This is a genomic window from Aquimarina sp. MAR_2010_214 (genome assembly GCF_002846555.1).
Lineage (GTDB): Bacteria > Bacteroidota > Bacteroidia > Flavobacteriales > Flavobacteriaceae > Aquimarina.
Map to the genome: position 1 here is coordinate 1,614,804 of NZ_PJMS01000001.1, position 115,343 is coordinate 1,730,146.

The window sequence follows — 115,343 nt, forward strand, 5'->3', positions numbered from 1 at the left end:
GATCTTGGGGATGTGTTTACTATTGATGAAGATGATCCTAATACAGACGAAACATCAGAAGTAGCAGGGACCAGAGAGAATAATCTTAATCTTCTTAGGAAATCTGCATATACAGGAGGATTAGATTTTAGACATAATTGGAAAGATAGAAAGTATTTTTTAGAAGGTAATATTGTCGCCAGTCATATAGAAGGTTCTAAAGAAGCTATAGAGGAAACTCAGAATGAATTAACTCATCTTTTTCAACGGGTTGATGCAGGGCATGTAGAAGTAGATCCCAATAGGACTTCATTAACCGGAACTGGAGGTAAATTAACTGGGGGTAAATCTGGTGGAGGAAATTGGAGATATAGTGCGGGAATATTTTGGCGTTCTCCAGAACTTGAATTAAATGATATTGGATTTTTACGTCAAGCAGACGAAATCAGGCAATTTTCCAGAGTAAGCTATCGCTTCTTAAAACCAACAAAGTTATATAGAAGAGCAAATATCAATTTCAATCAGTTTACTACATTTGATTTTGATGGAAATTATAATCGTATTCAGTATCGATTAGAGGGCTTTATTAATTATAAGAATAACTGGTGGACTGAATTAGGTTTTGGGCATAAACCACGTGTTTTTACCAATACATTTTTACGAGGAGGACCTCGCTGGCGTTTCTCTGATGAGAATTTCGCTTATTTGTTTTTTGGATCAGACCGAAGAAAGAAATTTAACTTTACCATTGGGTATGATGGTTCCAGGGCACAGCAAAAAAATTTTTCGTTTAATAGGTATGTGATTCGATTAAGGTATCAGCCTTTTAATTCTTTTAGTATGTCTCTTAATCCACAGTTTCGACAAAACCCTAATAAAACTCAATATGTAACAGAAGCAGATTTTAACGGAACGACTCGTTATATTACTGCAGATATAGATCAGCAAACACTGAGTGCAAGTATTCGGTTGAACTATAATATCAATCCAAATTTGACAATACAGTATTATGGAGAACCTTTTATATCGAGAGGAAGATATAAAGATTTTAATTATGTGAATAATGCGATTGCCAAAAATCTAAGTGAACGAGTAACATTATACGATCAGAACCAGATTTCGTTGGTAGATGATGACTATGAGATAGACGAAAATCGAGATGGAACAGTTGATTATACAATTAGTAATCCTGATTTTGCCTTTGTGCAATTTCGTTCTAATTTGGTTTTACGTTGGGAATATATTCCGGGCTCCGAAATATTTTTGGTTTGGTCCCAAGGAGTTACCGGAGATGGAATCCCTTCTGATGACCTATTTAAAAGTTTAGATAATCAAATTCTGAATCAACAACCGGAGAACACATTTTTAATCAAAGCAACATATCGTTTTGTGTTGTAAATTTTCTGAAAAAGTTTTTATACAATAAATAATATTAAACGTATTTTGCGACACTATAGAATGTTGTAATATGAAGTATTTTTATGTTGTATTAACTTTAATCTTTTTAGTGGCTTGTACCACGTCAAAGCCTAAAGAAAGAGTTGTTGTAATTGATAAGAAACCAGAAGAATCAAAAAAAGATTCTATATCTTTCTTTCTAGAGCATTACGAGAAATTTTTTGCTACTAATTTTAATGTTTCAGAATGCCCTGGAGCTGCTGTCGTCGTTGTTAAAGGTGGTACAGTGATCTATAGAAAAGGTTTTGGAGTAAAAGAAATTCAGACACAAGATTCTGTAGATGTAAATACCGTTTTTAGAATCGCAAGCTTATCAAAAGGAGTGACTGCCGTTTTAGCAGGAAATTTGGTTGATCATAATGAATTACAGTGGGATCAGAAAGTTAGAGAATCAGTAAAAACATTTAGTTTAAGAAATAGTGAACAGGCAGATCGACTTAAGGTAAATCATTTATTATCGCATACAACAGGGCTTTATCCTTATACATATACTAAGCTCATACAAAAAGGATGGTCTTTAGAGCAAATTATTAAAAATTTTAAAAGAAAAGGAGTTGTATCTAAAGAAGGAATAGATTACGAATATCAAAATGCAATATTTTCGATTGTTGAAAAAATAATGGAAAACCAAACAGAAAAATCTTTTGAAAGCCTTCTTAAAGAAAGAGTATTTAATCCGGCAGGAATGCATACAGCATCAAGTACATATGCAGCAATAAAAAAGAACGATAATGTAGCTTTACCACATAAATATAATCATTATTCTAATAAATATAGAGTTACAGGGATTCATAAAAATTATTACAATGTAGCTGCTGCAGGAGGAATTAATGCATCAATCTCTGATATGGGAGAGTATTTAAAGGTGTTGTTAGGATATAGGCCGGATGTTATATCAAAAGAAAGTCTCGGAGATATTTTTAATCCTATTATTTGTACCAGTGATAAAGATACCTATGTTAATTTGTGGGATGGAGTAACAGACTCGTATTATGCAATGGGTTGGCGAGTTTTGGATTACAGAGGTAGAAGAATAATGTATCACGGAGGTAATGTAAATCAATATAAAACACAATTATTAGTTGATCCCGATAATGATATTGGTGTTTGTGTATTATTTAACGGTCCCAATCCATTTAATGGTCCGGTGATACCTACTTTTTTAAATTATTACGATTTTTACCTTGATATGAAGAAATAAAAAACTGGTATTGACTTTTTTAAATTAAAACAAACCTGTTTGATATAACATCGAACAGGTTGTTTACTTCATGATTTTAACCTAATTGTTGGTAAATTTAAATTCTTTCTTGGATATAGAACTGTTTCCTTTTTTATCTAAAGTTATAATTTGAATATAATAGATAGTGTCATAATCAATGGGGTACTTAAGGGTAGTATTCTCTGTTGTTTTGATTAGAGTTGATGTGCTTTTAGAGGTGTCTATATATACTTCATATTTGTCGATATCATTATCTATATCCGATGCCTCCCAAAGGATAGTTATGGTACTGTCCTTATTGTCTGTCAAAGTAATTGTAGCGGGAAATGGAATGTGATCTGAAGTCGTCATGCCTTCTGAATAAAAACTCCAAGTTTCATTACTTTGTTTTGAACTAGATTCTTTTACCGCTATTACATTCCAGGTAAATTGATCTCCTTTTGGGATATCAATTTCAATAGAATTTGTAGTAACAGTAGCTTCAAATTTTTGTTCTTTTTTTTGAGTTATAACTTCTATCTTGTATGATGTTGCATTATTAGATGTCGACCATCTAAAAGGGATAGAAACTATGTCATTAGAAACGTTCGTTCCTTCTGTGCATATTTTGCCGTTTTCAGGAAAAACTAAATTGAAATCTCCTAATTCTGAACCAAGATTTGCTACATCATCGCTAGTGTTACAAGCCTGAACTACTAGAGTTATTAGAATAAGTATATATGTAGTTAATCTCATTGTTTTAACATTTTTATGTTTGTTCTTTTGTTCTTTGTGGTAATTGTTACTAGATACATTCCTGTAGCTAGATTATCTATGGGTAGGTTATATTTAGAGTCTTGAGAAGTAATAGTAGAGGATAACACTACGTTTCCGGTAAGATTTCTTATTACTAAGGATGTTTTCGAGTTTGTTAAGCCAGAAATAGTTAAGTAATCCTTTGCGGGTTGTGGATAAAAAACAACTTGATTGTTGCCAATAACGGTGTTAAATTTTCCTTGGCAAGTTTTATTAGTTTTTATCTCAATCTCATTTAATCCATTTTCAAGCTTTATAATCACTTCTTTTTTGTTAGTATCTATGAAGTGATATTCATAACTTTTTGAATTTAGTTCTATTTTGTAATATTTACTTCCAGAAACTTCAAAAAAGGCAGTTTTATTTTGATCATCAATTTTGGTATTCAAAATCTTCATGCTCTCTGGCATTTTTACTATTGTGTTATAACATTGAAGATCGTTATAATATGGATTATCTAAAACTGCTATGCATAATTGGTATTTCCCTTCAGAGAGATCATCAATTACAAGATCAGTTTTGAAATCAATATTGTCATAGCTTGAAGTATTGTTATCACTATCATATAGTGTAACCGTATAGGTGTAATCTTTTTTGAATGAAATTTTAATTTTACCATTAGAAACATCAGGGCATGACGTGCTAGTAACCAGAATTTCTATATCTTCTGGATTAATTGGGTTTAATTGAAATCTAGAACACCCATTAGTGTCCACAACATCGTCTATAAGTGTATCCGGGCACAGATCTAAATCATTTGTAACTCCATCTTTGTCATTGTCTAATTGACTTTGTGCACAACCATCACTGTTTACAGCTTCTTTAGGAAAAGTACCTGGACACAGATCAATACTATCACTTACTCCATCATTATCTGTATCGGTAAATTGTACATTAAGTGTTACAGGTTCTTTTCTGATTTCTAAATTGGTTACTGTACGATTAGTGATTATACAATCATAAACTCCTACATGAGAAGAATTTGTTCTTGGGATATTGTAAAAATCATCATTGGCTCCAGAAATATTCACTCCATTTTTACGCCATTGATATATGTTATTTGGACTTGTTGTAGCTCGTACCGCGAATATATAAGAAGCTCCTTCTTCGGTAGTAGCAGTTTGTTGAGTGTTAATGTTTGCTTGCGGAGCATATTGAAACGTTGTCAATCCATTGTAGTGGTTAAAATCATCCTCAAAATCTTCAAAAACGAAGTGGTTTTCAGAAATACCAAAAACAGTCAACTTTGTAAGATTTTTAATTTCTGTAGGGATTTTACCTGATAACTTGTTTTTGGATACCTTTAAAAGACGAAGCTCAGTTAGGTTTCCGATTTGAGCTGGTATTGATCCCTCTAATTGATTTCCATATATAGTAAGATTGTTTAGTTTTGTCAAACTAAATAATTCAATAGGGATTTCTCCAGATAGTAGATTGTCTGATAAATTTAAGGTTTTAAGATTTGTAAGGTTACCTATTATTGTAGGTATAGTGGCAGATAATTGATTCTCATTTAATTGTAAAAAATCTAAGAATGTAAGATTGCCTATTTCTTCTGGTAGTGTACCTGTTAAATTATTATTTGTCAAACTTATCGCCTGTACATTTTTTGAATCATCAAGAAATACACCATGCCAGGTACTTACATCGGCTGTCAAATCCCAGGGATTAACCCAATTTGGTCCGTTTGTAGCATTGTATAAAGCAATTAGTGCGTCTTTTTGTATCTGTGGAACATACCGAACAATTTGCGTAAAATTCTTTTGCAATGTAAGCCCTGGTACCTTGTCGTTTGTTATAAAACAGGTATAACGACCTAAATCAGCATTTGAGGCATTGGGTATAACCAATGTTCGATTTGTTTGGTCAACTAGATCAGAATTATCTCTTCTCCATCTATATTTATTATTTATACTACTTGTAGCTGTTACTGCTAAAGTGATTTCATCGCCTGGTATTAATTCAATGGTTTCAGAAGCATCAACACGTGCCTGTGGTGAATAGCTAAAAATATCTAAGGTGTTATAAGTGCTAAATTCATTTTCAAAATCATCAAAAACAAATTTGTTGTTACTGATGTTAAAAAGAGATAAAGAGGAAAAGTCTTTAATTTTGACCGGTATTGTACCCGATAGTTTATTTCCAGATAAGTTAATAGATTCAAGATTGGATAGGTTGCCAATTCCCACTGGTATATTTCCTTCTAATTCATTAAAATAAAGTGATATGATTTTTAGCTTAGTTAGATTACCAATTTCATTTGGGATACTTGTAAATAAGTTTCGCTCTAAATATAAATACTCCAAATTGACTAAATTTCCAATTTCCGGGGGAATTGGTCCCGAAAGTTCATTGGTCATCAGCCTTATTGTTTTTAAATGGATTAGGTTTCCTATTTCAGCAGGAATATTTCCTTTGAGTCGTTTAGCAAATAAATTTAGTTGGACAACATGATTGTTCTCATCAAAAACCAAACCACTCCACCTATCCATGCGGGTATTAAGATTCCAAGAGTTTTGCCAATTTGGGCCGTCGGTGGCATTATATAATGCAATTAATGCATCCCTCTCTCGTGTTGATTCGTCAACATCGAATAATCTAATGTTGTCTATATATACTTCAAAAGGTTCGTTGCCGAAATAATCAAGGAATATTTCTATATCATATCCTTCGGTAGTAAAAGGAGTGATTGTTTGAGTAAATGAATTCCATTCAAAGTTTTGAGCAGGTGTACCCCCGCCAGAACTACTCCCACCGAAAACACTTGGACTATATTGATAACTAACTAATTGTTGATCATTAAAAGGCGTAGAGGCAGTTTTAATTTTATAATCGAAACTAATTCGATATGTTTTTGAGGCATCTAACTGTAAGTTTTTTACAATTAGTTTAGGAGTAGTGGTTCCGTGAACAAATAACGCACTTGTTCCCCCAATTGTAGATTCATCAAAACTTTGAGTAACATTACCTTCTATTGTCCAGTTTAAAGGTGTTCCCTCAAAATCCCAATCAAATAATTCTCCGTTTTGAATTAAATTAGTTTGAGAATAGAAAAGAGAAGTATATGCCAAGGTGATTACAAATAGTATTTTTCTCATTTTGGTTTTTGTGAATAGCAAACGAAAATTAGTGATTAACCAGTTAAGCGTTCTATGTTATTTTTTTAAAATATTTGCAAATATAACATATAATAAGGTCCCGAATCTGTAAAAAGCTAAAGGATCAGAACTTATTTGTTGAGCTTTAAGATTTAATGGGTTTCCAACCAATTGCTCTCTAACTCTAAACCCACATCCAAAGGAACTTCTAAGATATAAGCATTTTCTATTTCGGTTTTGATTAAAGATTTAATAGATTAAATGGAATAAATAGATGATTCATTTATTATTAATGTTATGCTTTTCTAGACCCTAACCAAACACCACAAACCATTGTACTATAAATTGATGTATAATATCCATAGACTACATCATCTGAAATTCTAATTTCTTTTTATTTCTGAGAGGTGATCTTTTGTGTACTGTTCTACAGTTTTATGCAGGTCTAAAATGTCTTGTTGCGTATATTGTGTCATTGCTGTTTTTGTGTTTTTTTGCCCACAAGAAACAATAGTGACTAATGATAAACTATATAAGAGTATGTATTTCATTCTTACGTTATAATAATTTAAGGCTCTAGTTTAGTTGTTTTTTCTTTAACAATGGTTTATTTCCTATCATGAATTTTACCAATTTTCCACAATCTATCGGCATAATGCAGACAAAAAGCATAACATGCTATTGAAATAAAAATACCACTGTATAAAATAACCTCGGTAGTCAAGTCTATACCAAGAAGAATGCCTAATAGTAGTAGGTTTACAAAAGCAGCCATTAATGTGCCTGTAGAAATAGCTCCTAATGTGTTATAGAGCACTTTTATTGGTTTAAGAAAATAACAAAAAACACTCAATATAATGCCTAAACTTATATTTCCAAAAGTAAATATTATAACTAATACACCTTTGTGCATATTATGATCTTCAATCCACTTTAAGATATCATCTAATCCCATATTAATTAGAAATAGATTTGTAAATGATAAAACATAGTACACAAATCACTAAAAACAATATAAAAAAGCTTGCTTTTTTTTTCATAAAAGGAATATCTTCATAAACAAATTCATACAAGGCTTTATCCATTATAACCAGTTCCTTATCTTTTTCGTTTTTTATGATCTCCAAACTACCATCTTTATTCTTAATGACTGTACCTGTAAGAATATATTCTGTACCGTCTTCTAACAATAAATTTTCTACGTCAAGTAACGTTCTGGATAGTTTTTTTTCTGTTCTATTTACATTTATTTGTATAGAAATGCCTCTAGCATTTACTTTTATTTTCCCTGTAGAATCTTCGATATAGAAATCAGTACTTTTAGATTCAGTTCTATAAGTTCTCCATTTTTTTCTTCCTTTCGCTCTTCTTATTCCACCGTAACGATAGGATAATTGGCTATAACTATAACCAATACATTTAGTTTCTGTTATAGGTGACCCTATCTTATCAATAGCTAGTATACGTCCTTTTATCTTACATAATCCATTAGGTGATTCACTTATTTTAGAAACCTCAAGAGTTTCGATAGTACTTGGTTTTTTCTTTTTAAGAACACCGTATAAGATCATACCTCCGATCAAAACAAAAAACAAAACATCAGAAGTATCAATGTCGAAGGATAAAAAAGGAAATAGCATCTACGATATTTTTAGAAGTAATATCTTGTATGTTAATTTGATCTGTTACTGCCATAGGTTGTGCTTGTTTTTTATGATCAGATGTAGTAACACATGCCAATACCAAAAAACAAGTACACCAAACCTTTATAATCCCCACTATGCTTTCCTTAGTTTTAGGTTTCGTTTGCTAAATTTTTGTTTAGGGCAATACAAGTAGAGACCATAAAACATTGCTTTTTTTCTATTATTTTTTTTATATAAGATCCATGCCGAACTTTTATTTCGTAACCTTGTATCAATAGGATTCTTATGACGTAATTGACAACCCCCCCCCTTGAATAAAATATCAATTCATAATTAGTTATTGGTTGCGTTTCAATAGATGGGTTATCTAATAAATTTAAATCTTCATTCCACAATTCTTGTATTTCAGTTTTACTTCTATAATATGTCTGTGACCGAATTAAATAAGAATGAAAAAGTTTTTGTGCGATATAATCCTTATTTCCTTTTTGAAACTCGTTTAAAAAAGTTTGATAATACTTCAACGCTTCTTCTTCCAGATAGGCTGGTTTTACTTTTCGTAAATCTGCCGCATTCCCCCAGGAGTTCTCACTCAGATCATAAGGTACCTTTGCGGTAAACTCAAAACTATATTCATAAAAAGGAAGACCGCTACCTGTAAATACTTCGCCTTCAGCATCTGTAGTAGGGCTACGGTGTTTCATGACCTCGTGCTCATCATCAAAGTCCATCTCACTTTGCTTATCGATCTGGGTTACCGTGATGCTTACCGCAGAGGCATCACCCAGTTGGGTTATGGTCTCCCCATGCTCATATTCTTCTTTGATCAAATCCCCCACAGGATACATACGTACCGTAACGGTTTGTGTTCCTGATTTTAAAATTTTACTATTAATCCGTAATGGGCTCGCCAAATTCGATAATTCATAACTTTTATATACAGGAAAATCATTTACTAATACTTCTATTAAGCAGTTTGCTTTGCCAATACGTAAATAGTACATGGGTTCTTCTTTATACTGTTGTACCTTAGCATGAATAGCTTCTACAATATTGTCTGAGGTGATGTCTTGTATGTTAATTTGATCTGTTACTGCCATGGGTTGTGTTTGTTTTTTATGATCTAGTGCAGTAACACAAGACAATACCGAAAAATAAGTACACCAAACCTTTATAACCCCCATTACGCCATTTTTAGTTTTAGATTTCGTTTCTTAAAATCTTTTTTTGGGCAATATAGATAGAGACCAAAGAAGTTTCCTCTTTCCACCCCATCTCTTGTATATTTTACCCAACCTGCACATTTATTCCTGTAAAATAAATCTTCCTTTGTCTTAAGACGTAAATAAACAACCCCCCCCTCCTGCATACAACACCAGTTCATAATCTTTAATAGGTTGAGGTTCGATACTAGGGTTATTTAACAACTCTAATTCTTCATCCCACATTTCTTGTATTTCATCTTTGCTATGGTAATAGGTTTGAGCCTGAACAGATAGAGATTCAAAGTACATTTTGGCGATATAATCCTTATTTCCTTTTTTAAACTCTTGTAAAAATGTACGATAATAGGTAAGAGCTTCCTCTTCTAGATAGGTTGGTTTCAGCTGTTGTAAATCCGCAGCATTACCCCAGGAGTTCTCACTCAAATCATAGGGTACTTCTGCGGTAAACTCAAAACTATATTCGTAAAAAGGAAGACCGCTACCTGCAAATACTTCACCTTCGGCATCTGTAGTAGGGCTACGGTGTTTCATCACCTCATGTTCATCATCAAAATCCATCTCACTTTGCTTATCGATCTGGGTTACTGTGATGCTTACCGCAGAGGCATCGCCTAGTTGGGTTATGGTCTCCCCATATTCATATTCTTCTTTGATCAAATCCCCTACAGGATACATACGTACCGTAACGGTTTGGATTCCTGATTTTAGAATCGAACTATTAATCCGTAAAGGACTTGCCAAATTCGATAATTCATAACTTTTATAAACAGGCATATCATTTACCAACACTTCTATAAGGCAGTTTACTTTGCCAATACGTAAATAGTACATGGGTTCTTCTTTATACTGTTGTACCTTAGCATGAATAGCCTCTACAATATTGTCTGAGGTGATGTCTTGTATGTTGATTTGATCTGTTACTGCCATGGGTTGTGTTTGTTTTTTATGATCTAGTGCAGTAACACAAGACAATACCGAAAAATAAGTACACCAAACCTTTATAACCCCCATTACGCCATTTTTAATTTTAGATTTCGTTTTTTAAATTCTTTTTTTGGGCAATATAGATAGAGACCATAAAACATCGCTTTTTTTCTACCATCTCTTTTATATAAAAACCAAGCCGAACTTTTATTTCTTAACCTTTTGTCACTAGGGTTCTTATGACGTAATTGACAAACCCCCCCCCCAGCATACAACACTAGTTCATAATCTTTTATAGGTTGAGGTTCTATAGTAGGGTTATTTAATAACTCTAACTCTTCATCCCACATTTCTTTAGTTTCATCTTTACTGTTATAATAGGTTTGGGCCTGTCTGAATATAGATTCAAAATACATTTTAGCAATATAATCCTTATTTCCTTTTTTAAACTCTTGTAAAAATGTACGATAATAAGTAAGGGCTTCCTCTTCTAGATATTGCTGTTTTACCACTTTCAAATCAGCAGCATTGCCCCAGGAGTTCTCACTAAGGTCATAGGGCACCTCTGCCTCAAACTCAAAACTATATTCATAAAAAGGAAGGCCGCTACCTGCAAATACTTCGCCCTCGGTATCTGTAGTAGGGCTATGGTGTTTCATGACCTCGTGCTCATCATCAAAGTCCATCTCACTTTGCTTATCGATCTGGGTTACCGTGATGCTTACTGCAGAGGCATCGCCTAGTTGGGTTATGGTCTCCCCATGCTCATATTCTTCTTTGATCAAATCCCCCACAGGATACATACGTACCGTAACGGTTTGTGTTCCTGATTTTAAAATCTTACTATTAATCCGTAGTGGACTCGCTAAATTCGATAATTCATAGCTTTTATATGCAGGGAAATCATTTACTAAGATTTCTATGAGACAGTTTGCTTTGCCAATACGCAAGTAATACATTGGTTCTTCTTTATACCGTTGTACTTTGGCATGAATAGCTTCTACAATATTGTCTGAGGTAATGTCTTGTATGTTAATTTGATCTGTTACTGCCATGGGGTGTGCTTGTTTTTTTACTGTCGATGATTGTGGACCGTTGTTGGTTTGTTTACAGGCGACTAAGCCAATGATTAACGCGAATGCTATTATTTTCATAATTATATTCCTTTTGTGAGATCTTCTTGTTTAAAGAGGTATACTTTTTTACTTTCGATATCAAAGGGCTCCATAAGTACCAGTTGTGGGTTTTCTCCCTTTAATTCAAAACTTTTTTTATCTTTATTCTCACTATTTTTTTCTTCTTCATCCTCCCAATCATTCTCATCCTTCTCATCTTTCTTTAAACTATATGAATACCTTCCTGCAATACCCGAAAAGTGGGTGATATCCTGGTAGTAGGGATTAAGGTCATTATCGATACCGTATTTTCGTTCAAAGGATATCCCCCCTTGTAGCATGGCTTCTACATTACCATCCACGCCCATACGTGTTTTTGCCTGCCCTTTTTTATAATCACTTTCTTTTACCCCTAGCCATTCTGGGATATAGGGTTCTATCCAATCGGTTGTAAAGGTAAACTTACTATTTACCTTTACAAAAGCAAAGGCATCGATGCTTTTTTTTCGGCTATAGGATACCGTTTTTTTATTATTATCTAAACTACTGGTTGCTATTTCGCCACTGGGTAGTTTGTTTTTCATTTCTATAACAGGTATGCCATCATCTGGGATATTAAAATCTACTGTAAACTGGGCTTTGTATACTCCTTCTATAGATAAGTAATATTCTAGTTCTTGCCCCAATTCTTTAGCATATTTTTTTGCTTTATCTGCAAGATTATTTTCCATCCTGTTTAAGATAATGATAATATCGCCAGGGCTTATAAGTTTACGGTGTCCTTTTTTATTAAGGGCTTTGGCTCCTTTTATACCGCTAGATACCACATTCTTACCCTTGCTTCGCTCGATTTTAAAAGCACGCTTAGCAAGCTCTTTGTTATTTTTAAAGCGTTTTAATCGTTTAAACTTTCCCCACCAACCAATACCAGTTCTTGCCATGGAAAATATGCTACTTACCCCTGTAACGGTTAATATGGTATCCCCGATATGTCCTTCTATCCTTGCCATAAGCCCAAATATAGGGTTGGCACTAAGTTTTAGTTCATAATTATAACCACTACTACCATCAGGATACACCTTATATCCTTTACCGATCGAGCGTGTAATAATCGGCCATGCGACTTCAAAAACGCTATGTTCGGTTTTGCGTTCGATTTTATCATAAACATCTTCTATTCTCTGAATTGCTTTGGCTCCTCTAATTGTCTTTGCACTCACTTTAAAACCAAGTCTAGCTGCCGCCGATGATCCTCCCGAAAAGATGAGTATCAGAATATCTACAATAACGATTATTGCTATAATAACACTAAATATAACATTACCTATTTGTGGGTAGCGATCTGTATACGAGATGATTTCTCTATTTTCTCCATCTTCATTGTAATACGTATGTATACCTATACCCATACACGATCCTAAGCCTTTGATATAATCAAGCATAACACTCGCTATAAATTCTTTAATCGAACTAAAGGGGGCTACAGAAGGAATATAGGGTAGTATAAAAAAACCGCTTATTTTTTCTATTTCTGGTCTATATTTTTCTATAAGATTATCAATCCCTTTATGTAAGGTAATGGCATCAATCTCTCTAAAATACATCTCTTTTTTGTGGGCAATTTCTAACGCATCCGGTTTTTTTTCTAATTGCGAAGGGTCTAGCATGAGCTGAAAATGCGCAGCCCAAGCTATATCTGGAGCTATTTCTACCGCTACGTTTTTTGCATACCGACAGGTCTCTATAGGGATCGATAACTCTGTAGTATTGGGGGGTATAAAATAGTCCCACAAAAAATCTAGATAGTTAGATTGTTTAACTTTTTGATTATCATCTAGATATTTATAGGGATAATATGGGGTAAAAGATACCTTGTTTCCTTCGTATTGAGTAATGTATTTTTCTGGAATTTCTTCTATATTAATAATTCGTTTAGAATGGGCTTCTTCGCCACGTTCTACAGCAGAACATTTAGTGTCTTCATTATGTCCAGACACCTCGATTACCAAAGGTTTTTTATGAGCACCTACTTGAACCGCTATATTAGGTTGTCTATGAGGAGTGTCTGTAGATTGATCGCTTTCTTCAAAAATAGTAACGGTAGGTTGTTCTGCAAAGGTATAAGAGATCGTTTGATATTTACAAGGCTCGTATCGTTGCGTGAAATAAGGATCTGTACCTACGGTTACATTCATTAAAGTTTCGGGTACTACCAGCGGTTCTCTGCTTATTTTTTTGCCATCTATGGTTAACAGGTTATTTTGTTCTTTACCATTATAAATGACTCTTGTACCATCGTGTCCTAAATACGAAATAATAAGATATGTTTTTTTGACTACACTAAAAAAGATGTGATGACGAGCATGCCATTTTTTATTTAATTCTATATTATAAAGACTACGATCTTTTGTTGCTGTAAAATGATCTATAATTTGATCATTATCCTCTAAGCATACATCTACTGTTAATGGAATGCCCTGAATCGCTTCTCCATTGAGTTCAATACCTACAAATGTGTTGAATTTTGTTTCGGTAATGGTATCTAATGTATCGGGGTCAACCCAAGATGCTTCTGTGATACGTGGAGTAGCCACCAATTCTATACGTACTGTGTCTACAATACCTTTATAAAGGTGTACAACCTGTATGTCTATATATGAAGGTGCATCATGAGCGCCTGCTTGCTCTTTATAGAGTTTTAATTCTGCTTTTTGCCCACCAGTATAATCATCCTCATCCACACGAATATTATTTTCGATAATAACCCATTCTATCTGTTCAAAAAGTGAAGGATCATTTTTAATATAGGCATCTGTAATCTCTAGATGTATGGTAGCCGAACTAATCGTATCAAAATCTAGGCGTAGTGTATTGTTTTCAACAACTTGATCCTGATAGGTGGTAATTACTTGAAAGTTATGTTGTTTATTTGATGATTTCATACCCTTGATTTTAAGCAAATTGGTTGCAGTGATCTTGTGTTTTTTCTATTCTTATTAATTGATATTGAGTTTTCAATACATATAAATACGTTATATAACCCGAAACTCGAGTTCTTTTTTTGCTGATTTGGTATTAGCTGTGGGTATAGGATTAAGTTGTTGTACAATAGTTTGGTCTTCGGGTGTTTCTTCAAAATTACTAGCACCAGGCACCGCTACTTGTCCATGCATGATAATGCTTACACAAGGTGAGCCTGCTATTGCGCAAGTAGCTTTACTACTTTCTAACAATGGATATCCTCCGTTTTCAACAATTTGCACTTTGTCATAAAACCCATCCCAAGCAGTAATCATGGGCTGACAAGGTTTAAAACTACTCCCTGTAGGTTGTAATTTGCATTGCCCAAAAGTGTTCGCTGTAAATGGTTGCCCTAGTTCCATATGGGTGGCAATTAGTTTTTGTGCTCCATTGGTATCATTGATATAATGTTTTTTCTGAGTGCTTACTTGTAGGATGTCTGGAAAATCTCCAAACTGACAATTACATTGTGCACTGTGACAGACTAAATGTTCTTTCTTGCTCATATAAATTGGTTTAAACGTTCCACCATTTTAATACCTTGTCCTTAAAAGTAGGTTTTTGTGTATCTTCTTCCTTGTCTAGTAAACTTTTCATGGCATTTCTTTCGGGTAAATGATCTACATTTACTAGTATCCGTTGTATTATATTTTGTTTTTCCATAATGGATTGATCAGAAGTGATATTAGCAATAATACCAGTATCAGAATCAAAATCATAACAGAGTTTTATTCCTGCCTTATACTTTTTTTTAGATGGGTATTGTTCGAAATAAGATTTAGAAACCTTACCATCAAATGTAAGTTGTCTGGTATTATAATAACTCAATTCTGTTTTCTCTATGATATCTCCATTATATGATGCTCTAGGAGAATTAGTTTGCAAAGGCATTGTAAGTTTTTTTGCTGTTGCGTCGTATATAGGAGCAAAATATAATGCCCAAAACCAATCAAACGTAAGATGCCGGATTATTTTTTTTTTGGATGCTATTCCTTTTTCTAAACTAAGTACATATTGTTCAATACTTGCTCCAGAATTTTCTTGGAGCGTCTTTTTTTTAAATGTTTTAAAACGATTTATTATTGCTGAAAATGATGTGTCACTAATATCTTTAATAATTCCAGACGGAGTTACCCATATACTAATTGGATATAAAACAGTAGTGCCAAAGTCTACATCTAGGCGTTGCTTGAAAGAGTTTGGGATTTTATCATTTAGATAGAGTGCTGTTTTATCAAGAGTAACCTCCCACATCCAATTTTCAGCTTTTTTAGAGCATGTCATTTTGATCCGAAACCGAATTTGATCTAATTGTTTTTTCTGATGAAGCTGTATAGTTACACCATAATTTCTAGTATGTAGTATATCTACTTCATGATTTAGGTCATAAAATCCACCAAAAATTAATTGTTCCATCATTTGTATAAAATTAGTAAATCATAAAGTTTATAGGAGAGATTCACTTCTAAAAAAGTTTTACATTTTCACTTCCTTGAATATCTACTTGTTTTCCACTAACTAGTTCCATACTATCTTTTGCACTTTCAACACGTATCTTATCGGCATTTTCTAAAATTTCTTTGGCTAACAACGTTTTATTTTCTTCTATCACTTCTGTTGCATTTTTAGCATTTACTGAGAGATCTTCTGTCACTCGAGTAATCATATTCGTACCTGCATTCATTTTAATTTCTTCTGAAGCATTGATCTCAATGTTTTTGGCATTCAAGGTCATGTTCTCCATTGCAGAAATCTCGATATTGCTGTTAGCGGTATCAATACGAATGATATTACTGTTTTTATCGGTAATGGTAATCATTTCTGCACCATTAGTATCATTAAGTTCTATTGTATGACCACTTCTTGTACGAATTGCCTTTATATCATTGGCATCAGTTTGCCAACTATCGGGTTTTGCAGTACCCGTGTATAAGGCTCCTATTGCAAATGGTTGTTCTGCATTACCGCCTTCGAACCCAACGGCTATTTGTTCTCCCACCTCTGGTATGAAGTGAAATCCTTTATCTGCTCCTGCATGGGGAGTGAGCATACGTAACCAAGGGGTGGTTTCTCCCAAAGCTTTTTGCCAGGGAAATTGCACTTTTATTCTCCCGATCCCATCAACATCATTATTTTCTACCACTGTAGCCATCTGGATTTCACTTTTTGGGTAATTGTGCATATCCATCTTGGGATAAGCATCAAAATTGGCGTCTACCGCCTCAAAATTGTTGATATATGTACCGTTTTCGGTATTGGTATGGGTAACGCTGGTTATTCTATAGCTGCCATATCCCTTTATTTTTATGACTTCACCAAGGTTTACTCCTGGGTTATCACTACTTCCCTTAGCGATTACTCTTTTCATGCTCTTTGCTTTTGCATGTTGTTCTACTTGGGTGTCTAATCTGGATTTTATACTAGGGTCATCATAGGTATTGTGATAGACCTGTGTGTTTTTGCCAAAGAGTTCTTGTGATTTGCTATCCATAAATCCATGATACCCTTCTGATGGGATGGCAATATTGGCACTGTTTTTTTGGTGTACTTGATCGGTAAGGTAATCATTGGTAAAATAGGTGCTGTTGTTAGCTCCTACGATTAACGCTACATTAAACTCTTTTAGGTCTACACCATCAGTAAGTTCTGTTTCTTCGTTGCTAGGTCTGCCAAATATAAGTTGCTTACCATTGTAGTAAAACCACTCATTATGATAGGAAGCTAATCTTGATGCAAAACTGAAATCTGATTCATTATGTTGAACTTTATAAACCAACGTTTCTGATGATACAGGAGCAAAATTGGTTTCTAGTTTACCTTGATCATAGTCTCTAAAAGTGTCTTGCAAAATTTCTGCTAACCCCATATCACTATAGGAAGCATAGTGATTTGCTACGTTTGATAGAAAGCATGGGCTTTTGGCTACTAGGGTTATCAAATCTCCACTGGCACGTTCATAGCCTTTGGTGGCTTTTAATCCGGTAACTACTCCTTTAAACTCTAGTTCTCTATACTCACCAAATCCAGAAGCTGCACTAATCTGTACAGTGATAATACCCCCTATATAGTCTTTACTATCTCCTATGAGTTCTTCTGATAGTTTCTCAATAACATTGGTTCTACATACAATTTCTAATTCGTGAGATGAGTCTATGTTTTGTACTAACTTTAAATCTTTATACGATAGCAAGGGTGTGCCAGAGAGGTATATTTTTGTTTCCGTTTGCAAAGCCATAGTTACATCTTGTTTTTTGGGTTGATTATATTTTAATATGGTGACAAAATATAGTCTTAATATTACTACAAAATAAGGTATTGTTTTTTATACAATAGGGGATAACCCCCTTTTATCTATGTTAGTTTTTAAATATTCGTTAAATGGTATCATTTTTTATAGTATGTAAGAATTTTTTTCAAGATTCTTACACGATACACTACAAAATTAAGTACTGTCAGTTTCATTTTTCGGGACTGGGTATGATAAAATGCTAAGATTTTGTATTCTTTATCAAATCACTTCTTAGAGTATATATCCAAGACGAAGCTAAAACACTTCAAAATGATATACCTACAGAAACCTGTAGTTTGTCCATATTTTTTAATACCTGATTTATTTTTTTTGATTGAAGTGAAAAAAGGATTGTTTATCAAGTGAAGATAAGATGACAACTATCGCTAAAAATCCTCGAAAAAATCATTGCGTTTTAATTAATTTTTGATGTAAAAAAGAGCGTGTATTAACCTGTTTTTTTAGAGGTATTTTGAGCCATTTTATGCTTTAAAAAGGTGTTTTTGAGTGGTGTTTTTGGTCGTCTAGACCAAAAAAAACGGCTTCTTAGGTGAGTTTTGGGTATTTTTATTTTGTAGCCTTAAACTACATACTCACTCACGCATCTTTTTAAATCGAAGTGTCTTAAGTATGTTGCTTAATTCTATACTTGAGCGATACCGAATTCTTGTTTGTTTGATTAATGCCAGAGTTATCTCTTTTGGGATAGTAGTCTCTCTTACATCTTTATTTACCAACAAAGCATAATGCTTTGGGATAGCTGTAGCATCTCCCAGATTCTTTCCTGCTATTAGTTTAAAGCTTATCGACATATTCATCTTATATTTGCGTGCATTTAGATATTTTTTAACTATAATCCGTCAATTCGATTTCTATGACAATACCAAACGGTTTTCATAAAAAGATTTGTTTTTTATTAATGCCATTGCGATATGTATTAGTTTGTTTCTAACAGCATTGAGTACACTCATTTTGTTCTTACCTTCTTCTACTTTTCTCAAGTAAAAGTGTTTAAGATCGTTATCCATTCTTACTGCTCTCATAGCTGCCATTTGGAGCACGGATTTAAGTTGCATATCCGCCATTTTTGATACTCTTGGTTTTGTCTTTAGACTTGTTCCACTTTGTTGTTCGAATGGAACAACGCCAGCAAAACAAGCTAGTTTTCTCGGATTAGTCAATCGCACAAAACCATCAGTTTTCACAGCTAAAGTCCAAGCTGTAACTGATCCTATTCCTGGTATAGTTCTGATACGTTCTATGTCCTTTTCCAAAACAGAATCATTAGCTATCTCCTCTTTAATCAATTTTTCTATAGCCGCTATATGTTTATTAATCTGCTCAATTTCTTTTAAATTGATTTTCATTGAGGAACTTATTATTTTAGTCCTTTTAACTGTTTTAAGCTCCTTATTTTGTTGTTTAATAGCCTGTCTAGTTTTTACCTTATGTCTACGTTGGCTCATCAGTATTTTTATATTTTGTACAGCCTCACTTGTGGGCTTCCAGCAATCAAAATCTTGATAGTTCCTTTCAATAAAAGTAGCAATGCGCTTAGCATCAACTTTATCATTCTTACCACGAACTAAACCGATGCTTCGTTTAATGTGCTTAGGATCGATCACATAAACATTAAATGAATAATCCTTCAAAACTTCATATAAATTATAATTATAAAGACCAGTATTTTCCATTGCAATAAAGATCTCAGCATCTAAAGTAGTTATCTGCTTAAAGAGTTTTTTAATCGCTTTGATTTTATTTTCAATCTTAAAGAATGCTTCTGATTTCTGATCAACTAAACAAATATCTAATGTTTTTTTACTAATGTCAATTCCTAAATAAATACTTTTCATAATTTTACCTCTCTGAATGAAAAGAGCATTTTCATCATAACTCGACTCCTTGATAATGGGCTTAAAATCCCGAATTTCTATTAGAGATTGTTGATGAAAGAAAGAACTTAAGTCTAAATCGAACTATGAAGTTTACCCTTCTGAGTGTTATTAGTGTACTTAAGTTCTGCTCTTTTTTATTTCAATAAATATAATTATGCAAGTCTAAAGGAGTGATTCGACTTTAGGAGAAGTGTATCGAGAATAGGGTTTTAGCTTAAAAAAAACTATTCTCGATACATTTTGCCTCCATTCCATTACGACAAAACACTCGAATTGACGCTTTTTTATGCTATTAATTTCTAAATGCACAATGGGTTCATCCTATTTAAAAATTCATGTCATCAGTAATGGGTCAAGTTTTATTCCAAAGACAAAGACTTACACTATCAATACATCAAAAACACACATACACTACTGATTAGTAGCAATATAGCATGAGTGTCAAAATAACAGTTAAATACTATATGATATTGACAAAATGTCAATAAATTAACATTTTTATTTAGAATTTCATGCAGAAACATGAATTTTATCTAAGAATTTGATTTTGAAATCCATCAAATTGAGTGGTTTTTCAGAATACCCTCTCGACTACGCTCGAGATGATATGAAGAGAAATTGTACTTTGGCAAGCTCAGCAGAACTATCGAGAATTCCGAATTAAAAAATCTCAAATGCACAATAGGTTATAGGTTAATGCGCTTCTAGCCAGTTGTTACCTAATCCAAGATCTACATCTAATGGTACCTCTAAAGTGTAGGCATTTTCCATTTCGGTTTTGATTAAAGTTTTGATGTTTTCTAATTCGGGTTTGAAAACATCAAATACCAATTCATCATGAACCTGAAGTAGCATTTTAGTCTTGTAATTTCCTTCTTTCAGTTTTTTATGAATATTGATCATTGCGATCTTGATAATATCAGCTGCACTTCCTTGAATAGGAGCATTTACTGCATTTCGTTCAGCTGCGCCACGAACAATTGCATTAGCAGAATTAATATCTTTTAGATATCGGCGTCTTCCTAAAACTGTTTGTACATAGCCATTTTCTCTTGCAAAATCTACCTGCTCACTCATATAGTTACGTAGCTTTGGGTAGGTTTTGTAATACGTGTCGATTAATTCTTTGGCTTCGCTTCGCGAAAGACTGGTTTGGTTACTTAATCCAAAAGCCGAAACACCATAAATAATACCAAAGTTTACCGTTTTTGCATTACCACGTTGCTCTCTGCTAACTTCTTCTATAGGAACATTAAAGACTTTGGCGGCTGTTGAAGCGTGAATATCTTCACCGTGTTTAAAAGCCTCAATCATGGTCTCTTCTTTGCTTAAAGCTGCAATAATCCTTAATTCTATCTGAGAGTAATCCGCTGCTAGTAGTGTGTATTCTTCATTTCTGGGAACAAATGCTTTTCTTACTTGTCTTCCTCTTTCTGTTCTAATAGGGATATTCTGTAAATTAGGGTTATTAGAGCTTAGACGTCCGGTAGCAGCTACTGTCTGCATATAATCTGTATGAACACGCTCTGTATTTTCATCAACCTGTGCTGGTAAAGCATCAACATAAGTGCTTTTTAATTTAGATAAACCACGAAAATCTAATATATTTTGTATAATTTCATGATCCTTGGCTAAATACGATAGTACATCCTCTGCCGTAGAATATTGTCCTGTCTTTGTCTTTTTTGGTTTATCTACCAATTTCATTTTTTCAAATAATATAATACCCAATTGCTTAGGTGAGGCAATATTAAACTCTTCTCCAGCTTCGGTATAGATTTTTTGCTCTAATGTTTTAATATCACTATCTAGTTCTTCAGAAAGGGATTGTAAAAAACTTTTATCCAAATTAATCCCTTCGACTTCCATATCTGCTAGAACTCTTAGTAACGGAATTTCAATATCATTAAATAAAGAAACCGTTTTTGCTTCAGTAAGTTCTGGAGCAAAATGTTCTTTTAGCTGAAAAGTAATATCAGCATCTTCTACAGCGTATTCGGTTTGTTTGTCTATAGGTACTTGTCTGAAGGATAGCTGGTTTTTACCTTTTTTGCCAATCAATTCAGTAATAGAAACCGGGGTGTAATTAAGATAGGTTTCGGCAAGTACATCCATATTGTGTCTCATATCCGGATTAATGAGATAATGTGCTAACATCGTGTCGAATAATGTTCCTTTGACTTCGATATTATATTTTGCGAGAACTTTGATATCATATTTTAGATTCTGGCCAATTTTTGTGGTATGTTCGGCTTCAAAGAAGGGGCGTAGTTGCTCGATCAATTCTTGTGCTTCGTTGCGATCTTCGGGAAAAGGAATATAAAAACCTTTTCCTGCTTCCCAAGAAAAAGCAATTCCTACCAACTCTGCAGTTAATGGATTAAGGCCTGTGGTTTCAGTATCAAAACAAACATTTTCTTGTTTTAATAAATTTTGAAGGAATAATTTCATTGCCATTCCCGGAGCAATACTTTGATAAAAATGCTCGGTATTAGCAATTGTTTTTCTACTGGAAAAAGAAGCGGCTTCACCAGATTCCTCGGTTTCGCCAAATAATGAAAATTGACCTGCTCCAGCTTGTGTTGTTTTCTTTTTTGTAGTAGAACTGCTTGCAGCCTGAGTAGGTGTAGTTGTTGCTTCTCCCGAAAAAATCTTAACAAACTGATCCGCAAGTCTTCTAAACTCTAACTCTTCAAAAATCGTATGCACTTTTTGTGCATCAGGTTTTGTAAGTTCATAATCATCGGCATTAAAAGTTACGTCGCAATCCAGAATAATAGTTGCAAGTTTTTTAGAAAGGAGACCCAATTCTGCATTTGCCTCTACTTTTTCTTTCATTTTACCTTTTAGCTTATCGGTATTAGCCAAGAGACCTTCCATAGAGCCATATGCTGCAAGAAATTTTTTGGCCGTTTTGTCACCAACCCCTGGTAATCCAGGGATATTATCTACAGCATCACCCATCATACCAAGGTAATCAATAACTTGTTCTGGTCGTTCTACCTCGAATCTCTTTTGCACCTCTGGGATTCCCCAAATTTCGATTCCATTTCCCATTCTAGCAGGGCGATACATGAAAATATTTTCGGAAACTAATTGTGCATAATCTTTGTCAGGAGTAACCATGTAAGTTTGATACCCCTCTTTTTCAGCTTGTTTGGCGATAGTACCAATTAAATCATCTGCTTCAACACCTGCTCTTTCTATGATAGGAATGTGCATGGCTTTTAATATTTCCTGAATTATAGGTACAGCAATTTTAATGGCTTCTGGAGTTTCATCACGATTGGCTTTATATTCAGGAAAAATTTCTAATCGATCTTTACTCCCTTGTTTGTCAAATGCAACAGCCAAATGATCTGGTTTTTCTCTTTTTATAACATCAAATAAAGAGTTTACAAAACCTAAAACTGCAGATGTATCCTGCCCCTTTGAATTAATTCTCGGGTTTTTAATAAGTGCATAGTACCCTCGAAAAATAAGAGCGAAAGCATCCAGAAGAAAAAGACGTTTTTGTGACATGGTATGAGTTAAATTTTTAGAAATGCAATATAAAAAGAAGATTAATCAAATTAGTGTCAAAAACTATAATAAATATAAAAAGAAATGCCGTCAAAAACTGACGGCATTTCGCCCCAAAATAAAATTGATAACAATGTATCAACTGCTATAAATACGATAGTAATTTTTATATATAGTATATAATTTTTTTAAACTATAATTAAGACCTAAAAAGGAATATGAAACGAAGTTACAAATAAAAATCTTAGTTCTAAAAGAAATTGTTAAGATTTATGCTGGATAAAGACATGATTTTAACGCTTTTTGATCACAAAATTTCATTTATCGTTAATTTTTACTTAAAAAATAGCTTCAAATTAAAAAGGAGAGATAGTTTTGTTTAATAATAAAACTGTAAAACAAATTATGCGTTGGCTAATCCCTATAATTCTATATATACTTGTTGAAACTTATGCGTATCAGGCTATCCGAACTATTACCAGAAATCAATGGGTGCAAATTGGATATTTGGCGTTGTCCTTGATTATTTTGGGTTATGTGATTTATATTTTTGCTAATTATGATCGCAGTGTCGGCCCAACAAAATATACATTAAGAGCTAGTGCTCTTTTGTTGCTCACTTTGGTGCCTAAGTTAATTATGGTTTTGTTTTTATTTGGTGAAGATATTATTAGAGTGTGTGTGGCAGGTTATAATTATCTTACGAATACTTTTTTTGAAGGTACAGCCACTCAGTATTTTCCAGATCGTAGAAAATTTATAAGTCAATTGGCGCTGGGTATTGCTGCAATACCTCTTGGTGGATTGTTGCATGGTATATTTAGAGGGAAATACAATTTTAAAGTAATACGCCATGTGTTACATTTTGAAGACCTTCCTGCCGCATTTGATGGGTTTCGGATTACACAAATTTCAGATATACATTCTGGAAGTTTTGATGATGCTGCTAAAATTGAATATGCAGTGGATTTAATTAATGAACAAGAAACAGATCTATTATTGTTTACTGGGGATATTGTGAATACTATTGCAGAAGAAATGGATGACTGGATTGATACATTTAAACGTATTAAGACGCCAGAGTATGGAAAATATTCTGTTTTAGGAAATCACGATTATGGAGAATATGTTACCTGGAACAGCCAGGAGGAAAAAGATGCAAATTTTGAGGCAATAAAGGAAGTTCATACTAAAATCGATTTTAATCTGTTACTTAATGATAGCACTTTTGTAGAAAAAGATGGTGAGCGTATTGCTGTAGTAGGAGTAGAGAATTGGGGTCATAATTTTAAGAAAGCTGGTGATTTAACAAAAGCCTCTGAAAAAGTGGCTAAAGAAGATTTTAAGATCTTGTTAAGTCATGATCCCTCGCATTGGGAGTACGAAGTAAAGAAACATTCGGATCATTATCACCTTACATTAAGTGGTCACACTCATGGATTTCAATTTGGGATTGAAATTCCTGGATTTGTGCGATGGAGTCCAGTGCAGTATGTGTATAAGCAATGGGCGGGTATGTATGATGAAATGGGGAGATATCTGAATGTAAATCGCGGTTTTGGGTTTCATGCTTTCCCGGGACGGGTTGGTATATGGCCTGAGATTACGGTAATAGAATTGAGAAAAGGATCAAAGCCTGCTTAATTCACAGAAAGTGTTATATTTACAACTGTTTAATGGTCGATTATAAAAGGCCCAAACATAAAAGTTTTTGAACATGTCAAAGTTTGGAGATATAATAGGTATTGAAGTTCCTGTTTTATTAGACTTTTTTACCGAATGGAATGAGCCCTCTCTGGCAATGCACCCTGTGTTAAGGGATGTAGCTGCAGCACTTGGAGATAAAGGGAAAGTTATAAAGATTGATGTAGATAAAAATGAAGAGTTGGCTACAGCTTTACGTATTAAAGGACTTCCTACATTAATGATTTATAAAGAAGGTGAAATGGTTTGGAGACAAAGTGGTGAGCAAGATGCTAATACACTAATAGGTCTCATGAAAGAGTATGTTTAGAACCTAATGGTATCAAAAACATATCCTCTTTTGGTAAAATAGTCTAAAACTTCTGGTAGTACGGCAGTAAGGTTTTTTGAAGCTTTTATACTATCATGAAAAACAATAATGCTTCCTTGTTGTGTGTTTTGTATCACATTTTGTAAGCATTCTTCTGGAGATATTGTTTGTTCCCAATCTTTTGATAATACATCCCAAAGTATAATTTTATACCCTAACTTTTCTAGTGCTTTAAATTTTGTTTGGCTTATTTGTCCATATGGCGGTCTAAATATCTGTTGTATGTCTTCGTTGGGAGAATGTTTCCGAATTAGATTTTGACAATCTATAGTATTGTTGATATATGTATCCAGACTGGTTTTCCAGGCTTTTAAATGATTCATAGTGTGATTACCTATAGTATGGCCTTCTGATAGAATCTGTTTAAAAACCTCAGGGTGTTTTCTAATGTTGTCACCAATACAAAAAAAAGTTGCTTTAGCATTATATTGATTTAACTGTGTCAAAACAAATTCTGTAACATCTGGTATGGGACCATCGTCAAAAGTTAAATATAGCTTCTTTTCATTGTCTGTATAAAGATCCCAAGTATAATTTGGGAAAAGCTGTTTAATAATTTTAGGCGTTTTATTTGGGATTATTTGTGCCATGGGTATACTAAAAAAGTGAGCCTTTTTAAGACTCACTTTTAATGATTAGTTTGGTATGCTGTCCAAAGAATCTAAAGGTTTTTCCTGATTTTGGAACTCTTTAATCAGATCTTCTTCTTGTTTGCGAATGGCTTCATCATCGTCATATTCTTCATCTTCAGAATAGAGTCGGGTAAACAGTCTTAGATATCTGTTAAACTCATCTGCCTTTTCTTCTACCATTTCCCGATCCTGATTGATTAGTAATAAATCAACTACACTACGATAACGTTCTACGTTGGTTACAATCTCTTCGGCATAGCGATATTGATCTTTAAGCTCTAGGCTGCCAAAATAAGTAAGTTGTTCTTGATATTTGTTAGCGAGTTTTGTCCAAAGTTCTCGTGCTTTTTGCTTTTCTCCTATCTCATAATAACCAGAGATATAGGGCTCTACCAGAGTGTAATACTCATAGTACTCAATTGGCATTTTATCCATTGCCAGATCAAGAATTTCCTTAGCTTTATCTTTTTTGTTCTCCTGGATTAAAACTTCTACAAGTCTTGCTAGGTTGCTGCGATATGTAATTGCATTTTTTCTGGTTTCCGGATCATGATATATATTTGGATCATTACTATTTCCCCAATCCCAACTAGTCACATTTTTATACATGAGATCTGTGTCTATTCTACCCATTTCAAAAGGATTTCGTGGGTTTACCTTAGTGCGAATCGGAACTAATTTGAAGGTAACTCCGTCTAATTGAAGATAATCTTTCATCCATAAGAAATCATCATCTCCATAACTTCCTCCGGTAAAATATATAGGCCTTTCCCAATTATTATTGGCAATGATATCTAACATTAAAAGGCGATTTTTAAATAATAAATCTCCCTTGAGATGGATATCAATATAAGGTACAATAAGATCTGCATCTTTTTGAGCTACGATACCATTTCTAAGTACAGCTTCTTTATCTACAGGAATTCGTATATGTTTAGTAGGAAATGTATTCACTTTTTTACCACTCTGTAAATCTCCTTTAGTTCGGGGATCATCAGTTTCTATCCATCTCATCCAATTTTTGATAAGCATGGTGTCAGAAGTTACGGGTTTGTGGTAAATAGCATCATTATTTCCGAATCGATAGAATTCATGAGTTAACTGAGAAGGGATAGGTTTTCCTTCATATGCGGCCTTTTTCATTTGATCTATATACCAATCTGTTGCAAAAAGGCTTGTATTTACAGTTCTAACATCTGTGCGGTAACCTTCAATTTCTTGTGCATACCATAATGCAAATGTGTCATTATCTCCTATCGTAAATAATATTGCATCTTTCTGGCAAGATTGTAAATACATTTTTGCCATAGATTGTGCTGTATATCGATTTGAACGATCGTGATCATCCCAATTCTGTGCTGCTAATAGTACAGGTACAGCTAATAAGCAAACCACGGTAACTAAAGGGGCAAGTATTTTGGGTTGCAGATACTTTTTAAGTAAATCAAACAAAGCATATACCCCAAACCCTATCCAAATGGCAAATACATAAAATGATCCTACCAGTGCATAATCTCGCTCTCTTGGTTCAAAAGGTCTTTCGTTAAGATAAATTTTTAGTGCTAAACCTGTAAATAAGAAGAAAATGAGCAAAGCCCAGAATTTTTTCTTATCTCTTTGTAGCATAAATACAAATCCAATTAGTCCTAGTAGTAATGGTAAGAAGTAGTAGGTGTTACGAGCTTTATTTTTAAGAACATCGCTAGGCAAGTTGTCTTGAGATCCTAAGCGAGCTTCATCGATAAATTTAATACCACTAAGCCAGTTACCTTCTAAATCGGTAAGTTTACCTTGATTGTCATCTTGTCGTCCAACAAAATTCCACATAAAATAACGCCAGTACATATATCCTATTTGATAATCAAATAGATATACTACGTTATCCCAAAAAGAAGGTTTTTCTACATCAATATAATTACCGAATGATTGTAGAAATTTATTATAATCATCATTATCTAATTTTCCGGTGGCATATTCTCTTCTAAATTGAGTAACAGCATTAAGTAATTCTTCTTCACCTTGATAATCGGCTTTAATTGTAAATTTAATTGGCCCGGTAAATTCCATATAATTAGCAATATGCTCTGTACTCCACATTCTTGGTAAAATGGCTTTATGGGCATCATCAAGATTCTGTTTTGCATTTTTCCAATCGTTAACTATAATATATTTTCCGGTTTTAAGATCTTTTTCATATTTCGGTTTGCCATCTTCATAAGGGTTGTTTTGATCCAGACCTGCATAAATTTCAGTAAATTGAGGTCCGTAAAAAAGATGGGTCTCTGGGTATTGTTCTAAATTATAATATGCTAGAAGTTCTCTTGCGTTATTAGGATTGTTTTCATTAATAACAGTTCCGGCGTTTGCTCTTATTGGTAACATAACCCAGCTAGAAAACCCTATTAGGATAAACATAATACATAATAGTAATGTGTTTAATTGTACGTAGTTTTTTTTACGAGTGTATTTTATACCTAAATAAAAAGCTGTAGCGATAATTAAACCAGCAATAACAGTTCCTGAGTTAAAAGGCATACCAATAGAATTAACAAAAAACACTTCAGCTGCACCAAAGAATTTAAGTGTTGATGGTAATAAGAGTTTAAAAATGAACAATAGTATGGCTACAACAACAATATTGGCAATAATGAAGTTTTTTATCGTAATCTCTTTGTAGTTTTTGAAATAATATAATAATCCTATTGCAGGAATAGAGAGTAATCCCATGAAATGAACACCGAAAGATAATCCAACAATAAAAGAAATTAATATTAGCCATTTGTTACCTCTTGGGGTATGCATATCTCGCTCCCATAACAATCCGAGATAGAAAAGAACGGATAAAATACAGGTGGCCATTGCATATACTTCGGCCTCTACAGCATTAAACCAAAAACTATCTGTAAATGAAAAAGCTAGAGCTCCAACCAAGCCACTACCTAGAATAGCCATTGCTTTACCTTCTGTTAATTCTTCATCTTTTACAATCACTTTTTTAACAAGAATGGTTATAGACCAAAACATAAAGAGAATGGTAAGGGCACTTGCAAAAGCAGAGGTCATATTTACCATTAATGCAATTTGTGTAGAGTCTGATGCAAAAGCAGAAGCAAATGCTCCAATCATTTGAAACAATGGTGCTCCTGGTGGGTGACCAACTTGTAATTTAGAGGAAGTAGCAATGTATTCTCCTGCATCCCAAAAACTAGCAGTAGGTTCTACCGTCATTGTGTAAACGCATAAAGCGATAACAAAAACGATCCACCCTAATATTTTATTCCACTTGGTAAAGTTGAATGTGCTCATAAAATTTCTTCAGTTATATAACGTGTGCGAATTTAGTAATAAAAATACTTTAACCTTAGTTTTTTTAGGAAACGCTTAACAGAACTTTATATTTTAGGCGGATTGCAACTGTTTTGTAAATAGATTAGTAATTTAATAGAATAAATTTTAAAAAATGTTTGCAGAGCCAAAAGAAAATTTTAAATTTGCACCCGCAAACACATATTGGCCTATGGTGTAACTGGCAACACGTCTGGTTTTGGTCCAGAAGAGTCTAGGTTCGAGCCCTAGTAGGCCAACAAAAAAAGGAGCAAATTAATTTGCTCCTTTTTTGTTTTTATGTTGTGAAGATATTAAATTTTAAAAGTAAGCACAGGTCTTTTTGCATGATTTACAACATCTTCTCCTAGGCTTCCGTTAATAAAATGTGATATTCCTTTTCTGCCATGAGTGCTAATACCAATCATACCTGCATTGATAGAGTCAGCAAAATTAAGTATCCCTTTTTCTACTGTGATATCGTTATAGATATTTAAGCTATAATTTTCTATAGCTAGATTAGAAATCATATTATTCATTTTCTCTTCGGTTTGATAAGTGGTTTTAAACCCATTGGCTGTATTTACCCATACCAAATGAAGTTTTGCTTGAATTGATTTAGAAAAATCGTGAGCAGCTAAAAGAGATGGTTTGTCTTCATCATCAAAATTTGTAGCATATACAACATCATTAATTCCAAAAATATCACAATCGTCTTTGATTACTAATACAGGTTTTTTTGATGTTCGAACTACTTTTTCGGCGTTAGAGCCTATAAATAATTCTTCGAAACCAGAAGAGCCATGAGATCCCATGATGATGATATCTATTTCATTTTTGGTGCTCGAATTGATAATCCCATGCAGCACATCTTCAAAATTTACAGTCTCAATGACATCAATACCTTTTAAATAATCCTGATTTAGTACTTCTTCAAATTTTTTATGAGTTTGTTTCATGAAAAAAATAGCCTCAGGAGCAGGGCCTGGTGCTCCAGAAGACATTAGGTCTGTAAGGTGCATGGGGAGTTCTAAAATATGTAACAGATAGATTTTAGCGTTGTTTTTTTTTGCTATTTGAGCCGCTACTTTTAATGCGTTTTCAGCTTGTTTAGAAAAATCTGTTGGTACTAGTATGCTTTTGATCATAATATTGCTTTTTTGAAATATATTATTTGTTTATTACTCTAGATTTAGAACGTATTGGTAGTTATACGGTTAAAGTAAGAAGCTACTCGTATAGTATTCTTAAATTTACGAATAAATTCATTCTCAACGATATTTTGTATATAAGATATTATTACTATCTTTGCACCGTTGAAATTAAAAAACCAGGATGAGGGGACGAGAAGTCCCCTCTTTTTATCTATTTATGTCATTAAAAGACAAAGTTCAAAAATTATTAGAAGGGGCACTTCAAGAAAATCCGTCCTTATTTCTAATTGAAAGTAAAATTCATCCCGATAATAGTATTGAAATTATTATTGATGGGGATGAGGGTGTGAAGGTTGAAGATTGCATAGCTGTGAGCAGAGCAATAGAACATAATTTGGATAGAGAAGAAGAAGATTTTTCTCTTCAAGTAATGTCTTCAGGTGTTTCTGAAGGTTTGAAACACGTTCGACAGTACAAAAAGAATATAGGAAGAAAGCTTAAGGTGAAAACAACTGAGGAAACAATTGAAGGAGAGTTGATCTCAGCGACCGAGGATGTAATTGTCTTAACATGGAAAACACGAGAGCCTAAGCCTGTAGGTAAGGGCAAAGTAACCGTTACTAAAGAGGCTAATATAGCTTATGAAAATATTGTAGAAGCAAAAGTTATGATAACATTTTAATTATAATATATTGATATGGAAAATATCGCATTAATAGAATCATTTTCAGAATTCAAGGATGATAAATTTATAGATCGTGTTACTTTAATGTCGATCTTAGAAGATGTATTTAGAAATGCTCTAAAGAAGAAGTTTGGTAGTGATGACAATTTCGATATCATTATAAATCCTGATAAGGGAGATTTAGAAATTTGGAGAAACCGTATTGTTGTTGGAGATGGTGAAGTTGAAGACGGTAATCAAGAGATATCACTAACTGAAGCACAAAAAATAGAGCCTGATTTTGAGGTGGGTGAAGACGTATCAGAAGAAGTTAAACTCATAGATTTAGGGAGACGTTCTATATTGGCATTACGCCAGAATTTGATTTCTAAAATTCATGAACACGACAATACAAATATTTATAAGCAGTTTAAAGAATTAGAAGGAGAAATCTATACAGCTGAAGTTCATCATATTCGTCATAGAGCGATTATCATGTTGGATGATGAAGGTAATGAGATTATATTACCAAAAGATAGGCAAATACCTTCTGATTTTTTTAGAAAAGGAGAAAATGTAAGAGGGGTAATTGAATCTGTAGAGCTTAAAGGAAATAAACCATCTATAATAATGTCTAGAACATCACCTCTGTTTTTAGAGAAATTGTTCGAATCAGAAATACCAGAAGTATTTGATGGGTTAATTACAGTTAAAAAAGTAGTTAGAATTCCTGGAGAAAAAGCAAAAGTTGCTGTAGATTCGTATGATGACAGAATTGATCCTGTAGGAGCATGTGTTGGTATGAAAGGTTCTCGTATACATGGTATCGTAAGAGAATTAGGTAATGAAAATATTGATGTTATTAATTATACAAATAATTTACAATTATTTATTACCAGAGCATTAAGTCCTGCAAAAGTAACTTCTATAAAGATTAATGAAGAGACTAGTAGAGCAGAAGTAATGCTAAGACCAGAAGAGGTTTCTAAAGCTATTGGTCGAGGAGGGCATAATATTAGACTTGCAGGGCAACTAACAGGTTATGAGATAGATGTGTTTAGAGAAGGGGTAGAAGAAGATGTCGAGCTTACAGAGTTTTCTGATGAAATCGACTCATGGATTATTGAAGAGTTTTCTAAAATTGGTTTAGATACTGCAAAGAGTATTTTAGAACAGGAAATTAGTGATTTAGTAAAGCGAACTGACCTTGAAGAAGAGACAGTAGGCGAAGTGATTAGAATATTAAAATCTGAATTTGAAGATTAATAATCACAATTAATTATATTTGAGCATTAAATAAAAGGCATTTATGGCTGAAGCAGGAACAATGAGACTAAATAAAGTATTACGCGAATTCAATATCTCGCTAGATCGGGCTGTTGACTTTTTGAACTCAAAAGGTCATGAGATAGATGCGCGTCCTACTACAAAAATTTCTTCAGAGATTTATCAGCTCTTGTTTGATGAATTTCAAACGGATAAGAGTAAAAAAGTGGCTTCAAAAGAAGTTGGAGAAGAAAAGAAGAAAGAAAAAGAAGCGTTGCGAGTGCAGATCGAAAATGAGCTGGAAGAAAAGCGTAAACGTGCAGAAGCTCGAGAAGTTGTAAAAGCCAAAGCTCAATTAAGCGGACCTAAGCAGGTTGGTAAGATTGAATTAGAAGGTGAAAAACAAGAAGATGATACTGCAAAGCCCAAAGAAAAGGCAGTTGAAGCTCCTAAGCAAGAAGAGGTGAAAGAAAAGGAAGAAGCAAAAAGCAAAACTCCAGAAATAGTCTCAAATAGACCTCAGAAAAAAGGAATTAAAATAACGCGACAAGCGCCAAAAGAAATAAAAAAGGAAAAGCCTGTAGAGCCTGTTGTGAGTAAAGATAAGCCTGAAGCTCCAGTACCAGAAGTGGAAGCTGAAGTTTCTGTAGAGCCAGAAAAAGTTAAAACTCAGTATAAAAAATTAGACGGCCCTAATTTTACAGGTCAGAAAATTGACTTAACTCAGTTTAAAAAACCAGCCAAAAAGAAAGAAGATAAATCTGATAAAAAATCTTCAAATGCTGGAGATGCAGCAAAAAAACGCCGACGAAGAATTAGTAAAGAAGGAAGTGGCGCTAAAGGATCTGGTGGTGGTAGGCCAGGAGGTCAATCTGGTGGTAATCGAGGAGGAAATAGAGGAAGAGGACCGGTAAAAGGTAAAAGACCTGCTATTGTAAAAGAAGAGCCAAGCGAAGAAGAAGTACAAAAACAAGTGCGAGAAACCCTTGAAAAATTACAAGGGAAATCTAATAAATCAAAAGCGGCCAAATATCGTAGAGATAAGAGGGATCAACACCGTCAGAAAGCAGAAGATGATGTAGCGCAACAAGAACAGGAAAGTAAAGTGCTTAAAGTAACAGAATTTGTTACAGCTTCTGAGGTTGCTACGATGATGAATGTTCCGACTACTGATATTATTTCGGCTTGTATGTCACTAGGGATAATGGTGACGATGAATCAGCGTTTAGATGCAGAGACACTTTCTATTGTTGCAGATGAATTTGGTTATGAAGTTAATTTTGTAACCGCAGATATTGAAGAATCTATAGAAGAGATTGTAGATGCTCCCGAGGATTTAGTAGGAAGAGCTCCTATTGTAACTGTAATGGGACACGTTGATCACGGTAAAACATCGCTACTTGATTATATTCGAGAAGAAAATGTAATAGCCGGTGAGAGTGGTGGGATTACCCAGCATATCGGAGCCTATGGAGTGCAGTTAGAAAATGGACAAAAAATAGCGTTTTTAGATACTCCTGGTCACGAAGCATTTACTGCGATGCGTGCTCGTGGTGCACAAGTAACAGATTTAGCTATTATTGTAATTGCAGCAGATGATGATGTGATGCCGCAAACCAAAGAAGCGATTAGTCATGCGCAGGCAGCAGGAGTTCCGATTGTGTTTGCAATTAATAAGGTAGATAGACAAGAGGCAAATCCTGAAAAAATAAAAGAAAAACTGGCTTCTATGAATTTATTAGTAGAAGATTGGGGAGGAAAAATCCAATCCCATGATATTTCTGCTAAAACTGGATTAGGAGTTAAAGAATTACTTGAAAAAGTACTTCTTGAAGCAGAAATATTAGAGCTTAAAGCAAATCCAGATCGACTAGCTTCGGGTACGGTTGTCGAAGCGTTTTTGGATAAAGGACGTGGTTATGTATCTACTATTTTGGTACAAACAGGTACGCTTAAAATAGGAGATTATGTTCTTGCTGGTAAAAATAGCGGTAAGATTAAAGCGATGCATGATGAGCGAGGTAATAATGTAAAAGAAGCAGGACCTTCTACTCCAGTCTCAATTCTTGGATTAGATGGTGCTCCACAAGCAGGGGATAAGTTTAGTGTATTAGAGGATGAGCGTGAAGCTAAAGATATCGCCTCAAAACGTGCGCAATTACATAGAGAGCAATCTGTACGTACACAACGACATATCACACTGGATGAGATCGGACGTCGAATTGCTTTAGGGGACTTTAAAGAGCTTAATATTATACTTAAAGGAGATGTTGATGGTTCTGTAGAAGCATTGACAGATTCATTCCAAAAACTATCGACAGAAGAGATTCATGTAAATATTATCCATAAAGCAGTAGGGGCGATCACAGAAAGTGATGTCTTACTTGCGTCTGCATCTGATGCTATTATTATTGGGTTTAATGTAAGGCCAGCAGGTAATGCTAGACAGGTTGCTGATAAAGAAGAAATCGATATCAGAACATATTCGATTATCTACGATGCTATTAATGATCTTAAAGATGCGATGGAAGGAATGCTTTCTCCGGTAATGAAGGAAGAAGTTACAGGAACTGCAGAAATTAGAGAAACATTTAAGATTTCTAAAGTTGGTACAATTGCTGGGTGTATGGTTCTTACAGGTAAAATCTTCCGAAATTCAGGCATACGCTTGATTCGAGAAGGTGTTGTAGTGTATACTGGTGAGTTTGCCTCTTTAAAAAGATTTAAAGATGACGTAAAAGAAGTGGCGAAAGGATATGATTGTGGTCTGCAGATTAAGAACTATAATGATATTAAAGAAGGTGATATAGTAGAGGCATACCAAGAGGTTGCGGTGAAGAAGAAACTATAATGCTTAAAATATTTATAAAAAAAACAAAACCCGATGTGAGAACATCGGGTTTTGTTTTTTTTATAAATAGAAAAAATGTTTATTTTTTTTCAGGTTTAAATATGAATGCATTAGGGAATTTAGTGTGTACCTCTTTTAATGCTCTATCAGCTTCAAGTCTCGTGCGGTAGTTTCCCATCCATACTTTATAATTAGGAGTTTCCCATTGGATTGATGAACTCCACTTTGGAAAAGCATCTCTAGATGCTCTTATTATTTCATTTGCTTTGTTTAGGTTTCCGTAATACAATTGAATCTTATAACGATCACTAAAATCACCATCCTTTTCCATTTTCGATTTTATATCAAGAAGCATTTTTATTCTTGGATCTTGATTGATGGTTACAGACGCTTCTGGTTGTGGTAATATATTTACGGGTACAAAATTGGGGTGATTTGAAGTTTCGGGATTAGGATTTGAGGTGTTCTGGGCAGTTAAAGTGCTGGTAGTTACAAGATAAAAACCAACCAGAAAAATATAGTTTATGTTGTTTAACATTCTCATTACAAATTGTTTTGATGCAAAGGTAAAGTTTAATAACTCAATATTGTTAAAAAATATTATTTAGAATTGTTATAAATTAACCGTTAACGGTTCTCTAACATTTCTAAAATCGACTTATTATAGTACTTTTGTCGACGAATTAAAAGTGCCGGTTTTTTATCTTTTTATAAAGTTAAAGAAAAAACCATACCAAAATTAAGACGATAATTCTACTTGATAATATGAAACAGGTGAAACACCGAAATTCAGCCTCTAAAATCCTAATCCTAGGAACTGTTTTTTTATTTACTTTTTTTAACCCTGTCTTTGCACAGGATGAAGCGGCTGTTGATAACGCTGCTGTAACTGAAGCTTCGTCTGGAGGAGATGTAGCTAAAGGAGAAGAGTTGTTTAAATCACTTTGTGCTGCATGTCATAAGCGATATAAAAAGGCAGTAGGTCCTGCTCTTTTTGGAGTGGCTGACAAGTACGACAAAGCATGGATTTATTCATGGATAAAGAATAGTGCAGCTATGGTCGCTTCTGGTGATGCGCAGGCTGTTGCAATTTTTGAAGAATATAATAAGACAGCGATGAATGCTTTCCCACAGTTAACAGATGGGAACATTGATGATATTTTGGCCTATGTAATGGAGCCTAAAGCTGATCCGCCAGCACCTGTACCAGGAAGTGATACTGCTTCTGGAGGTGGTGAAAAATCTGGAGTTTCTGCTAATGTGGTTTTGGCAATATTAGCGCTAGTATTCCTAATGTTAATGGTGGTTTTATTTCTGGTAAATAGAACACTAAGAACTTTTGCAGAAGCTAATAATGTAGAGCTCCCACAAACAGAAGCGAGAACTCCAATCTGGAAAGCATTTATTCAAAACCAATTCTTGGTTATAGTTACAGCTATTTTCTTGTTGCTGGCTAGTGGTTACTTTGTGTATGGATACTTTATGCAAGTAGGAGTTGATCAAGGATATCAACCTGTTCAACCAATACACTATTCGCATAAAATTCATGCCGGTGATAATAAGATAGAGTGTAAATATTGCCACTCTTCTGCTAGAGTTAGTAAGACATCAGGAATTCCTTCTCTTAATGTTTGTATGAACTGTCATAAATCTATTAGTGAGGTTGCTGATGCTACTGCAACAGAGGAGCACTCTAAAGAATTCTACGATGGTGAAATTCAAAAATTATATAAAGCAGTAGGTTGGGATGCTGATAGTCAATCATATACAGGAGAAACAGAGCCGGTGAAATGGGTTCGTATTCATAACCTTCCTGATTTTGCATACTTTAATCACTCTCAACACGTAAGTGTTGCAGGAGTAGAGTGCCAGACATGTCACGGTCCGGTAGAAGAAATGGAAATTATGTATCAGCACGCTCCACTTACTATGGGATGGTGTATTAACTGTCACAGAGATACTAATGTAAAAGTTGCTGATAATAAATATTACGAGAAAATTCATAAAGAACTTTCTAAGAAATATGGTGTCGACCAATTGACAGCTGCTCAAATGGGTGGTCTGGAATGTGGTAAATGTCATTATTAATAATAAAACAATTGTTTTTCGTAAACGGAAGAATAGTAAGAAGCTAATATCAATTATATATGTCATCAAACAAGAAATACTGGAAAAGTGTTGAAGAGCTAAACGAAAATAGCTCTATTGTTGAGACGCTACAACAAAACGAATTCGTTAAGGAGATTCCTACGGATGAGTTTTTAGGTGATAAGTCATCATTAGAAAATTCATCGACCTCTCGTCGTGATTTTCTTAAATATGTAGGTTTTAGTACTGCAGCTGCCTCATTGGCGGCATGTGAAGGCCCTGTTAAAAAATCAATACCTTACGTAGTTCAACCAGATAGAATAGTGCCTGGTGTTGCTAACTATTATGCTACTACAATTGCAGATGGGTATGATTTTGCTAGTGTTTTAATTAAAACCAGAGAAGGTCGACCTATAAAAGTAGAAAATAACAATCTTGCAGCATCTAATGGCGATACTAATGCAAGAGTTCATGCTTCGGTATTATCATTATATGATAGTTCTCGTCTTCAAGGGCCTAAAAATGGAGCCGAAGATATTAGTTGGGAAGTATTAGATAAAGAAGTAGGGGCTAAGTTAAATAGTCTTAGTGGTAAACAAATTGTTTTGTTAACTCAAACATATGCCAGTCCATCTACATCGAAATTGATTTCAGAATTTAAAGCAAAATATCAAAACGTTAAACACGTAGTGTATGATGCTGTTTCTAATACTGAAGCTTTGGATGCATATCAAATGATGTATGGAGAAAGAGCACTTGCAGATTATGATTTTTCTAAAGCAAATACCGTAGTAAGTATCGCTGCTGACTTTTTAGGAGATTGGCAAGGAGGAGGATACGATAGTAGTTATGCTAAAGGACGTATACCTAAAAACGGAAAAATGTCTAAGCATATCCAGTTTGAGGCAAATATGTCTTTAACAGGAGCTAATGCTGATAGAAGGGTACAAGCTACACCATCTGAACAAAAACAAGTACTTGCTGCATTGTATAAATATGTAACAGGATCTGGTTCTAAAGGAGCTTTGGATTCTAAACTGGATGCAGAAGTAGTTAAAGCAGCTAAGCAGATTCAGAAAGCAGGAAGTAATGCTTTAGTAGTTACAGGAATTCAGGATGTCGATGCTCAATTAATTGTTTTAGAAATTAATAAAGCAATACATAGTAAAGCCTTTAATGAAAATACTCCACGTACTATACGTCAAGGAGATGCTAAGGCAGTAGCTCAATTGGTAAAAGATATGAATGCAGGACGAGTTGGCAGTTTGTTAATTGCTGGTGTTAATCCAATGTATTCATTGCCAAATGCAAATGAGTTTAAAAGTGGCCTTGAAAAAGTTGATATATCTGTTGCCTTTAGTATGCATAATGATGCTACGGCTGAGTTATGTGATTATATTGCAACAACACCTCATTATTTAGAATCTTGGGGAGATGTTGAGTTGAAAAAAGGAAGCTATAGTTTAACGCAACCAACTATTCGACCATTATTTGATGCAAGACAGTTTCAGGAAACTTTATTAAAGTGGACAGGTAATTCATCTACATATCACGATTATATAAAAAGTACATGGACAGGTATTCTTGGAGGTACTTCATGGAATCAAGCCTTGCATGATGGAGTATTGGTAAAACCAACACTTCCAAAACAAGAATTAGTAGATGCCCTTGAAACACCAGAAGGAGATGTGGCTGATTTAGAAGCTGTTCCAGTACCAACTTCGGCAGGTCCGGATATTAGTGCTGCTGCAAGAAGACTTTCTGTTACAAAATCAAGTGGGATTGAACTTACATTATATACCAAAACAGCATTAGGAGATGGTCAACAGGCTAGTAACCCTTGGTTGCAAGAAATGCCCGATCCTATAACCAGAGCATCTTGGGATAACTACTTAACAGTTTCTCGAGCAGATGCTGCTGAGTTAGGGTTAGTCAACGAAAATGTTGCAAATGGAGCACTAAACGGTAGCTATGCAAAAGTAACGGTAGGAGAAACTGAAGTTGTTGTTCCGGTAATTATTCAACCAGGACAAGCTAAAGGTTCTGTAGGATTGGCTCTAGGGTATGGTAAGTCTAAAGGACTTAAAAAAGATATGATAGTAGGTGTAAATGCCTACCCTCTTTATCAAAACCTTAATGCAGTACAAAATGTTTCGATTACTCCTGCAGAAGGAATACATGAGTTTGCTTGTGTACAATTGCATAATACGTTAATGGGTCGTGGGGATATTGTAAAAGAAACAACTCTCGAAATATTCAATACAAAAGATGCTAAGGATTGGAATATAATGCCAATGGTTAGTAAAGATCATAATCCTTATGCGGTTACTTCTCCGGAAGTTGATCTTTGGGATGAATTTGATCGTTCTGTAGGACATCATTTTAATCTTTCAATAGATTTAAATGCTTGTACAGGATGTGGTGCTTGTGTAATTGCTTGTCATGCAGAGAATAATGTGCCTGTGGTTGGTAAATCAGAAGTTCGTAGATCTCGTGATATGCACTGGTTACGTATTGACCGTTATTATTCTTCGCAAGATAGTTTTGAAGGCGATAATGAGAAGAAAGATAATATTGCAGGTTTAGGAAGTTCTTTATCTGAGTTTGGTGAGATGGAAAGTCCATCAGATAACCCTCAGGTAGTATTCCAACCAGTAATGTGTCAGCACTGTAATCACGCTCCATGCGAGACTGTATGTCCGGTTGCAGCTACATCACATGGTAGACAAGGACAAAATCATATGGCATATAACCGTTGTGTAGGTACAAGATATTGTGCTAACAACTGTCCGTATAAAGTACGTAGATTCAACTGGTTCTTATATAATAATAATGATGAGTTCGATTATTATATGAATAACGATTTAGGTAGAATGGTACTTAATCCTGATGTTACTGTACGTTCCAGAGGGGTTATGGAAAAATGTTCTATGTGTATCCAAATGACGCAAAAAACTATTTTGGATGCAAAACGAGATGGTAGAGAAGTTAAGGATGGAGAATTCCAAACAGCTTGTTCTGCAGCTTGTTCATCAGGTGCTATGGTATTTGGTGATATCAATGATAAGGATAGTGAAGTAGCTAAACTTAAAGAGGATGATCGTATGTATCACTTACTTGAACATGTTGGGACTAAGCCTAACGTTATGTATCATACCAAAGTAAGAAATACTACGGAAGCTTAATTAACTAATTAAAGAATCAATTCAATTATAAAGGATTATGTCTCATTACGAAGCACCTATAAGAAAACCTTTAGTAACCGGTGATAAAACATACCATGATGTAACTTTGGATGTTGTAGCGGCGGTAGAAGGAAAAGCAAATAAATCTTGGTGGATTGTATTTTCTATTTCACTTATTGCTTTCCTTTGGGGGGTAGGGTGTATTATTTACACAATATCTACAGGAATAGGAACCTGGGGATTAAACAAAACAGTAGGATGGGCCTGGGATATCACCAACTTTGTTTGGTGGGTAGGTATTGGTCACGCCGGAACCTTGATTTCAGCAGTACTACTGTTATTCCGTCAGAAATGGAGAATGGCAATTAACCGTTCTGCTGAAGCGATGACTATTTTTGCAGTTATTCAAGCAGGATTATTTCCAATTATTCACATGGGGCGTCCTTGGCTGGCATATTGGGTACTACCAATACCAAACCAGTTTGGATCGCTATGGGTGAATTTTAACTCGCCATTATTATGGGATGTATTTGCAATCTCTACATATCTTTCTGTATCGCTAGTGTTTTGGTGGACAGGATTACTGCCAGATTTTGCAATGATTAGAGACCGAGCGATAACCCCATTTAATAAAAAAATATATGCCCTTCTATCTTTTGGGTGGAGTGGTAGAGCAAAAGACTGGCAACGTTTTGAAGAAGTATCTTTAGTACTTGCAGGTTTAGCTACACCATTAGTACTTTCTGTACATACCATTGTATCATTTGATTTTGCTACTTCGGTGATCCCAGGATGGCATACTACGATATTTCCACCATATTTTGTGGCTGGAGCGGTTTTTTCAGGATTTGCTATGGTGAATACGCTTCTTATTATAATGAGAAAAGTGTCTAACCTTGAAAATTATATTACGCTTCTACATATAGAATTGATGAATATTGTAATCATGATTACAGGTTCTATTGTAGGTGTCGCCTATATAACAGAGCTGTTTGTAGCATGGTATTCTGGAGTTGAATACGAACAATATGCATTCCTTAATAGGGCAACAGGACCATATTGGTGGGCATATTGGGCGATGATGACATGTAATGTGTTTTCTCCACAGTTTATGTGGTTCCCAAAACTAAGAAGAAGTATAATGTTTTCTTTCTTTATCTCTATTGTAGTAAACATAGGAATGTGGTTTGAGCGTTTTGTGATCATTGTAACATCACTTCATAGAGATTATTTGCCATCATCATGGACAATGTTCTCTCCTACATTTGTTGATATAGGAATATTTATAGGTACAATTGGATTCTTCTTTGTTCTATTCTTGTTGTACTCTCGTACGTTCCCTGTAATAGCACAAGCAGAAGTAAAATCAATTCTGAAATCTTCTGGAGAAAAATATAAGAAACTAAGAGAAGCAGGAAAAGACCATAGAGATGAGCTTCCCAAGGGTAAAGCTGAAGTGGTTAAAGAAAAACCCGCAAAGAAAAATACAGAAACCAAAGTAGGGGCAAGTGAAGAGGATATCAATAGTCTATTGGGCAACCTAGGAACATTTGATCCATCAACACAAACTGCTGATGACCTTAAAAAGGTTAACGGTATCGGACCAGTAATGGAAAAGAAACTTAATGAGATCGGAATATTTACTTTTGATCAAGTAAGCAAAATGACCGAAACTGAATACGATTTATTAGATAATATCACTGGATCTTTCCCTGGTAGAGCACAACGCGATGATTGGGCTGGTCAGGCAGAAAAACTTAAAAATAACTAGAAGTATGGCATCAAAAGTTATACATGCATTATATATAGACGACGACATCCTGATGGATGCTGTCAAGAAAGTTCGTGCAGAGCATTATCATATTGAAGAGGTATATACTCCTTTTCCGGTTCATGGACTAGATAAAGCGATGGGATTACCTCATACACGATTAGCGATTACATCCTTTATGTACGGTTGTGTTGGGTTAGTAGTATCAATTTTGATGATGAACTATATCATGATCGAAGATTGGCCACAAGACATAGGTGGTAAACCTAGTTTTAGCTATATCGAAAACATGCCGGCATTTGTTCCGATTATGTTTGAACTTACAGTGTTTTTTGCAGCCCATTTAATGGTGATTACTTTTTATATGAGAAGTAAATTATGGCCATTTAAAAAAGCCGAAAATCCAGATGTAAGAACTACAGATGACCATTTCTTAATGGAAGTAGATGCAGGAAATCACGATGTTGATCAACTTGCTAGCTTTTTAGGCGATACCGGAGCAGTAGAAATTAAAGTAATAGATAAGGAAGAAGATAACCATTAGTAATAATGAAGAATACTATAAAAATATTAGCAGCGGCAATAGTGATGATTTGCGTTGTTTCTTGTAAAAAAGATTCAAAACCTAATTATCAATTTATGCCTAATATGTATGAACCGTTAAGTTATGAAACTTATGGTGAATACGGTATTTTTCCTGGCGGTCAGGAAGCCATGTTGCCTGCCGAAGGCTCAATACCAAGAGGATGGATGCCATATGATTTTAAGAATTCACAAGAAGGCTACTTACTTGCTAAGGATACATTAAAGAACCCTATCCGATATACAAAAGAAAATGAAGATGCCGGAAAAGAATTGTATGATATCTATTGTGCAATATGCCATGGAGGAAAAGGAGCTGGAAAAGGGCCTTTGGTACAAAGAGAAAAGATTTTAGGGGTTCCTAGTTATGATGATATTGGTAGAGCAATTACAGAAGGAAGTATTTATCATGTAATGTATTATGGAATCAACTCTATGGGATCGTATGCATCTCAGACCAATGAGCATGAACGTTGGCAGATTGTTCAATATGTACAAAAATTAAAGGCAGACCTGGAAGGGACAACGCCTCGAATAGATACAGGTGCTACTGCTACTGTTGTAGAAACAAAAGTAGAAGAACAGCATGAATCAACAGAAGATCACAGTAACGCACACTAGTGCACTAGTAAAAAAGTTAAGAATAACGATATTATAAAGATATGTATACGCTATCAAATAGATTAAGATTATTTTCTATCATCCTTATGGTTGTAGGTCTTGTAGGTCTTATTGTTGGATTTGGACAAAGACCTGGATCTGTAGAAGAGGTAAAAGAAATGATGGCTGCACACGACGCTCATGGAGGTGGTCATAGTGAATCACAAGTAGCAGAGAGTGGTCATAAAAACCAAGGACATGGAGAAGAAGATGCTCATGGAGGTGATGCGCATTATGAACATGTGTTACACCAACTACAAAATAAGCCTTGGGCTTCATTGTATGTAGCAGCATTTTTCTTTTTTATGATAGCACTTGGGGTATTAGCATTTTATGCAATACAGTTTGCATCACAATCAGGATGGTCCCCAGTACTATTTAGAGTAATGGAAGCCATAACAGCATATTTAGTGCCAGGAGGAATAATCCTTTTTGTAATATTAGCATTATCAGGATTTCATGTAAATCATCTATTTGTATGGGCAGATCCTGAAGTAGTCGCTGATGATGCACTTCTTCAAGGTAAAGCAAGCTGGTTAAATGGTACTTGGTTCATTATAAGAGCTGCGTTCTTTTTAGGAGGATGGTTATTATATCGTCATTTTGCCGTAAAATATTCTAGAAAACAAGATGAAGATGCGACAGGTAATAAATGGTACAAGAAGAGTTTTAAAATTTCTGCGGGATTTTTAGTGTTCTTTATCTATACAGAATCTATGGCATCTTGGGATTGGATTATGAGTTTTGACCCACACTGGTTCAGTACTTTGTTTGGATGGTATGTATTTGCAAGTTTATTTGTTTCAGGTATTACCACGATCGCTTTAATAAGTATTTACTTAAAATCTAAAGGATATTTAGAATTTGTAAATAATAGTCATATTCATGATTTAGCTAAGTTTATGTTTGGTATCAGTATTTTCTGGACATACCTTTGGTTCTCTCAGTTTATGTTGATATGGTATTCTAATATACCAGAAGAGGTAACCTATTTTATTACTCGTATAGAAGATTATAACCTTCCATTTTTTGGGATGTTAGTAATGAACTTTATTTTCCCAATATTGGTATTAATGAACAGTGATTTTAAACGAGTAAACTGGTTTGTTGTAATGGCAGGTATCGTTATTCTTTGTGGTCACTATATCGATGTTTATAATATGGTAATGCCTGCAACAGTTGGCGGATCCTGGTTTATTGGTATAAGTGAAATAAGTGCTGTGTTATTGTTTTTAGGACTATTTTTGTTCGTAGTGTTTAGAGCATTAACAAAAGCTCCATTATTACCCAAAGGAAACCCTTATATAGAGGAAAGTAAACATTTCCATTATTAAAATTTGAATTGTAAAAAAAGAAGATAGATAAAAATGACTGTATTCTTAACCATAGTAGTTATAGCGCTTTTTGGAATCACGTTGTGGCAAATGTCAAAAATATTGAAATTGTCTCAAACTAAAACGGATAATTCTCAAGTAGCAAATGATAAAGACAATAATTTGCAAGGTAAGCTGATGCTTGGTTTTGTGATATTTCTTTATTTGTTGATGTTATATTGTTTTACTCAATATAGATCATATTTCCTTCCTGAATCTGCTTCAGAGCATGGTATTGATTACGATAGGCTGATGTTGATCTCAATGGTATTAATCATGATCGTACAGATTCTTACACAAGGATTGTTGCATTTCTTTTCGTATAAATATAGAGGTAAGAAAGAAAATAAAGCATTATTCTTTGCAGATAATGATAAATTAGAATTTATCTGGACTATTATTCCAGTTATTGTACTTGCAGGATTAATTATATATGGACTATTTACATGGACTGATATCATGAATATTGATGAAGAAGATGGAGATCCATTAATTGTTGAGTTATACGCATACCAATTTGATTGGCGTGCGCGATATTCCGGAGAGGATAACGAATTGGGTAATGCTAATGTTCGTTTTATAGAAGGTATTAATACCTTAGGACTTGATGTTTCTGATAGCTACGGAAAGGATGATAAAATAACTAATGAGTTACATTTGCCTGTAAATAGAAAGGTTATTTTTAAAATGCGTTCTCAAGATGTATTGCATTCGGCTTACATGCCATTTTTTAGAGCACAGATGAATGTAGTACCAGGTATGATCACAGAATTTGCTTATACACCAACTATTACTTCTGAAAAAATGAGAGGCAGTGAGTTTATGGTAGAAAAAGTAGCTACAATCAATAAGATAAGAAAAGAAAAAAGCAAGAAATTAGTAGCTGCGGGAGATGAAGCTCTAGACGAATATGCATTCGAATACTATCTATTGTGTAATAAAATATGTGGAGTATCACATTATAATATGCAAATGAAGATTATAGTAGAATCCGAAGAAGATTATGAGGCATGGTTAAAAACACAGCCTACCTTTGGAGAGCAATTATCAGCTCAAGCGAGCAACTAAGAAAGAAGAAAATTAATATATCATATTAAACAGAATTAAGGATATGTCAGCAATAGCAAACGTACACGATCACGCAGAAGACCACGCTCATGATCACGGACATCATCATAAAGAAACATTTATTACCAAATATATTTTTAGTCAGGATCATAAAATGATCTCTAAGCAGTACTTGATTACTGGTTTGATTATGGGTATCATTGGTATTGCAATGTCTTTATTATTTAGAATGCAATTGGCATGGCCAGATCACCAGTTTACCATTTATGAAATTTTATTAGGTAAATTTGGTGAAGATGGAGTTATGGATCCGGGAATATACCTGGCTTTGGTGACAATACATGGTACTATAATGGTATTTTTTGTATTAACAGCGGGGTTGAGTGGTACATTTAGTAACCTTCTTATTCCATTGCAAATTGGAGCTCGTGATATGGCTTCTGGATTCTTAAATATGATATCATACTGGTTATTCTTTTTAAGTAGTGTTATTATGGTATTATCATTATTTGCAGAGGCAGGACCAGCATCAGCAGGATGGACAATTTATCCTCCGTTAAGTGCATTACCACAGGCTATAGGAGGTTCTGGAACAGGAATGACACTATGGTTAGTGTCTATGGCGATATTTATTGCTTCTTCTTTACTTGGTTCTTTGAACTATGTAGTAACGGTAATCAACTTACGAACCAAAGGAATGTCAATGACTCGTTTACCCTTGACAATTTGGGCGTTTTTTGTAACGGCTATTATTGGTATTGTTTCGTTCCCAGTATTATTATCAGCAGCATTGTTGTTAATTATGGATAGAAGTTTTGGTACTTCTTTCTACCTAAGTGATATTTATATACAAGGAGAAGTACTGCATAACCAAGGAGGTTCGCCGGTTCTTTTTGAGCACTTATTCTGGTTCTTAGGACACCCAGAGGTATATATTGTATTACTACCTGCTTTAGGGATTACTTCAGAAATTATTGCTACAAATGCCCGTAAACCTATATTTGGATATCGTGCGATGGTTGCTTCTATTTTGGCAATTGCGTTTTTATCTACAATTGTTTGGGGTCACCATATGTTTGTATCTGGGATGAATCCTTTCTTAGGTTCTGTATTTACATTTACAACTTTACTAATTGCAATTCCATCTGCAGTAAAAGCATTTAATTATATTACTACACTATGGAAAGGTAACTTGCAATTTAATCCCGCAATGTTATTCTCGATAGGATTAGTGTCTACATTTATTACAGGAGGTCTTACAGGGATTATTCTTGGAGATAGTACATTAGATATTAACGTTCATGATACTTATTTTGTAGTAGCGCATTTTCACCTGGTAATGGGTATTTCTGCACTATACGGATTATTTGCAGGAGTATATCATTGGTTCCCTAAGATGTTTGGTAAGATGATGAATAAGAATTTGGGATATGTGCATTTTTGGGTAACTGCTATCGGAGCATATGGAGTATTCTTCCCAATGCACTTTGTTGGAATGGCAGGATTACCAAGACGTTATTATACGAATTCTAATTTCCCATACTTTGATGATTTAACAGATACTAATGTATTGATTACAATCTTTGCTTTTATTGCAGCAGCAGGACAATTGGTATTCTTATATAACTTTATCAGTTCTATTTTCTACGGAAAGAAAGCGGTTCAGAATCCATGGAAATCTAATACTTTAGAATGGACTACACCAGTGGAACATATGCATGGTAACTGGCCAGGAGAAATTCCTAGTGTACATAGATGGCCTTATGATTATAGTAAGACAAATGAAAATGGTGAGTATGTAATTGCAGGACAAGATTTTGTCTCTCAAATTACCCCATTACAAGAAGGAGAAGAAGAAATGCATCATTAATATGTGTGTTTAAAAAATATAAAAGCCTTTTCATTTTTATGAAGAGGCTTTTTCTTTTCTCATCTATTCCTACTAATTAACTCTTAGACTAAGCGAACAGGAACTCTTTTTACTATATTTGTTAATAGCACTCCGGAGCTACCTATTAAATTATTATAAGTAAAATTAATTCCGATATAGAGCTTGTCGGCTTGATGATAAATAGACTTTATAAATGAACGAAAACCTTGATCCCACAAACGAGAATTTTTCTAATGAAGACCTGGATATAGAAAAGGCATTACGACCTCTTGCTTTTGATGATTTTGCAGGACAGGATCAAGTTCTTGAAAATTTAAAGATTTTTGTTCAGGCAGCAAATCTTAGAGATGAAGCTCTTGATCATACTCTTTTTCATGGCCCTCCTGGCTTGGGTAAAACTACACTGGCTCATATTCTTGCCAATGAATTAGGAGTAGGGATTAAAGTTACTTCAGGACCAGTTTTGGATAAACCTGGAGATTTAGCCGGATTATTAACTAATCTCGATGATAGAGATGTATTATTTATAGACGAAATTCATAGATTGAGTCCTATAGTAGAAGAGTATTTGTATTCTGCTATGGAAGATTATAAGATCGATATTATGATCGAGAGTGGCCCTAATGCGCGTACAGTTCAAATTAATTTGAATCCATTTACTCTGGTTGGAGCAACAACACGCTCTGGGCTATTAACCGCGCCTATGCGAGCCCGTTTTGGGATTCAGTCAAGATTACAATATTACACGACAGAATTGTTATCTACTATCGTACAACGAAGTGCGTATATACTCAATGTACCCATTTCTATGGAAGCGGCTATCGAAATAGCAGGTAGAAGTAGAGGAACACCTAGAATAGCTAATGCTTTATTGCGTAGAGTACGTGATTTTGCACAAATTAAAGGAAATGGAAAGATAGATATCGAAATCTCAAAATTTGCCTTAAAAGCACTTAATGTAGATGCTCATGGTTTGGATGAAATGGATAATAAGATTTTATTAACTTTGATCGATAAGTTTAAAGGAGGCCCGGTAGGATTAACGACGATAGCAACTGCAGTTAGTGAAAGCCCAGAAACAATCGAAGAAGTATATGAACCCTTCCTGATCCAACAAGGATTTATTATGCGTACACCACGAGGTAGAGAAGTAACAGAAGCAGCATACAAACACTTGGGAAGAGTAAAAGGAGGGATTCAAGGAGGATTGTTTTAATTAGTGCTATTTCCAAATTAGATACAAGACTATAGTAAAATGAATACCGATCTCCAAACAGTCTCTTTTTTTAAAGTCCTTAACAATGCAAGTCGTATTCTTAAGAACCCACTTCCTTTTCATCATGAAAATTTTGAAAAACATGGAGATGTTTTTAAAGTCCAGTTAGGACTGGGAAAGACAGTGATTTTTACTCGTGATGCTGGTTTTACTAAGCATATGCTACAAAAACAACATAGACGATATAATAAATCTACATTACAAACAAAAGATTTAGCTAAATATGTAGGGGAAGGATTATTAACTTCTACAGGAGAAAAATGGTTAAAACAAAGACGCTTAATTCAACCCGCTTTTCATAAGAAAAAACTAGAATCTTTAATACATACCATCAAAGATGTAATTGAAGAAGAATTTTTTAAAATACCACCTAACAAAGAGATCGATATTTTTCCTGTAATGAGTGATTTGGCTTTCAAGGTAGTTGCGAAATCATTATTTGGGTATACAGATACCCAAGGGAATACGATTTCACGATTGCAATATATAACAGAAGCAGCTCAGAAATCTTTGGTTAAAGAAATACGACAGCCTTATAAACGATGGTGGTTTTACTTAAGCGGAAAAATTAAAAATACACTTAAACTAACTCAGGAAGCCAGAGATATTCTTAATACAATTATAGAAGAAAGAAGAAACTCTGGTAAGGTACATAATGATCTATTGGATATGTTACTAACATCCAAATACGATGACGATAGTGTGATGGATAATGAGCAGTTGATAGATGAAATTCTAATTCTGTTTGTAGCGGGTCATGAAACTACATCTAATGCATTAACCTTTACTACAGTATTACTGGCACTTCATCCCGAGATTCAGGAAAAAGTATATCAAGAGGTGTCTGAAATTACCGATGATTTAGGACCTATGGAGCAAATAGCAAGGTTTCAATACACAAAACAATGTATAGAAGAAGCAATGCGATTATATCCACCTGCTTATTTTTCTGATCGTGTGACTATTGAAGAAGATAATTATCAAGATCTAGAGCTTAAAAAAGGAACTACTATCCTGATTTCTTTTTTTGAAATCCACAGAAACAAAAGCTTTTGGAATAATCCAGATAAATTTAACCCTGATCGCTTTCATCCGGATATTGATAAAAAAGAATATTCTGATTGGTATTTCCCTTTTGGATCAGGGCCCAGAATGTGTATCGGTAACAATTTTGCAATGTATGAAATGATTTTGGCAATAAGTGCTTTAGTTAAGAAGTATAAAATACATACGGATCGCCATCAAATCGAGATTAAACCATTGATCACCTTAAAGCCTCAAAATAGTGTTGTGAAATTTACAATGCGATAAATTTTTTAAGACGAAGGGCCTTAAACAAATCAAAGTAGTTCTAACACTTTTCTTCTACATTTTATATTTGTGTATTTTTGTACACATAAAAATACCATACGCTAATAAATCAAATGATGATTGTTTATAGAGATGAAATTTTATTGTCCATAATAGTATTGATACTATTATTTTTTGTGTTGCTGATAACAAAAAGAGTAATCAAAAAATTTGCAAAATTAAAATCTATAAATGCCGATCGAAGAAAACTAATACGTAACCTGTCTTACCTAATTCATTACCTTATCGCAGGGATAGCTTTGGTAATTATTTGGGGAGTAGAGTTCAAACAATTCAGTGTTTTTATGTCTTCGGTATTGGCGGTATTAGGGATTGCTTTTTTTGCACAATGGTCGATCTTATCTAATCTTACAGCTAGTATTATTTTGTTTTTTAGTCATCCTGTTAGGATAGGAGATAGGATACGAGTTTTGGATAAAGATTTTGACTGGACCGGAGAAGTGCAGGATATTACAGGTTTTTATCTTTTTATGGTTACAGATCGAGGCGAAAATATAACTTTACCTACATCTTTGGTGATACAGAAAGGAATTCAGATCATGAATAAATACCCAGAAAAACAAATTGACCATAAAGAAGAAGTGTAATTGAATTCTAAAACCAAATACACTCAACGTATTAAATCCGAGGCAAAACGCCTGGGTTTTCTGTCGTGCGGAATTTCTAAAGCAGAATTTCTAGAACAGGAAGCTCCACGTTTAGAAAAATGGCTTAACCAGAATATGCATGGTGAAATGCGGTATATGGAAAATCATTTTGATAAACGCTTGGACCCTACTAAATTGGTGGATGATTCAAAAAGTGTGATATCCTTACTGCTCAATTATTTTCCTTCAGAAAAACAAAAAGATCCCGAAGCACCTAAATTATCGAAATATGCATATGGTACCGATTATCATTTTGTAATTAAAGATAAGCTGAAGCAGTTATTACATTTTATTGAAGAAGAAATTGGTGAGGTACAAGGACGTGCTTTTGTAGATTCAGCACCTGTATTGGATAAAGCCTGGGCTGCAAAAAGCGGATTGGGTTGGATAGGTAAAAATAGTAACCTGTTAACACAGCAGGTAGGTTCTTTTTATTTTATTGCAGAGCTAATCATAGATCTTGATTTAGAATATGATACTCCTGTTACAGATCATTGTGGTACGTGTACAGCGTGTATCGATGCTTGCCCTACACAGGCAATTGTAGAACCTTATGTGGTAGATGGTAGTAAGTGTATATCTTATTTTACGATAGAGCTTAAAGAAGAGATTCCTAATAGTTATAAAAATCAATTTGAAGACTGGATGTTTGGCTGTGATGTGTGTCAGGATGTATGTCCGTGGAATCGTTTTTCTAAACCCCATAATGAACCACTTTTTAATCCGAAACCCGAATTATTAGAGATGTCAAAAAAAGATTGGCAAGAGATTACACAAGAAGTATTTTCAAAGGTGTTTCAGAAATCTGCAGTAAAAAGAACCAAGTTCACTGGGTTACAAAGAAATATTGATTTCTTATTTGGGGATTAGAGAGAAGGTAAATTGTATTTGTTGAATGCTGGTAAAATATTCAGCAAAACGAGTGATTAAGTGATAAATCTTTAATAAAATTGTTAAATGCAGGGTGTTTTTTCTCAATTCTGATTTTCCGCAAAGATTCCTTTATATTAATTTCTGCATCTCAAACAGACTTGTACCTTTGTATATATATTAGTATCAAAATACCATAACCGCAAATCACGTAGTTATGGTATTTTGATCTTTATTTTTATTAGCACATTTATCTTGTTTAGTATGAGTATCGAAAGTAAAAGAAGAGAAGCATTAGTATATCATGCCAAGCCTACCCCAGGTAAAATTAAAGTCGTTCCTACAAAAAAGTATGCAACTCAGCGAGATTTGTCTTTGGCATATTCTCCCGGTGTTGCCGAACCTTGTTTAGAAATCGAAAAGGAAAAGGCAGACGTTTATAAATATACAGCAAAAGGAAATCTGGTTGCTGTTATATCAAACGGTACAGCAGTATTAGGATTAGGAGATATTGGCCCCGAAGCGTCAAAACCTGTAATGGAAGGAAAAGGACTACTGTTTAAAATATTTGCCGATATTGATGTGTTTGATATCGAAGTAGATACCAAAGATGTAGATGCTTTTATTGAAACGGTTAAAAATATAGCCCCAACATTTGGAGGAATCAACCTCGAAGATATTAAAGCTCCCGAGGCCTTCGAGATCGAAAGACGATTAAAAGAAGAACTGGATATCCCAGTGATGCATGATGATCAACACGGTACAGCGATAATTTCGGCCGCGGCCTTAATAAATGCATTAGAAATAGCAGATAAAAAAATTGAAGAAGTAAAGATCGTAGTTAGTGGTGCAGGTGCTGCTGCAGTATCTTGTACACGATTATATAAAGCTTTTGGCGCCAGAGCCAAAAATATTGTCATGACCGATAGCAAAGGTGTAATTCGCAAAGATCGCGATAATCTTACTCCAGAGAAAGCAGAATTTGCTACAGATCGGGATCTCAATGATCTCGAGGATGCCATGAAGGATGCAGATGTATTTATCGGTTTGTCGATGGCTAATCTGGTAACTCCAGATATGTTGGTAACTATGGCAAAGAACCCTATTGTTTTTGCTATGGCTAATCCAGATCCTGAGATAAAATATGACCTGGCAATAAAGGCACGTAAAGATGTGATCATGGCTACGGGAAGAAGTGATCATCCTAACCAGGTAAATAATGTATTAGGATTTCCTTTTATTTTTAGAGGAGCTCTAGATGTAAGAGCTACGGCAATTAATGAGGAAATGAAAATGGCTGCAGTAAAAGCATTAGCCGAGTTAGCCAAAGAACCTGTTCCTGAGCAAGTAAATATAGCATATGGTGAAACACGTCTTAATTTTGGTAAAGACTATATCATCCCAAAACCTTTTGATCCAAGACTTATTGCAAAAGTGCCTCCTGCGGTAGCCAAAGCAGCTATCGAGAGTGGTGTAGCAACAGAAGTTATTACCGATTGGGAAAAGTATGAAGATGAATTGTTGGAACGAATGGGTAATGATAACAAACTAGTACGATTACTATTAGACAGGGCAAAAACAAACCCAAAACGTGTTGTTTTTGCTGAAGCAGACCACCTGGATGTGCTAAAAGCTGCACAAACCGTAAAAGAAGAGGGTATTGCTTTTCCTGTTTTATTGGGGCGTAAAGATATCATCCTTGAATTGATGAAGGAGATTGATTTCGACCCTTCTGATATTGATATTATCGACCCAAAAGCGGACGAAGAATGTGACCGTAAAAACAGGTATGCCAAGCAATATTGGGAAACCAATAAACGCAAAGGGATTACTCTCTATGATGCCGAAAAATTGATGCGAGAGCGTAATTATTTTGCCGCAATGATGGTTAATGAAGGAGATGCAGATGCACTGCTTTCAGGATATTCGAGAAGTTATCCAACCGTGGTTAAACCGATGATGGATCTTATAGGACTTGCCAAAGGAGCAACTCGTATTGCAACTATGAATGTTATGATGACTAATAAAGGCCCGTTATTTATAAGTGACACCTCTATTAATATTGATCCTTCTTCAAAAGAATTGGCAAAAATAGCGCAAATGACTGCAAGAACTGTTGAGATGTTTGGTGTTAAACCAGTTGTTGCGATGATTTCATATGCTAATTTTGGATCTTCAAAACACCCTACAGCATCCAAAGTACAAGATGCGGTAGCATATTTGCATAGGTACTACCCTAATCTCGTTGTAGATGGAGGGTTGCAAATGAATTTTGCGCTGAACCGAAAGATGAGAAAAGATAAATTTCCGTTCTCTAAACTTAACGGACAAAAAGTAAACACTTTGGTGTTTCCTAATTTGGATTCGGCCAATAGTAATTATAAATTATTAAGCGAGATTAATAATGCAGAATCGATCGGACCTATTATGATGGGAATGAATAAACCGGTTCATATTCTTCAATTAGGAGCAAGTGTAGAAGAAATGATTAATATGGCTGCAGTTGCCGTTATCGATGCCCAGCAAAAGGAAAAAAGAGATTTGCAAGTATCATTAATGCCAGATGTAGTTTAAATAATAATATATTCAGTAAAGAAGCCTGAATTCTTAAGAATTCAGGCTTCTTTACGTTGGTAATATCCTAAACTGGTGCTTTTGAAAAAAGGCATATTTTTAGGTTTGATTATTAGTGATTTATATAATAAACAAGCCTCTTGATTGAGGCTTGTTTATGTTATTTGTCCTATTTAAAATTGCTTAGAACCTATTAAATAAGGATTTTGTATCCTTACGTGGGTCAAATTGGTGCTTGGTTATATTTGGAGTTATGAATTGTAAAATGTAACCAATCAAATTGTATAAAGCGAGGTAAAAGAAATGGCAAACAACGTTATTTCTATAAAGATTGTCGTGCTTCATTTCAAGATTTATATTCTTATAAAGCATATCAAACCACTATAGATAAGTTAATTACAAGTTTACTTAAAGAAAGTTGTGGTGTTTTGAGTATTTTTAGAATTACAGGTATTTCAAAAAACACAGTGCTATCCAGTTATACTGTCTACCAGGATGACTATAAAGTATGAAGGGGATCGGGAATATAAATATAAAACGCTCTTAGAACTGCATTTTTAAAGGGTGTTTTTTATCCCGTGTATGTAGTAGAATTTTATTACATTTGGTTGCTTAACACTCAACTCTTCTTGAATTTTAATATTCAAGCAAAAATAATTATGATTTTATGCTCTGATAAAGTGTTTTTTAGGTAACACCATTGGTGTTACTAATAAAAATAAGATTAGAGAAAAATGACCCTGATGTAGATCAGGATTTATTTTGCAATTTAAAAACTCAAAAAGAGTACATTAACTTAATACATGATCACACATATCAAGGGGAGGCTTGTTGAAAAAAATCCAACTGATGTAGTAATAGATTGTGGTGGAGTAGGGTATTTATTACATATTTCATTACATACTTTTTCTTTAATTCCCGAGGGAGAAGTGCTACAGTTATATACACATCTGCAGGTAAAAGAAGATTCTCATACCTTATTTGGTTTTGCAGAAAAATCAGAAAGAGAAATTTTTAGACTTTTAATTTCGGTTTCGGGAATAGGAGCAAGTACAGCCAGAACCATGTTGTCATCGTTACATCCCGATCAAATTAAAGAAGCTATAGCTTCTAATGACGTAGCTACAATTCAATCCATTAAGGGAATTGGAGCCAAAACTGCCCAACGCGTTATTATAGATTTAAAAGATAAAATACTTAAAGTATATAATATAGACGAAGTTTCAGTGTCGCAAAGCAATACTAACAAAGATGAAGCGTTATCTGCATTAGAAACCCTAGGATTTAATCGAAAAATTGCAGAAAAAGTTGTTGATAAAGTTCTAAAAGGAAGCCCCAAAGAAACAGTTGAAAATATTATTAAACAGGCACTAAAAAATTTATAAAACATTGAGTTTTCCGAATTACTTACGCGTTGATTTTTTTAGGATATTAGTATGTTTGATAGCACTTTATAGCGGGGTGTTACAGGGGCAGGACAATCAAACTGTTCGGGACTCGACAAGTACTACATTTTCTTTGGGAGCATTATCTTTACCAGATCCAAATAGTATTGTAACCAAGTATGAATACGATCCGATTACCAATCGATATATTTATCGAGAAAAACTTGGGGATTTTAATGTACGATATCCTATTTTCTTAACTCCGTCAGAATACGAAGCCTTAGTAGAACAAGAGCAACGAAGAGCTTATTTTAAAGAAAAAATTGAAGCTTTTAGTGGTAAAAAAGATGGTAGTGAAGAAAAGCGAAAGAATTTACTTCCTATTTTTTATGTCAATTCTAATTTTTTCGAATCTGTTTTCGGCGGAAATGAAATTGAAATTGTCCCGCAGGGATCAGTAGAAATAGATTTAGGGTTACTCTATACAAAACAAGATAATCCTGCTTTTTCACCTCGTAACCGAAGTAATTTTACGTTCGATTTTGATCAAAGAATCAGTTTAAGTTTATTAGGTAAAATAGGAACTAGGCTGCAGGTAACAGCTAATTATGACACAGAGTCTACTTTTGATTTTCAGAATCAATTAAAACTAGAATATACGCCTACAGAAGATGATATTATACAAAGCATCGAAGTAGGTAATGTTAGTATGCCGTTAAATAGCTCATTGATCCAGGGAGCACAAAGTCTTTTTGGAGTCAAAATGGGATTGCAATTTGGTCGAACCACTATTACAGGGGTGTATTCTGAACAACGTTCTGAAACAAAATCTGTAAATGTAGAAGGAGGAGGAACCGTAGAAGATTTTGAACTTTTTGCATTAAATTATGACGAAAACCGACATTTCTTTTTATCACATTATTTTAGAGATACGTATAATAACTCTTTATCAAATTATCCTTTTATTAATAATAAAGGTGTTCAGATAACCAGGATTGAAGTATGGGTGACCAATAGAGCGACAAGTGCACAGACTTTGACTAACGCACGTAATATTGTTGCACTTCAGGATATAGGTGAAGCACCAGATACAGGTAATTTTACAATACCTGGATCTTTATTTAATACAGGTATTGGGGCTTTTCCTGATAATAGCAACAATGATCTGGATCCAACAACTATTGGTCCAGCCGGGCCTGTTACCGAAGCAGTACGACAAGTACCCACTGTACAGCAAGGATTTGTTGGTGCAATAACCAATTTTAATGAAGGATTTGATTATGCAATTTTAGAAAATGCAAGAAAATTAAATCAAAGTGAGTATACACTAAACCCTCAATTGGGATATATATCTTTAAATCAGAGGTTGAATAATGATGAAGTATTAGCAGTTGCGTATCAATACACAGTAGGAGGAAAGGTTTTTCAAGTTGGTGAATTTGCAAATGATGGAGTAGATGCTACCGTAGGAGATACTGCGGGGAATACAAATGTAGGTTCGAGTCAAAGTTTGGTAGTTAAAATGCTTAAAAGCCCAATTGTTAATGTCACATTGCCAATATGGGATCTGATGATGAAGAACATCTATAGTACAGGAGCATTTAGGCTAGAACAAAATGATTTTAGATTAAATATTTTATATTCAAACCCTTCTCCGGTAAATTATATTACTGCAGCAGAAGGATCATCGGTAGCATTACCAGGTGATGTAGAGCAAACAACGCTACTTAAAGTCTTTAACCTGGACCGTCTTAACCCTAATAATGACCCAGTACAAGGAGGGGATGGATTTTTTGATTATGTACCAGGAGTAACTATTGATTCACAAAATGGGCGTATTATTTTTACTACTACAGAACCATTTGGAGAGTATCTTTTTGATAAATTAGATAATGGACCCGTTGGAGCAGATTATACCAATCCTAATTCATATAATCCCAATCAAGCAAAATACGTATTTCGTGATTTGTATACAAAAACCAAAGTAGTAGCAGAACAAGAATCTGCCGATAAAAACTACTTTCAGTTAAAAGGAAGGTACAAGTCTTCTGGTCAAGATGGGATTCCTTTGGGGGCATTTAATGTTCCTCAAGGTTCTGTTACTGTAACTGCAGGAGGAAGAACTTTGCAAGAAGGGGTAGACTATACGGTGAATTATCAATTAGGAAGAGTGAATATACTGGATGAAGCATTGCTGTCATCTAATACACCTATTCAGGTTTCTACAGAAAACAATGCTGTCTTCGGTCAACAAACAAAACGTTTTACGGGATTAAATATAGAACATAAGTTTAGTGATGATTTTATTATAGGAGGGACCTATTTAAATCTGAATGAAAGACCAATTACTCAAAAATCTAATTATGATTTTGAGCCTATTAATAACACAATACTAGGGTTTAATGTAGCGTATTCTACAGAGGTTCCTTTTTTAACCAGAATGGCGAATAAACTTCCTAATATTGATACAGATGTGCCTTCGAATGTTTCGGTTAGAGCAGAAGGAGCGTATCTGATTGCAGGAGCGCCAAGAGGAGCTAATTTTGATGGTAAAGTAACCACATATATTGATGATTTTGAAGGAGCACAAACGCAAATAGATGTAAGTTCACCATTGTCGTGGGAACTCTCAAGTGTACCCATTGGATTTGGTGACCCTAATAATCCTGCTAGTGATATTGTTGTTGATGGGATAGGATCAGGATATCAAAGAGCAAAATTATCGTGGTATTCTATCGATCCGATTTTTTATAGTAACGGAAGACCAAGTGGTGTATCTGAGCAAGATTTGGCTTCTAATGCTTCCAGAAGAGTATTTATTGATGAAATTTTTCCGGAGACCGATATTGCGCAAGGACAAACCTTAGCATTGTTTACATTGGATCTTAATTACAGACCAGAACAAAGAGGACAATATAATTTTAACCCTGCATATGCTCCAGGAAATTCATTGCCACAACCTGATCCTAGAAATAATTTCGGAGGAATTACTAGGCAACTAACATCTACTAATTTTGAACAGTCTAATGTAGAGTTTATTGAGTTTTGGTTGATGGATCCGTTTGAATTTGATGATGTTAATAATCCCGGAGGTAAGATTGTATTTAATTTAGGTAACATTAGTGAAGATGTGCTTAAAGATGGTAGAAAACAATATGAAAATGGATTGCCTAAAGGGGGGAGCGGTAATGCAGTAGATACTGATTATGCTAGGGTCCCTGTAAATCAATCTTTGATTTATGCTTTTGATTCTGATGGACAAGATAGAGTAGATCAAGATGCTGGATTTGATGGTTTAGGAGACCAGGATGAAAAACTAAAACCCGAATATGCGGCATTCCAATCTTTGGATGACCCTTCGGGAGATAATTATACCTATTTCCTTCAGGCGGGAGGTACTATTCAACAGCGATATGATAAGTATAATGGTACAGAGGGTAACTCTCCTGCTAACTTATCTAATGATGATCGCGGAAATACCACCTTCCCTACAGCAGAAGATGTAAATAGGGATAATACAATGAATACGATTAACAGCTATCATGAATATGAAATACCAATTTTTAAAGGAATGGGTGTTGGCAATGATGGTGGAACAGGGTATATTACTGATGCTCCTGATCCGATAACCGTTAATGTGTCTGGACAAGAAATAAGAACTAGATGGATTCGATTTAAAGTGCCTATTTATGACCCTACTAAATCTATAAATATTAGTGATTTTAGATCTATACGATTTATGAGGATGTATCTTACTGGTTTTTCTCAACCGGTCTTATTACGATTTGGTAGCCTTGATTTAGTGAGAGGTGATTATAGAAGGTATGTTGTAGAAGGTAATGCTACAAATGATCCAACGAGTGGTCTTAATGTAACAGGTAACAGTGATGTAATTGTAACCTCGGTTAGTGCAGAAGAAACTCCAAATTATGTTACACCTCCTGGAGTTGTACGAGAACAATTAAACAACAATAATAATATTATTAGAGAAGATGAGCGATCATTGGCGCTTACGGTAAATAACCTGCAAACTGGTGATGCCCGTGGGGTGTATAAAAACTTCAATGTTGATATGCGTCAATATGAGAATCTCGAAATGTTTTTACATGCCGAGTCGCTTCCTGAACCCACAATTCCAATTCAGGACGGAGACCTTACAGCTTTTGTTAGAATGGGTAATGATTTTACCAATAATTTCTATCAGATTGAATTGCCTTTAACAGTTTCTGATCGTGATGACAGGACTCAGGATGGAGCATGGCCAACAAATAACCGATTAAGCCTTCCTTTAGAATTTCTTCAGCAAATAAAATCTAATGTATTGGGTAATGAAACTCTTAATGCAAATGATCTTAATTTCTTTGCAGGACCAAATAACCTTAGAGTGGGGATTAAAGGGAATCCTAATTTTGGAGATATCCGAGTAATGATGGTGGGTGTTAAAAATGATAGTGGGAGTGACCAATCAGGAACAGTTTGGTATAATGAAATGCGCCTAAGTGATCTTAAAAACAGAGGCGGTTGGGCTGCTGTAGGTAGTCTAGATGCTAATATTGCAGATTTTGCAAGTGTTACTGCATCAGGAAGGATTAGCACTATTGGATTCGGTGGAATTGAACAAGGACCTAATGAACGAAGTAGGGAAGATCTTAAACAATATGATTTAACTACTAATGTTAATTTAGGGCAATTATTACCCAAAAAATGGGGAGTACAAGTGCCATTTAATTATAGTCGTGGAGAACAGTTGATTACTCCGCAATTTGATCCCGAATTCCAGGATTTAGAACTTCAGGATCGATTGGATAATGAAACTGACCCTGCCGAAAAAGAACGTATAGAAAAACAGTCAACAGAATATACAAAAAGACAGAGTTTTAATGTTATTGGGTTACGTAAAGAGAGAACAGGAGATGGTAAACCTATGCCCTATGATGTAGAAAATTTTTCATTCTCAGGAACATACAATCAGGCAGATCATCGTGATTTTGAGGTAGAAAAATCACTAGACCAAAATGTAAGATTGGGAGGAACTTATGATTTTAGTTTTCAGCCAAAAGAAGTAGAACCCTTTAAGAAAATTAAGTTTTTGGGTAAGAGTAAGTATTTTGATTTGGTGAAAGATTTTAATGTGAATTTGCTTCCTACAAGTATCTCGGTAAATTCTAATATCAACAGACAATATAATGAACAGGTTTTTAGAGATATTACTTTAGGACCAGATGATATTAGGTTACCTACGTTGTATCAACGTAACTTCCTCTTTGATTGGCAATATGGGGTCAACTATAATTTGACCAAGTCGTTAAATTTCAATTTTACTTCTGCTAATAATCGTATTGTTAAAAACTTCATCGATGAAAATAATAACGTCGATGATACCATAAATGTGTGGAGTGGCTTTTTTGATATAGGAGATCCTAATACTCATAGTCAACAGCTTCAGGTTAATTATGAAGTTCCTTTTAAGAAAATACCGGTGTTTAAATTTATGCGCGCAACCTATTCATATAATGCGGATTTTCAATGGGTAAAAGGGAGTGAGGCTTTAAAGACTCTAGAGGGTATCCCAGATTTAGGAAATACAGTTCAGAACGCGAATGTACATACATTAAACGGTTCGTTGGATATGAATACATTGTATAAATATGTAGGATTAACCAAAATAAAACCAGGAAGGAAAAACGCAAAAAAGAAAAATAAAGATTCGAAAGATAAAAAAGAAGGAGCTCGGGCACCCGAGAGTCCACAAAAAAATAAAACCAAACGTGGCAAAAGTAAGCTGAGTGTTGGTGATAGAGCATATAATACCCTCATAGGGTTAGTTACCGCAGTGAAAAAGATAAATGTAAATTATCAACAAGATAGTGGTATTTTCCTTCCCGGATATACCAGAGAACCTGGTTTTGTAGGGACTCTTAAACCTACAGTTGGATTTACTTTTGGTAGCCAATCTGATATTCGAGACCTTGCCGCACGTAATGGATGGTTGACGTTATATCAGGAATTTAATCAACAATATCAAGAGGTAGAAGGAAAGCAACTTAATATACAGGCTTCTCTGGGATTGTTAAAAGGGCTTAAAATAGATATTAGTGCTAATAGAAATTCTTCTGAAACCTTTACCGAAAATTATCAAGTGAATACGAATTCTGATGGTAGTATTTTTACTGATAATCCATATCAGTCTCTTACAGGAAATACCTTCGGTAATTTTACTATATCAACAGTACTGGTTAAGACTGCATTTAAAAAGAGTGATGAATTTTCATCAGAGACATTTGATAAATTTAGAGAAAACAGGTTAATTATTGCTAGGAGATTAGCAATAGAGCGGGGGAATAACCCAAATACGGATAGTGATGGAGATGGCTTTCCTGATGGTTATGGAAGGACAAATCAGGCTGTTTTACTACCAGCGTTCCTGGCTGCTTATACCGGAGGGAATCCAGAAAAAGTGAAAAAAGGAGCCTTTAGAGATATTCCATTGCCTAACTGGGATATAAAATATACAGGTTTAATGAATTTAAAATGGTTTAAGAAACGTTTTAAAAGATTTTCTGTAGCCCATGGATATCGAGCTAATTATACTATTAATCAATTTCAAACCAATCTGGAATTTAGAGGAGGAAATGAATTTGATGAGGCAGATAACTATAGAAACCCAGAATTATATTCTAATGTTAATTTAACTGAGCAGTTTAGCCCACTTGTTCGATTAGATATGGAAATGAAAAGCTCGATCAAAATCCTTGCAGAATGGAAAAAAGATAGAGCATTGTCATTAAGTTTTGATAATAATCTACTTACCGAAATTCAAGGAAATGAGTATATTATTGGGCTGGGATATAGAGTAAAAGATATTACGTTTGCAACTAGAATAGCAGGAAGGAAAAAAGTGATAAAAAGTGACCTTAATCTAAGAGCTGATTTATCACTACGCCAAAATGAAACGCTGATTAGATATCTTGATTTAGAAAACACCCAGATAACGGCAGGACAAGATATTTATGGAATAAAGTTTACTACAGATTATTCACTTAGTAAAAACTTAACAGCACTGCTGTTTTATGATCATACTTTTTCTAAATATTCTATTTCTACTGCATTTCCTCAAACTACGATTAGAGGAGGGTTTACATTAAGATATAACTTTGGTAATTAAGATTTTTGCAATTATTTTTTGTTTGAGGTAGTGTGTTGTTGTTTTTTTGATAATTTTTTATCTGGTTTTCTCAAAATCTAATAAAATAGATTTATTTTCGTCATCATAATATTAACAACTCATAAATTTTTTTGAAATGAATACTCCTGTAGATTTAAAATATACCAAAGATCACGAATGGATCAAAATTGAAGGTGATATTGCAACTATTGGTATTACTGATTTTGCACAAAGCGAATTAGGTGATATTGTTTATGTAGAAGTAGAAACAGTCGGTGAAGAATTAGAAGAACAAGAAGTGTTTGGTACTGTAGAAGCCGTAAAAACGGTATCAGATCTATTCTTGCCATTGTCTGGTGAAATTATTGAATTTAATGAAGCTTTAGAAAATGAGCCAGAATTGGTAAATAGTGACCCATATGAAGCTGGTTGGATGGTAAAGGTTAAGATATCTGATGTTTCTCAAATAGATGATTTATTGCTATCTGCAGATGAATATAAAGAGATTATTACGACATAAAATTCTTTTTACCCTGGTTATAGTGTTAACCTCACTAGTTACTTGGGCCTCGCTGGCAAAATTTATAAACCCGGTTACGGTTAAAGTAGAAGGAGGGGATAAAATAGGTCATTTTATTGCATATTTTACTTTAACTATCGCGTGGGTTCTTTTTTTCTTTTTTTCTGAAAAACTGAATAAAAACCTAAAACATAGCCTGATTATTACTTCGGTTATTTGCATCTTATATGGTGTCTTAATGGAAGTTTTGCAGGGACTTTTAACAACATATCGTAGTTCTGATTGGTATGATGTAGTTGCAAATACAAGTGGTACAGTTTTTGCTGTATTTGTTTTTGTAGTGTTTAAAAATAAAATACTAAGATTTAAATAAAACAAACGGAAAATCAGGTAGATAAGGAGCTTATTCTTATTGAAAAGTAGATAGTGTAAAAGTTAAAAAACCTATTTTTTGTTTTACATTTTAATCTTTAGTTGGAAATTACAAAAGAAATTAGCTATTTTAGCAATCCTATAACGATTATATAATATGGAACCAAAGAAAAATCCAAAATCAGATTTAACTAAGAAAAGTGGCTTATTCCTTCAATTAGGACTTGTTTTAGTTCTTTTTATTACATGGCAAGGAATAGAGTGGAAAACCTATGATAGAACCAATATAGATATAGGTCAGGTTAATCTTGATGAATTGGAAGAAGAAGATGTGCCAATTACTCAGAACCTGAATACGCCACCACCTCCACCACCTCCACCACCTGCACCAGAAGTTATTGATGTAGTAGAGGATGAGGAAGAAGTAGAGGAGACTATTATCGAGTCTACAGAAACGAATCAGGAAGAAGAGATCGTTGAGGTAGAAGAAATTGAAGATACAGATGAAGAAGAAGTAATTGCTGATGTACCGTTTGCAGTTATCGAAAATGTGCCGATCTTTCCTGGTTGTGAGAATGCTGGAGGTAATGCAGCCAAAAAGAAATGTATGAGTGATAAGGTTAAGAAGTTTGTTAACCGTAAATTTAATACAGAAATTGGAAGTGAATTAGGTCTTACCGGTGTTAATAGAATCTATGTTAGGTTTAAAATTGATAGAGGAGGTAATATTGTAGGTGTTCAAGCGAGAGCTCCACACCCAAGATTACAAAAAGAAGCACAAAGAGTGGTTAAGTTATTACCTAAAATGACTCCAGGAAAGCAAAGAGGAAAAGCAGTAGGTGTATTGTATTCTCTACCAATAGTTTTTCAGGTACAGGACTAAAAATAAAATACTTTATAAAATATCAGAATCCCGCTACGTTGTGTAGACGGGATTCTTTTTTGGTATGCTTGTTGATTTAGATTAATTGTAACGTTAAAACTAAATATTATGAGTAACAAGCACGATGCTAATGTACGAAAAAGCACATTGGTGAACTTTCAGATTGGACTTATTGCAAGTCTTTTATTTACCTATGTAATGTTTGAGATGTATACCGCTACACCAATAGTTAATGATAGCGATATTGATTTTACAATTGAGGAACCCGATGTAGATTGGGATGGGGTTTACAAAATCTATGAAGAACCCAGGCCAAAAGAGATTGCCAGAAAGTATACTAAACCTGTGATAGCTCCAGAGCAATTTAAAGTTATTGATAATGATGCTGAGATAACTGATCTGGATAAGGTGTTCAAAAATGAGACAATCGAATCTAAGCCATTTGATCCTAATTCTATTGTTGATGTTGAGCCTATTGTTGATGAGCCTATAACTTTACCGTTTATGGCTGTAGAAGATGTTCCTATTTTTCCAGGTTGTGAGAAATTAGCAACGAATAAAGAAAAGGCAGCTTGTTTTTCTGAAAAAATTAGAAAAATCGTTTCTAGAAAATTTGATGCAGGATTAGGAGAGGAGTATGGTTTAACAGGGGTGCAAAGAATTTATACTCAGTTTGATGTTGATACTGATGGAATGATTAAGAACATCCGGGTTAGAGCAGCACATCCAAAATTAAAAAAAGAAGCACAAAGAGTGATTAATTTATTTCCGCAGATGACACCCGGTAAACAAAGAGGTAGAGCTGTAACTGTAAAGTATCAGTTACCAATTGTTTTTAAAATACAGAACTAAAGATAAAAGCCTGCTGGTATATCAGCAGGCTTTTTTAATTGATTTTTTTTACTTGGTGAGACTAGTATAAATTGTTTTTCGCATACGTTCTGAGTTAATAAATCCATCACCATATCCTTTTACATCATAGGTTGCCGTAAGCGAAGTGTCTTTTGTAATGTCTTCTTCAGATTTCCCTGCTTCGATTTCTTTTTGAATACCGCTAGTGATTTCTTTTAGCATTTTTAAAAATGCTTCCAGATCTTTTTTCATTGCCAATTTTCCGTGTCCGGGAATGATTTTGGTGTCATCGTTTGCGATAAACAAGGCTTTTTCTGATGCTTTTATGTAGCCTTCAATGCTTCCGCCAGATTTTAGATCTATGTAGGGATACCGTCCATTAAAAAAGGTATCTCCCATATGTAATACATTTCCATTTGTAAAATAAATAAGAGCATCTCCATCGGTATGAGCATTGTGTACATGAAATGCTTTTATTTTTTCGTCTTTGAAATATAATTGTAGTCCTTCGTTAAATGTGATTACAGGTAACGATGAAGGGATAATATTTCCTTTTTCCTTTTGCTTTTTTTTCATTCTGGATCTCACATTTTTCTGAGCAAAGATGGTAGCGCCTTTATTCGCCATATTTTCATTTCCACCAGTGTGATCTCCATGATAATGTGTATTGATTACCATAGTAACGGGTTGATTACTTATTGTTGTTAGATTAGTGAGAATTTTATCGGATAACCTTGCAAATTGATCATCAATGATAAACAAGCCTTTTTCGTTTTTGAAAATACCAATATTACCTCCTTGACCAGTTAGCATATAAATATTATCAGACAATGAATCTATGATGATTTTAACTTCTTTATCTTGTGCATTGGCAGTAAAGAAAAGTATAGGTACCGCGAGAATTAGTAATTTTTTCATTAGAGATGATTTTATGTGGTTTTTATGATGGTTTGTCGTGAATAAAGTATAAAAATTACTTTTGGCTATCAAAGTGATTATCAAAATGTTCTGTAGAAATAAATTTTGATAACGATCTTGTGTGATACAGCTTAGTTTGTTAAAAGGTGAATTATAAGTAGTTATAAGTTGTCTAAAATGCTTTTAAGATATATCTTTGCACCACTTTTAAAAAAAGCTATTTTAGAAAACGTGCAAAATTTGAGCGTAACCCAAACGAATACTGCAAAAATCTCTGTTGTTCAGGATTTTAAAGAAATTACAAAAATGCGTCTGGCATTGAGTGTGGTTTTTTCATCTGTTGCAGGGTATTTGTTGGGAGTTGAAACCGTTTCTTGGAGTACCTTAGTTCTTCTGGCAATAGGAGGTTATTTTATGGTAGGGGCTTCAAATGCTTTTAATCAGATTATAGAAAGAGATTTGGATAAATTGATGGATCGTACTAAAAATAGGCCGATCCCGTCAGGAAGAATGTCTGTAAATACAGCTTTCGCAATTGCTGCAATTTTTACAATTGCAGGGATATCTGTACTATATACAATTAATCCTCAAACAGCAATGTTTGGAGCGATTTCGATATTTATATATGTGAGTTTATACACTCCTTTAAAAACAAAAACACCATTATCTGTTTTTGTTGGTGCTATTCCTGGAGCCATTCCTTTTATGTTGGGTTGGGTGGCAGCAACAAATAATTTTGGAATAGAACCAGGAACATTGTTTATGATTCAATTCTTTTGGCAATTTCCTCATTTTTGGGCTATAGGGTGGTTTCTGTTTGATGATTATAAAAAAGGAGGGTTTTTTATGCTTCCAACAGGTAAAAAAGATCAAGGTACGGCAGTACAAGTCATCATTTACACAGTTTGGACTGTGGTGACCTCTTTAATACCTGTTTTTGGAGTTACGGGTAAACTGTATCTGACTCCAATCTCTGGTGTGATTATTCTATTTTTGGGATTAACTTTAATTAGATCTGCTTTTCGATTATATAAAATCAGAGATGCTAAAACAGCAAAAGAATTAATGCTAATGAGTGTTTTGTACATTACATTGTTACAAATCATTTATGTAGTAGATAAATTTGTTAGAATATGGATTTAACACAAGGAACAACACAAGAAAAAGTTAACAGGTCCAAAAAAACCATGATGTGGTTTGCTATGATTAGCATGGCAATGGTGTTTGCTGGACTTACCAGTGCTTATGTTGTGAGTAAAAGTAGAAAAGACTGGGGGATAGATCTTGTTTTTCCAAATGCATTTATCTATAGTATATTGATAATAGTAGCAAGTAGTGTTACGTTCTATTTTGTGAAAAATGCGATTGAAAAAAATAATCGAGGCTTAGCCATGCTATTATTGCTCTCTACACTTGCATTAGGAATCATATTTATATTCTTGCAGTTTGAAGGGTTTAGTGATATTATTACGCAAGGATATCATTTTACAGGTCCAACATCAAATATCGTTACTACATTTATGTTTATTATTGTGGTAACACACTTAGCACATATCGTTGGAGGACTTATAGTGCTTTTAGTTGTAATTTATAATCATTTTAAACAAAAATATAAAACAGGTCAAACACTTGGTTTAGAGCTAGGTGCTATGTACTGGCATTTTGTTGATTTTCTGTGGGTTTATCTCTTTTTGTTTTTATATTTTGTCAAATGATCTCGGATCATTGATGTAATACTATAAAAGAGATTGTTTTAAAGAAATACACCTGTGGCAATTAAAAAATAAATTTGAGCAGGTGAAATGATAAAATTGATTATTTTTGTGGAAATTTAACAATACCAAATTCTTTATATGGAAACAGCTGTTACTAAAACAGGTACTGAAGATAAAACTTGGGGAGGTGGTAATCAACCGCTCAAGGTAAGTTATGGTAAGATGATGATGTGGTTTTTTATCCTTTCGGATGCACTCACATTTTCAGGTTTTCTTGCCTCGTATGGTTTTTCACGATTTAAGTTTATAGATTCATGGCCAATAGCCGATGAAGTGTTTAATCACTTTCCATTCTTACATGGGGTAGATGCTCCAATGTATTATGTGGCTTTGATGACTTTTATTCTGATTTTTTCCTCGGTAACTATGGTATTAGCCGTAGATGCGGGACACCATATGAAAAAGAAAAAAGTGATCTTTTATATGTTTTTGACCATAATAGGTGGGGCAATATTTGTAGGATCACAAGCATGGGAGTGGAAAAACTTTATCAAAGGAGAATATGGTGCGGTAGAAACCAAAGGAGGACAAATTTTACAATTTGTAGATGCAGAAGGCCATAGAGTAGGTTTAAAAGATATCGCAATTATCGATACGCATAAAGATAGAGCCCAACACGAAAGAAAAAATGGAATCTGGTATGAAAAAGAAGGAACTCTTCCTACCTATACTATCGAAGAAATAAGAACAGGTTTTGCAAAAAGAAAAGATCTTTTAGTAAGAACTCAAACTCTTACGAAAGAAGGAGAGAAAACAATCTTATCAAGAACAGAGTCCATAAAAAGAATGCAGGCAGATGCTATTGGTATTGTAGAAGGAGCAAACCTTACTCATAATGAGTATGGTACTCCATTATTTGCCAACTTCTTCTTCTTTATTACAGGTTTTCACGGTTTTCACGTGTTTTCTGGAGTAGTTATTAATATTATCATCTTTATTAATGTAATTCTTGGAACTTATGAAAGAAGAAAGAATTATGAGATGGTAGAAAAGGTTGGTTTATACTGGCACTTTGTAGATTTGGTATGGGTATTTGTATTTACATTCTTTTACCTGGTTTAATAAAAATTTAGTATATAAGCATGACACACGATACAGCACATCACGAATCAAATACAGGAAGAATCTGGAAAGTATTTATCCTATTATCTGTGGTTACAATAGTAGAAGTAATACTCGGAATTATAAAACCAGCATTTTTAGTAGAAACTACTTTAATTAGTATGAAACTATTAAACTGGATTTTTATTATTCTTACAATTTATAAAGCATATTATATCACTTGGGCGTTTATGCATATGGAAGGTGAAACGAAGGGCTTAAGAAGATCAGTTGTTTGGACTGGGGTTTTCTTAATTTGCTACTTGATATTTATATTGCTTACCGAGGGAGATTATGTATTTGAAGTCTTCAAAAACGGGCATGTAAGTTGGGATTTTTAATTCTGTAAACATGTAAGTTAAAAGCATTGTAAAAAGACGGTTTTTTAAACCGTCTTTTTTTATTTTTGCACTGTTGTTCTGAGGTTACGTTAGAAACCTTGAATAACAACTTTGTGATAATTAACTTTCTAATTAATTGTTTAAGGAGAAATAAAGTTACTACTAAATGAAAAAATTTCTTGTCTTAGGAGTCTTGTTTGTATTGCCCTTAGTGGCTTATTTGTTTTTTGCTTCTGGAGTACATAATTTTGCCAAACTTCCTGTGCTGAATGAATCTGTAGGGGATCTTAAAAGTTTTGAACCGTTAACCAAGAAAGAGGTTAGTTTTTCTGATAAAATTACTGTACTTGGTTTTTTAGGAAAAAACATACATAATAAACAAGGAAATGCTTTTAATCTAAATCAAAAGATTTATAAAAAAAATCATGGCTTTCGAGATTTTCAATTTGTAATGGTTTTACCTTATGGTAGTGAGAACACTGCAAAGGAATTATTGGACGAATTAGATAATATCACCGATGTCTCTGAGTGGAACTTTGTTTTTGGTACCCCAGAAAGTATAGAAGCCTTGTTTAAGAGCTTAAAGACACCACATCAATTAGATGATAATTTAGCTACACAGTATGTGTATATAATCGACAAAAATAGAGGGTTAAGAGGTAGAGATGGTGAGTTAAAAGAAAATGAATCAAAAGTATATGGTTATGATGCGAGCTCTGTTGCTGATTTATCAAATGTCATGAGTGATGATGTAAAAGTGATTCTTGCAGAGTATCGTTTAGCTTTAAAAAAATATAAAGCAGATCGCAAAGATAAATAAAGAGTAGACGCATGAAAAAGAATTCATATATCGGGATATCGTTTATTATATTAGTTTTTGGGATTATTTTTATCCCAAAGATTGTAAATAGAATCAAAAGTACTTCGATTGTTAAAAACGATAGGATGAGTGCTAGTAACCCTGTTGCTAATGAAAAACTTAGTTATATAAAAATTAATGAAGAGCTAAAAAAAGTTCCTGAGTTTGCATTCTTAGATCAGGATAGTATTTTAATTACTAATCATGATTATAAAGGTAAGGTGTATATAGCAGAATTTTTCTTTACTAGTTGCCCGACGATATGCCCTAAAATGAGTAAAAATTTGGTTTACCTTCAGAATCAATTAAAAGACTATGAAAATTTTGGAGTTGCTTCTTTTACGATCAACCCTAAGCATGATACTCCAAAAAGACTTAAGAAGTACGCAGAGAAGTATAAAGTAACAGATCCAGATTGGCATTTTTTGACAGGAGATAGAGAAGATATCTATGAACTTGCTAATGCAGGATTCAATATTTATGCTGCTGAAAATCCTAGTGTGCCTGGTGGATTTGAGCATAACGGTTATTTTGCATTAATTGATCAGGAAGGATATATACGGTCAAGATATGATGCCTCAGGTAATCCAATTATTTACTATAGAGGAACAATTGGTGTAAAGGAAAAAGTAGATGAAAACGGAGAAGAAGAGCAGATAACCATCTTATTAGAAGATATAAAGAAACTATTAAACAAGAATGAGTAGCAACAACATATCAGATGTAGAAAAAAAATACAATAAATGGATTGTAATTTTATCGGTTTTTATTCCTCTTGCAGTAGCAGCACTATTTGGAGTTAACCTAAGAAAACTTGGGTTTGATGTGCAACCTCTTACCTTTTTGCCGCCAATATATGCGACTATTAATGGTTTAACTGCTGTAATTTTACTAGCTGCTTTATGGGCAATAAAAAACAGGAATATTATACTACATGAGAGACTTATGAAAACCGCTATTTTATGTTCTGTGCTGTTTTTACTTATGTATATTGCATACCATATGACAAGTGACTCTACTCGATTTGGAGGAGAAGGGGTGATACGGTATATATACTATTTTATTTTGGTCACTCATATAATCTTGTCTATTGTAGTTATTCCTTTTGTGTTAATTACTTATGTAAGAGCGTTAGCAAAACGATTTGATACCCATAAGAAAATGGCAAGAATAACATTTCCAATTTGGTTATATGTAGCTATTACAGGGGTGATTGTATATTTTATGATATCACCATATTATGTTTAGCTTAAGTAAATATATGCGAATAAAATTTTTTTACATACTAACTCTTTTTTTGGTATTTGCCACCCCGGTAGAGGCACAATGTGCAATGTGTAGAGCGGTTCTGGAAAACGGAGAAGGACAGGAGGCAGCAAAAGGAATCAATAATGGGATTGTATACCTAATGATTATACCATATGTATTAATTGGAGTTGTAGGGTATGTTATTTATAGAAATAAAAGAAAATCGGCAACTACAAAAAAGCCTTAATTATAGAATTCTTAATTTTTTAACATTTTCATAACAAGAAAAGATGTAACAAAAATACCATGTAGTTAGTCTTATGTAAAAAGACAACACTAACCAATCAATAAGTCTTCAGAGAAAAACTGTAAGATTAATCTAAATACTATACAGTATTTTAGGCTAGTGGGTCTCAATTTTGCAAAGGTGGTTTGCCTTACAAATCTTAATCCAGTATTATGATTGAAATTAAAGACTTACATAAATCTTACCAGATGGGAAGCAATTCGCTTCATGTACTCAAAGGAATAGATTTTAACGTAAAAGAGGGCGAGTTGGTCGCTATAATGGGATCTTCGGGTTCTGGAAAATCTACACTATTAAATATCTTAGGAATGCTGGATGAGGCAGATAGTGGAAGCTATTTTTTAGATGAGGTTCCTATCAAAGGGTTAAATGAAACCAAAGCAGCACAGTATCGTAACAAATTTCTGGGATTCGTTTTTCAATCTTTCAATTTGATTAATTATAAGACAGCTTTAGAAAATGTTGCTCTTCCATTATACTATCAACGCAAAAAACGAAAAGAAAGAATTGATACAGCAATGGATTATCTTGGTAAAGTTGGGTTGGCAGAATGGGCAACACATTTACCAAGTGAACTTTCTGGAGGGCAAAAACAACGTGTAGCAATTGCCAGAGCACTAGCTGCAGATCCTAAAGTATTATTGGCAGATGAACCAACGGGAGCTTTGGATAGTAAAACCTCCTATGAAGTAATGGATATCATTCAGAATATCAATGATGAAGGTAAAACCATATTAGTGGTAACTCACGAGCCAGATATTGCCGACATGTGTAAACGTATAGTACACCTTAAAGATGGTGTTATTGTAGAAGATAAAGAAGTAGAACAGGTTAGAGCATCTCAATATGTTTGATAGAGATAGATGGGGTGAAATATTTGAAGCTATAGGAAAAAATAAACTGCGTACATTCCTTTCTGGATTTACAGTGGCTTTAGGAATTCTGATCTTCACAATTCTATTAGGATTGGGTAATGGTCTTCTTAATAGTTTTTTAAGCAGTTTTGTGGACGATGCTCAAAATATTATATTTATTCGTGGCGGGAATACATCAAAAGCATATAAAGGCTTTCAGGAAAATAGAAGAATTCAGTTTAAAAACGAAGATTTCGAATTTATAAAAAGTAATTATATTGGTAAAGTTGAGTTTGCTACCCCAAGAGTATATAGAAACGGTTCTGCAAAATATAAAAAAGAATCTGGTAGTTATAGTATAAGAGCAGTACATCCCGATCACCAATATCTCGAGAAAACCATAATGATGAATGGGCGATATCTTAATCAATCAGATATTAACGAGCGTACCAAGAACATTGTTATTGGAAGATTAGTAGAGAAAGACCTTTTTAAAAATGAAAAGGCCTTAGGTAAAATGCTAAATGTAGATGGGATCGCTTATAAAATAATTGGAGTTTTTCAAGATAGTGGAGGTGATAATGAAGAACGAATAATCTATATACCTTATAAAACTGTTCAATTACTCTATGGAAATAATGATCATATTGATCAGATCAACTTATCTTATAATATGGCTATGAGTACTGAGCAAGCTATTGCATTTTCTAAAAAAATTGAAGAAGATTTCAAGGAAAAATTTAAAGTAGCACCAGATGATCAAAGTGCAATCAGGGTAAGAAGTTTTGCGGAAGATATTAAGGAAACCATGGTTATTCTTGGAGGTATTTATATGATCATATTTGTTGTTGGTATAGGTACTCTAATCTCGGGAGTTATAGGTATTGGTAATATTATGACGTTTAGTGTTAAAGAACGTACCAAAGAATTAGGAATCAGAAAAGCACTGGGAGCATCGCCAAAATCAATAATAGCTATGGTACTTCAGGAATCAGTTTTGATAACATCTGTAGCAGGATATCTTGGGTTAATTTTAGGGATTTTGGCATTAAAACTTATAGGTAATAATCTCGAAGACTTTTTTATTCTTAACCCAAAAGTTGATACAGGTATTATTATGACAGCAACAATGGTGTTGATATTTTTTGGACTTTTGGCAGGATATATTCCGGCAAGAAGAGCTGCTAGAATAAAACCTATAATCGCGTTGAGAGATGAATAACTAAAAATCAAATTGGCATGAAGTTTATATTTGAAAGAGACACCTGGCAAGAAATTTATGGAGCTATTCGTAAGAATAAAGTAAGAACCATAATTACAGTTATCGGGGTAACCTGGGGAGTGTTTTTATTTGTGTTTCTTTTAGGGATGGCTAAAGGATTGGATAATAGTTTTAGAAGTCAATTTAATGATTTTGCAACCAATACGATGTTTGTTTGGGGACAACAAACCAGTATACCTAACGAAGGATTTAAAAGAGGAAGACGGATGCAACTCACGTTAAATGATGTCGAAACATTAGAATCTCAGGTAGGTGACATTGAATATATAGCTCCTCGTAACGTTACTGGTCAATGGGGAACACCACCAGGACAATTTGTAAAAGGTTCTAAGTCAGGAGCATTTAAGGTGTTTGGTGATTATCCGACGATCGACAAAGTATCAAAGAAAAAAATATTTGATGGAGGAAGATTTATTAATGAAGAAGATATAAAGTATGAACGTAAAGTCTGCGTTATCGGTGAAGATATTTATAAACAATTCTATGATAAAGATGAAGAAGCAGTAGGAGATTTTGTGAGAATAAACGGAATTTATTTCAAAGTAATAGGAGTATATAAGCCTACTCAATCTGGATTTGAAGGAGACGATTCTATTTTTCTGCCATTTACAACATTTCAAACGATTTTTAACCAGGGTCAAAATATATCCTGGATGGTGATCACTGCCAAACCAGATAAGAATATAGTAAATACAGAAAAGACAATAAAGACTGCACTTAAGAGAATGCATAATGTGCATCCAGATGATACGCAAGCTTTCGGAAGTTTTAATCTTGGTGAAGAAGTAGCAAAAATTAATGGGTTTCTGGCCGGTATGCGTTTGATTACCTATATCGTAGGAATAGCTACGCTTATTGCTGGAGTAATTGCGATAGGTAATGTTCTTTTAATTACAGTTAAAGAGCGTACCAGAGAGATTGGGGTGCGTAGAGCATTGGGAGCAACACCGGCAGAAGTAAGAGGGCAAATCATGCTAGAATCTGTATTGCTTACCTTTTTAGCAGGATTATTAGGTTTTATTTTTGGCACACTGTTACTTTGGGGTATCAATACTGCAATTGGTAATAATGATGATGTGCCCATTTTAAACCCTACAGTAGATTTCTTTGCCGTAACAGGAGCATTATTGTCAATAGTATTGCTAGGAACAATAATAGGACTTATTCCAGCACAGAAAGCAGTAAGTATAAAGCCAATTGAAGCATTAAGAGAAGAATAAAATAAATAACCAGAATAATCATCAATTAAAATGAAAAAGTTTTTTAAAATTTTATTAGTTGTAATTTTCGTGGCCTTACTAGGTTTTTCGGGTAAGTACCTTATAGATTCTAACAGCAAATCACCTATTGTGTTTACTACAGAAAAAGCGTTTAAAACTTCTATTGAGGAAAAAACTGTAGCAACAGGAAAAGTAGTTCCAGAGGATGAAGTAGCAATCAAACCTCAGATCTCGGGAATTATAGAAAAGATTTATGTTGAAGAAGGAGCAGCAATAAAAACAGGAGATTTAATAGCCAAGGTAAAAGTAGTGCCTAACGAACAATCCTTAAACAGTGCTAGAGGACGTGTTAAAAATGCTCAAATTGTTCTAAATAATTCTAAGGTAGAATATGATAGAAACAAAGCGCTTTTTGATAAAGGAGTGATCTCTAGTCAGGATTTTAATAATATGGATCTAAGATATAACCAGGCAAAACAAGATCTTTCGAATGCGCGAAGTGATCTTCAGATCATACGCTTAGGTTCTGCAGGAGGTTCTTCAACAGCAAATACTAATATAAGAGCAACCGTATCAGGAACAATCCTCGAGATTCCTGTTAAAGAAGGAGATCAGGTGATCGAAAGTAATAACTTTAACGATGGAACTACTATTGCAACAATTGCAGATTTAAACAAAATGATTTTTGAAGGGAAAGTAGATGAAGCAGAGGTGAATAAGTTGAAAATTGATATGCCTTTAAAAGTTAGTCTTGGAGCAATACGAGATAAAGAATTTGATGCAAAATTAAAATTTATCGCTCCAAAAGGAGATGAAGAACAAGGAGCAGTTCAATTTAAAATTGAAGGTGAAGTTTTTCTGGATAAATCATATTTTATAAGAGCAGGATATAGTGCAAACGCTTCAATTGTTTTAGAAACAAAAAATGATATTCTTGCAGTAAAAGAAGCACTTTTGCAATTTGATAAAGAAACAGAAGATCCTTATGTAGAAGTACAGACGGGAGATCAAAAATTCGAAAGAAAAGATGTTGAAATTGGTATTTCTGATGGTATTAATGTTGAAATTCTATCTGGAATAACAGAAGAAGATGATATTAAAGTTTGGAACAAAACAGAGCCTATTAAAAAAGAAGGGGAAGAAGGCCAAAATTAGAATGTGATGAAAACAATATTTTTGGCAGTATCAGATATTAGAAATATTTTAAATAATCTGTAACAACATCAATAAAATATATACCTATACCATAGTATGAAAATTATATCAAAAGATTTAAGCAAGTTCTCGTTACAAAACGACACTATAAATTTTAAACTTATGAGGGTTAAAATCTTAGTTTTATGTATTGTATTCTTTGGAGTGTTCGGGTCACAAGCACAAGAAAAGAAATGGACATTACGCGAATGCGTAGAATATGCTTTAGAAAATAATATTTCGATAAAGCAATCTGCATTAGATGTAGAAGCAACAGAAATCGATAGGATTGATGCGATAGGACGTTTTCTGCCTACATTAAACGCATCTGCTTCTAATTTTTGGAGTTCTGGTTTATCAACAGATCCTATTACAAACGAAAATAAAACGCAGACATTTAGAAGTTCTAATTATGGTATAAGTGCTGGAGTAACCATATTTGGTGGTTTGAGAAATATAAAAAGATTTCAAAGAGCTAAACTTAATAAACTGCTAAGTCAATATAGCCTTGGTAAATCCAAAGATGATATTGCATTGTTTGTGGCCAATAGCTACCTACAGGTACTTTTAAACAAAGAATCGTTAAAAGTAATAGAAAAACAACATGAGATTACATTAGAACAGTTACAACGTACCAAAGATCTTGTAGATGCCGGAGTACTACCTCAAGGCGACCTCCTTGAAATTGAAGCAACTTCTGCAGATGAATTAACAAGAATTGTACAGGCGGAGAATGCAGTACAGATTGCATTAATAGGATTGGCACAGCGATTACTGATTAAAAACTATGAAGATTTTGACATTGTAGAACAAGAGTATCTGGTTCCCGGATCAGAGATATTAGATAAGCCTATTGATCAAGTGATTGCTAAAGCCAGAGAATCAAGATATGAAGTACAGATCGCAGAACAAAATAAACTTATTGCAGAAAAAGATCTTGAAATTGCCAGAGGAGCATACTATCCTACATTAAATGGTTCTTTTAATTATAATACCCGAGAATCAGGAGCAAAATCTTTTGCTCGTGTTTTGGATGAAAATAATCCTGTAACAACTCAGAGTGTTGGTGTAGTAGAAGCAACAGGGCAGAATGTTGTTAGTCAAACTCCTAATCTACTTCTTGTAGAACAGGATGCTGCACCATTTATTGATCAGTTGTATATCAACGATGGGATTTCTTATGGTTTATCTCTTACGGTTCCAATTTTTAATGGATTTTCTGCAAGGAATGCGGTAAAAAGAAATAAGGTTAATGTAAAGCGAACAGAGTTTCAACTAGAACAAACAGAGTTGGATTTGGATAGTAATGTATATCAGGCATATCTTGATGCAAAAGGAGCTGCAGAAGCCTATGAAGCAGCTCAAGTTTCTGTAAAAGCTCAGGAAAGAGCATATGAATACGCAAAAGACCGTTATGATGTAGGACTAACCAATGCGTTTGATTTTAGTCAATCAAAATTTAGATTAGAAAATGCGCAGAGTCAGGAAGTACAAAATAAATTTGATTTCATTTTTAAACTAAAAGTACTAGAGCTTTATTTTGGAATAAAAATCGCGGATATAAAATTATAGAATAGTGGCATTCGATTTTTTGGCTACTATATAGAAAAAGATTGTATTTTCATACAATAGAATTAACGTTAAAGTACGTCATGAATAAAAAAAAATTACTCTTCATTTTAGGGATAGTTGTCGTTTTAATAGTATTACTTGTTTATGGTAAAAAAGCAGGATGGTTTGGTGAAAGTGGAAACTTTAAAGAAGTATCAGTTACAAAAATCGATAAAATTGATATTATAGAAACTGTTTCTGCTACTGGTAAAATACAACCCGAGGTAGAGGTAAAACTTTCTTCAGAAGTATCAGGAGAGATTATCGACTTGCCAATCAAAGAAGGCCAACAAGTACAAAAAGGAGATCTTTTGGTTCGTATAAATCCTGATATTATTCAGTCTGGATTAAATAGGTCTCAGGCAGCATTAGAAAATGTAAGGGCAGGATTACGACAAGCTGAAGCTAGTTTAAAAGAATCAAAACTAAGCTATGATCGTAATAAGGCATTGTTTGATAAAGGAGTGATTTCTAAAGCAGAGTGGGATAGAGCAATCTCAGCATATGAAGGAGCAGAAGCTGCTAAGCAATCAGCATATTATAACGTAAGAAGTGCTCAGGCAACTGTTAATGAAGCCAAAGATAATTTAAACAGAACCACAATTTATGCCCCAATGACGGGTACAATATCTAAGCTATCTGTAGAACTGGGAGAAAGAGTAGTAGGTACCCAACAAATGGCAGGTACAGAGATTGTACGTGTTGCAGATCTTAGTAATATGGAAGTAGAAGTGGATGTTAATGAAAATGATATCGTTAAAGTTTCGATTGCAGATTCTACTATTGTTGAGGTTGATGCTTACCTAAAGAAACAATTTAAGGGTATAGTTACAGAAATCGCTAATTCTGCAGAAAATGCTGTAAGTGCTGATCAGGTAACTAATTTTAGAGTGAAAGTTCGAATTCTGGAGGAATCATATTCAGATTTATTAGCAGATAAACCCGAAAGCTACTCTCCGTTTAGACCAGGTATGACAGCTACAGTAGACGTTATTACAGATAAAAGAAAAGATATAATAGGTGTTCCTATAAGTTCCATAGTGATTAAAAATGATACTTCTAATATAAAAGAGATACCTTCTAAGGACAAAATATCATCAGACACCAATAAAAAATTCGAATGTGTATTCATTAAGAATGGTGAAACGGCAAAATTGAGAGTGATAAAAACGGGTATCCAGGATGACAGTAATATTGAAATAACGAGTGGTTTGAAAGAAGGAGATGAGGTTATAACAGGACCTTATAATGTGGTTACTAAAATACTTAAAACTGGAGATAAAGTAACTACAGATAAAGAGAAAAAATCTACCAAATAAACCACCTCCAGTAGTTGGTACTAATCAAAATAATGACCAGTTAAAAGTTCAATAAAACATTTAGTAAAGAACACATCTAATTAGATTATCTTTGCCTAAATTTTGATAAATGGCCTATATCCTCTGCATAGAAACTTCAACAACTAATTGTTCTGTAGCTTTAGCTAATAATGAGAAAGTGATTGGGTTAAAAGAGGATTATGATAGTTCATATTCCCATGCAGAACGATTACATAATTTTATAGATGAAGTTCTCAAAGAAGCGGGGTTAACTCCCAAAAGCCTCTCTGCAGTCTCAGTTAGCAAGGGGCCTGGTTCATACACAGGGTTAAGAATAGGAGTTTCAGCGGCAAAAGGTTTATGCTATGCATTAGATATTCCATTACTATCTGTGCCTACTCTACATTCACTAGCATTACAGATATCACAGGAACAGGACAGTTATATTGTTCCTATGCTTGATGCTCGAAGAATGGAGGTGTATTCTGCGGTTTTTACTAATGGTTATGAAGAAATAAGAAAAACAGAAGCAGAAATTCTTACTAGTACCTCTTATGAAGCGTATTTGCGCGAGAAAAAAGTATATTTCATAGGTAATGGAGTAGAAAAGTTTTCGGCTATTTGTAGCGACGTTAATGCGGTATTTGTAGAAAACAAATTGCCATCTGCAAATGAGATGGCAATGTTAAGTTATCCTAAATTTTTGAAAAAAGATTTTGAAGATGTTAGTTACCTCGATCCGTATTACTTAAAAGACTTTGTGACGGGCTAGAATCAGAGCTTTTTAAGGCATTATATCTAGCTACAAGTCTAATTAAATCTTCTTCTTTTCTCAAACGAATTTTTTCTTTTTTTAAATAATCTTTTAGTTCGTTTTCTTTATCATTAAATGCTGCAAGCATTTCTTTTTTCTTCATAGGTAATTCCATGATAACACCTGATTCTTCAAGATAGTAAGTAGTAATCATTCTAAGGATTCCCGGATCAGTCGGGCCACTTGTTATTGGGCCTTTGTCTACAGGATCTTTAATCTTAAGCGTAAATCTTTTATAAATACGATATCTATCAGTTAGTTCTACTAATACATAATAACCATCTCTAGTGCTTCCTCGTTGATTTTTGAATTCACAGTAATAGAAATAGTCACCATCAATTCGAGCATGAATAGTAGGACTTTTAACCACTTCATATAATTTGGATTGTGAAGTATATTCAAGAGCATCAGAATAAATGTTATATTTAAGTTTAGCATCAAAAGTTCCTGATTTCTCATCAATGACACTAGATTCTTTATAACGACTCTTCATATGAATACTACCATCATATTCATCATAAAGAGAAACTCTGGTAGTAGGTGTAAGTAAATTTTTGGGTAATTGAGCAAATAATGCTGACGATGCTATTAGGCATAAAAAAAGTAATATTCTTCTCATAGTTTTTCGATTTAGGTATGATAAACTTAAAGAAATAACATTTTAAACGCAATTATTATGCTTTTTTGAATGGATTTTTATGAATTTCGTAATTCAAAAGCATAAAACGTTAAATTATTAGGAATTAAATTGCAATTTTAACATATAATTCACATAGCTTTTTTACGGTAAAACCGTAAAAAATATAAGATTTGTATTACTAAATCATTGGTTATCTCTAGTTTAAGTTGTTTTAATTATCCGTCAAAAGTTCATTTTTTTAATATTTTAAGAAAATTATCAATAGAAAAAAACAGCTAATATTTTTCTTTTTCATAATATGTGAGTTTTGGCATAATGTTGAAATATTGTTTTATATGAATAGGATTTAAAAACCAAACTAATTTAAGGCAAAATATTACGCTATTTTAAAGGCAAAATATTTTGAAATTCTTCAACTGGATATTGACATGAATTATTTACACATAAATAAAACAAAGTTTTGTCTTCTATAAATCTGTTTTTTAATAAGGCAGTATCAGAATCTGATGTGCCTCCCGCTATTAGTTTATTTGGAATATAAGTTTGACTTACTTCTTTTAATTTACTTTTTGCTTCTTTACCTATAATAACTAATTCATAAAAGTCAAAAGAAAAATTGAGCATAACATCTAACCAATTAGAGTACCCTGATGCATAAGACTTGATTTGCGGTTTAATATTATGTAACATTTGTTCACTTATTTCTTTGTAATTAGAACGGTCAAAATAATGAGATAGTAAAAATAAGTTCTTAGCCATTATTGAATTAGATGCCGGGATTACATTATCACTGTATTCTATAGTACGTGTAATAAGTTTTGGGTCTTGATCAGAAGTAAAATAGAATATATTCTTGTCCTCATTAAAAAAGTGGTTTAAAGTGTATTGTGTAAGTTGTTCTGATACCTCTAACCATTCTGGGTCAAATGTGTTTTGATATAAGGCTATAAAGGCTTCAATGACTAGTGCATAGTCTTCTAAATACCCATTGATGGTGCTTTTACCGTTTTTGTAGTTATGAAATAAGGATGTATCATTTTTTAACTGAGCAGTTTTGATAAAATTTGCATTTTTTATGGCAGCATCCAAAAACTTTTTCTCTCCAAAAACTCTATAGGCATCCAGATAGCCTTTTAGCATTAAAGCATTCCAGGAGGTTAAGGTTTTGTCATCTAATCGTGGTCGAGAGCGTTTTTCACGCTCATGAAGTAAAACTTCTTTCCATTGAGAGATTTTTTTAATCAAGACTTCACTGGCAATATTATTTTCACTACAAAACTTTTGATGAGCATCCTTTCTAATTAAAACATAGTTTCCTTTTTCCCAGAAACCATATGAATTGATATTGTAATAATCAGCAAAGAGAGTATAATCGCCATCCGGCACTATTCTTTTTAATTCTTCTTTGGTCCATACATAAAAAGCACCTTCTTCTAATTCTCCGTCCAAAGTGTTGCTATCTGCATCCAAAGATGAATAAAAAGCACCTTCTTTATTGGTAAGCTCTCTTGATACAAAATCCAAAGTTTCATAAACTACATCTTTAAACCAGGGATCATTAGTAACCAAAAAAGCATCAGAATACAGACTTACTAATTGTGCATTATCATATAGCATTTTCTCGAAGTGAGGGACATGCCATTTTCCATCAGTAGAGTATCGCGCAAAACCTCCTCCAACATGATCATAAACACCGCCATATGATATTTTTGTTAAAGTGTTTTTTACAAATTCTAATAGTGTATCATCTTTAGTTTGATAAGCATATCGAAGAAGGAAATGATAATTATTAGGCATCATAAATTTGGGAACTCGTTTTGTGCCTCCTTTTTGATGGTCAAAATGAGAACTCCATTCTTTTACAGAAGATGCTATAAATTCTTTGTCAAAATTAATAGCATTAGTGTTTACTTCTATGAGATCTACAGCCTTAATTCCTTGTTCTAGTTTTTCGGCATATTCTATTAGCTTATCGGGTTGTTTTTCATATAGGTTTGCAATTTGTTTTAAGGCATCAACCCAATTTCCTTTAGGAAAATAGGTGCCTCCCCAAACTGGTCTTCCGTCGGGCAATACAACCATATTAAGAGGCCAACCACCACTACCGGTCATTAATTGTACTGCACTCATATATACCTGATCTATATCAGGGCGTTCTTCACGATCTACTTTAATATTTACATAGTTCGCATTCATGATTTCTGCTACCTTAGGATCTTCAAAGCTTTCATGCTCCATAACATGGCACCAATGGCAAGCAGCGTATCCTATGCTTACGATAATAAGCTTGTTTTCTTTTTTAGCTTGTTGTAGTGCTTCTTCTCCCCAAGGTTTCCAATTTACAGGGTTGTGTGCATGTTGTAAGAGGTATGGACTAGTTTCATGAATGAGATCATTAGTATAAGCGTGTTGTTCCATAGGGGATTTATTTTGACTTGTGCAGGTTGTGAATAATAGCGATAATATAATGATATATAAATATTTCACCAGAGTTGATTTTAGTAACATATAAAAATATAAAAAGCATCCTGAATAATTCAGAATGCTTTTTATAAAGAAGAAATAAAATTATTATTTTACTTCAAAAGAGATTTTTAAATTCACTCTAAATTCGGATACATCATCATTTTTGACCACTACGCTTTGGTCAACTATATATGCTGATTTAATATTTTTTACCGATTTGCTAGCTTGTTTTACTGCATTTTTGGTTGCATCTTCCCAGCTTTTTTCAGAATTCGCTAGAACTTCAATAACTTTGATAATTGCCATGTTGTGAGTTTTTTAATTAATTTTTTTAAAGAGTCTCTAAGATACAATAAACAGTTGCTTTTTGGAAAAAATAGTATGTATTCTTTTATATGATTTTTCGATATAATTATCAATTTATCGTTAAAAAGCATTCCGGTTAAATTTTTGATAGGAGACTATTATTTGGCACCTATCAATTTCTTATATCCATCGGCATCTAATAAGGTATTGATTTCATCCGGATTTGAAATTTCTATTTTGGCAAGCCAACCATTAGTATATGGATCAGAATTTACCATTTCTGGATTTGATTCTAGCTCTTCATTAATTTCAATAACAGTACCTGAAACGGGCATAAAAATGTCAGAAACAGTTTTAACCGCTTCAATAGATCCCATTACTTCTCCTTCATTAAGTTCTTCATCCAAAGATTCGAGTTCTACATAAACGATATCTCCTAATTCACTTTGTGCAAAATCGGTAATACCTATATGTGCAATATTATTCTCTATTCTGATCCATTCGTGATCTTTACTGTACTTTAATTCTTCTGGAATATTCATGGTTTTATTTTTTTATGAAAGGTGTTTTTTTAACGACTGCTTTGATACGCTTATTTCGAATTTCGATAAAAATAGTACTATCTGCTTTAGCATGAGGAATGGTGACATAGCCAAGTCCTATTCCTTTTTCTAATATAGGTGATTGACTTCCTGAAGTTACTTTTCCGATGAGGTCATCATTTTCATTATATATTATATATCCAGCTCTAGGGATACCTTTTTCTATCATTTCAAAACCAACTAATCTTCGAGTAACCCCTTCTGCTTTTTGCTTTTGTAAAGCTTCAGAATTGATAAAAGGTTTAGTGAATTTTGTAATCCAGCTTAATCCTGCTTCTAATGGAGAGGTAGTATCGTCAATATCGTTTCCATACAAACAGAACCCCATTTCTAATCGTAATGTATCTCTTGCTCCAAGTCCGATAGGTTGAATGTTATCTTCTTTTCCGGTTTCGAGAATTGCATCCCAAAGTTGTTCTGCTCCAGAATTAGGTACATAAAGTTCAAAACCTCCTGCACCTGTATATCCTGTAGCAGAAATAATTACATTTTGTATTCCTGCAATTTCGCCTATAGCAAAAGTGTAATACGGGATATCGGCAAGGGTTACTTTGGTAAGTTTTTGTAATACGTTACTTGCAAGTGGTCCTTGTACAGCAAAAAGCGACATCTCATTAGAGCGATCAATCATTTCTACATTATCTGTATTATGACTTTTTATCCAGTTCCAATCCTTATCAATGTTAGAGGCATTAACTACCAATAGATATTCTTGATCGTCTAGTTTATAGATAATAAGATCATCTACAACACCGCCTTTATCATTAGGCATACAAGAATACTGCGCACTTCCAATATTTAGTTTGGTAGCATCATTACTACTTATTTTTTGAATTAAATCTAACGCTTTAGGGCCTCTAAGGATGAATTCACCCATATGCGATACATCAAATATACCAACACCTTCTCTTACGGTTTTGTGTTCTTGTACTACAGAGGTATACTGAAGTGGCATTAAATATCCTGCAAAAGGGACCATTTTTGCTCCCAATTCTTGGTGCTTAGCTTCGAGAGCTATGCTTATTAGTTCTGTTTCCATATTAGTTTATAGTTATTTCTGTATTCTTTGTATCTTCTTCAAATGCCGAAACGGGTAGACAACTACACATTAAATTTCTGTCTCCATGGGCATCATTTACACGACCTACACTAGGCCAGAATTTATTGCTTTTTATATGAGGTAGTGGAAAAGCAGCTTTGGTTCGGGAATACGGCATATCCCAATTATCCTGAGCAATAAATTCCATCGTATGAGGTGCATTTTTCAGGACGTTTTGATCCCTGGAGGCAACTCCATTTGCTATTTCTTTTATTTCACTTCTGATACTGATCATAGCATCAATAAAACGATCGAGTTCTTCTACGGTTTCACTTTCTGTAGGCTCTATCATAATCGTTCCTGCAACAGGAAATGATACAGTTGGTGCATGAAACCCATAATCCATAAGTCTTTTTGCAATATCAGTTACCGTAATATCCTCTTCTTTAAATGCTCTACAATCGATTATAAGTTCATGAGCATTACGTCCGTTTTCTCCGGTAAATAGGATAGGGTAATGATCAACAAGTTTTTCTTTTATATAGTTAGCATTTAGAATTGCCATTTCTGTCGCAGAGGTTAATCCCTTGCCACCCATTAATGCAATATATGCATAGGAGATAGAAAGAATACTTGCACTACCCCAAGGTGCTGCAGAGATAGCTGCGATAGCTTTTTCTCCTCCTGCGTTTTTTACCACAGCGTTACCAGGTATAAACGGAGCAAGTTCTTTACTTACTGCAATAGGCCCCATTCCTGGCCCACCACCACCGTGTGGGATACAAAAGGTTTTATGAAGGTTAAGATGACATACATCTCCACCGATAATTCCAGGACTTGTTAATCCTAATTGAGCGTTTAGATTTGCTCCATCCAGGTATACTTTTCCTCCATTATCATGAATAATCTCACAAGCTTCTTTGATGTTTTCTTCAAAAACACCATGAGTAGAAGGGTAGGTAACCATTAATGCCATTAAGTTATCCTTATGCTTTTCTGCTTTAGCACGCAAGTCATCAATATCTATATCTCCATTTTCTCTACAGGATACAATAACTACTTGTTGACCCGCCATAGTTGCAGTTGCTGGATTAGTACCGTGGGCAGAGGATGGGATAAGGGTTATGTTTCTGTAGGTTTGATTTTTATCTGCATAATATGCTTTTATAACCATTAAACCAGCAAGTTCTCCCTGGGCCCCGCTATTTGGTTGTAGAGAGGTGGTATATAAACCAGTGATTTCTGCCAACCAAGAGGCCAAATGTTCAAACATTTGATGATATCCTTTTGCTTGATTTATTGGTACAAAAGGATGAATGTTAGCTAATTCGCCCCATGATAAAGGCATCATCTCTGTAGTTGCATTAAGTTTCATGGTGCATGAACCTAAGGCAATCATAGAATGTACTAATGAAAGATCTTTATTTTCTAATCTTTTTAGATATCTAAGCATTTCATGCTCTGCCTGATAAGAATTAAATACAGGGTGTTCTAAATAAGAAGATTTTCTTTGTAAAGAAGCAGGGATTGCAGTTGTATCAATTTTCCAATCTGTTATTTTTACAGTTTTACCCTTTGCAGTAGCAAAGATTTCGGTGATATCTTGTAGATCTACTAATGTAGTCTTCTCATGTAGTGATATCCCTATATGATTATCATCAAAATATCTGAAATTGATTTCTTTATCCAGTGCTAATTTTTTGATACTTTCTTTGTCTTCTACCTCTATTTTTAGAGTATCAAAAAAATGAGTATTCGTTTGCGTGTATCCAAGTTTTTCTAATTCCTGATTAAGCTTAGCCGTTGATAAATGGATTTTATTGGCAATCTTAGATAGTCCATCTTTCCCGTGATACACAGCATACATACCAGCCATTACAGCAAGTAATACCTGTGCGGTACAGATATTTGAGGTAGCTTTTTCTCGTTTAATGTGTTGTTCTCTGGTTTGTAGTGCCATTCGATATGCAGGACGACCATGGCTATCTTCTGTTACCCCAATAATTCTACCAGGAATATGACGTTTATATACTTCTTTTGTAGCAAAATATGCAGCATGTGGCCCTCCATATCCTAGGGGTACTCCAAATCTTTGTGAAGTACCTACAACTACATCTACTCCCATTTCGCCTGGTGCAGTAATATGTGTTAATGCCATTAGATCTGATGCTACAGCAATTCTTACTTCATGCTTTTGTGCTTCAGTAATATAAGGAGTTGGATTTGTAATTGCGCCATCACTATCTGGATATTGGATAAGGAGTCCGAAAAGATCTGGATTTGAGATATCGAGTTCAGCGATATCTCCAACAATTACATTAATACCAATAGGTTCTGCACGACCTATGATAAGCTCTATGGTATGCGGAAATGTTTTTTTATCAATAAAAAATGTACTGGCTTGTTTTTTTGCTCTGCTTTTTACACGATATAGAAGTGTCATGGCTTCTGCTGCAGCTGTAGCTTCATCCAAAAGAGAAGCATTGGCTAGTTCCATTCCTGTAAGATCTGTAATCATGGTTTGATAGTTGATCAAGGCTTCTAGTCTACCTTGTGCTATCTCTGCCTGATATGGTGTGTACGCTGTATACCAAGCTGGATTCTCAAGAATATTTCGCTGAATAACTGGAGGTACAATACAGTCGTGATATCCCATTCCTATAAATGAACGGAATACTTTATTGTTTTCCATCATAGATTTGAAGTTGGTAAGGAACTCCAATTCTGTTTGAGCAGTTGGTAATGCTAATGGTTTTGTAGAACGAATATTTTTTGGAACCGTTTCATCAATTAACTGTGTTAATGATGAAACACCAATCACGTTTAGCATTTGACCAATTTCCTTTTTGCCCGGACCTATATGTCTGGGTAGGAATTCTTGTTTAAGTGTACTTAGATCTTTCATAATATAACTATCCGCTAGATTGTTTTTATTTATACAATGGAAATTTTTTCATCCAGTTATTTACTTCTGTTTTGATAGATGAAATCTTAGCATCATTATCATGGTTTGATAATACTTCATCTATAAAGCTAACCATGGTATACATATCATTTTCTTTCATTCCTCTGGTAGTAATAGCTGATGTTCCTAATCGCATACCAGATGTTACAAATGGTGATTTATCATCAAAAGGCACCATGTTTTTATTAATTGTAATATCTGCTTTTATCAATGTGTTTTCTGCTAATTTTCCTGTGATGTCTTTTGATCGCAGATCAATAAGAGCCATATGATTATCGGTTCCGTTAGAGATAATATCATACCCTCTTTCTATTAAGGCAGCACACATTGCTTTGGCATTTTTTGCTACTTGTTCTACATATATTTTATAGTCATCTGTAAGTGCTTCGCCAAATGCAACTGCCTTTGCTGCAATTACGTGCTCTAATGGCCCTCCTTGAGTTCCAGGAAAAACAGCCATATCTAAAACATTAGACATCATTTTGATTACTCCTTTTTTGGTAGCATAACCCCATGGGTTTTCAAAATCTTGCCCCATCATAATCATTCCTCCTCTTGGGCCTCTCAATGTTTTGTGTGTTGTGGTCGTTACAATATGACAATGTTTTATAGGATCATTTAGTAAACCTTTAGCAATTAATCCTGCCGGATGAGAGATATCTGCCAATAATAAAGCTCCTGTCTGATCTGCAATAGCTCTTAATCTTTCGTAATCCCAATCACGACTATAGGCAGATGCTCCACAAACAATCAATTTGGGCTTTTCTCTTTCTGCTGTTTCTGCAACGGTATCCCAATTGATAAGACCTGTTTCTTGTTCTACGCCATAGAAACTTGGTTGATAAAGTTTACCAGAAAAATTAACCGGTGATCCATGAGTAAGATGACCTCCATGTGATAGGTCAAAACCTAGTATTTTATCACCTGGATTAAGACAGCCTAGCATTACAGCTGCATTTGCTTGTGCTCCAGAATGCGGTTGTACATTTACCCATTCTGCTCCAAAGAGTTTTGCAGCTCTATCTATGGCAAGTGTTTCTACCTTATCGACTACTTCACAACCACCATAATATCTTTTTCCAGGAAGCCCTTCTGCATATTTATTAGTTAGAGAAGAACCCATGGCCGCCATAACCTGCTTAGATGTAAAGTTTTCTGAGGCAATTAGTTCTATTCCATGTTCTTGACGTTCTGTTTCTTCTGTGATAAGGTTTTTTATCTCATTGTCCTGAATATCTTGTACCATATTTTCTTTTTTTAGCATATTACATCCAATATTGAACATTGGATTTTGGTTACTGTATTTTTTTTGACGTATAAGATTTTTATGAATCAAAAATTAACGGATGCAAATTGTGAAGAATAAAATTGAAAAAATAGTACAAAATTGCAATCGAATATTTGTATCGATTTTATAAAGTGAAAACGGGGATAGAATGCTGTTTTGTAGTTTGTAAGGAAATATTTTAGGTAATTACCTTATTGGCAAATTGTTTAGGGGTAATACCAATTATTTTTTTAAAATGCCGGGTAAAATGACTTTGGTCAAAAAAACCAGACTGGTAGGCGACTTCTGTTGCTGATAATCTTTCTGTTAGCAGTTTTTTGGCTTTTTCTATTCTGAGATTCACTAAATATTGATGTGGAGGTAGCTGATATTGTTTTTTAAAAGACTTGATCAATCCGTATTCTGAAATACCTGTCAAGTTAGAAAGATCATGTGTCGAAACTTCATCTAGATAATGATCGTGTAAATATTCTTTGATTTGCCGTGCAACAATAAGTTTTTCTGAAATAGGTTCATTATTTATTTCAGTATAAGCATACCTTTGAATAAGCTCTTTAAGAAAGTCCATGAGTAAACATTCGGACTTTGGATTATGTTGATTGTGTATTAGATTAGGAAATACAGCTTTCCCTCTTTTAAATAATACTTTATTATTTATAATATTTTCTTTAAATATGGGTAATTCTGTAGGCAGACTCAGAGTATCCATAGCTTTTTTCATGATTCCAATAGGAACATACATGGTAAGAAAATTCCATGGAGAATTATTTACTGGCTTTCCTGTGTGTACTTCATAAGGATTGAAAACAAGGATTGAACCAGTTGATAAAATGAAATTAGAAGAATCGTTAGAATAATCACCAATTCCATAATCCATAAAAATTATAGTATAACTTTCATGAAAATGAGGTTTAAATTGATGAGATGTAAATGATCCTTTAAATAACTCCAGATTGTCGAGAGCATTATTTATAAAATGCTGAACATTATTATGTTTATTTTTGTCATGCATGCTCTTGACAACCTGGTTTAAGTGATTTTTCTATCTTTTAAAAACTCTACTGTGTTTTTGTAAAGAAGATTCTTAATGCATTACGGTAATATGAAAAAAACCTTATGTAATTTTTTGAAGCAACTAATATATGTAGGTTTTATAAATTATTTGTAATCAATGGTTTGAAATGTACTAAAAAGTGTATGTTTTGATATTTTGATCTTGATAATGGATAATTTGGTATTATAATGGATACTCAAAAAACTTCATTCAGCATTAACCATTAATGGCCTCTACATATTCTACTTTATCTTTTAACATCTCTTTTAGCATGTTTTCGATTCCGTTTTTTAATGTAAAAGTAGAAGAAGGGCATCCACTGCAAGCACCTTGTAATACAACCTTTACACCTTTGCTCTCGGGGTCATAAGAATCAAATAATATGTTGCCTCCGTCACTGGCTACAGCTGGTTTTATATATTCTTCAATAATATTTACAATATCTTTTGAGACATCATCCAGGTTTTCAAAATCCAAATCAGACTGTTTTTCTACCTCCTCTTTTGTCACAACTGCATTGGCGGTTAAAACTTCTTTGCCCTGCTCCAGATAATTGCGTATAAAATCTCTGACTTCTGCAGTAATATCATTCCAGTCTGCCATATCATATTTACCTATAGAAATATAATTTTCATCAATGTATACTTCTTTAACAAATGGAAAATGAAATAGCTCTTGCGCCAAGGGAGCTTCACCGGCATCATCAATATTTTTAAATTCATGCCCCGAAGTGACTAATTTTTTATTAGCTACAAATTTTAACACAGCAGGATTAGGTGTGCTCTCTGCATAGATAGTAATGGGAACTTTTTTTGTGGTTTCAGCTGCAGTTTCAATAACAATAGGTTGACCACTATTGAGATAATCTTTGATTTGCTGTGCAACTTCTTCTTGTACGTCAGACCATTCTACAATATCATACTTATCTATAGCAACAAAATTTTGTGCAATAAATACCCTTTTTACAAATGGTAAATAAAACAATTGTTGGGCAAGAGGAGCATTTTTGGCTTGATCGATATTTTCAAACTCATAACTGGTATGCTGTGTTAGAAAGTAATTGGCTTCAAACTTAACAATACCCGGATTTGAAGTAGCTTCTATTTTTATTTCAAAATTCTTTTCCATGCGTAATTTTTTGCAAATTTACTAAAAAGCAAAACGATATTAGTAGTGTATGCGTAATGCTAACAATTTTTAACTAATTGAAGCCTAAAAAAATCTAAATCTTGTATTCTGGCAAAAATTTATATCTTTGGAGTAATTGAAATACAACGATTTATTTTAAAAATAAGGTGAAGTTTCAAAATATAAACTGTTTCTAATAGTTTGAGTTGAATTCACAAATTCTATTTAGCCCCTAAATAATAGTGCTCAAAATGAACTTAAAAACATTCTATGTAATAGTATTAGTACTAGTATCCCCATTTGTCTTTTCGCAAGAAGGTATTCCTGTGTATTCTGATTATCTTTCTGATAACTTGTATTTGATACATCCTGCAATGGCTGGTGCATCAAATGCTAATAAAATTAGGCTTACTGCACGGAAACAATGGTTTGATGTTGATAATGCACCTAATTTACAAACGTTAAATATTAATTTTAGAGCTGGAGAGAAATCTGGTTTAGGAGGAATTGTATATAGAGATGAAAATGGTAGATTTTCTCAGACAGGAATGTATTTAACATATGCGTATCATCTCTTGTTTTCTAGGGATAGAACAGATTTAAATATGTTATCTTTTGGTCTAAGTGCTGGTCTAATACAATCTAATGTAGATTTAAGAGGGCTTGATGATCCTTTTGATCCAGATCCTGTAATTCTTGATAGAGTACAAAAAGATGTATATTATAACGTAGATGTAGGATTATCCTATCATTTTTTAGAGTGGTATGCTCATGTTACGGTTAAAAATATATTACCAACTGTTCGTGATATTTTTGATAATGATACACCAATACGAGAATCTAATAATCAACGTAGATATATATTTTCTTTAGGATATTTGTTTGGTATTGGCTCAACTCCTTGGAGTTTAGAGCCATCCATTATGTATCAAGCTACAGATGAAACTCAAGAAAGTACGATTGATGCTAACTTAAAAGTGTACCGAGATCTTGGTTCGAGTACGTTATGGGGAGGAATATCTTACAGACGTAGCCTTGACGGAGCAGAATTTTCTCAGGATGGTACTTCGGTAGAGAGTCAACAATTGCAATATATAACTCCATTTTTGGGAATTAATTATGGAAAATGGATGGCTGGGTATACCTATAGTCATCAATCAAATTCGGTAGTACTTAGTAATGGAGGTTTTCACCAAATTACTCTAGGTTACGATTTTGGAAAACGTAAAGAAAGATGGAATTGTAATTGTCCCGCTGTTAATTCAAAAAATTAATCAAAGTGTAATAAATATCGCTTAAAATAAAAATATAGATGCCTGCAAATTTGCAGGCATCTATATTTTTATTTGGTAAAGGTACCATCAAATTGTAGTCTTTGGTCCTTTATAGGAACCAAAGAAGATAATTCATATATATTCTTATACCCATATCCATAGAGGTTTATGAATGTCGGGATATTTAATGCGAGAGGAGCCATTTTGGAAGCAAAATTAATAGAATCACCATCAATATTGTTATTGCAGTAAATCAAAATACGAGTTTCTTTAGAAGGTATTTTTTTTGCTAGTTTGCCTTCTGTAAAATCAGAAAAATTGATGTGAGTAGCTCCTTTAAGGTGTTTTTGTATATATGCACTTTCAGAGCGAGTATCTAATAAAATGGTGTTCTCATCTGTCATATACTTTAGAAAAGTTTCTAGTGGAATCAATCGCTCTTTTCTGTATTCTAAAATTTCTTCAGATATTTCCAGGAAAGAATCATAATCAACATTTGATTTTGATAATTTCTTTTGTTGCTGTGCCTGCATGGATATGGGTATAAGAATTAGTATGATTATTTTAATAACTGTTTTCATTATGAATATTTTTTTAGAGAATATTGGCGCTTTTATAATTTATTCTTCCCAGGAAAAAGACTTTTTTCTTCCTTGCTTTTTGATTGCATTCAGTAAAGCAGCTTCAAGATTTGTATCATCTTTTTTACTGTTGTCTTTAATGTATAATACACGCTTTTTATTTAACTCTTTAATTTTTTGTTGTATCTCTTTACGTGCAGTACCTTTTTCTGCGATATATTGCTTTAATTCCGCTTTAGATTTTCCTTTAAGCTCTTTTGGTAATTGATCTTTTGCTACTTTTTCTACTTCAAAAGCTTCATCTTCTGCGGCATCAATTAAATCCCAGCTTTTGTTTTTATAAAAACCAGAGCTCTTACTAACAGTTCGACTTACAGCATTTGCAGAACTATATGACTTTGCATTACTATCTTGTTCGGCTTGTAATTGTCTTTTTTGGGCACCTTGACGACCATAATAAATATAAGTGCCGTTTAGTTTATGGTTGAGTTTAAGGATAATATCATCATACGGTGTTGCAATATGTACGGTTTCGCGATTATGATCTATGGCACTATATTCACCAGTTGTAATATCTGCTCCGTGTTTCCACATCGTTTCGATACCTTGTCGGTAATTACCACAAAAAATGGTATTGATAGTAATATCTTTTTCTAATGCGTCTGTTGCTGCATCTTTATAATCTACAGGTCCTTGAGTAAAGGGTTCGTTACCAGCTATGAAGATTAGTTTTAAGTGATCATCATTTTTTTTCCACCCTAATTGATTAATAGAGGTGTTGATTACCTTACCACAATATTCATTTCCTCCATTGGTAGTAAGCGAAAAAAGTTCTTTTGATATCTCATCTAAATCATCAGAGAATGGTAATACCTGTCTAATAAACCCTTCTTGAGATGGTAAACCATCATTACCATATTCATATAGTGCTATTTCTAGTTTTATTTTGTTATTCCCACATTTAGCATACGAAAGTTCGTTTACGATTTCCCACAGTTGAGCCTTAGCCTGGTCAATAAGGCCATCCATACTATTACTAGTGTCTAATAATAAAGCTACTTGTATATTACGTGTATTAGGATCAGTTTTAGTAGTCTGTATCAGGTGGTTTTTTTCTTTTTGAAATGCTTGATCAGAGTTCGGTTTGTTATTTGCGTTACAAGAAATAGTAACAAGTAAACATAACATACTCCATGTAAAAAATGTCTTCATAGTTTCTTTTTTTAATTTAGAGTAAAACTATAGCTAACTTTTTTGGCTAAAAATCTAAAATGAGGGATAAAGGAAAGTGAATGAGGGAACTTACCTTTATAATTAGGGAACTTACATTTTTCTGCTAAAAAGCTGCTATAAAACGGTATAATCAAGAGATCCGAATTTTATTATCCCACTTAAATGGGTTAAGTTTACCTTGTTTTAATAGTATATAATGAAGAAGATTGGTTTGTTAATAGTATTTCTTTGGTTCCTTCCTGTATTGGTTTTGGGGCAAGAACGTATTAAAATGAAGCGACCAGAATCAATGAGTATCAAAGGTTCTGTGAAAGAAAAGAGTACTCGAAAAGCGGTTAGAGATGTAGAAGTAACTGTGCTAGGGAAAGGAAGTGTGAAAACTGATATTTTTGGTAATTTTAAGATTGAAGCTCGTATTGGAGATGAACTTGTAATTACTCATGATAGTTTTAATACAATTCGATATACTATCAAAGATGGTCAAAAAATTGATGTTGAAGTACAGGACAACCCTGCGGAGGTTAAATCATCATCAATTTCAAAACAAAAAAGTGAATCTAGATATCAGAAAAATCTAAAATCAGCAAAAAGATCTTTAAAAAAAGACGCAGCTACGAGTATAGAATATATTACTAATGCTTTAGAAACTATACGAGATGATGATCCTACATCAGGGGGTAAAAAAGCCGAATTGTTTGAGTCATTAGCGGATATTTATAAGTATTGGAAACAACCCGATCTTGCTGAAAGTAATTACCTCATAAGCCTCAAAAATAAATATAGCACTGATGTAAAAATTAAATTAGCTAATGCACAATTAGAAGGTAAAAATTACCAGGCAGCTTTAAATACTTTTGACCAGTTACTGCGATCTAGATTAAATAATACTCAAAAGGCCATTGTCTATGAAGGTTTAGGAGATAGTCATAAGGGACTACAAAATTACCCTGATGCTATTACTAATTATAATAAAGCCCTTTCTATAAGCCAGAGAAAAAAACTGGATAATAGAGTGATTTTATTAAATTCTAAGCTAGCTGAAGTGTTACAGCAGGAAGGAAATATTAGAGATGCTGAAGAGTATTTGGATAATTCGGTACAGTTAGCACAACAGAAGGATAAAAAAACATCGGCACGACAAAGATCTACTGCAGCAGATTTTTATAATAAGAGTAATAGTTATGGTAAAGAAATACAATTAAGAAAAGAAGCACTTGAGGATATCGAAGAGATTGAAGAAACTAATGAAAATGAAGGCCCGGCACCAGTGGAAGATAACTCTTTAACTACTCAAGTACAGAATTATAAGATTGCCAGTGCCTTTGCTGCACAAGAAGCATATGATGAGGCTATTCCATACCTGAAAGAAAGTATTAAGGAAGCAGAATCAAAAAATGATCTAATTGTTCAAAAAGATGCCACCCGAAAACTGGGAGAAGTCTATCGAGAAAAAGGAGAGTTAGAAAAAGCATCGAACGCCTTTGAAGAATACGAGGTAATTATCGATAAGTTATATATACAGAAAGATCAGGAGATATCACAGGCAGCTCGTTTTAGTAGAGAGTTAGCACAGAGAGCGAATAGAATTACCACACTAGAGAAAGATAGAGAGCTAAATGAAGCAAAATACGAATTGGCATTTGCTTCTCAAGAAATAGCAAATCAGCAAAGTATACGACAACAGATTGTAATATATTTTTTGATTGGATTGACAGTTTTATTACTTCTTGCTGCATATTTGATGTATCGTAATATGAAACAACAACGATATGCAAATAACCTGTTGGCTTTAAAATCATTGCGTTCCCAAATGAATCCGCATTTTATTTTTAATGCTTTGAATTCTGTAAATACATTTATAGCAACAAGTGATGAAAGAACAGCAAATCGATACCTTACTGATTTTTCATTATTGATGAGAGCTGTTTTAGAGAACAGTGAAGAAGATTTTATTCCTTTGGAGAAAGAGATAGAACTCTTGAATTTATATGTGCAATTAGAACATTTTAGATTTCAGGATAAATTTGAATATACGGTTGAGGTTGATCCAGAAATTGATATTAATGAGTATGTGATTCCTCCTATGTTATTACAACCATATGTAGAAAATGCTGTATGGCACGGATTACGATACAAAACTGAAAAAGGCCTGCTTTCGATACGTTTTCAAAAAACAACATCTGAGAGTATAGAAATTACAATTACTGATGATGGAATAGGGCGTAAAAAATCTAAAGAATTGAAAACGCAAAATCAAAAACTTCAAAAATCCAGAGGAATGGGTAATATCAAAAAGAGAATTGCAATCCTTAATGAAATGTATAAAGATAAGGTTGATGTATTTATCTCAGATCTCGATGATAATACAGAAGGAACGCAGGTAAAATTAATTCTTAAGAAAGACAAGTAAATGAACTTAACCGCAATCATAGTAGATGATGAAACTAATAGCCGAGCTATACTTAGAAATTATTTAGGTAAATATTGCCCGTCAGTTACCATTTTGGGAGAGGCTGCTAGCGTAAAAGAAACATTGGTGTTGCTAGAATCTCATACTCCTGATATGTTATTTTTGGATGTAGAGATGCCTTATGGCAATGCATTTGATCTATTGGAACAAGTGCCCGACCGTGCATTCGAAATTGTTTTTGTAACGGCCTATGATCATTATGCGGTAGATGCCCTAAATGCTCAGGCAACCTATTACCTGTTAAAACCTATTGCAATTGATAATCTTATCAAAGCTGTTGATCATGTAAGCTATATCAAGCAACGAGAAGCTGCTCTTTTGGATACTGTTTTAGTTCCTAAAGTGACTACAGTAGAAGGTAAAATAACTATCCCACAACAAGATGGTTTTGAGGTTCTACAGATTTCTGATATTCTATATTGCGAAGCCGATGATAATTATACAAAAATTTACCTGGGTAAAGGTCAGAAGCTGGTGAGTAAAACGCTTAAGTATTTCGAAGAATCCCTAAATACCCATGGGTTTGTAAGAACTCATAAAAGCTATTTGGTGAATGTGAGTAAAATAACACGATACCGTAAAGGGAAGGGGGGGAGCATTGTACTTTCTTCAGGTAAAGAGTTAGCTGTGTCTTCCTCTAAAAAAGGAACATTATTGAATTATTTTAAATAATCCTATTTGGTAATTGTGAGATTCTGATTTTTTTTGTTAAAACACATTGAAAAAACAAGTGTTAGTTGTTGTAATTTGTAATATCCGGTATTATTAACTACAAAAAAACTTAAAATAATGAAAAAAAGAGAATCGTTAAAAAAACTATCTCTAGAGAAAATCAAAATTTCTAACCTAGCCTCTAAAACTATTATTGGCGGAACAGGTAATCCATCATTACATAGTTGTGTTGGACAAGGTAATCAACCTGGACAAACGTGTTATACTAATAACTGTGGAGGTACTGGAGGAGGTACCGGTGGTGGAGGAATTAGTGGGCCTATTTACTGCTAATTTTCTTTTAAGTTAAAAAATGAAGATTGTCTAGAAGTAATCTGTTTATTCTCTTTTTGAGAATGAATTTGTTATTTTTTAGACAATCTTTTTTAAGTTTATGTATTATAAAAATTAAAAATCTAAAGTTTTAGCAGTATACGTAATAGTATTTTCATGCAATATATTCTTTAGTATGTCTACATTGCCATTAGTGTATAAAGTATGTTTGCCTATTTTGAGGTTTGGATTTAAAAGATTATTTGCGATCAACACAGCTTTAGTTTGTCGTGCAACCGCTTCTCCCGAATCGATAATTGTAATCTGGTTGGGAAGCATTTTTTTTAGCAGCGGGATCAAATAAGGGTAATGTGTACATCCAAGGACTAAATGATCTATGTTTTTGTTAAGCATAGGAGTAATATAAGAATGAAGTAATTCGTACATTTCATCTGTATCTATCTTGCCTTTTTCGATAAGCTCTACCAATCCAGTACCAATGACTTCAATGACTTCGATATCCTGAGTATACAAATCAGATGTTTTGACAAATAATTCACTAGATAAAGTGCCTTTTGTAGCAAGTACACCTACTTTTTTTGTCTTGGTATAAATAGCTGCTGGTTTTATAGCTGGCTCAATACCAATAATTGGTATGTTGTAAGTAGATCGTAGTGTTTTTATGGCATTTGTAGTCGCGGTATTACACGCAACTACAATGATTTTACAATTTAAATCAAGGAGTTTTTCGGTGTTTTTAATGCTTAATGCGGTAATCTCTTCTTTACTGCGTTTACCGTAAGGAGCATATTTGCTATCAGCCAGAAAGATAGTATCCTCATAAGGTAATAGAGAGGCGATTTCTTTCCAGATTGTTGTTCCGCCAACACCTGAATCAAATATACCAATAGGTTGATCTTGCATAATCACATGATAATTTATCCCAAAAATAAAAAAACAGTGAGATGTCATCTCACTGTTTTTTTATTTTTATTAAAAGTTTAAAGTAAAACTGTTAGATACCTAAGTCTTTTTTTACATCTGCCATTAGGTTTTTACCATCAGCCATAATTACTCCGGTTCCTGTTGTAGAATCTAATACATATTGAAAACCTTGTGCTCTTGCTACTTTTTGGATAGATGTACGTGCTTGTTCATAAATAGGCTTCATTAATTCGATCTCTTTTTTCTGAAGATCCTGAAGTGCATTTGTTCTATAGTCGTTGATACTTTTCTCTGTAGCCTGTACTTCTTGCTGTCTTTTTAAGTTTTCTTCGTCAGTTTTAGTTTCAGCTTCCTGAGAATATTTTTTGATAGTGTTTTGTAACTCTAACACCATATTTCTAATTTCTGCATCATAAGTCTTATTCAATTTTTCGATCTCACTTTTTGCAGCTTTAAAAGCAGGCATCGCTTCTACAAGCTCTTGTGACGCGATATGCGCTACTTTAGATTGAGCATTCATAAAACTTGAAGTTCCTATGATAAGTGCGATAGCTACTAGTAATGTTCTAAATTGTTTCATTTGTAAGTAATATTAAAAGGTGTTATAAATTTATAAAAATTAATTTTTCAATCATTGTCTTTTCTACTGTCAGCACCAGACGATGAGTCATTATTTTTTAGATTCTCTTTTCGAGCTTTTAAATCTTTAATAGAATCTTTCTTTCTTTTTTGTAATTCTAATAATCTAGCTCTTCTTTCTTCAAACTCTTTCTTTTTTGCAGCTCTTATAGAATCTCTTTGAATTTTACGTTCTTTAAGAAGTAGTTCTCTTTCTGATAATCTTTTTTGAGCTGCTCTTTCTCTATCTGATACTTCTGTTTCTTGTTCTAGATTTCTTTTTTCATCTCTTTCCAGAGCTTTCTTATCTTTTTTGCTATTGAGTTGTTTTCTTTTTGAAGCTCTGTTTATTCTAAGCAATACCTGATCACTTATATCGAATCGATCTGCAGAATACAACATCACCAGATCTGCTGATTTGTCAAAAACAAAATCATATTTTTTGTTTTTTGCAATTTCTTGGACTGCAACAAAAACTTGATCTTGTACTGGTTGAACCAATCTTTTTTTCTGAATAAAAAGATCTCCATTTGGACCAAATCGTTTTTGCTGATATTCTAATATTTCTTTTTCTTTAAAAAAGATATCTTCTTCTCTTTCTTCAATTAGTTCTTTGGTAAGCAAGACTCTTTCATTGTTTAAGTCTTTACGCATTTCTTCAACTTCTTTGAGCTCGGCTTCTATTTCAACTTTCCATTTTTGTACTTTGGTTTCGAGTTCAGAAGAAGCTTCATTATATTCTGGAACGTTTTCCAGAATATAGCTCATATCAATATAGCCAATTCTAATACCTTTCTGCGCATGTACTGCGTTTGTGAAAAATAGCCAACTGACTGCTGCAACTAGTAAAAGACCCTTTGTTTTCATAACTTTGTGTGTATATAGAAATAATCGTGCCAAAACTAAAATTGTTGTCCTATAATAAAATGGGTTTCCCATCCATTAGCTTGATTTGTTCCTGGAATAGGATCAAAACCATACCCAAAATCTATACCTAATAACCCAAATGCTGGCATAAAGATACGTAAACCTGCTCCAGCAGAACGACTTAATTGGAAAGGGTTAAAACTTTTAAAACTATCATAAGAAGCTCCACCTTCCAAAAATCCTAGCATATATATTGATGCAGCAGGTTTTAGTGTTATAGGATAACGAAGCTCTAACGAATATTTGTTATAAATTGTTGCCCCATCGGCATCAAAATCTTGATTATTAGTTCTGCTTTGAGGTGTAATAGATTGATTTGGATATCCTCTTAGTGAAACAACTTCACGGCCATCAAGACTTGTAGCTCCTAATCCATCACCTCCTAAGAAGAAACGTTCAAAAGGAATATTACCCCTTTTGTTGTTATATGCGCCTAAAAAACCATATTCAGCTTTTGTTTTTAGAACCAAAGGTTTTTTTCCTATGTTAACTAGACTTGTATACCAGGTTCCATCAAATTTAAGTTTATAGTATTCTAGCCATTTAAAACGTTCCTGATCGATTTCTCCAATCTCTGTACCTATCTCACCGCCTCTTACAAGATCTCTTGAGTTTGAAGTGTCTAGATTGCTTCTTTCTTCTTCTAAAGCATCTCTACGATCTGATAACTCACCGTAGTCTACACCGTCAAAAAGAGAATAGGGTACAGAAAGCTTGGCAACAAGATTAAACTCAGACCCTCCCGTTGGGAAAATTGGGTTTACTGTGGTGTTATTCCTGTTGATTCCGATAGTATAAGATAAATCGTTAGAAGACCCATTACCAAAAGTAAATAATCGGGTATTATAGTTTTTAAGATTATAATGTCTTATGCTAATGGCTTGAGATAATGTAAAATAATTATCTGGCCAATTTAATCTTTTGGCTATACCTATTGATCCACCTGTAATAAGGAATTTACTGTTTCTGTCTACTTTACGTGTTCTGTTGTTAAGTAAGAACTGTATAGTATGAGAAAATGATGTAGAAAGTTGATAAGGTCTTTTACCACCTAACCATGGCTCTATAAACGAAAGACTGTAGGTTTGAAAGAATCTACTGGCCTGAGCTCTAACTCTAAGGGTTTGACCATCTCCCATTGGTAGAGGGCTGTAGGATTCTTTATTAAAAATATTACGTATTGAAAAGTTACTAAAAGCTAGTCCTAGGGTTCCTACAAAACCACCTCCTCCAAAACCACCTTGAAGCTCAATTTGACTGGATCCTTTTTCTACTACTGGATAGTTAATATCTATGGTTCCTGCTTGAGGATTTGCGTTTTTAAATTGAGGCTCTAGTTGTTCTGGATCAAAAAATCCTAATTGTCCCAATTCACGAACCGTTCGTACTACAAGATCCTTGCTATAGCGTTGACCTGGTCTGGTTCTAAGTGTTCTATAAATTACATGATCATTTGTTTTATCGTTTCCGGTAACGGTAATATGATCAAAATAAGTTAGTTTTCCTTCTCGCACTCTGATTTCAAAATCAAGAGTGTCATTGTAAACTTTTGTTTCTACTGCATCAATAGAAGAAAATAAGTACCCATTATTTTGATATAAATTGGTAAGATCATCTGCATCGGGCTTGCTATTATCTGCAATTTGTTTTTCTAGAAGAACGCCATTATATACATCTCCTTTTTTAATAACAAGTTGTCGGGCTAATTCGCGGTCGGTATATACACTATTACCTAGAAATGTAATATTACCAAAATAATATTTATTACCTTCTTCAAGATTAAGATTAAGTGATACACTATTGTCATCTTCTATAATCAAACTATCAGAGGTGATACGAGCATCTCGATACCCTTTTTCTTTATATTTTGTAATGATGTTATCTTTATCCTCCTCGTAATCTGCTCGGATATATTTTGATCGTTTCCAGAGCCTCAAAAGCCTCTTGCGCTTAGTGTTTTTCATTGCTCTACGCACCTTAGCATCAGAAAATTGCTCGTTTCCTTCTATGTTGATTTTATCAACTTTAACCCGATCTCCTTTATCGATCAGAACAACCATATTTACCTTGTTGCTAGCAACGGTGTCCTTAATAGGGATGGTGTTAACAGCAACTTTGGTATTTAAGAATCCATCTTTTTTGTACTTATTAGTAATAAAGTTACGAGTTGTAGTTATAAGGTTTTCTGTAACCTTTGCACCCTTGGTTAATCCGTTATCTTTAACTAATTCTTCGGATTTACGCTTTTTAATTCCTTCAATACGGACTTCGTTTAATTCAGGTACTTCTTGAATGTTAATTTCGAGATCAGCTACGTCACCTTCTACATTACTAATGTAAAAGTTAATGTCGCTAAATAATTCGAGATCCCATAATTTCTTGATGACTTTACTTATTCGATCTCCTGGAAGAAAAATACGTTCTCCTTTTTTAAGACCAGTAAAAGTAATTACTGTATTTTCATTGTAACTGGTAATTCCAGTAACCTTGATATCCCCAATAATATATTCTTTCCCGTTAGCACCAGGTAAATTTTGTGCAGAAAGTGAAGTTGATATTAATAAGGCGAGTAACGTAAAACACGTAATAAGTAGTTTTTTTGTCATTTTTTTAACTGAGCTGCTCACTAGTTTTTCCAAATCTTCTTTCTCTTTTTTGATAATTGAATATGGCCTCAAATAAATCGGCTTTTTTAAAGTCCGGCCATAAAATTTCTGTAAAATATAATTCTGCATACGCAATTTGCCATAGTAAAAAATTACTAATACGTTGTTCCCCACTGGTACGTATCAATAAATCCACCTCAGGCAGGTCTTTTGTATACAAATGCTCATTAATGACTGATTCATTTATAAGATGTGGCGAAATTACACCATTTTTAACTTTAATACTTATTTCTTTGATAGTTTTTATAAGCTCTTCTCTGCTTCCATAACTTAGGGCCAGAGTAAGTGTCATATGTGTGTTGGATTTTGTCTTTTCAATAACTTCTAAAAGCTCTACTCTTGCTTTTTCAGGAAGCGATTGTAAGTTTCCAATTGCATTAAGTTTAATATTATTGTCCTGAAGTGTTTTAATTTCCTTTTTTAAGGAATTCACCAAAAGTTTCATTAAGGTGTCTACTTCAAGTTTTGGTCTATTCCAGTTTTCTGTAGAAAAAGCATATAATGTAAGATATTTAATGCCTATTTCGGCACTACTTTCTACAGCTTCTTTAACAGCTTTAGTCCCGTTTTCGTGACCAATAGCTCTAAAAAGGCCTTTCTTTTTGGCCCATCGTCCATTACCATCCATAATAATGGCGACGTGTTGCGGAATATTAGAGTTTAATTGTTTTTTATCAATCATTTTTAAAAAGCACAAAAACACGGTATTCTACCCCAAGTATACGATATTGTTATACCTGTAAATACATACCAGTCGTTGTTGTTTAAATTACCAAATCCTGTTCCATACCTGTCATCAGGGTTACTGCCATCAAGGTTATCAGTAAATGTATATCGAGCACCTATTTCTGCTCCAAATACAAAGTTTCTTCCTAATGTTTTTTTAATCCCTAAAACCATAGGGATTGCGAAACTCCATTTATCAGCATATGCGTCAATTTGATTATTCGCATCAACAGCTAATGCACCATAATTAAATGTAGTGATTCCTGTATATAGATATGGGGTAAATTGGGATTCTCCGTCGTAAAGATACCAATCCCAGAAATTAAATTCCATTCCTAGCGATATTTCTTTTACAGAATTACTAAAACTTAATCCTCGTTGTTTTCTTCTGTCATCTCCTTTATCATCATTCGCATTGAGTTTGGCATATAAAAATGAAGCTCTGAAAGCATGTCGTTTACTTCGGTTCCATTTTCCGATAGCCCCAAAAGCCGCATTGTTAGGTGAAATATAGTATGTGGATCCTATATCTCCTATATAGTTAGCTCCTCCAGCCATCAAACCTACTTCGTAAGTTTGTGATGCGATTGGTTGTAAAAAAAATACAACAATTATAAGTGATGCTAAGTATCTCATAGATTTTCAAAAGTTTGCAAATATAACAATTAACTTTAGTACACAAGAATTTGTGTAAAATAGTATGAATAAAAAACACTTTTTAGCACATTTTATTGTTCAATTGCGTTTATCTTCTCCCCAAAGCATCTTTTTACGTAATGTTTTTAGAAAGCTATCATCTTGCAGAACTACCATGTTAATTTTGAAAGGAGCTTTTTTAATTACTATTGTGGTTTCATTTGGTAAGGTATGTATTCTTGAGTCTAAAGAAACTAAATAAGTGTCTTCTCTTCCTGAGACTTGTAATTTAATTTCTTGTGTATCAGGGATAACAAGAGGTCTTGCATTAAGGTTATGTGGGGCAATTGGTGTAAGGACCATGCTTTGAGCATCTGGCATCATTACTGGGCCACCACAACTTAACGAATACCCTGTAGAACCGGTAGGGGTAGAAACTATTAGGCCGTCTGCCCAATATGAGTTAAGGAATTCGTTATTAAGACTAGTATGAACAGTAATCATAGAAGTTGTATTTCTTCGGCTTACGGCGATCTCATTCATTGCAAAATTTAACACCCCAAATTCTTCAGTTGCTGGTAAAGTTTCTATGGTTACCAGACTTCTTGAGGAGATATAAAACTTTTTGTCCAAAATTAGTGCAATAGTATCTTTAATTTCTTCTTTTTGAATGGTTGCCAAAAAACCTAGTCTTCCGGTATTGATACCTGCAATAGGTATTCCTAGGTCTCTTACGTAGGTAACCGTTTTAAGGATAGTACCATCTCCTCCGATACTAAAAAAAAGATCATATGATGTGTCTAGTTCTTCAAAAGTGCTGAAATGAGAATATGTTTTATCTATTTCATCATGAAGATTTATTAATTCGAGAAAGTTTTTCTCAATTACTACTTCTACGCCATTTTTATCAAGAGTCTCTAATAGCTGTTGGATGTAGATTCCTGAATTTTTATGATAGAACTGGCCGTATATACCGATCTTCATTATAATTTGATTTGTGTTAGTATTGAGTTAGGGAAATACTTTAAATATTAAGGTATTTTGCCAAATATTGGGATCTTTCCTTAAGATTTGTTAAAAATGTATCTTCCTGATGTTTTGAAACAATATTATAACTATATCTCCTAAATGTTTGTACGATATTGTTAATGTCACTATCACTAATTTTTAGTGTTATCTGAGCAACATCATTTTCCATATTTGATATAAATAATCCCAATACTTTGGCATTATTTGATTCTACAATTTGAGAAATTTCACTAAAAGAATAATCCAGAATTCCTTTTTCTACGATCAAAATATTACCAGGCTCACTAAGAAATGGAGTTTCGTTAAAAAGGTTGATGATATCGCCAAGTTCAAAAAAACCTAAATAACTATTGTTGTCATCGAGTACTGGCATAATATTAGAATTATTCTGTGCAAAAGATTCTAGAATATCGAGCCAGTTATCATTCTCTCTTACATAAAATCCTTCAAGGGCATATTGATATGTGTCGAGAGTTTTGTCGGTTTCAAAACATCGGATATCTGCTTCAGAGATGCATCCTAAATATATATTCTGTTTTATAACTGGGAAATGAGTATAGGTAAGTTCATTGAATAATAATTGAGCCTCTGTTACTTTGATAGATACATCAAGAGGTTCTATTTCATTAACTATGTATAAATTCGTCTTCATAATTTTTAGGGGGCTATATTATGCAAAATAATCAAAAAATATACAATCAAGGCGTTCTCAACTTTGTATTTTTGCTTTTTTAGTAAAAGACATCAAAAACTATGACAAAGTTAAGTGTTAACATTAATAAAATTGCAACTTTACGTAATTCAAGAGGAGGAAACACTCCTGATTTGATACAAGTAGCTACCGATATTCAGCGTTTTGGAGGAGAAGGAATTACAATACACCCAAGGCCAGATGAGAGGCATATACGATATCAGGACGCGTATGATCTGAAACCAATTGTAACTACAGAGTATAATATAGAAGGAAACCCGATTCCAAAGTTTATAGAGTTAGTATTAGCTATTAAACCAACACAAGTTACTTTGGTTCCTGATGCAGAGGATGCGATAACAAGTAATGCAGGTTGGGATACAAAAAAACACGAGGTTTTTTTGAAAGAAGTAATATCTGAGTTTAATCGTAATGGTATTAGAACCTCGATATTTGTGGATCCTGTTTCTGAGATGATAGAAGGTGCTGCAATTACGGGAGCAGATAGAATTGAGCTGTATACTGAAGAGTTTGCTTCAGAATACACAAAAGGAAATTTGAAAGCGATACAACCCTATTCAGCTTGTGCTCAGCAAGCAATAGACCTTGGGATTGGAGTAAATGCAGGTCATGACCTCTCTTTGGATAATATTAAGTTTTTTAAAGAAAATATCCCTGGACTTCTTGAGGTTTCTATTGGTCACGCTTTAATAAGTGAATCTATATATCTGGGATTAGAGAATGTAGTTAATATGTATTTGCACCGACTAAAATAGATTGGAGATATGAAGCTACATGCAAATGTTTTTGGTGAAGGACAACCTTTTATAATCCTTCATGGGTTTTTAGGAATGGGAGATAATTGGAAAACACTTGGAAAAAAAATCTCTGGACAAGGGTTTCAGGTTCATTTGATAGATCAACGTAACCATGGAAGAAGTCCTCATAGTAATGAGTTTAGTTATGATATACTTGCAGATGATTTAGCAACATATTGTGAAGAACATCATTTGCAAAACTGTAATGTTTTGGGGCATTCTATGGGAGGGAAAACGGTAATGCTTTTTGCGTCAAAATATCCTGATTTGATTGATCGTCTAATTATAGCCGATATAGGACCAAAATATTATCCATTACACCACCAGGATATTTTGGATGGATTAAGTGCTTTAGATTTTGAGATTTTAAAATCAAGAGGAGAAGTGGATCAAGAGTTAAGTGCGTATGTGCCTGATGCAGGAGTAAGAATGTTTCTTCTTAAAAATTTGTATTGGAAAGATAAAGGAGTTCTCGGATTGCGAACGAATTTAAAAGTATTAATTGAAAATGCACATGAAATTGGAGTAGAACTTTCAGAACAATATAGTTATTCTGGACACACTCTTTTTCTTAAAGGAGAGAGGTCTAATTATATTTTAGAAGAAGATGAAGCTAGGATAAGAAAACAATTTCCTAATTCGATAATTGGGGAAATTTCAAACTCTGGTCATTGGTTGCATGCTGAAAACCCAACGGATTTTTTGGAAGAAGTGTTAGAATTTATCAAAAAATAGATAAAAAATGCTATGTATGCATAATATTTTGATGATTTCGTTGGATAATTAGTATTTTCTATTAAATTTGGAAAATCAAATTTTAATATAGAACTTATCTAAACTTTTTGTTTACCTGCAAATTTTACATTTTGGCCCCTAAAATTTTGTGTCTTTACCATAATATATCTTGGTAATGCTCTAAAGAAACTTTTTATTCTAGATTAACTGCCAAAATTTTGTACTCACAAGCAAAAAAGTAGACAAGTTCATTCTAAACATAACAAACAATACTAATTAATTATGAGAAAACTTTTATTATTTATTCTGTTCGTCTCGGTAACTTTGGTTACGTATGCAGGCGGATATAGAGTTAGTGTGCAAGGACAAAGGGCGATTGCTATGGGACATACGGGAGTAGCTGTGATAAATAGTGCTGAGTTGGTGTTCTTTAATCCTGCAGGTCTTGTATACTTAGAAAATAAATTAAACGTAAGTGTTGGTGTAAGTGGTATTTTTACAGATGTAATATATCAAAATAAAGAATTTGGTACTTCTTCAGAAACGGATAGTTCTGTGGGAACTCCTCTTAATTTATATGGATCTTATAAGGTAAATGACTGGATGTCTATTGGTTTAGGGGTGTATACTCCATTTGGTAGTCAGGTAGAATGGCCGACAAATTGGGCAGGTTCTCATTTGGTGAATAATATTGAATTAGCAGCAATCTACATACAGCCGGTAGTTTCATTTAAGATTTCTGATCATTTTAGTATTGGAGGAGGGCCTATTTATGTTACAGGTTCTGTGAACTTTAATCGTAATGCCGGTAGAGCAACAACCGATCTAGAGGGTAATCGTTCTAATATTACGGTTGATGATTCTGGGGTTACCAATTGGGGATGGAGTATAGGTGCTATGTTTAATCCTACCGAAGACTTTCATGTAGGATTTAGTTATCGTAGTGAGATTATTATGGAAGTCGAAGGAGGAGAGGCTACTTTTACTAATTTCCCAGATACGACAAGGCCAGGAGTGCCAGCAAACGGAACTACTACTTTTAATGCAGAGTTACCGTTACCAGCAGAGCTAACCGTAGGGCTTTCATATGAGTATAAGAAATGGGTATTTGCATTTGATTATAATAGGCAATTCTGGGAGGTGTATGAATCATTGGATCTTACTTTTGGTAACGGTTCTAGTTCAGTAAACCCGCGTAATTATAAAAATTCTTCAGTATATCGACTTGGATTACAGTATCAGGCAACTGATAAAATTACTTTGCGAGCAGGGTATTATCGTGATGAAACTCCTGTGCAACCAGGGTATTTTGCTCCAGAAACTCCTCGTAATGACTCTGATGGATTTACTGGTGGTTTAAGTTTTGCCGTAACACCTAAGTTAGCTATTGATGCTTCGTTCTTTTATTTGAGATTTGAAGAGGTAGATGCTTCTTATGATTTTGGTACAAACTCAACCGGTGGTACAGAATCTTTTGGAGGAACATATAAATCCAGCGCATTTGCTCCTGGACTTGGTTTAACTTATAAAATGTAATAAAGATGATGAGGAAAAATATAAAATATTTAGCAATTCTGGCATTAGGAATAATAGCATGTGAACCAGAGTTTGATAATCCGATTGATGAAGCAGGAACGTATACGAGTGGAGAGGCTGATTTTAGTAATTATGTAGCATTAGGGAACTCGCTTACAGCTGGTTTTGCAGATGGAGCATTGTATATAACTGGGCAAGAAAATTCATACCCTAATATATTATCTAAGCAATTTGCATTTGCAGGTGGTGGTGATTTTACACAGCCGTTAATGGCAGATAATGTAGGAGGGTTTAGTAATGACCCGGTTACCTTTCCTCCAAGATTTGTGTTGGTGTTTGATGCAGATGGTAAACCAGTAGGGCCGAAAACATATACAGGAGCAGCACCTTCAACTGATTTTACCAATAGCCTTGGTAGTTCCTTTAATAATATGGGAGTTCCTGGAGCTAAAAGTTTTCATTTAGCCGCGTCAGGATATGGAAATGTAGCTGGGGTAGCGGGTGGTTTGGCAAATCCTTATTATGCTAGATTTGCTTCTTCTGCAACAGCAAATGTGATAGGAGATGCTGTAGCTAAAGACCCAACCTTCTTTAGTTTGTGGATCGGAAACAATGATATTCTTAGCTATGCTACTTCTGGTGGTGTAGGAGCAGATAATAATGCGGTGCCTAATCTTGATCCATCTACATATGGTTCTAATGATATTACAAATACTACTGTATTTGCAGGTATTTATAGTCAATTAATTGATGCGCTTACTGCAAAAGGAGCTAAAGGAGTGGTGTTAAACTTGCCTAGTGTAACTTCTATACCGTTTTTTACAACGGTTCCTTATGCGCCATTAAGTCCTTTGAATCCAGATTTTGGACCACAAATACCTACGCTTAATGCAACCTATGCGGGGTTAAATCTTGCGTTTGCAGGTATTGGTGTTCCAGAAAGAGCGATAGAGTTTTCTACTACCGGAGCAAGTGCTGTGGTAATTAAAGATAAATCGCTTGATGATAAAACAGTACAATTGACTGCGGCTTTGACTCCTACATTTGGAGCATTAAAAGCAGCTCTTTTTGGAGCGCAGTACGGTCAGGCAAGACAAGCTACTGCAGATGATTTGTTAGTGCTTACCAGTTCAAGTATTATTGGAAAACTTAATGAAGCCAGGTTTGCAGAATTAGTTGGTTTAGGTTTGTCTCAGGAAGAAGCAGGGCAATTATCGGTTAATGGTGTTAGTTTTCCTTTAGAAGATAAATATGTGTTAGTGCCTGCAGAACAAACGGCTATAGAAAATGCTCGTACAGGATTTAATGCTACTATTGCAGGTCTTGCTACCGCCAAAGGATTAGCGTTTTATGATGCGGCAGCCGATTTGGCACAAGCAGCAAATGGAGGTATTCCTATTGATGGAGGAGCGATTACATCAGAATTTGTTAGTGGTGGAGGATTCTCATTAGATGGGGTGCACCCAACACCAAGAGCTCATGCTTTGATAACCAATGGAGTGTTGAATGCTATTAAGGCTACTTATAAAGCTAATTTGCCAAGGGTTAATCCTGCAGATTATGGTACGGTTACCTTAAGCAATGATGTTAACTAAGAAAATATACTAAACAATGTTTAGATAAAAAGCCTGCTGTTTTTTCAGCAGGCTTTTTTTATTGAATAAGATAAAGTTTATATTTGAGGTATGAATTTTTTACTTAAACTTATTTTAAGTGCTTTAGCGGTGCTTATTTTGGCTAAAATCCTCCCAGGAGTAGGAGTTGATAATTATGTTAGTGCATTAATAGTTGCCGTCGTTTTGGCAATTTTAAATACCATTGTAAAACCCTTGTTGATTATTTTAACACTGCCGGCTACAATAGTTACTCTAGGATTGTTTCTTTTGGTTATTAATGCAGCAATTATTTTATTGGCAGATTATTTTATCGCAGGGTTTAGTGTAAATGGCTGGTTGTGGGCGCTGATCTTTAGTGTCTTATTATCTGTTTTTCAATCGATACTACATTCTATTTTGAAGAAAGACAAAAATTAATGTAACGCTTACTGTTTTTCAAGGAGTTAAAAATTTGTTGTGATGTAAAAAAGTATTACTTTTGCAAGCCAATTTTTAGTAGTAAACGTAGAGATAATGAATATTTCAAAAGAGCAATTAGACGAATTGAATGCAGTGGTAACCGTAGATATCGCTAAAGAAGATTATAGAGATAAGGTTGAGAAAATCCTTAGTGATTACCGTAAAAATGCTAACATTCCTGGTTTTAGAAAAGGTCACGTTCCTATGGGGCTTGTTAAAAAACAATACGGAAAAGCAGTTTTGGTAGATGAGGTGAATAAACTGTTACAAGATGCATTAAATAAGTATCTCACTGAAGAGAAGTTGGATGTGTTAGGAAATCCTTTACCTAAGGAACAGGAAAATTTTGACTGGGATACTGATAATTATTCTTTCGAATTCGAACTTGGGTTAGCTCCAAAATTTGAAGTGAAGCTTAATGGTAAAAAAGCAATTACTCACTACAAAATTGTAGCAAACGATGAGATGGTTGACAACCAAATCAAAACTATCCAAAAACAATATGGTAAACTTATATCTAAAGATACTGTAGAAAAAGATGATTTGGTAGCTGGTTCTTTTGTTAATGAAGAAAAAGAAATTGATAATGCATTTACTGTCTCTTTAGATAAAATTAAAGGTAAAAAGAATCTTGATAAATTTGTAGGAGCAAAGGTAGGTGATGTTATCAAGTTAAAGACAAAAGGATTGTTTGCTGATGATCATGATTTGATAAGTGCTTTAAAAATAGGCAATGATGAAGCAAACGACTTAAATATAGAAGTAACTTTTACAGTTTCAGAAATAAATACTCAGGAGTTAGCAGATTTGGATCAGGAGTTATTTGATAAACTATATGGAGCCGGTGTTATAAAATCGGTTACTGATTTGAAAGAAAAAATAAAGGAAGATGCCGAACGTCAATTCGAGCAACAATCAGAACAGCGATTGCTTAATGATATTACGGAAAATGTTTTAGAGAATACTAAATTTGATCTTCCTAATGAGTTTTTGCAGAAATGGATTAGAACAACCGGTGAGCAACCTTTGACAGAAGATGAAGCAAAGGATGAGTTTGAAAAAAGTGAAAAAGGCTTACGTTATCAATTGATCGAAGGTAAAATAATAAATGATAATAACCTTCAGGTAACTTTTGATGAATTGAAAGATTTTGCAAAAGATTTGATTAAAGGTCAGATGGCTCAGTTTGGACAAAATTCTCCAGAAGATAAAGAGCTAGAGGATATCGCAGCAAGAATATTATCAAATCAAGAAGAGGTTAAAAGAATCTCTGAGCAATTGATGAGTAAAAAGCTGCTTAATTATTATAAAGAAAACGCAAAGCTAAAGATTAAAGAGGTTAGCTTTGATGAATTCATAAAAGAAGTTTACAAATAATTAATGTTGTAATTTACTAAGGAATTATACTTATATTTAGGGCGTTAAACTATCTTTAGGTTAACGCCCTTTTTATCAATAAAAATTTCAGAAAAAGAAATATGGATTACGGAAAAGAATTCGAAAAATACGCTACAAAGCATCATGGTATTAATAGCAACTATTATAACCAGATTGTTAGTAGTATGTATCCAACTGGGATGACTCCTAATATCATAGAAGAACGTCAAATGAATATTGCTATTTTTGATGTTTTCTCGAGGTTAATGATGGATCGTATTATATTTTTAGGAACCGGGATTAATGATCAGGTGGCTAATATTGTTCAGGCTCAATTATTATTTCTCGAAAGTGTAGATTCTTCTAAAGATATTCAGATTTATATTAATTCTCCGGGAGGAAGTGTCTATGCAGGTCTTGGTATTTATGATACAATGCAATTTATCAAACCAGATGTTGCTACTATATGTACTGGTATGGCTGCATCTATGGGAGCTGTATTATTATGTGCTGGACAAAAAGGAAAACGTTCTGGATTACCTCATAGTCGCGTAATGATTCATCAGCCATTAGGTGGTGCTCAAGGACAAGCAAGTGATATAGAAATTACTGCACGTGAGATTTTGATATTAAAAGAAGAATTATATAAAATTATTGCCAAACACTCCGGACAAACCTACGATAAAGTATATGAGGATAGTGATAGAGATTATTGGATGAAAGCAGATAAGGCTCTAGAGTATGGAATGATTGATGAGATTTTGACTAGAGAATGATGTGGTTTTTCTTGTTATTAAGGGAATTTTCCCCTTATACTTGTATGCATATACGGAAACAAGAGAAGTTTTTATGAAAATGAAATTAAATAACTATGGCTAAGGAAGACTTAGAATGCTCTTTTTGCGGAAGAAAGAAGCCCGAAACCAATTTGCTTATTGCAGGGTTAGATGCCCATATTTGCGATAGATGTATTGTTCAGGCACATGGAATTGTAGTAGAAGAGGCCAAAGATGAAGAAACTGGTGAGCTTAGTAGCGAATTAATGTTACGAAAGCCTATGGCTATCAAGAAATTTTTGGATGAGTATGTAATAGGACAGGAGTTTACAAAAAAAGTAATGTCTGTGGCAGTGTATAATCATTATAAACGCTTATTGCAACCACAAACAGAAGATGATATTGAGATTCAAAAGAGTAATATCATCATGGTAGGTCAAACAGGTACAGGTAAGACATTGATGGCTAAAACCATTGCCAAAATGCTTAACGTTCCTTTGGCTATTGTTGATGCAACGGTACTTACCGAAGCAGGTTATGTAGGTGAAGATGTAGAAAGTATTCTTACACGATTGCTTCAGGCTGCAGATTATAATCTTGAGAAAGCGCAACGAGGTATTGTATTTATTGATGAAATTGATAAGATAGCTCGTAAAAGTGATAACCCTAGTATTACTAGAGATGTCTCTGGAGAAGGAGTTCAACAGGCTTTGCTTAAGTTACTAGAAGGGACTGTGGTAAATGTTCCGCCAAAAGGTGGGCGTAAGCACCCAGATCAAAAATTTATTGAAGTAGATACCGAAAATATTCTTTTTATTGCAGGTGGAGCTTTTGATGGGATCGAAAAAATGATCCAGAAGCGATTAAATATGCAAGCGGTTGGATATAGTGCTTCTAAAAGTGAAGATGCTATAGAGAAAGATAACCTGTTGCAGTATATTATTCCAAGAGACTTAAAAGATTTTGGATTGATTCCTGAGATTATTGGTAGACTTCCTGTACTTTCTTATATGAATCCTTTGGACGAAGAAACCCTTAGGTCTATTTTAACAGTTCCTAAAAATGCTATTATAAAACAATATAAGAAGTTGTTTGAAATGGATAATATTGGTTTTTCAATTACTGATGGCGCACTAGAGTATATCGTAAAAAAAGCGCTGGAGTATAGACTGGGAGCAAGAGGACTTAGATCACTTTGTGAAGCGATTTTGACAGATGCAATGT

The 115,343-nt window shown here is 34.0% G+C and carries 92 protein-coding genes and 1 tRNA gene (2 of these 93 cut by a window edge); 54 read left to right on the plus strand and 39 right to left on the minus strand.

From position 1 onward, the window contains the following. A protein-coding gene (locus tag ATE84_RS06955; RefSeq protein WP_101447038.1) for a DUF5916 domain-containing protein crosses the window boundary here: on the plus strand, positions 1-1,377 show its 3' portion. The gene continues 1,317 nt to the left of window position 1, outside the view; the window shows 1,377 of its 2,694 coding nt (coding positions 1,318-2,694); its start codon lies off the left edge, out of view; its stop codon occupies positions 1,375-1,377. Between the two features lie 70 nt (positions 1,378-1,447). After that, complete coding sequence (locus ATE84_RS06960; protein WP_101447040.1) at positions 1,448-2,638, plus strand: serine hydrolase; 1,191 nt, start codon at positions 1,448-1,450, stop codon at positions 2,636-2,638. Between the two features lie 81 nt (positions 2,639-2,719). Here ATE84_RS06960 and ATE84_RS06965 read toward each other — a convergent pair whose 3' ends face one another. The 15 genes from ATE84_RS06965 to polA form a co-directional block, all read right to left on the minus strand. Then, positions 2,720-3,394: a fibronectin type III domain-containing protein gene (locus ATE84_RS06965; protein ID WP_101447042.1), complete on the minus strand. Its 675-nt coding sequence runs from the start codon at positions 3,392-3,394 to the stop codon at positions 2,720-2,722. Further along, complete coding sequence (locus ATE84_RS06970; RefSeq protein ID WP_101447044.1) at positions 3,391-6,552, minus strand: immunoglobulin domain-containing protein; 3,162 nt, start codon at positions 6,550-6,552, stop codon at positions 3,391-3,393. The genes ATE84_RS06965 and ATE84_RS06970 overlap by 4 nt, the downstream gene beginning before the upstream one ends. A 383-nt stretch (positions 6,553-6,935) precedes the next feature. Continuing rightward, a complete protein-coding gene (locus ATE84_RS26070) occupies positions 6,936-7,103 on the minus strand; it encodes a hypothetical protein (RefSeq protein ID WP_158237200.1) in 168 nt (55 codons plus the stop codon). Between the two features lie 56 nt (positions 7,104-7,159). After that, positions 7,160-7,507 (minus strand): hypothetical protein, encoded by a 348-nt coding sequence (locus ATE84_RS06975; RefSeq protein WP_101447046.1) that lies wholly within the window; start codon positions 7,505-7,507, stop codon positions 7,160-7,162. Between the two features lies 1 nt (position 7,508). Continuing rightward, the gene (locus tag ATE84_RS06980; protein WP_101447048.1) at positions 7,509-8,192 is read right to left on the minus strand and encodes a GIDE domain-containing protein; all 684 of its coding nucleotides are present in this window, start codon (positions 8,190-8,192) and stop codon (positions 7,509-7,511) included. A gap of 155 nt (positions 8,193-8,347) precedes the next feature. Then, complete coding sequence (locus ATE84_RS06985) at positions 8,348-9,382, minus strand: hypothetical protein (RefSeq protein ID WP_101447050.1); 1,035 nt, start codon at positions 9,380-9,382, stop codon at positions 8,348-8,350. A 150-nt stretch (positions 9,383-9,532) separates the two neighbouring features. Next, positions 9,533-10,435, minus strand: a complete 903-nt coding sequence (locus tag ATE84_RS06990) for a hypothetical protein (RefSeq protein WP_233195759.1) — start codon at positions 10,433-10,435, stop codon at positions 9,533-9,535. After that, entirely contained in the window at positions 10,435-11,502 is a 1,068-nt protein-coding gene (locus ATE84_RS06995; RefSeq protein WP_101447052.1) for a hypothetical protein, read from the minus strand. The genes ATE84_RS06990 and ATE84_RS06995 overlap by 1 nt, the downstream gene beginning before the upstream one ends. Positions 11,503-11,504: 2 nt before the next feature. Then, positions 11,505-14,405, minus strand: coding sequence for a hypothetical protein (locus ATE84_RS07000; protein WP_101447054.1), 2,901 nt, complete (start codon positions 14,403-14,405; stop codon positions 11,505-11,507). Between the two features lie 90 nt (positions 14,406-14,495). Next, positions 14,496-14,990, minus strand: a complete 495-nt coding sequence (locus tag ATE84_RS07005) for a DUF4280 domain-containing protein (RefSeq protein WP_101447056.1) — start codon at positions 14,988-14,990, stop codon at positions 14,496-14,498. Between the two features lie 10 nt (positions 14,991-15,000). Further along, positions 15,001-15,903 carry a hypothetical protein gene (locus tag ATE84_RS07010; protein WP_143273588.1) on the minus strand — a complete coding sequence of 301 codons (903 nt, stop codon included), beginning with the start codon at positions 15,901-15,903 and terminating at the stop codon, positions 15,001-15,003. 46 nt (positions 15,904-15,949) lie between these two features. After that, positions 15,950-17,719 carry a type VI secretion system Vgr family protein gene (locus ATE84_RS07015; RefSeq protein ID WP_101447060.1) on the minus strand — a complete coding sequence of 590 codons (1,770 nt, stop codon included), beginning with the start codon at positions 17,717-17,719 and terminating at the stop codon, positions 15,950-15,952. A gap of 647 nt (positions 17,720-18,366) precedes the next feature. Then, positions 18,367-18,585 carry a hypothetical protein gene (locus ATE84_RS07020; RefSeq protein WP_101447062.1) on the minus strand — a complete coding sequence of 73 codons (219 nt, stop codon included), beginning with the start codon at positions 18,583-18,585 and terminating at the stop codon, positions 18,367-18,369. 60 nt (positions 18,586-18,645) lie between these two features. After that, a complete protein-coding gene (locus ATE84_RS07025; protein WP_101445330.1) occupies positions 18,646-19,629 on the minus strand; it encodes an IS110 family transposase in 984 nt (327 codons plus the stop codon). A gap of 735 nt (positions 19,630-20,364) precedes the next feature. Continuing rightward, a complete protein-coding gene (gene polA, locus ATE84_RS07030) occupies positions 20,365-23,193 on the minus strand; it encodes a DNA polymerase I (protein WP_101447064.1) in 2,829 nt (942 codons plus the stop codon). A gap of 402 nt (positions 23,194-23,595) precedes the next feature. Between polA and ATE84_RS07035 the strand changes: the two genes are divergently transcribed. Together ATE84_RS07035 and ATE84_RS07040 are read left to right on the plus strand one after the other, a co-directional pair. Continuing rightward, entirely contained in the window at positions 23,596-24,837 is a 1,242-nt protein-coding gene (locus tag ATE84_RS07035) for a metallophosphoesterase (protein WP_233195905.1), read from the plus strand. 73 nt (positions 24,838-24,910) lie between these two features. After that, a complete protein-coding gene (locus ATE84_RS07040; RefSeq protein ID WP_024772315.1) occupies positions 24,911-25,207 on the plus strand; it encodes a co-chaperone YbbN in 297 nt (98 codons plus the stop codon). Here ATE84_RS07040 and ATE84_RS07045 read toward each other — a convergent pair. After that, positions 25,204-25,857, minus strand: coding sequence for a polysaccharide deacetylase family protein (locus tag ATE84_RS07045; RefSeq protein WP_101447068.1), 654 nt, complete (start codon positions 25,855-25,857; stop codon positions 25,204-25,206). The two genes, ATE84_RS07040 and ATE84_RS07045, sit on opposite strands and share 4 nt — an antisense overlap. Positions 25,858-25,902: 45 nt before the next feature. Then, positions 25,903-29,205, minus strand: a complete 3,303-nt coding sequence (locus ATE84_RS07050) for a DUF2723 domain-containing protein (RefSeq protein ID WP_101447070.1) — start codon at positions 29,203-29,205, stop codon at positions 25,903-25,905. Between the two features lie 205 nt (positions 29,206-29,410). On the opposite strand from ATE84_RS07050, the gene ATE84_RS07055 reads away from it, so the two are divergent. Then, positions 29,411-29,483 (plus strand) — tRNA-Gln (locus ATE84_RS07055). Between the two features lie 54 nt (positions 29,484-29,537). On the opposite strand, the gene ATE84_RS07060 is transcribed toward ATE84_RS07055, so the two are convergent. Then, positions 29,538-30,371, minus strand: coding sequence for a universal stress protein (locus ATE84_RS07060; protein ID WP_369828509.1), 834 nt, complete (start codon positions 30,369-30,371; stop codon positions 29,538-29,540). Between the two features lie 187 nt (positions 30,372-30,558). Here ATE84_RS07060 and rimP point away from each other — a divergent pair, with 187 nt between their 5' ends. Genes rimP through infB form a run of 3 tightly spaced genes read left to right on the plus strand, consistent with a single transcriptional unit; the run spans position 30,559 to position 35,158 of the window. Then, on the plus strand, positions 30,559-31,059 hold the full coding sequence (gene rimP, locus ATE84_RS07065; RefSeq protein ID WP_233195760.1) for a ribosome assembly cofactor RimP: 501 nt from the start codon (positions 30,559-30,561) through the stop codon (positions 31,057-31,059). Between the two features lie 15 nt (positions 31,060-31,074). Then, entirely contained in the window at positions 31,075-32,307 is a 1,233-nt protein-coding gene (gene nusA, locus ATE84_RS07070) for a transcription termination factor NusA (RefSeq protein ID WP_101447071.1), read from the plus strand. 43 nt (positions 32,308-32,350) lie between these two features. Then, complete coding sequence (gene infB / locus ATE84_RS07075; protein ID WP_101447073.1) at positions 32,351-35,158, plus strand: translation initiation factor IF-2; 2,808 nt, start codon at positions 32,351-32,353, stop codon at positions 35,156-35,158. A 79-nt stretch (positions 35,159-35,237) separates the two neighbouring features. Here infB and ATE84_RS07080 read toward each other — a convergent pair whose 3' ends face one another. Then, complete coding sequence (locus tag ATE84_RS07080; protein WP_101447075.1) at positions 35,238-35,702, minus strand: SPOR domain-containing protein; 465 nt, start codon at positions 35,700-35,702, stop codon at positions 35,238-35,240. A 221-nt stretch (positions 35,703-35,923) separates the two neighbouring features. On the opposite strand from ATE84_RS07080, the gene ATE84_RS07085 reads away from it, so the two are divergent. The 19 genes from ATE84_RS07085 (at position 35,924) to ATE84_RS07175 (ending at position 65,691) form a co-directional block, all read left to right on the plus strand. Then, entirely contained in the window at positions 35,924-37,246 is a 1,323-nt protein-coding gene (locus ATE84_RS07085) for a c-type cytochrome (protein ID WP_101447077.1), read from the plus strand. A gap of 59 nt (positions 37,247-37,305) precedes the next feature. Further along, on the plus strand, positions 37,306-40,431 hold the full coding sequence (locus ATE84_RS07090; RefSeq protein WP_101447079.1) for a TAT-variant-translocated molybdopterin oxidoreductase: 3,126 nt from the start codon (positions 37,306-37,308) through the stop codon (positions 40,429-40,431). Positions 40,432-40,465: 34 nt separating this feature from the next. After that, positions 40,466-42,202, plus strand: a complete 1,737-nt coding sequence (nrfD, locus tag ATE84_RS07095; RefSeq protein ID WP_101447081.1) for an NrfD/PsrC family molybdoenzyme membrane anchor subunit — start codon at positions 40,466-40,468, stop codon at positions 42,200-42,202. Positions 42,203-42,206: 4 nt separating this feature from the next. Continuing rightward, on the plus strand, positions 42,207-42,746 hold the full coding sequence (locus ATE84_RS07100; RefSeq protein ID WP_024771639.1) for a DUF3341 domain-containing protein: 540 nt from the start codon (positions 42,207-42,209) through the stop codon (positions 42,744-42,746). Between the two features lie 5 nt (positions 42,747-42,751). After that, positions 42,752-43,405, plus strand: coding sequence for a cytochrome c (locus tag ATE84_RS07105; protein ID WP_101447083.1), 654 nt, complete (start codon positions 42,752-42,754; stop codon positions 43,403-43,405). 41 nt (positions 43,406-43,446) lie between these two features. Next, the gene (locus ATE84_RS07110) at positions 43,447-44,778 is read left to right on the plus strand and encodes a quinol:cytochrome C oxidoreductase (protein ID WP_101447085.1); all 1,332 of its coding nucleotides are present in this window, start codon (positions 43,447-43,449) and stop codon (positions 44,776-44,778) included. A gap of 33 nt (positions 44,779-44,811) precedes the next feature. Further along, entirely contained in the window at positions 44,812-45,885 is a 1,074-nt protein-coding gene (locus ATE84_RS07115; protein WP_101447087.1) for a cytochrome c oxidase subunit II, read from the plus strand. Between the two features lie 43 nt (positions 45,886-45,928). Beyond that, positions 45,929-47,755, plus strand: a complete 1,827-nt coding sequence (locus ATE84_RS07120) for a cbb3-type cytochrome c oxidase subunit I (protein ID WP_101447089.1) — start codon at positions 45,929-45,931, stop codon at positions 47,753-47,755. Positions 47,756-47,969: 214 nt separating this feature from the next. Further along, complete coding sequence (gene ruvB, locus ATE84_RS07125; protein ID WP_101447091.1) at positions 47,970-48,992, plus strand: Holliday junction branch migration DNA helicase RuvB; 1,023 nt, start codon at positions 47,970-47,972, stop codon at positions 48,990-48,992. Positions 48,993-49,031: 39 nt separating this feature from the next. Continuing rightward, positions 49,032-50,363 carry a cytochrome P450 gene (locus ATE84_RS07130; protein WP_101447093.1) on the plus strand — a complete coding sequence of 444 codons (1,332 nt, stop codon included), beginning with the start codon at positions 49,032-49,034 and terminating at the stop codon, positions 50,361-50,363. A 116-nt stretch (positions 50,364-50,479) separates the two neighbouring features. Continuing rightward, the gene (locus tag ATE84_RS07135) at positions 50,480-51,010 is read left to right on the plus strand and encodes a mechanosensitive ion channel domain-containing protein (protein ID WP_233195761.1); all 531 of its coding nucleotides are present in this window, start codon (positions 50,480-50,482) and stop codon (positions 51,008-51,010) included. Continuing rightward, entirely contained in the window at positions 51,011-51,940 is a 930-nt protein-coding gene (gene queG / locus ATE84_RS07140) for a tRNA epoxyqueuosine(34) reductase QueG (protein ID WP_101447097.1), read from the plus strand. 264 nt (positions 51,941-52,204) lie between these two features. Continuing rightward, positions 52,205-54,514 (plus strand): NADP-dependent malic enzyme, encoded by a 2,310-nt coding sequence (locus ATE84_RS07145; RefSeq protein WP_101447099.1) that lies wholly within the window; start codon positions 52,205-52,207, stop codon positions 54,512-54,514. An 803-nt stretch (positions 54,515-55,317) separates the two neighbouring features. Continuing rightward, positions 55,318-55,899: a Holliday junction branch migration protein RuvA gene (gene ruvA, locus ATE84_RS07150; protein ID WP_101447101.1), complete on the plus strand. Its 582-nt coding sequence runs from the start codon at positions 55,318-55,320 to the stop codon at positions 55,897-55,899. A gap of 55 nt (positions 55,900-55,954) precedes the next feature. Beyond that, the gene (gene sprA / locus ATE84_RS07155) at positions 55,955-63,064 is read left to right on the plus strand and encodes a cell surface protein SprA (protein ID WP_233195762.1); all 7,110 of its coding nucleotides are present in this window, start codon (positions 55,955-55,957) and stop codon (positions 63,062-63,064) included. Between the two features lie 136 nt (positions 63,065-63,200). Continuing rightward, positions 63,201-63,584, plus strand: coding sequence for a glycine cleavage system protein GcvH (gcvH, locus tag ATE84_RS07160; RefSeq protein ID WP_101447103.1), 384 nt, complete (start codon positions 63,201-63,203; stop codon positions 63,582-63,584). Beyond that, positions 63,556-63,957, plus strand: a complete 402-nt coding sequence (locus ATE84_RS07165; RefSeq protein ID WP_158237201.1) for a VanZ family protein — start codon at positions 63,556-63,558, stop codon at positions 63,955-63,957. The genes gcvH (ATE84_RS07160) and ATE84_RS07165 overlap by 29 nt, the downstream gene beginning before the upstream one ends. 156 nt (positions 63,958-64,113) lie before the next feature. Beyond that, entirely contained in the window at positions 64,114-64,839 is a 726-nt protein-coding gene (locus ATE84_RS07170) for an energy transducer TonB (RefSeq protein WP_101447106.1), read from the plus strand. 108 nt (positions 64,840-64,947) lie between these two features. Next, positions 64,948-65,691, plus strand: a complete 744-nt coding sequence (locus ATE84_RS07175; protein WP_101447108.1) for an energy transducer TonB — start codon at positions 64,948-64,950, stop codon at positions 65,689-65,691. Positions 65,692-65,739: 48 nt separating this feature from the next. Here ATE84_RS07175 and ATE84_RS07180 read toward each other — a convergent pair whose 3' ends face one another. Next, positions 65,740-66,609: an MBL fold metallo-hydrolase gene (locus ATE84_RS07180; RefSeq protein ID WP_101447110.1), complete on the minus strand. Its 870-nt coding sequence runs from the start codon at positions 66,607-66,609 to the stop codon at positions 65,740-65,742. Between the two features lie 240 nt (positions 66,610-66,849). On the opposite strand from ATE84_RS07180, the gene cyoE reads away from it, so the two are divergent. From cyoE to tsaB, 15 genes are all read left to right on the plus strand, one after another. After that, positions 66,850-67,752 carry a heme o synthase gene (cyoE, locus tag ATE84_RS07185; RefSeq protein WP_233195763.1) on the plus strand — a complete coding sequence of 301 codons (903 nt, stop codon included), beginning with the start codon at positions 66,850-66,852 and terminating at the stop codon, positions 67,750-67,752. Next, the gene (locus ATE84_RS07190; RefSeq protein WP_101447114.1) at positions 67,743-68,324 is read left to right on the plus strand and encodes a cytochrome c oxidase subunit 3; all 582 of its coding nucleotides are present in this window, start codon (positions 67,743-67,745) and stop codon (positions 68,322-68,324) included. The genes cyoE and ATE84_RS07190 overlap by 10 nt, the downstream gene beginning before the upstream one ends. A 138-nt stretch (positions 68,325-68,462) precedes the next feature. Beyond that, positions 68,463-69,446 (plus strand): cytochrome c oxidase subunit 3, encoded by a 984-nt coding sequence (locus tag ATE84_RS07195; protein WP_101447116.1) that lies wholly within the window; start codon positions 68,463-68,465, stop codon positions 69,444-69,446. Positions 69,447-69,466: 20 nt separating this feature from the next. Then, complete coding sequence (locus tag ATE84_RS07200; RefSeq protein WP_101447118.1) at positions 69,467-69,826, plus strand: cytochrome C oxidase subunit IV family protein; 360 nt, start codon at positions 69,467-69,469, stop codon at positions 69,824-69,826. 166 nt (positions 69,827-69,992) lie between these two features. Next, positions 69,993-70,646: a hypothetical protein gene (locus ATE84_RS07205; protein WP_101447120.1), complete on the plus strand. Its 654-nt coding sequence runs from the start codon at positions 69,993-69,995 to the stop codon at positions 70,644-70,646. Between the two features lie 11 nt (positions 70,647-70,657). Continuing rightward, positions 70,658-71,392, plus strand: coding sequence for an SCO family protein (locus tag ATE84_RS07210; RefSeq protein ID WP_101447122.1), 735 nt, complete (start codon positions 70,658-70,660; stop codon positions 71,390-71,392). Then, the gene (locus ATE84_RS07215) at positions 71,385-71,933 is read left to right on the plus strand and encodes a DUF420 domain-containing protein (protein ID WP_101447124.1); all 549 of its coding nucleotides are present in this window, start codon (positions 71,385-71,387) and stop codon (positions 71,931-71,933) included. Before ATE84_RS07210 ends, ATE84_RS07215 begins: the two co-directional genes overlap by 8 nt. A 13-nt stretch (positions 71,934-71,946) precedes the next feature. After that, positions 71,947-72,180: a hypothetical protein gene (locus ATE84_RS07220; protein WP_101450887.1), complete on the plus strand. Its 234-nt coding sequence runs from the start codon at positions 71,947-71,949 to the stop codon at positions 72,178-72,180. 212 nt (positions 72,181-72,392) lie between these two features. Further along, positions 72,393-73,094 (plus strand): ABC transporter ATP-binding protein, encoded by a 702-nt coding sequence (locus ATE84_RS07225; protein WP_101447126.1) that lies wholly within the window; start codon positions 72,393-72,395, stop codon positions 73,092-73,094. Continuing rightward, the gene (locus ATE84_RS07230) at positions 73,087-74,316 is read left to right on the plus strand and encodes an ABC transporter permease (protein ID WP_101447128.1); all 1,230 of its coding nucleotides are present in this window, start codon (positions 73,087-73,089) and stop codon (positions 74,314-74,316) included. Before ATE84_RS07225 ends, ATE84_RS07230 begins: the two co-directional genes overlap by 8 nt. A gap of 17 nt (positions 74,317-74,333) precedes the next feature. Further along, complete coding sequence (locus ATE84_RS07235) at positions 74,334-75,596, plus strand: ABC transporter permease (RefSeq protein WP_101447130.1); 1,263 nt, start codon at positions 74,334-74,336, stop codon at positions 75,594-75,596. A 30-nt stretch (positions 75,597-75,626) separates the two neighbouring features. Next, entirely contained in the window at positions 75,627-76,751 is a 1,125-nt protein-coding gene (locus ATE84_RS07240; protein ID WP_101447132.1) for an efflux RND transporter periplasmic adaptor subunit, read from the plus strand. Positions 76,752-76,913: 162 nt separating this feature from the next. Further along, complete coding sequence (locus tag ATE84_RS07245) at positions 76,914-78,362, plus strand: TolC family protein (RefSeq protein WP_101450889.1); 1,449 nt, start codon at positions 76,914-76,916, stop codon at positions 78,360-78,362. 80 nt (positions 78,363-78,442) lie between these two features. Further along, positions 78,443-79,720: an efflux RND transporter periplasmic adaptor subunit gene (locus tag ATE84_RS07250; RefSeq protein WP_101447134.1), complete on the plus strand. Its 1,278-nt coding sequence runs from the start codon at positions 78,443-78,445 to the stop codon at positions 79,718-79,720. 109 nt (positions 79,721-79,829) lie between these two features. Beyond that, on the plus strand, positions 79,830-80,492 hold the full coding sequence (tsaB, locus tag ATE84_RS07255) for a tRNA (adenosine(37)-N6)-threonylcarbamoyltransferase complex dimerization subunit type 1 TsaB (protein WP_101447136.1): 663 nt from the start codon (positions 79,830-79,832) through the stop codon (positions 80,490-80,492). Here the strand turns inward: tsaB and ATE84_RS07260 are convergent. The 9 genes from ATE84_RS07260 to ATE84_RS07300 all read right to left on the minus strand — a co-directional run bounded on the left by ATE84_RS07260 (position 80,446) and on the right by ATE84_RS07300 (position 92,022). Next, on the minus strand, positions 80,446-81,153 hold the full coding sequence (locus ATE84_RS07260) for a hypothetical protein (RefSeq protein ID WP_101447138.1): 708 nt from the start codon (positions 81,151-81,153) through the stop codon (positions 80,446-80,448). The two genes, tsaB and ATE84_RS07260, sit on opposite strands and share 47 nt — an antisense overlap. 402 nt (positions 81,154-81,555) lie before the next feature. Next, entirely contained in the window at positions 81,556-83,592 is a 2,037-nt protein-coding gene (locus tag ATE84_RS07265) for a thioredoxin domain-containing protein (RefSeq protein ID WP_101447140.1), read from the minus strand. A 153-nt stretch (positions 83,593-83,745) separates the two neighbouring features. Next, positions 83,746-83,946, minus strand: a complete 201-nt coding sequence (locus tag ATE84_RS07270) for a dodecin family protein (protein ID WP_024771586.1) — start codon at positions 83,944-83,946, stop codon at positions 83,746-83,748. Positions 83,947-84,104: 158 nt separating this feature from the next. Then, on the minus strand, positions 84,105-84,488 hold the full coding sequence (gene gcvH / locus ATE84_RS07275) for a glycine cleavage system protein GcvH (protein WP_101447142.1): 384 nt from the start codon (positions 84,486-84,488) through the stop codon (positions 84,105-84,107). 4 nt (positions 84,489-84,492) lie between these two features. After that, a complete protein-coding gene (gene gcvT, locus ATE84_RS07280; RefSeq protein ID WP_101447144.1) occupies positions 84,493-85,587 on the minus strand; it encodes a glycine cleavage system aminomethyltransferase GcvT in 1,095 nt (364 codons plus the stop codon). A 1-nt stretch (position 85,588) separates the two neighbouring features. Continuing rightward, positions 85,589-88,492: an aminomethyl-transferring glycine dehydrogenase gene (gene gcvP, locus ATE84_RS07285; protein ID WP_101447146.1), complete on the minus strand. Its 2,904-nt coding sequence runs from the start codon at positions 88,490-88,492 to the stop codon at positions 85,589-85,591. A gap of 25 nt (positions 88,493-88,517) precedes the next feature. After that, a complete protein-coding gene (gene glyA, locus ATE84_RS07290; protein ID WP_101450891.1) occupies positions 88,518-89,798 on the minus strand; it encodes a serine hydroxymethyltransferase in 1,281 nt (426 codons plus the stop codon). Between the two features lie 220 nt (positions 89,799-90,018). Beyond that, positions 90,019-90,852: an AraC family transcriptional regulator gene (locus tag ATE84_RS07295; protein WP_101447148.1), complete on the minus strand. Its 834-nt coding sequence runs from the start codon at positions 90,850-90,852 to the stop codon at positions 90,019-90,021. 258 nt (positions 90,853-91,110) lie between these two features. Next, positions 91,111-92,022, minus strand: a complete 912-nt coding sequence (locus tag ATE84_RS07300) for a NifU family protein (RefSeq protein WP_101447150.1) — start codon at positions 92,020-92,022, stop codon at positions 91,111-91,113. Positions 92,023-92,273: 251 nt separating this feature from the next. Between ATE84_RS07300 and ATE84_RS07305 the strand changes: the two genes are divergently transcribed. After that, the gene (locus ATE84_RS07305) at positions 92,274-93,296 is read left to right on the plus strand and encodes a type IX secretion system membrane protein PorP/SprF (protein WP_101447152.1); all 1,023 of its coding nucleotides are present in this window, start codon (positions 92,274-92,276) and stop codon (positions 93,294-93,296) included. Between the two features lie 68 nt (positions 93,297-93,364). Here ATE84_RS07305 and ATE84_RS07310 read toward each other — a convergent pair whose 3' ends face one another. Both ATE84_RS07310 and ATE84_RS07315 read right to left on the minus strand, forming a co-directional pair. Next, a complete protein-coding gene (locus ATE84_RS07310) occupies positions 93,365-93,877 on the minus strand; it encodes a rhodanese-like domain-containing protein (RefSeq protein ID WP_101447154.1) in 513 nt (170 codons plus the stop codon). A 39-nt stretch (positions 93,878-93,916) separates the two neighbouring features. Next, positions 93,917-95,089, minus strand: coding sequence for a VWA domain-containing protein (locus ATE84_RS07315; protein WP_101447156.1), 1,173 nt, complete (start codon positions 95,087-95,089; stop codon positions 93,917-93,919). Positions 95,090-95,306: 217 nt separating this feature from the next. Between ATE84_RS07315 and ATE84_RS07320 the strand changes: the two genes are divergently transcribed. The 3 genes from ATE84_RS07320 to ATE84_RS07330 all read left to right on the plus strand — a co-directional run bounded on the left by ATE84_RS07320 (position 95,307) and on the right by ATE84_RS07330 (position 98,585). Beyond that, positions 95,307-97,520, plus strand: a complete 2,214-nt coding sequence (locus ATE84_RS07320) for a histidine kinase (protein WP_101447158.1) — start codon at positions 95,307-95,309, stop codon at positions 97,518-97,520. Further along, positions 97,521-98,252 (plus strand): LytTR family DNA-binding domain-containing protein, encoded by a 732-nt coding sequence (locus ATE84_RS07325; protein ID WP_101447160.1) that lies wholly within the window; start codon positions 97,521-97,523, stop codon positions 98,250-98,252. A 117-nt stretch (positions 98,253-98,369) separates the two neighbouring features. Further along, positions 98,370-98,585, plus strand: a complete 216-nt coding sequence (locus ATE84_RS07330; RefSeq protein WP_101447162.1) for a hypothetical protein — start codon at positions 98,370-98,372, stop codon at positions 98,583-98,585. 114 nt (positions 98,586-98,699) lie between these two features. Here the strand turns inward: ATE84_RS07330 and murI are convergent, their stop codons facing one another. From murI to ATE84_RS07370, 8 genes are all read right to left on the minus strand, one after another. Further along, complete coding sequence (murI, locus tag ATE84_RS07335) at positions 98,700-99,536, minus strand: glutamate racemase (RefSeq protein WP_233195764.1); 837 nt, start codon at positions 99,534-99,536, stop codon at positions 98,700-98,702. Between the two features lie 43 nt (positions 99,537-99,579). Next, positions 99,580-100,089, minus strand: coding sequence for an OmpH family outer membrane protein (locus tag ATE84_RS07340; protein WP_024771572.1), 510 nt, complete (start codon positions 100,087-100,089; stop codon positions 99,580-99,582). Between the two features lie 47 nt (positions 100,090-100,136). Next, positions 100,137-100,994, minus strand: coding sequence for an OmpH family outer membrane protein (locus tag ATE84_RS07345; RefSeq protein ID WP_101450895.1), 858 nt, complete (start codon positions 100,992-100,994; stop codon positions 100,137-100,139). A 35-nt stretch (positions 100,995-101,029) separates the two neighbouring features. Beyond that, positions 101,030-103,660 carry an outer membrane protein assembly factor gene (locus ATE84_RS07350; RefSeq protein ID WP_199176862.1) on the minus strand — a complete coding sequence of 877 codons (2,631 nt, stop codon included), beginning with the start codon at positions 103,658-103,660 and terminating at the stop codon, positions 101,030-101,032. A gap of 4 nt (positions 103,661-103,664) precedes the next feature. After that, positions 103,665-104,402, minus strand: a complete 738-nt coding sequence (locus tag ATE84_RS07355; RefSeq protein ID WP_101447166.1) for an isoprenyl transferase — start codon at positions 104,400-104,402, stop codon at positions 103,665-103,667. Between the two features lie 2 nt (positions 104,403-104,404). Beyond that, positions 104,405-105,082: a DUF6089 family protein gene (locus ATE84_RS07360; protein WP_101447168.1), complete on the minus strand. Its 678-nt coding sequence runs from the start codon at positions 105,080-105,082 to the stop codon at positions 104,405-104,407. Between the two features lie 99 nt (positions 105,083-105,181). After that, positions 105,182-106,066 (minus strand): NAD kinase, encoded by an 885-nt coding sequence (locus ATE84_RS07365; RefSeq protein ID WP_101447170.1) that lies wholly within the window; start codon positions 106,064-106,066, stop codon positions 105,182-105,184. Positions 106,067-106,106: 40 nt separating this feature from the next. Continuing rightward, positions 106,107-106,763 carry a CBS domain-containing protein gene (locus ATE84_RS07370; protein WP_101447172.1) on the minus strand — a complete coding sequence of 219 codons (657 nt, stop codon included), beginning with the start codon at positions 106,761-106,763 and terminating at the stop codon, positions 106,107-106,109. 101 nt (positions 106,764-106,864) lie between these two features. On the opposite strand from ATE84_RS07370, the gene ATE84_RS07375 reads away from it, so the two are divergent. The 8 genes from ATE84_RS07375 to clpX form a co-directional block, all read left to right on the plus strand. After that, entirely contained in the window at positions 106,865-107,578 is a 714-nt protein-coding gene (locus tag ATE84_RS07375; RefSeq protein ID WP_101447174.1) for a pyridoxine 5'-phosphate synthase, read from the plus strand. Between the two features lie 9 nt (positions 107,579-107,587). Further along, a complete protein-coding gene (locus tag ATE84_RS07380; protein WP_101447176.1) occupies positions 107,588-108,355 on the plus strand; it encodes an alpha/beta fold hydrolase in 768 nt (255 codons plus the stop codon). Between the two features lie 282 nt (positions 108,356-108,637). Further along, on the plus strand, positions 108,638-109,891 hold the full coding sequence (locus ATE84_RS07385; protein ID WP_101447178.1) for an OmpP1/FadL family transporter: 1,254 nt from the start codon (positions 108,638-108,640) through the stop codon (positions 109,889-109,891). 5 nt (positions 109,892-109,896) lie between these two features. Next, positions 109,897-111,486, plus strand: coding sequence for a G-D-S-L family lipolytic protein (locus ATE84_RS07390; RefSeq protein WP_369828510.1), 1,590 nt, complete (start codon positions 109,897-109,899; stop codon positions 111,484-111,486). Between the two features lie 90 nt (positions 111,487-111,576). Next, positions 111,577-111,924: a phage holin family protein gene (locus tag ATE84_RS07395; protein WP_101447180.1), complete on the plus strand. Its 348-nt coding sequence runs from the start codon at positions 111,577-111,579 to the stop codon at positions 111,922-111,924. Between the two features lie 96 nt (positions 111,925-112,020). After that, positions 112,021-113,343 (plus strand): trigger factor, encoded by a 1,323-nt coding sequence (tig, locus tag ATE84_RS07400; protein WP_101447182.1) that lies wholly within the window; start codon positions 112,021-112,023, stop codon positions 113,341-113,343. Positions 113,344-113,444: 101 nt separating this feature from the next. Next, positions 113,445-114,119, plus strand: a complete 675-nt coding sequence (clpP, locus tag ATE84_RS07405; RefSeq protein ID WP_025667217.1) for an ATP-dependent Clp endopeptidase proteolytic subunit ClpP — start codon at positions 113,445-113,447, stop codon at positions 114,117-114,119. Between the two features lie 95 nt (positions 114,120-114,214). Beyond that, positions 114,215-115,343: the 5' portion of an ATP-dependent Clp protease ATP-binding subunit ClpX gene (gene clpX / locus ATE84_RS07410; RefSeq protein WP_101447184.1), read on the plus strand. 104 nt of this gene lie beyond the right edge of the window; 1,129 of the gene's 1,233 nt are visible here — the first part of the coding sequence; the start codon lies at positions 114,215-114,217; its stop codon lies off the right edge, out of view.

What these genes read in the sequence shown, in the direction of transcription:
- ATE84_RS26070 (WP_158237200.1), bottom strand. Translation starts at nt 7,103, where the DNA reads ATGAAATACATACTCTTATATAGTTTATCATTAGTCACTATTGTTTCT.
- ATE84_RS06975 (WP_101447046.1), bottom strand. Translation starts at nt 7,507, where the DNA reads ATGGGATTAGATGATATCTTAAAGTGGATTGAAGATCATAATATGCAC.
- ruvB (WP_101447091.1), top strand. Translation starts at nt 47,970, where the DNA reads ATGAACGAAAACCTTGATCCCACAAACGAGAATTTTTCTAATGAAGAC.
- ATE84_RS07340 (WP_024771572.1), bottom strand. Translation starts at nt 100,089, where the DNA reads ATGAAACAATTTAGAACATTACTAGTAGCTATCGCACTTATCATAGGA.
- ATE84_RS07100 (WP_024771639.1), top strand. Translation starts at nt 42,207, where the DNA reads ATGGCATCAAAAGTTATACATGCATTATATATAGACGACGACATCCTG.
- ATE84_RS07020 (WP_101447062.1), bottom strand. Translation starts at nt 18,585, where the DNA reads ATGTCGATAAGCTTTAAACTAATAGCAGGAAAGAATCTGGGAGATGCT.
- ATE84_RS07190 (WP_101447114.1), top strand. Translation starts at nt 67,743, where the DNA reads ATGGATTTAACACAAGGAACAACACAAGAAAAAGTTAACAGGTCCAAA.
- clpP (WP_025667217.1), top strand. Translation starts at nt 113,445, where the DNA reads ATGGATTACGGAAAAGAATTCGAAAAATACGCTACAAAGCATCATGGT.
- ATE84_RS07325 (WP_101447160.1), top strand. Translation starts at nt 97,521, where the DNA reads ATGAACTTAACCGCAATCATAGTAGATGATGAAACTAATAGCCGAGCT.
- ATE84_RS07230 (WP_101447128.1), top strand. Translation starts at nt 73,087, where the DNA reads ATGTTTGATAGAGATAGATGGGGTGAAATATTTGAAGCTATAGGAAAA.
- ATE84_RS07225 (WP_101447126.1), top strand. Translation starts at nt 72,393, where the DNA reads ATGATTGAAATTAAAGACTTACATAAATCTTACCAGATGGGAAGCAAT.
- ATE84_RS07315 (WP_101447156.1), bottom strand. Translation starts at nt 95,089, where the DNA reads ATGAAGACATTTTTTACATGGAGTATGTTATGTTTACTTGTTACTATT.
- ATE84_RS07050 (WP_101447070.1), bottom strand. Translation starts at nt 29,205, where the DNA reads ATGAGCACATTCAACTTTACCAAGTGGAATAAAATATTAGGGTGGATC.
- ATE84_RS07005 (WP_101447056.1), bottom strand. Translation starts at nt 14,990, where the DNA reads ATGAGCAAGAAAGAACATTTAGTCTGTCACAGTGCACAATGTAATTGT.
- ATE84_RS07220 (WP_101450887.1), top strand. Translation starts at nt 71,947, where the DNA reads ATGCGAATAAAATTTTTTTACATACTAACTCTTTTTTTGGTATTTGCC.
- gcvH (WP_101447103.1), top strand. Translation starts at nt 63,201, where the DNA reads ATGAATACTCCTGTAGATTTAAAATATACCAAAGATCACGAATGGATC.
- ATE84_RS07385 (WP_101447178.1), top strand. Translation starts at nt 108,638, where the DNA reads ATGAGAAAACTTTTATTATTTATTCTGTTCGTCTCGGTAACTTTGGTT.
- ATE84_RS07295 (WP_101447148.1), bottom strand. Translation starts at nt 90,852, where the DNA reads ATGCATGACAAAAATAAACATAATAATGTTCAGCATTTTATAAATAAT.
- ATE84_RS07370 (WP_101447172.1), bottom strand. Translation starts at nt 106,763, where the DNA reads ATGAAGACGAATTTATACATAGTTAATGAAATAGAACCTCTTGATGTA.
- infB (WP_101447073.1), top strand. Translation starts at nt 32,351, where the DNA reads ATGGCTGAAGCAGGAACAATGAGACTAAATAAAGTATTACGCGAATTC.
- ATE84_RS07360 (WP_101447168.1), bottom strand. Translation starts at nt 105,082, where the DNA reads ATGAGATACTTAGCATCACTTATAATTGTTGTATTTTTTTTACAACCA.
- ATE84_RS07350 (WP_199176862.1), bottom strand. Translation starts at nt 103,660, where the DNA reads ATGACAAAAAAACTACTTATTACGTGTTTTACGTTACTCGCCTTATTA.
- ATE84_RS07210 (WP_101447122.1), top strand. Translation starts at nt 70,658, where the DNA reads ATGAAAAAGAATTCATATATCGGGATATCGTTTATTATATTAGTTTTT.
- ATE84_RS07045 (WP_101447068.1), bottom strand. Translation starts at nt 25,857, where the DNA reads ATGGCACAAATAATCCCAAATAAAACGCCTAAAATTATTAAACAGCTT.
- ATE84_RS07130 (WP_101447093.1), top strand. Translation starts at nt 49,032, where the DNA reads ATGAATACCGATCTCCAAACAGTCTCTTTTTTTAAAGTCCTTAACAAT.
- ATE84_RS07060 (WP_369828509.1), bottom strand. Translation starts at nt 30,371, where the DNA reads ATGATCAAAAGCATACTAGTACCAACAGATTTTTCTAAACAAGCTGAA.
- ATE84_RS07380 (WP_101447176.1), top strand. Translation starts at nt 107,588, where the DNA reads ATGAAGCTACATGCAAATGTTTTTGGTGAAGGACAACCTTTTATAATC.
- ATE84_RS07175 (WP_101447108.1), top strand. Translation starts at nt 64,948, where the DNA reads ATGAGTAACAAGCACGATGCTAATGTACGAAAAAGCACATTGGTGAAC.
- ATE84_RS07200 (WP_101447118.1), top strand. Translation starts at nt 69,467, where the DNA reads ATGACACACGATACAGCACATCACGAATCAAATACAGGAAGAATCTGG.
- ATE84_RS07215 (WP_101447124.1), top strand. Translation starts at nt 71,385, where the DNA reads ATGAGTAGCAACAACATATCAGATGTAGAAAAAAAATACAATAAATGG.
- murI (WP_233195764.1), bottom strand. Translation starts at nt 99,536, where the DNA reads ATGACATCTCACTGTTTTTTTATTTTTGGGATAAATTATCATGTGATT.
- ATE84_RS07235 (WP_101447130.1), top strand. Translation starts at nt 74,334, where the DNA reads ATGAAGTTTATATTTGAAAGAGACACCTGGCAAGAAATTTATGGAGCT.
- ATE84_RS07180 (WP_101447110.1), bottom strand. Translation starts at nt 66,609, where the DNA reads ATGAAAAAATTACTAATTCTCGCGGTACCTATACTTTTCTTTACTGCC.
- ATE84_RS07355 (WP_101447166.1), bottom strand. Translation starts at nt 104,402, where the DNA reads ATGATTGATAAAAAACAATTAAACTCTAATATTCCGCAACACGTCGCC.
- ATE84_RS07105 (WP_101447083.1), top strand. Translation starts at nt 42,752, where the DNA reads ATGAAGAATACTATAAAAATATTAGCAGCGGCAATAGTGATGATTTGC.
- nusA (WP_101447071.1), top strand. Translation starts at nt 31,075, where the DNA reads ATGGAAAATATCGCATTAATAGAATCATTTTCAGAATTCAAGGATGAT.
- ATE84_RS06960 (WP_101447040.1), top strand. Translation starts at nt 1,448, where the DNA reads ATGAAGTATTTTTATGTTGTATTAACTTTAATCTTTTTAGTGGCTTGT.
- ATE84_RS07245 (WP_101450889.1), top strand. Translation starts at nt 76,914, where the DNA reads ATGAGGGTTAAAATCTTAGTTTTATGTATTGTATTCTTTGGAGTGTTC.
- glyA (WP_101450891.1), bottom strand. Translation starts at nt 89,798, where the DNA reads ATGGTACAAGATATTCAGGACAATGAGATAAAAAACCTTATCACAGAA.
- ATE84_RS07260 (WP_101447138.1), bottom strand. Translation starts at nt 81,153, where the DNA reads ATGAGAAGAATATTACTTTTTTTATGCCTAATAGCATCGTCAGCATTA.
- tsaB (WP_101447136.1), top strand. Translation starts at nt 79,830, where the DNA reads ATGGCCTATATCCTCTGCATAGAAACTTCAACAACTAATTGTTCTGTA.
- ATE84_RS07195 (WP_101447116.1), top strand. Translation starts at nt 68,463, where the DNA reads ATGGAAACAGCTGTTACTAAAACAGGTACTGAAGATAAAACTTGGGGA.
- gcvP (WP_101447146.1), bottom strand. Translation starts at nt 88,492, where the DNA reads ATGAAAGATCTAAGTACACTTAAACAAGAATTCCTACCCAGACATATA.
- ATE84_RS07320 (WP_101447158.1), top strand. Translation starts at nt 95,307, where the DNA reads ATGAAGAAGATTGGTTTGTTAATAGTATTTCTTTGGTTCCTTCCTGTA.
- polA (WP_101447064.1), bottom strand. Translation starts at nt 23,193, where the DNA reads ATGTCACAAAAACGTCTTTTTCTTCTGGATGCTTTCGCTCTTATTTTT.
- ATE84_RS07390 (WP_369828510.1), top strand. Translation starts at nt 109,897, where the DNA reads ATGATGAGGAAAAATATAAAATATTTAGCAATTCTGGCATTAGGAATA.
- ATE84_RS07300 (WP_101447150.1), bottom strand. Translation starts at nt 92,022, where the DNA reads ATGGAAAAGAATTTTGAAATAAAAATAGAAGCTACTTCAAATCCGGGT.
- ATE84_RS07240 (WP_101447132.1), top strand. Translation starts at nt 75,627, where the DNA reads ATGAAAAAGTTTTTTAAAATTTTATTAGTTGTAATTTTCGTGGCCTTA.
- ATE84_RS07165 (WP_158237201.1), top strand. Translation starts at nt 63,556, where the DNA reads ATGAATATAAAGAGATTATTACGACATAAAATTCTTTTTACCCTGGTT.
- ATE84_RS07250 (WP_101447134.1), top strand. Translation starts at nt 78,443, where the DNA reads ATGAATAAAAAAAAATTACTCTTCATTTTAGGGATAGTTGTCGTTTTA.
- ATE84_RS07135 (WP_233195761.1), top strand. Translation starts at nt 50,480, where the DNA reads ATGATTGTTTATAGAGATGAAATTTTATTGTCCATAATAGTATTGATA.
- ATE84_RS07310 (WP_101447154.1), bottom strand. Translation starts at nt 93,877, where the DNA reads ATGAAAACAGTTATTAAAATAATCATACTAATTCTTATACCCATATCC.
- rimP (WP_233195760.1), top strand. Translation starts at nt 30,559, where the DNA reads ATGAGGGGACGAGAAGTCCCCTCTTTTTATCTATTTATGTCATTAAAA.
- ATE84_RS06995 (WP_101447052.1), bottom strand. Translation starts at nt 11,502, where the DNA reads ATGAAAATAATAGCATTCGCGTTAATCATTGGCTTAGTCGCCTGTAAA.
- gcvH (WP_101447142.1), bottom strand. Translation starts at nt 84,488, where the DNA reads ATGAATATTCCAGAAGAATTAAAGTACAGTAAAGATCACGAATGGATC.
- ATE84_RS07085 (WP_101447077.1), top strand. Translation starts at nt 35,924, where the DNA reads ATGAAACAGGTGAAACACCGAAATTCAGCCTCTAAAATCCTAATCCTA.
- ATE84_RS07305 (WP_101447152.1), top strand. Translation starts at nt 92,274, where the DNA reads ATGAACTTAAAAACATTCTATGTAATAGTATTAGTACTAGTATCCCCA.
- ATE84_RS07115 (WP_101447087.1), top strand. Translation starts at nt 44,812, where the DNA reads ATGACTGTATTCTTAACCATAGTAGTTATAGCGCTTTTTGGAATCACG.
- tig (WP_101447182.1), top strand. Translation starts at nt 112,021, where the DNA reads ATGAATATTTCAAAAGAGCAATTAGACGAATTGAATGCAGTGGTAACC.
- ATE84_RS06970 (WP_101447044.1), bottom strand. Translation starts at nt 6,552, where the DNA reads ATGAGAAAAATACTATTTGTAATCACCTTGGCATATACTTCTCTTTTC.
- ATE84_RS07375 (WP_101447174.1), top strand. Translation starts at nt 106,865, where the DNA reads ATGACAAAGTTAAGTGTTAACATTAATAAAATTGCAACTTTACGTAAT.
- ATE84_RS07000 (WP_101447054.1), bottom strand. Translation starts at nt 14,405, where the DNA reads ATGAAATCATCAAATAAACAACATAACTTTCAAGTAATTACCACCTAT.
- ATE84_RS07270 (WP_024771586.1), bottom strand. Translation starts at nt 83,946, where the DNA reads ATGGCAATTATCAAAGTTATTGAAGTTCTAGCGAATTCTGAAAAAAGC.
- ATE84_RS06985 (WP_101447050.1), bottom strand. Translation starts at nt 9,382, where the DNA reads ATGGGGGTTATAAAGGTTTGGTGTACTTATTTTTCGGTATTGTCTTGT.
- ATE84_RS07080 (WP_101447075.1), bottom strand. Translation starts at nt 35,702, where the DNA reads ATGAGAATGTTAAACAACATAAACTATATTTTTCTGGTTGGTTTTTAT.
- ATE84_RS07010 (WP_143273588.1), bottom strand. Translation starts at nt 15,903, where the DNA reads ATGATGGAACAATTAATTTTTGGTGGATTTTATGACCTAAATCATGAA.
- ATE84_RS07145 (WP_101447099.1), top strand. Translation starts at nt 52,205, where the DNA reads ATGAGTATCGAAAGTAAAAGAAGAGAAGCATTAGTATATCATGCCAAG.
- ATE84_RS07345 (WP_101450895.1), bottom strand. Translation starts at nt 100,994, where the DNA reads ATGAAAACAAAGGGTCTTTTACTAGTTGCAGCAGTCAGTTGGCTATTT.
- ATE84_RS07205 (WP_101447120.1), top strand. Translation starts at nt 69,993, where the DNA reads ATGAAAAAATTTCTTGTCTTAGGAGTCTTGTTTGTATTGCCCTTAGTG.
- ATE84_RS07365 (WP_101447170.1), bottom strand. Translation starts at nt 106,066, where the DNA reads ATGAAGATCGGTATATACGGCCAGTTCTATCATAAAAATTCAGGAATC.
- ATE84_RS06980 (WP_101447048.1), bottom strand. Translation starts at nt 8,192, where the DNA reads ATGCTATTTCCTTTTTTATCCTTCGACATTGATACTTCTGATGTTTTG.
- ATE84_RS07040 (WP_024772315.1), top strand. Translation starts at nt 24,911, where the DNA reads ATGTCAAAGTTTGGAGATATAATAGGTATTGAAGTTCCTGTTTTATTA.
- ATE84_RS07015 (WP_101447060.1), bottom strand. Translation starts at nt 17,719, where the DNA reads ATGGCTTTGCAAACGGAAACAAAAATATACCTCTCTGGCACACCCTTG.
- ATE84_RS07110 (WP_101447085.1), top strand. Translation starts at nt 43,447, where the DNA reads ATGTATACGCTATCAAATAGATTAAGATTATTTTCTATCATCCTTATG.
- gcvT (WP_101447144.1), bottom strand. Translation starts at nt 85,587, where the DNA reads ATGGAAACAGAACTAATAAGCATAGCTCTCGAAGCTAAGCACCAAGAA.
- ATE84_RS06990 (WP_233195759.1), bottom strand. Translation starts at nt 10,435, where the DNA reads ATGGGGGTTATAAAGGTTTGGTGTACTTATTTTTCGGTATTGTCTTGT.
- ATE84_RS06965 (WP_101447042.1), bottom strand. Translation starts at nt 3,394, where the DNA reads ATGAGATTAACTACATATATACTTATTCTAATAACTCTAGTAGTTCAG.
- ATE84_RS07120 (WP_101447089.1), top strand. Translation starts at nt 45,929, where the DNA reads ATGTCAGCAATAGCAAACGTACACGATCACGCAGAAGACCACGCTCAT.
- ATE84_RS07395 (WP_101447180.1), top strand. Translation starts at nt 111,577, where the DNA reads ATGAATTTTTTACTTAAACTTATTTTAAGTGCTTTAGCGGTGCTTATT.
- ATE84_RS07025 (WP_101445330.1), bottom strand. Translation starts at nt 19,629, where the DNA reads ATGAAAAGTATTTATTTAGGAATTGACATTAGTAAAAAAACATTAGAT.
- ATE84_RS07265 (WP_101447140.1), bottom strand. Translation starts at nt 83,592, where the DNA reads ATGGAACAACACGCTTATACTAATGATCTCATTCATGAAACTAGTCCA.
- ATE84_RS07090 (WP_101447079.1), top strand. Translation starts at nt 37,306, where the DNA reads ATGTCATCAAACAAGAAATACTGGAAAAGTGTTGAAGAGCTAAACGAA.
- ruvA (WP_101447101.1), top strand. Translation starts at nt 55,318, where the DNA reads ATGATCACACATATCAAGGGGAGGCTTGTTGAAAAAAATCCAACTGAT.
- ATE84_RS07330 (WP_101447162.1), top strand. Translation starts at nt 98,370, where the DNA reads ATGAAAAAAAGAGAATCGTTAAAAAAACTATCTCTAGAGAAAATCAAA.
- ATE84_RS07170 (WP_101447106.1), top strand. Translation starts at nt 64,114, where the DNA reads ATGGAACCAAAGAAAAATCCAAAATCAGATTTAACTAAGAAAAGTGGC.